At 39.1% G+C, this 115,343-nt stretch carries 109 protein-coding genes and 2 pseudogenes (1 of these 111 running past the window's edge); 64 read left to right on the forward strand and 47 right to left on the reverse strand.

Annotated features, from left to right (window positions below; all coding sequences use genetic code 11):
- The first annotated feature begins 200 nt into the window (after window positions 1-200).
- The 3 genes from recB (at window position 201) to AAFX60_003135 (ending at window position 6,402) form a co-directional block, all read left to right on the forward strand.
- Window positions 201-3,827, forward strand: coding sequence for an exodeoxyribonuclease V subunit beta (recB, locus tag AAFX60_003125; protein ID XDF78190.1), 3,627 nt, complete (start codon window positions 201-203; stop codon window positions 3,825-3,827).
- Window positions 3,820-5,838 carry an exodeoxyribonuclease V subunit alpha gene (gene recD, locus AAFX60_003130; protein ID XDF78191.1) on the forward strand — a complete coding sequence of 673 codons (2,019 nt, stop codon included), beginning with the start codon at window positions 3,820-3,822 and terminating at the stop codon, window positions 5,836-5,838. Before recB ends, recD begins: the two co-directional genes overlap by 8 nt.
- 210 nt (window positions 5,839-6,048) lie before the next feature.
- A complete protein-coding gene (locus tag AAFX60_003135; GenBank protein XDF78192.1) occupies window positions 6,049-6,402 on the forward strand; it encodes an SMR family transporter in 354 nt (117 codons plus the stop codon).
- A 108-nt stretch (window positions 6,403-6,510) separates the two neighbouring features.
- Here the strand turns inward: AAFX60_003135 and argA are convergent, their stop codons facing one another.
- Window positions 6,511-7,851, reverse strand: coding sequence for an amino-acid N-acetyltransferase (gene argA / locus AAFX60_003140; GenBank protein XDF78193.1), 1,341 nt, complete (start codon window positions 7,849-7,851; stop codon window positions 6,511-6,513).
- 152 nt (window positions 7,852-8,003) lie between these two features.
- Here argA and AAFX60_003145 point away from each other — a divergent pair, with 152 nt between their 5' ends.
- The 3 genes from AAFX60_003145 (at window position 8,004) to tcdA (ending at window position 10,581) form a co-directional block, all read left to right on the forward strand.
- A complete protein-coding gene (locus AAFX60_003145) occupies window positions 8,004-8,387 on the forward strand; it encodes a DUF2850 domain-containing protein (protein XDF78194.1) in 384 nt (127 codons plus the stop codon).
- A gap of 190 nt (window positions 8,388-8,577) precedes the next feature.
- On the forward strand, window positions 8,578-9,678 hold the full coding sequence (mltA, locus tag AAFX60_003150) for a murein transglycosylase A (GenBank protein XDF78195.1): 1,101 nt from the start codon (window positions 8,578-8,580) through the stop codon (window positions 9,676-9,678).
- 93 nt (window positions 9,679-9,771) lie between these two features.
- Complete coding sequence (gene tcdA / locus AAFX60_003155; protein ID XDF78196.1) at window positions 9,772-10,581, forward strand: tRNA cyclic N6-threonylcarbamoyladenosine(37) synthase TcdA; 810 nt, start codon at window positions 9,772-9,774, stop codon at window positions 10,579-10,581.
- An 81-nt stretch (window positions 10,582-10,662) separates the two neighbouring features.
- Here tcdA and csdE read toward each other — a convergent pair whose 3' ends face one another.
- On the reverse strand, window positions 10,663-11,088 hold the full coding sequence (csdE, locus tag AAFX60_003160; protein ID XDF78197.1) for a cysteine desulfurase sulfur acceptor subunit CsdE: 426 nt from the start codon (window positions 11,086-11,088) through the stop codon (window positions 10,663-10,665).
- A 23-nt stretch (window positions 11,089-11,111) separates the two neighbouring features.
- Window positions 11,112-12,329 carry a SufS family cysteine desulfurase gene (locus AAFX60_003165; protein XDF78198.1) on the reverse strand — a complete coding sequence of 406 codons (1,218 nt, stop codon included), beginning with the start codon at window positions 12,327-12,329 and terminating at the stop codon, window positions 11,112-11,114.
- A gap of 369 nt (window positions 12,330-12,698) precedes the next feature.
- Here AAFX60_003165 and AAFX60_003170 point away from each other — a divergent pair, with 369 nt between their 5' ends.
- From AAFX60_003170 to rlmM, 3 genes are read left to right on the forward strand one after another with little or no spacing between them, the layout of a single operon-like run.
- Window positions 12,699-13,607, forward strand: a complete 909-nt coding sequence (locus AAFX60_003170) for a transcriptional regulator GcvA (protein ID XDF78199.1) — start codon at window positions 12,699-12,701, stop codon at window positions 13,605-13,607.
- A complete protein-coding gene (locus tag AAFX60_003175; GenBank protein ID XDF78877.1) occupies window positions 13,600-13,986 on the forward strand; it encodes a DUF423 domain-containing protein in 387 nt (128 codons plus the stop codon). Before AAFX60_003170 ends, AAFX60_003175 begins: the two co-directional genes overlap by 8 nt.
- Entirely contained in the window at window positions 13,983-15,074 is a 1,092-nt protein-coding gene (gene rlmM, locus AAFX60_003180; protein XDF78200.1) for a 23S rRNA (cytidine(2498)-2'-O)-methyltransferase RlmM, read from the forward strand. Before AAFX60_003175 ends, rlmM begins: the two co-directional genes overlap by 4 nt.
- A 246-nt stretch (window positions 15,075-15,320) precedes the next feature.
- On the opposite strand, the gene xni is transcribed toward rlmM, so the two are convergent.
- The 6 genes from xni to queF form a co-directional block, all read right to left on the reverse strand.
- On the reverse strand, window positions 15,321-16,100 hold the full coding sequence (gene xni, locus AAFX60_003185) for a flap endonuclease Xni (protein ID XDF78201.1): 780 nt from the start codon (window positions 16,098-16,100) through the stop codon (window positions 15,321-15,323).
- Window positions 16,101-16,193: 93 nt separating this feature from the next.
- Window positions 16,194-17,552 (reverse strand): nucleotide 5'-monophosphate nucleosidase PpnN, encoded by a 1,359-nt coding sequence (gene ppnN / locus AAFX60_003190; protein XDF78202.1) that lies wholly within the window; start codon window positions 17,550-17,552, stop codon window positions 16,194-16,196.
- Between the two features lie 151 nt (window positions 17,553-17,703).
- Entirely contained in the window at window positions 17,704-19,266 is a 1,563-nt protein-coding gene (locus AAFX60_003195) for a diguanylate cyclase (protein XDF78203.1), read from the reverse strand.
- 175 nt (window positions 19,267-19,441) lie between these two features.
- Window positions 19,442-20,320 (reverse strand): hypothetical protein, encoded by an 879-nt coding sequence (locus AAFX60_003200; protein XDF78204.1) that lies wholly within the window; start codon window positions 20,318-20,320, stop codon window positions 19,442-19,444.
- On the reverse strand, window positions 20,283-21,662 hold the full coding sequence (locus AAFX60_003205) for a hypothetical protein (protein ID XDF78205.1): 1,380 nt from the start codon (window positions 21,660-21,662) through the stop codon (window positions 20,283-20,285). Before AAFX60_003205 ends, AAFX60_003200 begins: the two co-directional genes overlap by 38 nt.
- 98 nt (window positions 21,663-21,760) lie before the next feature.
- Window positions 21,761-22,606: an NADPH-dependent 7-cyano-7-deazaguanine reductase QueF gene (queF, locus tag AAFX60_003210; GenBank protein XDF78206.1), complete on the reverse strand. Its 846-nt coding sequence runs from the start codon at window positions 22,604-22,606 to the stop codon at window positions 21,761-21,763.
- A 104-nt stretch (window positions 22,607-22,710) separates the two neighbouring features.
- Between queF and syd the strand changes: the two genes are divergently transcribed.
- Window positions 22,711-23,262, forward strand: coding sequence for a SecY-interacting protein (gene syd, locus AAFX60_003215; GenBank protein ID XDF78207.1), 552 nt, complete (start codon window positions 22,711-22,713; stop codon window positions 23,260-23,262).
- A gap of 81 nt (window positions 23,263-23,343) precedes the next feature.
- The gene (locus AAFX60_003220; GenBank protein XDF78208.1) at window positions 23,344-24,117 is read left to right on the forward strand and encodes a Zn-ribbon-containing protein; all 774 of its coding nucleotides are present in this window, start codon (window positions 23,344-23,346) and stop codon (window positions 24,115-24,117) included.
- Between the two features lie 43 nt (window positions 24,118-24,160).
- Here AAFX60_003220 and AAFX60_003225 read toward each other — a convergent pair whose 3' ends face one another.
- On the reverse strand, window positions 24,161-24,610 hold the full coding sequence (locus tag AAFX60_003225) for a YaiI/YqxD family protein (protein ID XDF78209.1): 450 nt from the start codon (window positions 24,608-24,610) through the stop codon (window positions 24,161-24,163).
- Window positions 24,610-24,879, reverse strand: a complete 270-nt coding sequence (locus tag AAFX60_003230) for a hypothetical protein (GenBank protein ID XDF78210.1) — start codon at window positions 24,877-24,879, stop codon at window positions 24,610-24,612. The genes AAFX60_003225 and AAFX60_003230 overlap by 1 nt, the downstream gene beginning before the upstream one ends.
- A gap of 985 nt (window positions 24,880-25,864) precedes the next feature.
- Here AAFX60_003230 and AAFX60_003235 point away from each other — a divergent pair.
- The 7 genes from AAFX60_003235 (at window position 25,865) to AAFX60_003265 (ending at window position 32,915) form a co-directional block, all read left to right on the forward strand.
- Window positions 25,865-27,220, forward strand: a complete 1,356-nt coding sequence (locus AAFX60_003235; GenBank protein XDF78211.1) for a PTS sugar transporter subunit IIC — start codon at window positions 25,865-25,867, stop codon at window positions 27,218-27,220.
- A gap of 32 nt (window positions 27,221-27,252) precedes the next feature.
- Complete coding sequence (locus AAFX60_003240) at window positions 27,253-27,558, forward strand: PTS sugar transporter subunit IIB (protein XDF78212.1); 306 nt, start codon at window positions 27,253-27,255, stop codon at window positions 27,556-27,558.
- A gap of 39 nt (window positions 27,559-27,597) precedes the next feature.
- Entirely contained in the window at window positions 27,598-29,007 is a 1,410-nt protein-coding gene (locus AAFX60_003245; GenBank protein XDF78213.1) for a glycoside hydrolase family 1 protein, read from the forward strand.
- A gap of 26 nt (window positions 29,008-29,033) precedes the next feature.
- Entirely contained in the window at window positions 29,034-29,969 is a 936-nt protein-coding gene (locus AAFX60_003250; GenBank protein XDF78214.1) for an ROK family protein, read from the forward strand.
- 11 nt (window positions 29,970-29,980) lie between these two features.
- The gene (locus AAFX60_003255) at window positions 29,981-30,304 is read left to right on the forward strand and encodes a PTS lactose/cellobiose transporter subunit IIA (protein XDF78215.1); all 324 of its coding nucleotides are present in this window, start codon (window positions 29,981-29,983) and stop codon (window positions 30,302-30,304) included.
- 69 nt (window positions 30,305-30,373) lie between these two features.
- Entirely contained in the window at window positions 30,374-31,378 is a 1,005-nt protein-coding gene (locus AAFX60_003260; GenBank protein XDF78216.1) for a LacI family DNA-binding transcriptional regulator, read from the forward strand.
- Window positions 31,379-31,637: 259 nt separating this feature from the next.
- Complete coding sequence (locus tag AAFX60_003265; protein ID XDF78217.1) at window positions 31,638-32,915, forward strand: carbohydrate porin; 1,278 nt, start codon at window positions 31,638-31,640, stop codon at window positions 32,913-32,915.
- Between the two features lie 65 nt (window positions 32,916-32,980).
- On the opposite strand, the gene AAFX60_003270 is transcribed toward AAFX60_003265, so the two are convergent.
- Together AAFX60_003270 and AAFX60_003275 are read right to left on the reverse strand one after the other, a co-directional pair.
- On the reverse strand, window positions 32,981-33,289 hold the full coding sequence (locus AAFX60_003270) for a DUF3301 domain-containing protein (GenBank protein XDF78218.1): 309 nt from the start codon (window positions 33,287-33,289) through the stop codon (window positions 32,981-32,983).
- A gap of 3 nt (window positions 33,290-33,292) precedes the next feature.
- Window positions 33,293-34,330 carry a DUF3549 family protein gene (locus tag AAFX60_003275; GenBank protein XDF78219.1) on the reverse strand — a complete coding sequence of 346 codons (1,038 nt, stop codon included), beginning with the start codon at window positions 34,328-34,330 and terminating at the stop codon, window positions 33,293-33,295.
- A 102-nt stretch (window positions 34,331-34,432) separates the two neighbouring features.
- Between AAFX60_003275 and AAFX60_003280 the strand changes: the two genes are divergently transcribed.
- Both AAFX60_003280 and truC read left to right on the forward strand, forming a co-directional pair.
- Window positions 34,433-34,747 (forward strand): YqcC family protein, encoded by a 315-nt coding sequence (locus AAFX60_003280; GenBank protein ID XDF78220.1) that lies wholly within the window; start codon window positions 34,433-34,435, stop codon window positions 34,745-34,747.
- A 16-nt stretch (window positions 34,748-34,763) separates the two neighbouring features.
- Window positions 34,764-35,528 (forward strand): tRNA pseudouridine(65) synthase TruC, encoded by a 765-nt coding sequence (truC, locus tag AAFX60_003285; protein ID XDF78878.1) that lies wholly within the window; start codon window positions 34,764-34,766, stop codon window positions 35,526-35,528.
- A 64-nt stretch (window positions 35,529-35,592) separates the two neighbouring features.
- On the opposite strand, the gene suhB is transcribed toward truC, so the two are convergent.
- Window positions 35,593-36,396: an inositol-1-monophosphatase gene (suhB, locus tag AAFX60_003290; GenBank protein ID XDF78221.1), complete on the reverse strand. Its 804-nt coding sequence runs from the start codon at window positions 36,394-36,396 to the stop codon at window positions 35,593-35,595.
- A gap of 207 nt (window positions 36,397-36,603) precedes the next feature.
- Here suhB and trmJ point away from each other — a divergent pair, with 207 nt between their 5' ends.
- The 21 genes and pseudogenes from trmJ (at window position 36,604) to AAFX60_003395 (ending at window position 55,849) form a co-directional block, all read left to right on the forward strand.
- Window positions 36,604-37,329 carry a tRNA (cytosine(32)/uridine(32)-2'-O)-methyltransferase TrmJ gene (gene trmJ, locus AAFX60_003295; GenBank protein XDF78222.1) on the forward strand — a complete coding sequence of 242 codons (726 nt, stop codon included), beginning with the start codon at window positions 36,604-36,606 and terminating at the stop codon, window positions 37,327-37,329.
- Between the two features lie 107 nt (window positions 37,330-37,436).
- Window positions 37,437-37,943 carry a Fe-S cluster assembly transcriptional regulator IscR gene (iscR, locus tag AAFX60_003300; protein XDF78223.1) on the forward strand — a complete coding sequence of 169 codons (507 nt, stop codon included), beginning with the start codon at window positions 37,437-37,439 and terminating at the stop codon, window positions 37,941-37,943.
- Window positions 37,944-37,974: 31 nt separating this feature from the next.
- Complete coding sequence (locus AAFX60_003305) at window positions 37,975-39,189, forward strand: IscS subfamily cysteine desulfurase (GenBank protein ID XDF78224.1); 1,215 nt, start codon at window positions 37,975-37,977, stop codon at window positions 39,187-39,189.
- 34 nt (window positions 39,190-39,223) lie between these two features.
- A complete protein-coding gene (gene iscU, locus AAFX60_003310; protein ID XDF78225.1) occupies window positions 39,224-39,607 on the forward strand; it encodes a Fe-S cluster assembly scaffold IscU in 384 nt (127 codons plus the stop codon).
- 124 nt (window positions 39,608-39,731) lie between these two features.
- Complete coding sequence (gene iscA / locus AAFX60_003315) at window positions 39,732-40,055, forward strand: iron-sulfur cluster assembly protein IscA (GenBank protein XDF78226.1); 324 nt, start codon at window positions 39,732-39,734, stop codon at window positions 40,053-40,055.
- 15 nt (window positions 40,056-40,070) lie between these two features.
- Complete coding sequence (gene hscB, locus AAFX60_003320; protein ID XDF78227.1) at window positions 40,071-40,586, forward strand: co-chaperone HscB; 516 nt, start codon at window positions 40,071-40,073, stop codon at window positions 40,584-40,586.
- A gap of 38 nt (window positions 40,587-40,624) precedes the next feature.
- A complete protein-coding gene (gene hscA / locus AAFX60_003325) occupies window positions 40,625-42,475 on the forward strand; it encodes a Fe-S protein assembly chaperone HscA (GenBank protein XDF78228.1) in 1,851 nt (616 codons plus the stop codon).
- Window positions 42,476-42,477: 2 nt separating this feature from the next.
- On the forward strand, window positions 42,478-42,816 hold the full coding sequence (gene fdx / locus AAFX60_003330) for an ISC system 2Fe-2S type ferredoxin (GenBank protein ID XDF78229.1): 339 nt from the start codon (window positions 42,478-42,480) through the stop codon (window positions 42,814-42,816).
- Window positions 42,817-42,938: 122 nt separating this feature from the next.
- On the forward strand, window positions 42,939-43,139 hold the full coding sequence (gene iscX, locus AAFX60_003335) for a Fe-S cluster assembly protein IscX (protein XDF78230.1): 201 nt from the start codon (window positions 42,939-42,941) through the stop codon (window positions 43,137-43,139).
- Between the two features lie 230 nt (window positions 43,140-43,369).
- Entirely contained in the window at window positions 43,370-44,656 is a 1,287-nt protein-coding gene (pepB, locus tag AAFX60_003340; protein XDF78231.1) for an aminopeptidase PepB, read from the forward strand.
- 288 nt (window positions 44,657-44,944) lie between these two features.
- Window positions 44,945-45,379 (forward strand): nucleoside-diphosphate kinase, encoded by a 435-nt coding sequence (gene ndk / locus AAFX60_003345; GenBank protein XDF78232.1) that lies wholly within the window; start codon window positions 44,945-44,947, stop codon window positions 45,377-45,379.
- A gap of 231 nt (window positions 45,380-45,610) precedes the next feature.
- The gene (locus AAFX60_003350) at window positions 45,611-46,729 is read left to right on the forward strand and encodes a bifunctional tRNA (adenosine(37)-C2)-methyltransferase TrmG/ribosomal RNA large subunit methyltransferase RlmN (GenBank protein ID XDF78233.1); all 1,119 of its coding nucleotides are present in this window, start codon (window positions 45,611-45,613) and stop codon (window positions 46,727-46,729) included.
- Between the two features lie 30 nt (window positions 46,730-46,759).
- Window positions 46,760-47,530 (forward strand): type IV pilus biogenesis/stability protein PilW, encoded by a 771-nt coding sequence (pilW, locus tag AAFX60_003355; protein XDF78234.1) that lies wholly within the window; start codon window positions 46,760-46,762, stop codon window positions 47,528-47,530.
- Window positions 47,511-48,431, forward strand: coding sequence for a RodZ domain-containing protein (locus AAFX60_003360; protein XDF78235.1), 921 nt, complete (start codon window positions 47,511-47,513; stop codon window positions 48,429-48,431). The genes pilW and AAFX60_003360 overlap by 20 nt, the downstream gene beginning before the upstream one ends.
- Window positions 48,432-48,443: 12 nt before the next feature.
- Window positions 48,444-49,562 (forward strand): flavodoxin-dependent (E)-4-hydroxy-3-methylbut-2-enyl-diphosphate synthase, encoded by a 1,119-nt coding sequence (ispG, locus tag AAFX60_003365; GenBank protein ID XDF78236.1) that lies wholly within the window; start codon window positions 48,444-48,446, stop codon window positions 49,560-49,562.
- A 38-nt stretch (window positions 49,563-49,600) separates the two neighbouring features.
- Window positions 49,601-50,869, forward strand: a complete 1,269-nt coding sequence (gene hisS / locus AAFX60_003370; GenBank protein XDF78237.1) for a histidine--tRNA ligase — start codon at window positions 49,601-49,603, stop codon at window positions 50,867-50,869.
- A gap of 11 nt (window positions 50,870-50,880) precedes the next feature.
- On the forward strand, window positions 50,881-51,492 hold the full coding sequence (locus AAFX60_003375) for a tetratricopeptide repeat protein (GenBank protein ID XDF78238.1): 612 nt from the start codon (window positions 50,881-50,883) through the stop codon (window positions 51,490-51,492).
- Between the two features lie 10 nt (window positions 51,493-51,502).
- Window positions 51,503-52,659, forward strand: a pseudogene (gene bamB / locus AAFX60_003380) (outer membrane protein assembly factor BamB).
- 181 nt (window positions 52,660-52,840) lie between these two features.
- Window positions 52,841-54,343: a ribosome biogenesis GTPase Der gene (gene der, locus AAFX60_003385; protein XDF78239.1), complete on the forward strand. Its 1,503-nt coding sequence runs from the start codon at window positions 52,841-52,843 to the stop codon at window positions 54,341-54,343.
- Window positions 54,344-54,422: 79 nt separating this feature from the next.
- A complete protein-coding gene (locus AAFX60_003390; protein XDF78240.1) occupies window positions 54,423-55,298 on the forward strand; it encodes an alanyl-tRNA editing protein in 876 nt (291 codons plus the stop codon).
- A 317-nt stretch (window positions 55,299-55,615) separates the two neighbouring features.
- Entirely contained in the window at window positions 55,616-55,849 is a 234-nt protein-coding gene (locus AAFX60_003395) for a zinc ribbon domain-containing protein (protein XDF78241.1), read from the forward strand.
- On the opposite strand, the gene xseA is transcribed toward AAFX60_003395, so the two are convergent.
- Window positions 55,842-57,191 carry an exodeoxyribonuclease VII large subunit gene (gene xseA / locus AAFX60_003400; protein XDF78242.1) on the reverse strand — a complete coding sequence of 450 codons (1,350 nt, stop codon included), beginning with the start codon at window positions 57,189-57,191 and terminating at the stop codon, window positions 55,842-55,844. The two genes, AAFX60_003395 and xseA, sit on opposite strands and share 8 nt — an antisense overlap.
- A gap of 208 nt (window positions 57,192-57,399) precedes the next feature.
- Here xseA and guaB point away from each other — a divergent pair, with 208 nt between their 5' ends.
- The 3 genes from guaB (at window position 57,400) to AAFX60_003415 (ending at window position 62,471) form a co-directional block, all read left to right on the forward strand.
- Window positions 57,400-58,863 carry an IMP dehydrogenase gene (gene guaB, locus AAFX60_003405; GenBank protein ID XDF78243.1) on the forward strand — a complete coding sequence of 488 codons (1,464 nt, stop codon included), beginning with the start codon at window positions 57,400-57,402 and terminating at the stop codon, window positions 58,861-58,863.
- 219 nt (window positions 58,864-59,082) lie between these two features.
- On the forward strand, window positions 59,083-60,636 hold the full coding sequence (guaA, locus tag AAFX60_003410) for a glutamine-hydrolyzing GMP synthase (protein ID XDF78244.1): 1,554 nt from the start codon (window positions 59,083-59,085) through the stop codon (window positions 60,634-60,636).
- A 275-nt stretch (window positions 60,637-60,911) separates the two neighbouring features.
- Window positions 60,912-62,471, forward strand: a complete 1,560-nt coding sequence (locus tag AAFX60_003415; protein XDF78245.1) for an AbgT family transporter — start codon at window positions 60,912-60,914, stop codon at window positions 62,469-62,471.
- 75 nt (window positions 62,472-62,546) lie between these two features.
- Here AAFX60_003415 and AAFX60_003420 read toward each other — a convergent pair whose 3' ends face one another.
- From AAFX60_003420 to AAFX60_003430, 3 genes are read right to left on the reverse strand one after another with little or no spacing between them, the layout of a single operon-like run.
- Complete coding sequence (locus AAFX60_003420) at window positions 62,547-63,182, reverse strand: PAS domain-containing protein (GenBank protein XDF78246.1); 636 nt, start codon at window positions 63,180-63,182, stop codon at window positions 62,547-62,549.
- Between the two features lie 59 nt (window positions 63,183-63,241).
- Window positions 63,242-64,519: an L-serine ammonia-lyase, iron-sulfur-dependent, subunit alpha gene (locus AAFX60_003425; protein XDF78247.1), complete on the reverse strand. Its 1,278-nt coding sequence runs from the start codon at window positions 64,517-64,519 to the stop codon at window positions 63,242-63,244.
- A gap of 25 nt (window positions 64,520-64,544) precedes the next feature.
- Window positions 64,545-64,925 (reverse strand): Rid family detoxifying hydrolase, encoded by a 381-nt coding sequence (locus AAFX60_003430; protein XDF78248.1) that lies wholly within the window; start codon window positions 64,923-64,925, stop codon window positions 64,545-64,547.
- Between the two features lie 296 nt (window positions 64,926-65,221).
- Between AAFX60_003430 and AAFX60_003435 the strand changes: the two genes are divergently transcribed.
- On the forward strand, window positions 65,222-66,526 hold the full coding sequence (locus AAFX60_003435; protein ID XDF78249.1) for an amino acid permease: 1,305 nt from the start codon (window positions 65,222-65,224) through the stop codon (window positions 66,524-66,526).
- Between the two features lie 67 nt (window positions 66,527-66,593).
- Here AAFX60_003435 and fghA read toward each other — a convergent pair whose 3' ends face one another.
- Window positions 66,594-67,436, reverse strand: a complete 843-nt coding sequence (gene fghA / locus AAFX60_003440; protein XDF78250.1) for an S-formylglutathione hydrolase — start codon at window positions 67,434-67,436, stop codon at window positions 66,594-66,596.
- A 217-nt stretch (window positions 67,437-67,653) separates the two neighbouring features.
- Window positions 67,654-68,802 carry an S-(hydroxymethyl)glutathione dehydrogenase/class III alcohol dehydrogenase gene (locus AAFX60_003445; GenBank protein XDF78251.1) on the reverse strand — a complete coding sequence of 383 codons (1,149 nt, stop codon included), beginning with the start codon at window positions 68,800-68,802 and terminating at the stop codon, window positions 67,654-67,656.
- A 277-nt stretch (window positions 68,803-69,079) separates the two neighbouring features.
- Here AAFX60_003445 and AAFX60_003450 point away from each other — a divergent pair, with 277 nt between their 5' ends.
- Both AAFX60_003450 and AAFX60_003455 read left to right on the forward strand, forming a co-directional pair.
- The gene (locus tag AAFX60_003450) at window positions 69,080-69,454 is read left to right on the forward strand and encodes a hypothetical protein (GenBank protein XDF78252.1); all 375 of its coding nucleotides are present in this window, start codon (window positions 69,080-69,082) and stop codon (window positions 69,452-69,454) included.
- 60 nt (window positions 69,455-69,514) lie between these two features.
- Complete coding sequence (locus tag AAFX60_003455; GenBank protein ID XDF78253.1) at window positions 69,515-70,114, forward strand: thiol:disulfide interchange protein DsbA/DsbL; 600 nt, start codon at window positions 69,515-69,517, stop codon at window positions 70,112-70,114.
- Between the two features lie 71 nt (window positions 70,115-70,185).
- Here the strand turns inward: AAFX60_003455 and AAFX60_003460 are convergent, their stop codons facing one another.
- Together AAFX60_003460 and AAFX60_003465 are read right to left on the reverse strand one after the other, a co-directional pair.
- Window positions 70,186-71,463, reverse strand: a complete 1,278-nt coding sequence (locus AAFX60_003460; protein ID XDF78254.1) for a dicarboxylate/amino acid:cation symporter — start codon at window positions 71,461-71,463, stop codon at window positions 70,186-70,188.
- A gap of 191 nt (window positions 71,464-71,654) precedes the next feature.
- Window positions 71,655-72,803 carry an S-(hydroxymethyl)glutathione dehydrogenase/class III alcohol dehydrogenase gene (locus AAFX60_003465; protein XDF78255.1) on the reverse strand — a complete coding sequence of 383 codons (1,149 nt, stop codon included), beginning with the start codon at window positions 72,801-72,803 and terminating at the stop codon, window positions 71,655-71,657.
- Window positions 72,804-72,977: 174 nt separating this feature from the next.
- On the opposite strand from AAFX60_003465, the gene AAFX60_003470 reads away from it, so the two are divergent.
- On the forward strand, window positions 72,978-73,850 hold the full coding sequence (locus AAFX60_003470; GenBank protein XDF78256.1) for a LysR substrate-binding domain-containing protein: 873 nt from the start codon (window positions 72,978-72,980) through the stop codon (window positions 73,848-73,850).
- Window positions 73,851-74,366 carry a tRNA adenosine(34) deaminase TadA gene (tadA, locus tag AAFX60_003475; protein XDF78257.1) on the forward strand — a complete coding sequence of 172 codons (516 nt, stop codon included), beginning with the start codon at window positions 73,851-73,853 and terminating at the stop codon, window positions 74,364-74,366. It abuts the gene before it with no gap.
- Window positions 74,367-74,726: 360 nt separating this feature from the next.
- Here tadA and mltF read toward each other — a convergent pair whose 3' ends face one another.
- Window positions 74,727-76,214, reverse strand: a complete 1,488-nt coding sequence (gene mltF / locus AAFX60_003480; protein XDF78258.1) for a membrane-bound lytic murein transglycosylase MltF — start codon at window positions 76,212-76,214, stop codon at window positions 74,727-74,729.
- Between the two features lie 362 nt (window positions 76,215-76,576).
- Here mltF and purL point away from each other — a divergent pair, with 362 nt between their 5' ends.
- From purL to AAFX60_003500, 4 genes are all read left to right on the forward strand, one after another.
- Window positions 76,577-80,488, forward strand: coding sequence for a phosphoribosylformylglycinamidine synthase (gene purL, locus AAFX60_003485; GenBank protein ID XDF78259.1), 3,912 nt, complete (start codon window positions 76,577-76,579; stop codon window positions 80,486-80,488).
- Window positions 80,489-80,728: 240 nt separating this feature from the next.
- Entirely contained in the window at window positions 80,729-81,238 is a 510-nt protein-coding gene (locus AAFX60_003490; protein XDF78260.1) for an RNA methyltransferase, read from the forward strand.
- Between the two features lie 167 nt (window positions 81,239-81,405).
- Window positions 81,406-81,726, forward strand: a complete 321-nt coding sequence (locus tag AAFX60_003495; protein ID XDF78261.1) for a DUF3622 domain-containing protein — start codon at window positions 81,406-81,408, stop codon at window positions 81,724-81,726.
- 114 nt (window positions 81,727-81,840) lie between these two features.
- Entirely contained in the window at window positions 81,841-82,326 is a 486-nt protein-coding gene (locus tag AAFX60_003500) for a GreA/GreB family elongation factor (GenBank protein ID XDF78262.1), read from the forward strand.
- A gap of 60 nt (window positions 82,327-82,386) precedes the next feature.
- Here AAFX60_003500 and AAFX60_003505 read toward each other — a convergent pair whose 3' ends face one another.
- The 3 genes from AAFX60_003505 to AAFX60_003515 are packed head-to-tail and all read right to left on the reverse strand — an operon-like array spanning window position 82,387 to window position 84,786.
- The gene (locus AAFX60_003505; protein XDF78263.1) at window positions 82,387-83,481 is read right to left on the reverse strand and encodes a succinylglutamate desuccinylase/aspartoacylase family protein; all 1,095 of its coding nucleotides are present in this window, start codon (window positions 83,479-83,481) and stop codon (window positions 82,387-82,389) included.
- Complete coding sequence (gene rimK, locus AAFX60_003510) at window positions 83,441-84,346, reverse strand: 30S ribosomal protein S6--L-glutamate ligase (protein XDF78264.1); 906 nt, start codon at window positions 84,344-84,346, stop codon at window positions 83,441-83,443. Before rimK ends, AAFX60_003505 begins: the two co-directional genes overlap by 41 nt.
- Complete coding sequence (locus AAFX60_003515) at window positions 84,346-84,786, reverse strand: ATP-dependent zinc protease (protein ID XDF78265.1); 441 nt, start codon at window positions 84,784-84,786, stop codon at window positions 84,346-84,348. The genes rimK and AAFX60_003515 overlap by 1 nt, the downstream gene beginning before the upstream one ends.
- Window positions 84,787-85,277: 491 nt before the next feature.
- Here AAFX60_003515 and AAFX60_003520 point away from each other — a divergent pair, with 491 nt between their 5' ends.
- A complete protein-coding gene (locus AAFX60_003520; protein XDF78266.1) occupies window positions 85,278-86,624 on the forward strand; it encodes a sodium-dependent transporter in 1,347 nt (448 codons plus the stop codon).
- Between the two features lie 99 nt (window positions 86,625-86,723).
- Here AAFX60_003520 and AAFX60_003525 read toward each other — a convergent pair whose 3' ends face one another.
- The 3 genes from AAFX60_003525 to AAFX60_003535 form a co-directional block, all read right to left on the reverse strand.
- Complete coding sequence (locus AAFX60_003525; GenBank protein ID XDF78267.1) at window positions 86,724-86,912, reverse strand: DUF4250 domain-containing protein; 189 nt, start codon at window positions 86,910-86,912, stop codon at window positions 86,724-86,726.
- Entirely contained in the window at window positions 86,912-87,118 is a 207-nt protein-coding gene (locus AAFX60_003530) for a YaeP family protein (GenBank protein ID XDF78268.1), read from the reverse strand. Before AAFX60_003530 ends, AAFX60_003525 begins: the two co-directional genes overlap by 1 nt.
- A 125-nt stretch (window positions 87,119-87,243) precedes the next feature.
- On the reverse strand, window positions 87,244-88,137 hold the full coding sequence (locus AAFX60_003535) for a dihydrodipicolinate synthase family protein (GenBank protein XDF78269.1): 894 nt from the start codon (window positions 88,135-88,137) through the stop codon (window positions 87,244-87,246).
- A gap of 293 nt (window positions 88,138-88,430) precedes the next feature.
- Between AAFX60_003535 and AAFX60_003540 the strand changes: the two genes are divergently transcribed.
- A complete protein-coding gene (locus tag AAFX60_003540) occupies window positions 88,431-89,309 on the forward strand; it encodes a MurR/RpiR family transcriptional regulator (protein ID XDF78270.1) in 879 nt (292 codons plus the stop codon).
- A gap of 58 nt (window positions 89,310-89,367) precedes the next feature.
- Here AAFX60_003540 and nagA read toward each other — a convergent pair whose 3' ends face one another.
- Complete coding sequence (gene nagA, locus AAFX60_003545; GenBank protein ID XDF78271.1) at window positions 89,368-90,528, reverse strand: N-acetylglucosamine-6-phosphate deacetylase; 1,161 nt, start codon at window positions 90,526-90,528, stop codon at window positions 89,368-89,370.
- A gap of 227 nt (window positions 90,529-90,755) precedes the next feature.
- Here nagA and AAFX60_003550 point away from each other — a divergent pair, with 227 nt between their 5' ends.
- From AAFX60_003550 to nanQ, 4 genes are read left to right on the forward strand one after another with little or no spacing between them, the layout of a single operon-like run.
- A complete protein-coding gene (locus AAFX60_003550; protein ID XDF78272.1) occupies window positions 90,756-91,493 on the forward strand; it encodes an N-acetylmannosamine-6-phosphate 2-epimerase in 738 nt (245 codons plus the stop codon).
- Window positions 91,490-92,365 (forward strand): N-acetylmannosamine kinase, encoded by an 876-nt coding sequence (locus AAFX60_003555; protein XDF78273.1) that lies wholly within the window; start codon window positions 91,490-91,492, stop codon window positions 92,363-92,365. Before AAFX60_003550 ends, AAFX60_003555 begins: the two co-directional genes overlap by 4 nt.
- A 60-nt stretch (window positions 92,366-92,425) precedes the next feature.
- Entirely contained in the window at window positions 92,426-93,943 is a 1,518-nt protein-coding gene (locus tag AAFX60_003560) for a sodium:solute symporter (protein XDF78274.1), read from the forward strand.
- Between the two features lie 55 nt (window positions 93,944-93,998).
- Window positions 93,999-94,469 (forward strand): N-acetylneuraminate anomerase, encoded by a 471-nt coding sequence (gene nanQ, locus AAFX60_003565; protein XDF78275.1) that lies wholly within the window; start codon window positions 93,999-94,001, stop codon window positions 94,467-94,469.
- A 117-nt stretch (window positions 94,470-94,586) separates the two neighbouring features.
- Here the strand turns inward: nanQ and ureG are convergent, their stop codons facing one another.
- The 17 genes and pseudogenes from ureG to metN all read right to left on the reverse strand — a co-directional run bounded on the left by ureG (window position 94,587) and on the right by metN (window position 110,388).
- Window positions 94,587-95,207, reverse strand: a complete 621-nt coding sequence (ureG, locus tag AAFX60_003570; protein ID XDF78276.1) for an urease accessory protein UreG — start codon at window positions 95,205-95,207, stop codon at window positions 94,587-94,589.
- A gap of 9 nt (window positions 95,208-95,216) precedes the next feature.
- Window positions 95,217-95,882 (reverse strand): urease accessory protein UreF, encoded by a 666-nt coding sequence (locus AAFX60_003575; GenBank protein ID XDF78277.1) that lies wholly within the window; start codon window positions 95,880-95,882, stop codon window positions 95,217-95,219.
- An 11-nt stretch (window positions 95,883-95,893) separates the two neighbouring features.
- Complete coding sequence (ureE, locus tag AAFX60_003580; protein ID XDF78278.1) at window positions 95,894-96,385, reverse strand: urease accessory protein UreE; 492 nt, start codon at window positions 96,383-96,385, stop codon at window positions 95,894-95,896.
- Window positions 96,386-96,446: 61 nt separating this feature from the next.
- A complete protein-coding gene (gene ureC / locus AAFX60_003585; GenBank protein XDF78279.1) occupies window positions 96,447-98,150 on the reverse strand; it encodes an urease subunit alpha in 1,704 nt (567 codons plus the stop codon).
- Entirely contained in the window at window positions 98,150-98,506 is a 357-nt protein-coding gene (locus AAFX60_003590) for an urease subunit beta (GenBank protein ID XDF78280.1), read from the reverse strand. The genes ureC and AAFX60_003590 overlap by 1 nt, the downstream gene beginning before the upstream one ends.
- A gap of 10 nt (window positions 98,507-98,516) precedes the next feature.
- Entirely contained in the window at window positions 98,517-98,819 is a 303-nt protein-coding gene (gene ureA, locus AAFX60_003595) for an urease subunit gamma (GenBank protein ID XDF78281.1), read from the reverse strand.
- A gap of 16 nt (window positions 98,820-98,835) precedes the next feature.
- The gene (locus tag AAFX60_003600; protein ID XDF78282.1) at window positions 98,836-99,699 is read right to left on the reverse strand and encodes an urease accessory protein UreD; all 864 of its coding nucleotides are present in this window, start codon (window positions 99,697-99,699) and stop codon (window positions 98,836-98,838) included.
- A 369-nt stretch (window positions 99,700-100,068) separates the two neighbouring features.
- Window positions 100,069-100,656, reverse strand: coding sequence for an ATP-binding cassette domain-containing protein (locus AAFX60_003605; GenBank protein XDF78283.1), 588 nt, complete (start codon window positions 100,654-100,656; stop codon window positions 100,069-100,071).
- A gap of 1 nt (window position 100,657) precedes the next feature.
- The gene (locus AAFX60_003610) at window positions 100,658-101,410 is read right to left on the reverse strand and encodes an ATP-binding cassette domain-containing protein (GenBank protein ID XDF78284.1); all 753 of its coding nucleotides are present in this window, start codon (window positions 101,408-101,410) and stop codon (window positions 100,658-100,660) included.
- On the reverse strand, window positions 101,400-102,164 hold the full coding sequence (locus tag AAFX60_003615; GenBank protein XDF78285.1) for an ABC transporter permease: 765 nt from the start codon (window positions 102,162-102,164) through the stop codon (window positions 101,400-101,402). Before AAFX60_003615 ends, AAFX60_003610 begins: the two co-directional genes overlap by 11 nt.
- Before the next feature lie 18 nt (window positions 102,165-102,182).
- Complete coding sequence (locus tag AAFX60_003620) at window positions 102,183-103,166, reverse strand: ABC transporter permease (GenBank protein ID XDF78286.1); 984 nt, start codon at window positions 103,164-103,166, stop codon at window positions 102,183-102,185.
- Window positions 103,157-104,764: an ABC transporter substrate-binding protein gene (locus tag AAFX60_003625; protein ID XDF78287.1), complete on the reverse strand. Its 1,608-nt coding sequence runs from the start codon at window positions 104,762-104,764 to the stop codon at window positions 103,157-103,159. Before AAFX60_003625 ends, AAFX60_003620 begins: the two co-directional genes overlap by 10 nt.
- A 418-nt stretch (window positions 104,765-105,182) precedes the next feature.
- Window positions 105,183-106,898, reverse strand: a complete 1,716-nt coding sequence (locus AAFX60_003630; protein ID XDF78288.1) for a proline--tRNA ligase — start codon at window positions 106,896-106,898, stop codon at window positions 105,183-105,185.
- Between the two features lie 148 nt (window positions 106,899-107,046).
- Window positions 107,047-107,760 carry a tRNA (N6-threonylcarbamoyladenosine(37)-N6)-methyltransferase TrmO gene (gene tsaA, locus AAFX60_003635; GenBank protein XDF78289.1) on the reverse strand — a complete coding sequence of 238 codons (714 nt, stop codon included), beginning with the start codon at window positions 107,758-107,760 and terminating at the stop codon, window positions 107,047-107,049.
- Window positions 107,761-107,839: 79 nt separating this feature from the next.
- Window positions 107,840-108,649: a MetQ/NlpA family lipoprotein gene (locus AAFX60_003640; protein XDF78290.1), complete on the reverse strand. Its 810-nt coding sequence runs from the start codon at window positions 108,647-108,649 to the stop codon at window positions 107,840-107,842.
- A 38-nt stretch (window positions 108,650-108,687) separates the two neighbouring features.
- The gene (locus AAFX60_003645) at window positions 108,688-109,365 is read right to left on the reverse strand and encodes a methionine ABC transporter permease (GenBank protein ID XDF78291.1); all 678 of its coding nucleotides are present in this window, start codon (window positions 109,363-109,365) and stop codon (window positions 108,688-108,690) included.
- Window positions 109,355-110,388: pseudogene (gene metN, locus AAFX60_003650) on the reverse strand (methionine ABC transporter ATP-binding protein MetN). Before metN ends, AAFX60_003645 begins: the two are co-directional and overlap by 11 nt.
- A gap of 222 nt (window positions 110,389-110,610) precedes the next feature.
- Between metN and gmhB the strand changes: the two are divergent.
- The 5 genes from gmhB to AAFX60_003675 all read left to right on the forward strand — a co-directional run.
- Window positions 110,611-111,162 carry a D-glycero-beta-D-manno-heptose 1,7-bisphosphate 7-phosphatase gene (gmhB, locus tag AAFX60_003655; GenBank protein ID XDF78292.1) on the forward strand — a complete coding sequence of 184 codons (552 nt, stop codon included), beginning with the start codon at window positions 110,611-110,613 and terminating at the stop codon, window positions 111,160-111,162.
- 215 nt (window positions 111,163-111,377) lie between these two features.
- The gene (locus AAFX60_003660) at window positions 111,378-111,545 is read left to right on the forward strand and encodes a hypothetical protein (protein ID XDF78293.1); all 168 of its coding nucleotides are present in this window, start codon (window positions 111,378-111,380) and stop codon (window positions 111,543-111,545) included.
- Window positions 111,546-111,838: 293 nt separating this feature from the next.
- Window positions 111,839-112,867: an ABC transporter permease subunit gene (locus tag AAFX60_003665; protein XDF78294.1), complete on the forward strand. Its 1,029-nt coding sequence runs from the start codon at window positions 111,839-111,841 to the stop codon at window positions 112,865-112,867.
- A 2-nt stretch (window positions 112,868-112,869) separates the two neighbouring features.
- Entirely contained in the window at window positions 112,870-113,922 is a 1,053-nt protein-coding gene (locus AAFX60_003670) for an ABC transporter permease subunit (protein ID XDF78295.1), read from the forward strand.
- Between the two features lie 37 nt (window positions 113,923-113,959).
- Window positions 113,960-115,343, forward strand: the 5' portion of a protein-coding gene (locus AAFX60_003675; protein XDF78296.1) for an extracellular solute-binding protein. 455 nt of this gene lie beyond the right edge of the window; the window shows 1,384 of its 1,839 coding nt (coding positions 1-1,384); its start codon is at window positions 113,960-113,962; its stop codon lies beyond the right edge, outside the window.

The raw sequence follows: 115,343 nt of genomic DNA on the forward strand, positions 1-115,343 counted from the left end.
AATCCTGATTACAAGTGCACATTTAATGAGCGCTTTGTAAGTGGCGCTGAGTGTAACAAAGCTCAAAAAGTGAACCGTGAGAAAGATCTCACATTGATAGCTTTATTATTTTTATTATCTTAGTTTCTGATGAACTACGATATGAATCACATAAATATCTTGTAAAAACAGGGTGTTGATGTTTAAAACGGTGATGTTTGATGACGACAATCGCAGCTCCAAATCAATTGAATGCAATGACGTTTCCTCTGCACGGAACTCGTCTGATTGAAGCTTCTGCAGGTACAGGTAAAACCTTTACCATTGCTAGTTTGTATTTACGTTTATTACTTGGTCATGGTGATGAAGGCTCTCGACATCAAGAAGAGTTAACCGTAGATAGAATATTGGTAGTGACGTTTACAGAAGCGGCAACTGCCGAGTTAAGAGAGCGTATTCGAGCAAAAATACATGATGCTCGTTTAGCGTTTGCTCGTGCTGTTCATAACAATGATTATAAGAGTGGTGATCCGGTTATTGATCCACTATTGGCATCTATTGGTGACCATAAATCAGCTGCGCAGATCCTTTTGAATGCGGAACGCAGCATGGATGAAGCCTCTATCTTTACCATTCATGGTTTTTGTCAACGTATGCTAACCCAAAATGCCTTTGAGTCTGGTGCGCAATTTGAGAGTGAGTTTGTTACCGACCAAGCGAAATTAATGCATCAAGTGGCAGCCGATTTTTGGCGTCGCAGTTTTTATCACCTACCTAAAATGGTGGCTGAAAGTGTTTATGATTGTTGGTCAAGCCCATCGGCATTATTAGGTGATATGGGTAATAGTCTTACTGGTGTCCCAAAGCATTTAACCGTAGAGCCACTAGAAAATTCATTAGAAGAGTTTTGTCAGCAAGGCATTGTTCGTATTGATGAATTAAAAAAACAGTGGTCAGAACATTGCGCCGATTTTGAAGCGTTAATTGCAGGCTCTGGTGTTGATAAGCGTAGCTACACTAAAAAGAATTTACCGAATTGGTTAGAGCAAGTGTCATCATGGGCCAATAACCCAACCACTTCATTGCAAGTGCACGATAAGCTAGAAAAGTTTTCTCAAGAATTATTAATTGAAAAAACCAAAAAGGGCGAAGCGCCAGAACACGCCGTATTTAAACTTATTGATGATTTTCTAGCTCAACCATTAGAGATTAAGCAGCCACTGCTATCATTGGCGATTCATCAATGTCGTAAAACTTTACAGCAAGCGAAAGAGCAAAAAAATTGGTTATCGTTTGATGATTTGCTGACTCAATTATCTCAAGCTACAGAAAATCAAGATAACGCCTTATTGCTAGAAAAGATCCGTGAGCAATACCCTGTGGCGTTGATTGACGAATTCCAAGATACCGATCCGCTGCAATATTCGATTTTTAGTACGCTTTATCAAGATCAGCCACAATGTGGTTTATTTATGATTGGCGATCCAAAACAAGCGATTTACGCCTTCCGTGGTGCGGATATTTTTACTTATATTCAAGCTCGTCGCCAAGTGGTGGATCATTACACTTTGGATACTAACTGGCGCTCAACGGCAGATATGGTGTCGTCAGTGAACCGTATTTTTGAACATGGCAAACAGCCTTTTTTGTACGATGACGATATTCCATTTTATCCGGTTAAATATAACCCTGTTAATGCCGAGCAAAAATCATGGGCGCTAGATAATCACACTCAGCCAGCGATGACCTTTTGGTTGCAAGAGAGCAAAGATGGTAATCCGGTAAATAAAACCAGTTATCAGCGTGTGATGGCAGAATCAACTGCCGCACAAATTCAAACCATTTTGACAGGGGCGCAGCAAGGTTCAGCGTATTTACAAAATGGAGAGAAAAAACAAGCCATCAAAGCGGGTGATATTGCGGTGCTGGTTCGTACTGGTAAAGAAGGTAAATTAGTTCGTGAAGCCTTATCAAAACAAGGTATTGCGAGTGTTTATTTATCTAACCGTGATAGTGTATTTTCTTCTCCATTAGCGAAAGATGTATTGCGTTTATTGCAAGCGGCCATGACGCCGACAGATGCAAGGGCGGTTCGTTCAGCGCTGGCCTCGTCATTATTTGCTTATACTGCGGATCAATTGCATCAGTTTAATGTGGATGAAATGCAGTGGGAGCAAGCAGTTAATGAGTTTCGTGTCTACCGTAAGCATTGGCAGCAACGTGGCATTATGCCGATGTTGCATCAAATCATTACTCAGCAAGGGATTTCTGAGCGTTTACTCGCAGAAAACGGTGGTGAGCGCCAACTAACAGATTTATTGCATATTGGTGAATTACTGCAGCAAACTAGCCAAACCTTAGACAGTGATTATGGATTATTACGTTGGTTGTCTGACTCTATTTCTGAGCCTAATGGTGATTCAGAAGAGCAGACGGTACGTCTAGAATCAGAGCGTAACTTGGTGCAAATTGTCACTATTCATAAATCTAAAGGGTTGGAATATGACTTAGTCTTTTTGCCTTTTGTTTGCTTATATCGTGCGATAGACAAAAAAGGTGAAGTCAGTTTTTATGATGAAGATAATCGTTACTCGGTGTTGGATTTATTAAAAGAAGATGATTCCGTTGAGAAGGCAGAAAAAGAGCGTTTAGCCGAAGACTTACGTTTGATTTATGTAGCGCTGACTCGTGCGGTTTATGCTTGTTATATCGGCATCGCACCTATCACCAAAGGCATCTCGAAAAAGCCACCAACGGGTGTGCATTTATCGGGGTTAGGTTATCTAATTCAACGGGCAGACGAATGTAATGTTGAAGAGCTGCAAGCTTGTTTAGAAAAGTTGATTGTAGGCAATTCGCCTATGGTGATCCAATCACCTCAAACCATCACCGATGAGCTGTATCAAGAGGTTCAAGATGAGCATATTGAACTGTACGCTAATAAGTTAATTGAACCTGTAAAAAGTAATTGGTGGATGACCAGTTATTCTGGATTAGTCAAACAAGGCAATCACCATAATGATGCTTCATTAGAGCTTATTAATTTAGATATCGATTCAGCAGAAGATAAAGACGATAAAGAGTTGGATTTAGAGCCAGAGAGAACCATCTTTACTTTCCCGCGTGGAGCGAGGGCGGGTACGTTTTTACACTCATTGTTTGAAGAGGTGGAATTTACTCAGCCCATCACCAGTGAAGAAAATACGCAAATCATCATTAAATTGCTAGAGAAAGAAAACTACGATGCAGAATGGCTAGAGGTCGTTCAAACCATGATGCAACGAGTGTTAGATTGTCCACTTGATGGTGAGAACTTACGTTTAGCAAGTAAAGGTCCAACTCAACGTTTGGTTGAAATGGAATTTTTACTTCCTATTGAATTACTAAACTCAAGTTTAGTGAATAAGACCATAGCGAAGCATGATGAAGTATCAGCAAGAGCCGGGGAATTAGGTTTCTCTACCGTTAGCGGTATGCTCAAAGGCTTTATCGATTTAGTGTTTGAGCATGAAGGTAAATATTACGTTCTCGACTGGAAATCAAATCATCTGGGAGACTCTCCAGAGTATTATGGTGGGGATGCCTTAGTAGAAGCGATGCGAGATCACCGTTACGATTTTCAGTATCAACTTTATGCATTTGCACTTCATCGATTTTTGAAGAGCCGTATTGCTGATTATGACTATGATACCCATTTTGGTGGGGCGTATTATATTTTCTTACGTGGCGTTGAAGAGACACATGAAGGGCATGATGCAAATTCTAACGGTGTATTTTACTCAAAACCGAGTAAAGCCTTGTTAGAAGAGTTAGAGAAATTGGTAGATGGAGTTGAAGTCAATGCTTAAGCAATTACAACACTTAATGGATCATGGCGTACTTCGCCCATTGGATCTTCAATTTGCCAAGTTTATCGCTCAGCAAGAAAAAAACAGTGATAGTAATTTACTTATGCTGCTATCAGCCATTACGAGTCATGAACTAGGTCGTGGTCATGTATGTATTGATATTGAGCAGATAGAGCAAGGGGAGCTCTTTACTCTTCCAGCAAAATATCGTGATGCGTTATTAGAGTTAGTCCCTGAAAGAAGCGCTTGGGCAGAACAATTAATTAATGCATCAACCGTCTCAAATGGCACTGAGGCAACCCCTTTAGCTTTTGATGGTACTCGCTTATATTTACAACGTTACTGGGCATTTGAACAACGTGTTTCTAACCGTATTACTAAAGCGGCGCAAAGTGTTGCAGTAAACCCTCAGCTATCGAATACATTGGATGAATTGTTTGCTCGTCAGTATCATTTTCTATTTTCAGCATTGAAAAAGTTGGAGAATAACAACCAAGTTTCTCGCCAACAATTAGTGTGCGATATGTTGGATGTTGTTCAGCCTGATGATCTGGATTGGCAGGCGATTGATACGGTTTTATTAGCTGCGACCAAATCTTCAGAATTAGAAACGTTAGATCAATTAATTCCAAATAACCACTGTGTGAATTGGCAAAAAGTCGCGGCAGCTGTGGCGTTAACTCGTCGATTTTCAGTAATTTCTGGTGGTCCAGGTACGGGTAAAACAACCACTGTAACCAAGCTTTTGGCTTCCTTAGTGACACAAGCTCAGCAGGATAATAAAAACATAGCGATGAAGCTGGTTGCGCCAACTGGTAAAGCCGCGGCGCGTTTGACTGAATCCATTGGTCAGGCAGTGCAATCCATTGGTTTAGCACCTGAAGTGAAAGAAGCGATCCCAACGGATGCCAGTACGCTACATCGCTTACTTGGCTATATTCCTAATCAAGTGGATTTTCGTCATAACAAATCCAATCCATTACATCTTGATGTGTTGGTGGTGGATGAAGCGTCTATGGTCGATTTGCCTATGATGGCTCGATTACTCGATGCGGTACCTGAACACGCTCGTGTTATTTTATTGGGCGATAAAGATCAACTAGCTTCAGTTGAAGCGGGAGCGGTGTTAGGTGATATTTGTCAGTTTACTAAAATGGGTTATAGCCAGAACCAAGCTCAGCAATTATCTCAACTAACTGGCTTTAATCTACCGGCACAATCACATAATAATGCGGTTGCAGATAGCTTATGTATGCTGCAAAAGAGTTACCGTTTTGATGCGCGTTCAGGCATAGGCCAGCTTGCCAAAGCCATAAATGAAGGCAGTAAATTTAAAGTAGAAGCTGTGTGGGATAAAGGGTTCTCAGATATTCGTTTTCATGATTTAAGTAATGATAGCTACAACGCAATGATTACCATGATGGTCAATGGTTACCGCAGTTACTTAGGGTATATCCATGCAGGTGATAAACCTGAAATCGTACTGAAAGCATTTAGCCAAATTCAATTATTATGTGCGATGCGCGAAGGGGATTTTGGTGTGATTGGATTAAATCAACGTATTGAAAAAGCGTTGAAAAAGTCTGATTTAATCCCTCATGGTGATGAAATTTGGTATTCGGGTCGTCCTGTTATGGTAACGCAAAATGATTATGGTGTTGGTTTGTATAATGGCGATATTGGTATTGCTATGCCAGATCCTATTGATCAGCGTTTGCGTGTCTATTTTGATATGCCAGATGGCTCTATTCGTGGTGTGCTACCAAGCCAATTACCAGAACATGAAACGGTTTATGCTATGACCATTCATAAGTCTCAGGGCTCTGAGTTTGAGCATACAGTATTGGCATTACCAGCAGAGTTTAGCCCAATTTTAACCCGTGAGCTGATTTATACGGGCGTGACTCGAGCGAAGAAAAAACTCGATTTATTTGCGACGGAAAAAGTGGTGGCTCGAGGGGTTATGATTAAAACTCAGAGAAACAGTGGGTTAGTATCACTAATGAATTAAATAATATAAGAGTGATTAACTTTTAGAAGTCGGTCACTCTATTATTTCATCTTTGTAATAGTTATTTACTATTTTTGAGTCTAGCCAAAGAGTCAAAAATGCCTATAATTGCGGCTCTAAAATTCGGAAGGAATGTCGGATATTCTATTTTTACCAACTATGTTAATTAGATGATTAGTGGTTGGTTCTGATCTAGAGTTTTACTGTTATATGTTTAAATTACTTGTTTCAATGCCGCCTGCGATGGCTCTTATTATTGCGATTATTTCAGAAGTGATTGCAACCTCATTCATTCCTAAAACCGAGCAATTTACTAAATTGACACCAAGTTTAATTGTGGCTGTTGGCTATGGTATTGCTTTCTTTTTGCTGTCTGTAACCGTAAAAAGTATGCCTGTTGGTATTGTTTACGCAATCTGGAGTGGTGCCGGTATCGTCCTTGTTGCCGCTATTGGATATTTTGCTTACGGACAGAAGTTAGATCTTGCAGGGATCATTGGGATTGGCTTAATTTTGTCTGGTGTTCTTGTGGTTAACTTATTATCAAAAACTGCTGGTCATTAGTCATTAACCTCAAGCTTGGATAGTTTTAAGTTATTCAGTAAGAATGATCAAATACTTATGTAGATTGGTATAAATAGGCCGCAAAGGGATTTCCTTTTGCGGCCTTTTTTATAATCCTTTCAAAACAAGAATTTTTGATTTTCTCTGAAAGTTGTACAGTTTCTGTTTTTTCATTGGTAAGTGTGAAACCTCTACCTCAATAAAACCTTGTTCTCTAAACCAATGGAGGCTGCGAGTGGTAAGAACAAAGAGCTGTGACAATTTGAACTGTTTTGCTTTACTGCGTAAGCGGTTCAGTAAAGTCACTCCACGGTCGCCATCTCGATAATCAGGATGAACAGCAACACAGCCCATTTCCGCCATTCCTTCTTCAGGGAAAGGATATAAAGCGGCACACGCTATAACTAATCCATCTTTTTCAATAATCGTAAATTGTGCAATCTCTTGTTCTAACTGTTCACGAGAACGGCGAACTAAAATGCCTTCTTCTTCTAATGGGCGAATTAAATCTAATATGCCACCAATGTCATCAATTTCAGCATCACGAACTTGTTCAGAGCTCGCCATTACTACTTGAGTACCAATACCATCAAAAGAAAATAACTCTTGAATTAATGCGCCATCTTCTTTGTAGCTAATTAAATGACTACGAGGAACCCCAGCTTTGCATGCAGATATCGCTCCTTTTAAAAAGCGCATTGTGCCCGTGAGTTTTCCATTTTCTGGTGCTAATTCTTTTTCAAGACGTTGGAGGATCTCTTCAGCTTCACTTGGAAATAACTCCGCTAAAATCTGTCCTTTTTCATTAAGGACACCTTGCTCTGAACAGAAACCAATGAGCTTGTCGGCATTTAAGCGGATAGCTAACTGAGTGGCGACATCTTCTGATAAAAGATTAAAACATTCGCCGGTAACAGAACTCGCAACAGGGCCAAGTAGAACAATAGATTGTTGATCTAACATTCGATTGATCCCTTGGGTATCGATTCGACGGACACGTCCACTGTGGCAATAATCAATACCATCATCAACACCTAGAGGTTGAGCAATAACAAAATTGCCGCTGATAACGTTAATTTGTGCTCCTGCCATTGGGGTATTATTTAAGCTCATTGAGAGACGAGCTGTGATGTCGAGTTGTAACTGTCCTGCTATCTGCTTTACTAGCTCTAGTGTTTGCTCATCGGTAATGCGTATACCTTTATGGAAAGGAGCGTGATGTTTTGTCTGTTTTAGTAATGAACGCATCTGAGGGCGAGTGCCATATACAATGACAATTCGCAACCCTAACGAGTTGAGAAGGGCGATATCATTAACTATATTAGCGAAGTTAGGATCTGCAATCGCTTCTCCACCAAGCATAATGACAACGGTTTTATCTCTATGAGCGTTAACGTAAGGTGCAGATTGACGGAATCCCTTAACTAAAGCGGTACTACGAAACTTCACGATATATCTTCCATGATAAATACTTATTCACTTATCATGACTATTTATTTTAATTTGCGCAAGTCTTTAGTAGAAGGTCACATAACTTTTTCTTAATATTTTAAAAAAATGCCGATAAGCTTATATATCAATGGTTTTTATTAGGCGTAGTGATGAGTCAAGCCCAAGAAAAAGAGTTACAAAAAAGAAAAGTTCGATTATTGGTGTTAATTGGACTTGTTGCGGTTGGCCTTGTTGCTGGGACAATTGCTGCAATGTATCGAGCGGGCATGTTTGCGAAAATGCCATCAACTCAACTATATGGGAATTGGGTTGAGTTGGGTGTACCAAGCTATGCACAGGATAGTTTTACTATCAGTTCTGCTGGTATTTATACGCATGGCCGTTTAATTAATACACAATATGAGTTTGACGGCACAATACTGCGTTATATGCACGGTGATACTGAATACGTGTATCAAGTTGAAGATGAAGATGGCGAACAGCTTTTACGCATCAAGCCTGCTCATTATAAATCCAGTTTTCGTAAACAGTAATTATCTGCTGAAGTCTTAATTTACCTGCTTATTTTCTATTCGAGATAGCCCTTTATCTCGAATAGCCTTTCTTCGTAATGTCAAAGTTTGTCAAAATTATCCTTTTCTTACATTTATTGCACTCTAAATAATTGCCCTCTCTGAATTTGTTTGTCATCCTTGCCGCATTATTTCTCAATAAGGCTTTATTGTGTTTCGTAAATTATCTTTTGTGTGTGTTCTTCTTGGATTAGCTGGGTGTGCTGATCAACCAACAGATCGTGCTCAGCAGTATCTGGATGGTGGGTTTAGTAGTAACTTGAATAAAGTTGGCGAAATTAATTCAGATAAGCCTTCTGATTTTAGTGCTTTCAAAAAACAGAGTGCAGAAGTTTTAGAGCGTTCTGAATCCATGTCTCTGCGTTATGAAGAACTCTATGTTCAATTACAAAAATGGATTGATGAAAGTTCAAACCCTGCAGAGTTGTCGAACTACGGTATTCAATTTGCTCAGATGGGTGGCGGTGATAAAAAAGGTAACGTGATGTTTACGGGTTACTTTTCTCCTGTAATTGAGATGCGTCATACGCCGAACGAAACGTTTAAATACCCAGTATATGATAAGCCTGATTGTGGTTCAGATTGTCCAACTCGTGCAGAAATTAACGCGGGAGCATTAGCAGGATTAGGACTTGAGTTAGGTTATGCTGATAACATGATTGACCCATTTATCATGGAAGTGCAAGGCAGTGGCTTTGTCCATTTTGGTGATGATGACAAACTTGAGTATTTTGCCTATGGTGGGAAAAATAATCATCCTTACGTAAGTATTGGCCGCATTCTAATAGAGCGTGGTGAAGTTGAGCGTAAAGATATGTCTTTAAAAGCAATCAAAGAATGGGTTGCGAAAAACGATGAGGCAACGGTTCGTGAATTGTTAGAGACAAACCCTTCTTATGTCTTTTTCTCACCAAAAGAAGCGCATCATGTTTTAGGTACCGCGGGTATACCATTGCATGCTGGTGCCGCTGTAGCCGCTGATCGCACTTTATTGCCTATGGGAACCCCAATCCTTGCTGAGGTCCCTCAATTAGATAAAGACGGTAAGTGGACAGGGAAGCACGTACTTAAAGTATTACTTGCTTTAGATACGGGTGGGGCAGTTAAAGAAAACCATTTAGATCAATATTATGGAATGGGAACAGAAGCGGGTATTGCTGCGGGTCACTTTAAGCATTTTGGTCGAGTATGGAAATTAGGTTTGCAAGATACTGAAACTGAAAATCCTTGGGAAATGCCTAAATCAGAATAATGTGTTGGCCGCTTGTATCCCTTAACACTTGATCTTCTAAAAAAGAGTGCGTATAAATCGTGCTCTTTTTTTGTTTTTGAGTAAGGTAACCCCATGCGCGAATTAACCACTCCTGCTTCTGAAAGTTATGACCAACGTTTTGGTGGCACTCGCCGTTTGTATGGTAATAGTGAAGTAGAAATTATGCGTGCAGCTCATGTATGTGTAGTTGGTATTGGTGGTGTGGGTTCTTGGGCTGTAGAAGCGCTAGTACGTACTGGTTTAGGTGAAATTACGTTAATCGATATGGATGACGTATGTGTGACGAATATTAACCGTCAAATTCATGCGATGACAGGTACGATTGGTCAAAGCAAAATTGAAGTCATGGCTGAGCGCATTAAATTAATTAACCCTGAGTGTAAGATTAATTTAATCGATGATTTCATTACCCCTGAAAATCTATCTGAATACATCTCTAAAGAGTTTGATTACGTACTTGATGCCATTGATAGCATGAAACCTAAAGCGGCATTACTGGCTTATTGTAAGAGCAATAAGATTAAAGTCATTACGACTGGTGGTGCAGGTGGTCAAACGGATCCGACTCAAATTCAAATCACAGATTTAACTAAGACGATTCAAGATCCTTTGGCTAAGAAATTGCGTGATACGCTGCGTCGCCACCATAATTTTACTAAGAATCCTAAGCGTAAATTTGGTATTGATTGTGTGTACTCAACTGAGCATTTGAAATACCCACAAGCTGATGGTTCAGTATGTGCAACTAAAGCAACAGCTGAAGGTCCTAAGCGTATGGATTGTGCGAGTGGTTTTGGTGCTGCTACGGTGGTAACGGCGACGTTTGGTTTTGTTGCAGTGTCGAGAATTGTAGAGAAGTTGATTGAGAAACACAGTAAGTAGGGACTAGGGATTAGAATTAAGGTACGAGTAAAAGCCTTTCTCGTACCTAGCTTCTTGAAGCGAAGCGTTCTCGTTCCTGCTTTAAATTAAGCCGTTGATCGTTTCAATGATCGCTTTAAGCCCATTACCACGTGATGGGCTTAAATGTTCAATTAACCCCAATTGAGCAAAGTACCCATCCATGTCGAAAGCCTTAATCTCTTCTGCGGTTTTATTATTAACTGCCGCCATGACTAATGCGATAAGCCCACGAACAATTCTTGCATCAGAGTCTGCGCAGAAAAAATAAACACCATCAACGATTTCATGTTGTAGCCATACTTTACTTTCACAACCAGAGATCGTCACGTTCTCCTGTTGTAGCTCTTCAGGCATGCTAGGTAGTTTTTTACCTAATTGAATTACGTTACGGTAGCGGTCTTCCCAACCTTTAGCGTTACTCATTAAATCAAGTACTGTCGAGTGAGTAATGTCAAAACCAAAAGGCGATGATGGGAAAGTGGACATAAATGAATACCTTAAATTTGAGCTTATAGCATATCTGCGGCTTTGTTTAGCGCATCGATAAAACGTTGAACATCTTGTTTTGTATTATACAAGGCAAATGAAACACGTACAGTACCTGTAAGCCCTAGAGCATCTAGCATAGGGTGAGCACAGTGATTACCTGAGCGTACAGCGATGCCTTGTTGATCTAATAGCGTAGCGATATCTTGGTGATGGACACCATCAATAACAAAAGAGAATAGGCTAGCGTTATCTTGTAATCCAATAAAGCGTAAGTCCTCAATATCTTTGATTCCATCAATCGCCATTTGACGAAGTTCATTAATATGAGCATTTAGATCATCATGGGCAAATTGCTTAACCCAGTTAATGGCTGTGGCAAAAGCAATCGCTCCGGCAACATTAGGTGTACCTGCTTCAAACTTTCCTGGAAGTTCTGCAAATGTGGTTTTTTCAAACGACACTTTCTCAACCATTTTACCGCCCCCGTGCCATACAGGCATGGACTCAAGTAAGTGTTGTTTACCATATAGAGCACCGATCCCAGCAGGTGCAAATAATTTATGACCAGAGCAAACATAGAAGTCGGCATTCATTGCTTGAACATCAATCGCATGATGAACAATCCCTTGAGCGCCATCAACAACAACAATCGCCCCAACGCTGTGTGCAATTTTAATGATCTCTTCAACAGGGTTTTGTGTTCCTGTCACGTTGGTTACTTGAGCTACTGCTACAATTTTGGTGTTTTTGGTTACCAATGATTCAAATGCATCCATATCTAATGTGCAATTTGACTTCATTGGGATTTTAATGATTTTTGCTCCGGTTTGTTCTGCAACAATTTGCCAAGGAACAATATTCGCGTGGTGTTCTAATTCACTCACTAAAATTTCATCATGTTCTTGTAGCGTGCTACGAGCATAAGTTTGAGCGATTAAATTAATGGCTTCTGTTGCACCACGAGTCCAAATAATCTCTTTACTGTTTTTCGCATTAATGAAGTGTTGAACCGTTTCTCTGGCTTGTTCAAATTGAAGCGTAGCAGAGGCAGTTAGGCTATGACTGCCACGATGCACATTAGCGTTACTTTTTTGATAATAATCTTGAATTGCATTTAATACAGCTAATGGTTTTTGTGTGGTTGCCGCACTATCAAAATACGCAATAGGTTGCTCATTTACTTCTTGTAATAGAGCTGGGAATTGAGAACGAACAAGTTCAACATTAAATGCAGTCATAAGAATTTTCTTTATTGGATTAGCAAACAGGAGAATGATGCGGATTTCTGGTGCGTAAGTCAAAATTACAGGCAAAAAAAAGCACCGTATTAAACGGTGCTAACTAATCTTTTTTAACCATAGGTCAAAAACACAGGAAATATTGAGCATTGGTATCAATAAGTTGATATCAATGATCGGGCTCTAACAGTCGAGCCAATATGCAAACACAACATTGCAGTTTAGAGAGAGGGGAAAAATATTCAGGGAGGAATATATGTCTTACCTCTAAACTACGGGGCTAATATTAGGTTTTATCTGGTAGTTCGACAATGGACAAATTATAATACTTGGCATTAAAAAAACTAATGGTTCAAAATGTGAGTTCTTATGTCTCGAAGATTACCACCTTTAAATTCTTTACGTGTGTTTGAAGCGGCAGCCAGGCACTTAAGCTTCACGCGTGCAGCAGAAGAATTATTTGTTACACAAGCGGCAGTTAGCCACCAAATCAAAGCATTAGAAGAGTTTCTTGGTCTTAAACTTTTTCGACGCCGAAATCGCTCTTTGTTATTAACAGAAGAGGGACAGAGCTACTTTTTAGACATTAAAGAAATCTTCTCTTCTTTATCTGAAGCAACAGATAAAGTATTGGAAAGAAGTGCCAAAGGGGCACTAACTATTAGTTTACCGCCAAGTTTTGCTATTCAATGGTTGGTACCAAGATTGTCGGATTTTAATAACCAAGAACCAGATATTGATGTTCGTATTAAAGCCGTTGATATGGATGAAGGTTCATTAACCGAAGATGTGGATGTTGCTATCTATTATGGTCGAGGTAATTGGCCGGGTCTTCGAGTTGAACTGTTATATCAAGAGCAGTTATTGCCATTATGCTCACCTCAAGTGCTACTGAATGAAAAACCATTAGCGACCATTGATGATTTACGTTTCCATACGTTATTGCATGATACTTCTCGTAAAGACTGGAAGCAGTTTGTTAAGCATTACGAATTAGCAGGTATGAATGTAAACCAAGGACCTATTTTTAGTCACTCGACTATGGTGCTACAAGCTGCTGCTCACGGGCAAGGTATTGCGTTAGGTAATAACGTATTAGCTCAACCTGAATTAGATGCGGGTCGTTTGGTTGCCCCATTTGAAGAAGTATTAGTGAGTAAGAATGCTTTCTACCTTGTATGTAATGAAAAGCAAGCTGATACCGGTCGTATTGCTACGTTTAGAGAGTGGATTTTAAGTAAAGCTCGTAGCGAACAAGAGATTGTGGATGATGAATAGTCGTTTATGTTTATTGATTGCGAGTATTAGTGGAGCACTAACTGTTGGGCTAGGGGCATTTGGTGCTCATGGTTTAAAAGCGGTTTTATCTCCCTATCTACTTGATGTATATGAAACTGCAGTGCAATATCAAATGTGGCATACCCTTGCGTTGTTTGGATGTGGAATTTTGTTGAGAAATTCATTTTCAAAAGGGGTATCATACGCCGCCTTGTTATTTACCATTGGAATGTTATTTTTCAGTGGAAGTTTATATGCGTTAGTGTTCACCGGAATAAAATGGTTTGGTCCAATTACTCCATTAGGTGGATTCTGTTTTATTATCGGTTGGTTAACGCTGGCTGTTTCAACTTATCGTTTGACTGAGGTTTCAAAGTGAAACAAGTAATGTTCTATTGTCGCTCTGGTTTTGAAAAAGAGTGTGCAGGTGAGATCCAAGATAAAGCCACTCAACTAGAAGTGTTTGGTTTTCCTCGCCTAAAAAATAATACAGGCTATGTGCTATTTGAATGCTATCAGGAAGGCGATGCAGACCGTTTAATCCGTGAGATTAAATTTAATGAGCTAATTTTTGCTCGTCAAATGTTTGCGGTTGCAGCTGAAGTTAGTGATCTACCTAAAGATGACCGTATTTCGCCGATTCTAGATGCATTATCTGATGTTGATGGTGTGCCTTGCTGTGGTGATATTCGTATTGAAACGCCAGATACGAATGAAGCAAAAGAACTATTAAAATTCTGCCGTAAGTTTACGGTTCCAATGCGTCAGGCTTTACGTGGTAAGAAAATGCTGACAGAAAGAGATTCAAACCGAATCCCTGTTTTGCATATTTGTTTCATTGCTCCGGGTCATTGTTATGTTGGGTACTCTTACACAAACAATAACTCTCAATTCTTCATGGGTATTCCTCGTTTGAAATTCCCAGCAGATGCACCAAGTCGTTCTACATTGAAATTGGAAGAAGCGTTTCACGTATTTATTCCAAAAGAAGAGTGGGATGATCGTTTAGCATCAGGCATGTGGGGGGTTGATTTAGGTGCATGTCCTGGTGGCTGGACTTACCAATTGGTTAAGCGTTCTATGTTTGTTCATGCGATTGATAATGGCATGATGGCTCAAAGCTTAATGGATACAGGCCAAGTGAAACACCACATGGTTGATGGTTTTAAATTTGAGCCACCAAGAAAGAACGTAACATGGTTAATTTGTGACATGGTTGAGAAACCAGCTCGTGTTGCACACCTTATGGGTGAATGGCTAATTAAAGGTTGGGCAAAAGAAGCGTTATTTAACCTTAAATTACCAATGAAAGGTCGTTACGATGAGGTTCTTCAAGATATTGAAAACCTAAAAGATTTCTTAAAGAAAAATGGTTTCCAATACAAGCTTCAAGCTAAGCATTTGTATCATGACCGTGAAGAAATCACTGTTCATATCCAAGCGATCTCAAACATTTCTCCACATTAATATTTCGTTATACAAATATTGATGTAATCCAAATTATTGAGAAATAAAAAACGCCCGCTGATGTTGATAATCAGCGGGCGTTTTTATTGAACTTCAACAATGGTTATTCGGTGTTGAATATGGTGTGCTTTGGCGCAAAAAAAACTGTTTGTCATCGTTTTGGTAACCACAGCAAATATAGCCATCTTTCTTTTGCAGAAAAGCACACTATATTCATGATACTTGGTAGTCCCTAGTCCCTAGTCCCTAGTCCCTAGTCCCTTTCTCATATCGTATATCCTGCAAATTAAACCCAAGCTCAATATCCGTTCTTAACCCCGCAACCTGACGACATAAAATAGCGGTTTCATAATGCTCATCAAATTTCTTACGGTATTTTTTAGGTAGATCTTCAGACTCATTTGCGGCCTCAATCGTTGGGAATTGAGTGAGAATTTCTAACGCTGCTTTTGGGCCGACTCCCGGAATACCTGTGATTTTACTTGAACTGATCCCTGCTAATCCCCAGTAATCAGCCAATTGTTCAGGCTTTAAACCAAACTCTTTTTCTACAAAAGGAGCATCTAACCAGCGATGTTGAAAATAATCTCGAATACGTAAAGTAGGAGAGAGTAACTGACAGTAGCCTTTATCGGTAGAAATGATCGTAACTTGCTCATTATGCATCGCTACTTTATTGGCTAGGGTGGCAACTAAGTCATCCGCTTCATCGCCATCAGAAAGTAACGAATCAATACCTAACTTCCACCATGCTTCTTGGATATCATCCATGCCTTTCTGTAATGCTTCAGGCATGGGTTTTCTGTCCTCTTTATACTGAGGAAGAATTTCTGCACGCCATCCTCGATCTTGAAGATGATGATCAAATACCGCAATGATATGAGTTGGCTCTGTTTCTTTTAATATTTTATTAATAGTACGAGTGGTGGTGGTGATAACCGCTTGGATATCATCTTGGTTAGGTTGAGCTGAGTGAACGCGACGAATAAGATTAAGAGCGTCAATAATAACCAGATGAATTGCCATAACGTATTCATTCCTATCTATAAAAAAAGAAAAAGCCTACGCATTCTGCATAGGCTTATTATTGTACGTTAGTGAAGGTGAAAAATTCCAGCCTTAATCCATAACGATTTTATAGCAAGGCTCGTACTTAGAACCAGGTAACTTCATTCGGCCTTGTTTTACAAAGTCTTGAAGTAAACGATCCATCTTTTTCATTAAGGCAGGATCACCATGCAGTTTAAATACACCGTGCTTTTCGATCTCTGCAATACCTTCGGCTTTCACATTACCAGATACAATTCCTGAGAATGCTTGACGTAAGTTGGCAGCTAATGTTTCTTTAGGCTGATTTAAATGTAAATCTAGAGCTGACATCGCTTCATGGGTTGGTTCAAATGGTAATTGGAATTCAGGCTCAATTTTTAATGCCCAGTTAAAGCTATAAGAGTCATCCGTTGCTTTACGATATTCTTTTACCTTCTTAATACCATGATTAATGAAAACCGCCGCTTTAGCTGGGTCGCCAATAACAATGTCATAATAATGAGTGGCTTCCTCGCCTAAGGTATCGCGAATAAAGGTATCAATAGAACGGAAATAAGCCTCACTCTCTTTTGGACCAGTAAGAACGATAGGCATAGGCTGCTGTCTATTCGCAGGGTTCATCATGATCCCTAAGATATAAAGCAACTCTTCTGCCGTTCCTGGGCCTCCAGGGAAAATAACAATACCATGAGCCATACGTACAAACGCTTCTAAACGTTTTTCAATATCAGGCATAATGATAAGTTCATTTACGATAGGGTTTGGTGGCTCTGCCGCAATGATTGATGGCTCGGTTAGACCAACAAATCGACTACCGTTATAACGTTGTTTCGCATGACCAATAGCAGCTCCTTTCATTGGGCCTTCCATTGCTCCGGGACCACAACCAGTACAAATATTTAATTCACGTAAACCAAGTTCATGGCCGACTTCACGAGTGTATTGATATTCGACAGGATTAATTGAATGTCCGCCCCAACATACCACTAAGTTAGGCTCAATACCGGTATGCAAGGCTTTTGCATTACGCAAGATACTAAATACTAAGTTAGTTAGGTGAGTAGCTTTGGTGAGATTTAGTCGATTGTGATCAGCGATTTGCATGTTTACGTAAACCATGTCACGTAAAACAGAAAACAGATGTTCTTGAATACCTTTAATGATAGTCCCATCAACGAATGCGTGCTCAGGTGGGTTATTTAATTCAAGTTTAATTCCGCGATCTCGGCGCGTAACAGCAACATCAAATGACTGATATTTATCTAATAATTCTTTCGAGCTATCAGTATGACTTCCTGAATTTAATACCGCTAATGTACAGTTTCGATACATACGGTAAAGTTCACTTGAAGCGGTTTTCTTTAACTGATCAACTTCTAATTGTGATAGCAAATCCATGCTACCTGCAGGGCTTATATGAGTAATCATATTGTGCCTCCCTTGCGTATTTTTATTATTGTTCGAATAATAAACTTACACAGCAAAAGAGACTTTTGCTAGGAAAATTGTAAAAAACTGAGAGGGTTATAATGCTATTTGGTATTTAGTTATCAGTAAAAAAACGAAATTCTAATGATAACTACGCACTAATGAGTTGCTCAATGCCTTTTGTTTTTTGCTTGTATAACGCTTGTATTGAACGTTCAATAACTTTCTCAGGTATATCACTGTTTGTGAACTCTGAGCTGCAAATTGAAACCGTGATTTTTACATGGTTATCTTTGAATTTGAATGGCAGTTTCGCAATCGCCGATTGGATATTGGTTAATACCTTCTTTCTTTCATCTTCAGTGGTTTCAGTAAATAAAATTAAAAATTCTTCACCACTAAAGCGAGCAACAAAATCAGTATCTGATACTTGGTTTTCAATGGTTTTTGCGATAATGCTAAGCGCTTTATCTCCAGCCAAATGACCGTAATTTTTATTAATGCGTTTGAACTGATCGATGTCGATGATACTAAGCACTAAAGAGTGTTGATGGCGTACCCAGCGTTTATATTCTAAATCGAGACGTTCGTGCATTGCTGCTCGATTATAAACTTTGGTTAGTGGATCTTTGAAAATTCGTTGTTGCTGGTTATTAAGCTGACGGCGATACTCTAGAGTTTCTTCATAAAGCGTATTGAGCTTCTTGGTTGCATATTCGTGTCGCTCAATTAATGCTGCTTCACGCTCTTGCATTGCTTTATTACGTTCAGATAAATCACTCATTTCACTGAGTAGTAGAGCCATTTGAGCTTTATGCTCTTGCATGCTTACTTTACTATTTAATAAGTTCTCAGCTTGCTTTACTAGTAGGGAGTATTCTTCATTTAATAGGGATCTTTGTTCTAAATAAGCCTGACTTTTCTCTTGATTTTGTTCACTTGTTTTTATGATTTGAGCAACTTGTGTATTCATTTCACCAACAAACGCTTGTGATGCTTTACGTTCATTGTTTGTGCCTTCCAATACTAACTTTAAGGTCTGAAGTGCAAGATCAATTAAAGATACAGCATCGACACCTGTCAGTAGTTTATTACGGATTTCAAGTAAGTCTTTTCCTGAAGTACTGTCAAAATCTAATTCAGAGATTAAATGTTGTAGTTCATTACTTAATTGTTCTTGGGTATCGACATCAATAATTTCATTGGAATTGATTTCAGATGATAACTGACCTACTGAAATGAATTTGATCGCTCGCTCATAGAGTTCAATAAGTCGAACAATACGATGAATGTGTTTACTGCCATCGTGAGAAGGGTGTTGTAATAAGTTACGAAGATCTCTTTTAAGTCCGGCAGGTAAGCCAATGACTCGTTGTAACGTTTCACCACAATAAGAAATATGATCTTCCATCATTGAATGCTCTTTTTGAACATTCTGCTTATATCTATTAATTAAGCGTTCAAAAGTAGCAATACGAACCGTAAGGTCTGATGTATTCTCAACTTGTTCAATGCTGGTAGCAAGTTCAACAATCTCTTTATCTAGTTCACTATCATGATGTTTACACGCAGCACAAAAACGCAAAATAATACGCTTTAATAGCATTATTTCACGACGTGATTTTAACGTAGTGTCTCGGTGTGATAGGCGCGTTTGATCTAGCTGTTGCTTAAGCTGGTTTAATTCAGAGGCAACAATGGATACTTCAATCATAATAACTTAGGTAAAAACTCACATTGATAGATAGCGGTAACCTATAAATAGGTCAATATTTTCATAGTAACAAAGATATTAGTAACTGACTAAAATAAAGTATCAAATTTGTTTAATTGATAATCATTACTATACCGTTAATGTTAATTTTGTGATGCATTATTCATTTTTGTTGCTAATTTCTTGATGTTATTACCTTTATTAAGCCTTGGTTAATCGCTTGTTCACAAGCTAAGCGTATATTATTACTTGCAAAACTTGCGGCTGGTGCATTATCTATCGCTCGATAGTTTACCCATTGGCTGCTTGATAGTTCTTCACTCAAATGTTGAGCTGCATTAGTTGCCATTAATAGAATATCAATTAATTCTCTATCATTAATTGCAGTGTAGGCCCGTGGTAAAAATGGGTATTCAACCATCCCTATATTAACAGTTTTATCAGTTAAAATATTCGAATCGAAATTATTTATCCAACTTTGAACGGTTTCAGCCATTTCTTGAACACTACAGGTTGAGTCCGATTTATGCTCGATATAGAGAAAACTGGCATCTGAAAAATGATAAATACGGCTCGGAGAAGTCACTACAGAAGATAAGTAATCCCCAAAGGCTTTTTCAATTGATAAGCCTTCTTGGTAGCCATGAGTTAGATATAGCTCTTGTAACATAGGAATATGGAATAGCGTAAATCTCAATCTATCACTTAGTGGTTCATTGATTAATTCACCTAAATGCCATTGTTCAATATTAGAGCTACTTTGTTGTAGTGATGATGGTAATCTTTCTGTTAGCAGACGTAAGTTACGTAATCCACTGCGAGGGTGGGTGTAATATTTATTTAGTAACAGATGGAGACGTTTTTTCAAGAAACGATTCACTTGCTGTTTTCTAAATGCATAAATTGAAATGATAGTTAGTAATGCAACTAAGAATCCTGCAATCTTTTGAATTTTAAGCGTTTGTAAATGATTTTCTTTTAATTGAGCTTCTAATCCTTGGTAATGCAGAGATTGTTCAATAATGCTTTTTTTGTTGTCTAAATACTTCTTCATTGATTTCGTTTTGAACCGCTTGAATAGACGAGTTCAGTGTTTCGTATTCACGCTGGGCTTTTAATGCCGCTTCAAATAATCCCATTTTTTCATAGGTTTCAGAAAGCAATTTTTGAGACTGTAATTTGAGCGGTTTATCATTGTCTTTTTTGCTATACACAATCGCGGTCTGAATATCATTAATAGCCAGATCCGGTTTATTGTTTATTAGGTTAAGTTTTGCTTGTAGAAGAGCCGCTCTTGCTTTCTGCTTTGGTAGTTTTACGTATTCATTAAGGTTGTTGGCTTGTTTTAAGTAATGCTCACTTAATGCGTAGTTGTAGAGTAAGAAATAAGTGTTTGCGATATCTAATCGTAATGAGATTAATTTATTAACGTTATTTTTTTCTTTCTCTTGATCCAGAGCGTTAAAGTACTGCACTAACGCTAAGTTGAATCGACCTTGTTTAAGGTGTATCTGAGCGATTAAGGTTAAAACGTTAGATAGTTGTTCGCTGTTATTGTAACGGCCGTAAAATTCAGCTGATTGCGAGGCGTGTTCAAGCGCTTTATCCAGTACTTTTCTTTGGAAAAAAAGCTCACCTAATAAGAAGTTAGCTCTAGCTAGTTGACCACTTTGATCCGCTTCAATTGATTGCCAGTAAGCACTTAATAATTCTGTTAATGCTTGATCAAATTGTTTGTTCTTTAAAAAGTGTCGACCATAAGAAATATGATAGAAAATGAGGCTGCTTGGATCTTTTAGTTTTGCCCCATGAGTCATTGCTTGTTTGTAATATTGTTGTGCTTTGCTGTTATTTCCTTGCTCAGACTCAACTTCAGCATGAATTAACGCAAAACCAAAATACAGTTTGTCGTGAATGCCAATAGTATTGCCTGTTTCAAGTAACTCTTGCTCAATAATGGCTAAAATACTATTTGTTTCATCTACATCTTTGGTTAAATTCCACCATAAATAAGCATAGATTAATTTAGATTCTAAATAGCCTGACTTTAATTGAAAGTCTTTAGCTAGAGATATCGCTTCTTTGATGGCTTCAATCGCTTCTCTATTTTTATTTAATCTTTTATTAGCGAGTGCTTTGATTTGAAATGCTTCAACAGTACTTATTGGCGTTCTGATGGTACGTTCAGAATCATTGTTAATTGGAATTTGATTGGGATTTTGACCTGGCGAGATTTGTCTTTGCTCAAGATACTGGTTAACGATTCTAAGTGATTGCGCAGGTTTGGTATCTAAAAGTTGGTAAGCATCATTCAGAATTGGGGCTGAGAAAAATTTAGCCCATGCAGAAAGTGGGAAAAACACAAAAATAAAAAGAAGACATTGACGGAAAGACATGTAAAGGATCCACAAAAAAACAACCATTACATACTATCGTTGTGAGGGGATTTGTCTACAAAGAAACGTTCTTTGTAGACAAAATTAATCAAAATGTCTTACTGGCGAGCTAAACGTAAATTGTCTTTAGGTGCCAATAGGTGCGAGCTACGGAATGGATTTATATCAAGACCACCGCGTCGCGTATAACGAGCAAATACAGTTAATGATTCTGGTGCGCAATATTTCATAATATCCGTGTAAATTCGTTCTACACATTGTTCATGAAACTCATTATGTTGACGGAAAGAGATTAAATAGCGTAGTAGCTTCTCACGATCAATTTTTTTGCCTTTGTATTGAATTTCAACACTGCCCCAATCGGGTTGGTTTGTAATTAAGCAGTTAGATTTCAATAAATGACTGTGCAGTGTTTCTTCAATACAGACATCAGATGTACTTGACTCTAAATAAGCAGCATTGAACTCGTAATCATCAATAATAATATCTTGATCATCAATGCATTCACCTTGCATATCGACAATTGGCTGTTGTGAATATCGTTGTACAGGGAATACATCTACTTTTACGGTTTCACCTGCACATGCACTTAAATCTTTTACCAATGTCTCTTTTACTTCATCCCATGAGGTGAATTTTGTTTGGTTAAAACTGTTTAGATAAAGCTTAAACGATTTTGATTCAACAAGGTTTGGGCTTGTTGCAGGTAGTGCGACTTCACCAACAGCCACTTGTGGTAAACCATTTTGATTTAGCCACGACAGTTCATATAGCGTCCACACATCACAACCTACAAAAGGAAGTTCATCACCTAGTGCAAGATCATCACGATTAAGACTTCGAGGAACCGCTTGTAGTAATTCAGGTTCGTAAGTGTGTTTGTATTCTGTTTTTTGTCCAAGGGTCAGTGATTTTAGCTCATCTGCATTGGTGTATTTAGTCATATTGAAAATACCAAAAGTAGATTAGAATAAGGCGTACTAAGTAGACAGCCTTTCGTTTAATATTGGATAGTTTACTTGAAATTTTATCTTATGAGGAGAATCGAATGCCACTTTCGGTAGAGCAAGCGCTTGCTAACTTTAGCCAACGTTATGTAGAAGCATGGAAAGCACAACATGATTGCTTGCCAATTAATGAAGAGTTAGTGGGATTAGCTTCTCCTTGTATTGAAGAAACGCGAGATTTAGAAATATCTTGGCAACCTATTGTTAGAGATGAAGCGATTCGTTTGCATAATATTGAGCAAGGAATTGAACTGGATCTTCATGACGACTTCCATGCATTTTATGGCACTCAATATAGTGCGGATATGACAGCCAAGTTTGAAGATATGAATATCGAACTTCTTCAAGTGTGGAGTGATGAGGATCTGGAGCGTTTGCAAGGCAATATGCTAGGCCATTTAGTCATGCAGCGTCGTCTGAAACTAGTACCGACTTTATTTGTTGCTGTTACAGATGATGAAATGGAAGTCGTTTCTATTTGTAATCAATCTGGTGAAGTGATTTTAGATCGCGTTGGTACTAAAAATAGAACAGTATTAGCGGAGAATATGGCTGAGTTTTTAAATAAACTAGAGCCGGTTATTGCTGCATAGTTAATTGGTAAATGATTAAATCAATTCCGGTGTAATTACATCGGAATTTTTATTTTTAAAGTGGTTAGGAAAAGAGCGTTAATGTTTGTTACTGAGTTAGATTTTGAAGTGTATTGTGATACTTCGATGGCAGCGGTAGAAAAGGCAATAAATTATTGTTTAGATTGCCTACGTTACAATGGACAAGTTATTGGGCGTGAACTGCCAGTTGTGATGAAAGGAACAAACTTTGTTGCTCGTGTTGTTTGTCCTGAAGTAGATTCATTACATCCAGACAATCACAGTCCACAAGTGAAATTAGCTTTTAAACAACTGAGTGAATTTGGATTATTACAACCTAAGGTTAAAGTGGTTGGCCAAGACATGAATTCAGATCCTAGTGATGAGAGTGAAACCGTTAGTTGGCAAATACTTTATACTAGCCATTTACATACCTGCTCGCCAATTCGACATGGCGAAACATTCCAGCCTATTCCATTATATCGTTTACCTGCGGTGGCTAATGGTGACCAAAAGCAGCTTATTAAATGGCAAGAAGATTGGAGTGCATGTGATCAATTACAGATGAATGGCTCTGTTGTTGAACATCCTTCATTACATGAGATAAGTTCAAGCAAAAGTCATCTATTTAAGCGTGGTTGGGATTTGTGTCGTCGTATGGCGGTGGTAAGTGGTATTCCAACGTATCTATACATTTATCGTGTGGCTGGCGAGAGTAAAGAGAAAGAGCAAGCACGTCGTTGTCCAGTGTGTGATGGGGATTGGGCTTTAAAAGAACCGCTTCATGAGGTATTTGATTTCAAATGTGATGAGTGCTTACTTGTAAGTAATTTATCTTGGGACTTTAAAGACTAAGTTCGGTTGAATAAAAATGGGAGCCTAAAAATGCTCCCATTTTTTATATCTTAGCTTTGGCTAAAATACGATCAAGCTGGTTTGCAAACTCTCTACGTTCTGTCTGAGAAAGAGGGGCTGGACCACCAGTTTGAATGCCACTGGCACGCATTGTATCCATAAAATCACGGATATTTAATCGAGCTTTAATCGTCGCTTCTGTATATAGCTCACCACGAGGGTTGAGCACTTGTACTTTCTTTTCAATGAGCTCTGCAGCTAATGGGATATCGGCGCTGATCACCAAATCGCCTGCTTCAGAGCGTTTTACGATTTCATCATCAGCAACATCAAATCCCGCCTCTACCTGCATAGAACGAATATTGGCTGCACTTGGTACAGGAATATAATGGTTAGCCACTAAAGTTAATTGAATTCCAGTTCGAGTTGCAGCACGAAATAGCACTTCTTTTACCACTTTTGGACATGCGTCAGCATCTACCCAAATTTGCATTATTTATTCTCCAAAGCAATCAAGCGTTCTGTTAGCTCTTTTACTTGTTCTTCAAGTTGAGCAATACGTTCGTCTGCGGTTAATGAGGTTTCTCGAACTTCTATTTTGGGTACATGGGAAGTCGATTTAAAAGATTTTACCGCAGCAATAATCGCGGGCATTGGTATTTGGGTCGTTAAACGAGCTCGCACTAGCGCTGTTGTTGGTTTTTTACCTTCATTGGTTAAATCTTGTAGGACTTTTTGCAGTTCATCCGTTACGTTTTTCATTGTGACTTCCTATATTTCAGCTTTGCTTATAATAACGAATTCTATATACCGATCCAAATAAGTATTATTCTTTCTTAAAACTACAAAAGTGTGATCAAGATCGGTTTCTGTTTTCCTTTGTAAGCTGATAAAAGTGGAAAAAACGGAATAGGCTTGTGCGAGATCTCTCACGAAAGAGGTAAGAAATATCGTTTCTTTCATCATAAATATTGATGTGTTTTGTTTTAACTTATTGTTAATTAGGTATTTTTGTTTTTTTTAAATCGATTGGGATAAAAATAAAGATAAAAAATATGCTGCTAGACTATTGTTCAAAAAAGTCAAAAGCGTAATCTTATTGGTGTCGGAAGGATACTGACACGGAACAGGAACTAACCAAGGATTTGGTAAGCTTCAGGATGAAGCATTCGGTTATTTAGGATGAATAATCGGCAAGGAAAGCAAAGGACATTGAACGGACGCAATAGTAACTAGGATGGTTGCTACTAAGGAAGACAATGGATACCTCTAGGATAGAGGAAGGACTGAACATCAGGATGATGTAAGGGACACCGCTCACGGAACAAGTGAAGAGAGTTAACGACGGACTGTTAACGGATCAGGATAAGATCAAGGACACCGCTAGGACGGCGACGAACGGAATAAGCTGAAGGAATCAGCATACTATCATGGATTTGATGCATGGAGCACCACTTAGTAGCCGGACTGCTGCGAGTAGAGTTATAACCCCATTAAGCGAGAGCTTGGTGGGGTTTTTCTTTTTCTAGGCCATCATTATCACTTGTATACCCACCGAACACGCCCATTCTCTAGTTTAAAAAAACATCAATTCATCTAGATCACATTTTTAATCGCTAAATTATCAATATTCGTGAGTTGAATCATATTTGCTCAATCATGCGGTGTAACCGGTTACTGAAACCGGTTACATTCCTCCTCAGTGAATAAAAGTTAATAAATTTATAATTCTAATTAGGGGTGAACAATGAGTACTCAAGCGGTAAATTTGCAAAGTACTATCATGGAAAAGGTGAATAAATTCCTACCTAAAATTTTAAAGGTTGTGAATTCAAAACCGATCGTAGCGATTAAAGAAGGCTTCATGTTAACAATGCCATTGACCATTATAGGCTCAGTGTTTTTGTTATTGGCGTTTGTACCTATTGATGGTTACAACGAGTTTATGGCTGGAATTTTTGGAGCAGAATGGTCAACACCATTATTTCAAGTTGTAGGGGCAACATTTGATATTTTGGCACTAATTGGTGCTTTTGGTATTGCGTATACTTACGTTAAATATGAAGGACATAATGGTGTAAATGCGGGGGTATTAGCCATTGTTTCTCTTCTTATTGTAATGAATGCCTTTGTTGTCGCACCTGATGGTGTAACTCAAATTGGTGGCGTAATACCGAAAGCCTTTCTTGGTGGTAAAGGTATGATCGCAGCAATCGTGATTGGTTTAGTTGTTGGTATTATTTATTCAATGGCCTTTAATCGTAATTGGGTTATCAAACTACCTGATAGTGTGCCTGAAGGGGTATCCAATGCATTTAAATCGCTTATTCCTGGTTTTCTTATTATCACTCTTGCTTTCTTAACGTATATCTTCTTTGAAGTTGTATTTGAAAGAACCTTTATTGAAACCATTTATCATATTATTCAAACACCATTACAAAGCATGTCTGATTCATTCTTTGGAGCGGTTGGTATTGCTTTACTTATTTCTCTACTTTGGTGGTGTGGTGTTCATGGTCCAGTTATTGTTATGGGTATCATGGGACCAATAGTGACAGCGAACGCACTTCATAATCAATCTATCGTTAATGCAGGCGAAGCACTGATTGCTGGCGAAAATGGCAAAGTGGTAACTAACCAGTTTGTTGATCAATTCATTACTGTTGGCGGTTCAGGTCTAACGTTTGGTTTAGTGTGCTGTATGGTGTTATTTGCTCGCTCTATTCAGTTCAAACAGCTTGGTCGTCTTTCTTTTATCCCAGGTATTTTCAATATCAATGAACCTGTGATTTTTGCAACTCCAATTATCTTTAACCCAATCATGTTTATTCCATTTGTAACAGCACCAGTGCTATCGGCAATTATGGTTTATACGTCAATTAATATGGGATTTGTTGGTCCATTTACCGCAGTTCAAGTGCCTTGGACAACGCCTATGGTGCTTAGCGGATTCATCGTTGGTGGTTGGAGTGCAGCATTACTACAAATAGCCGTGTTCTGTATGACAGTGTGCGTTTATTTCCCATTCTTTAAATATCAAGACAAGTTAGCTGCTCAAGATGAAGCAAAGGCAGCAGCGCCAACATCACAAGCAACAGCTTAATTAAAACAGATTAGATGAGTATCGAGGTTATTATGAAAAAGATTTTATTACTATGTGCAGCAGGTATGTCTACGTCAATGGTTGTAAAAAAAATGCGTGAATCAGCAGAACAAAAAGGACTAGATATTCATATCGAAGCCCACGGCGTTGAAACGATTCAAGACTATTTATCTGAATATGATTTATTCCTATTAGGGCCACAAATTCGCTTTAAAAAAGATGAACTTCAGAAATTGGCTGATGAAGTAAATAAGAAAGTCGAAGTCATCGACATGATGGATTACGGCATGATGAAAGGCGAGAAGATTCTAAATGATGCATTGGCTCTTTTAGACTAACAATATTCAGTTGGCTACAGTAATAGACAGGAATTTGAAATGAAATTTGCACATGATTTTTTATTTGGCGCAGCAACCGCTTCTTATCAAGTGGAAGGCGCATGGGATCAAGATGGTAAAGGTCCTACAAACTGGGATGAGTTTACCAAAATACCAGGAAAAACGTTTGAAGGAACTAACGGTGATGTCGCGGTTGATCATTACAATCGTTATAAAGAAGACATCGCTTTAATGGCGGAAATGGGGTTAGAGTCATACCGTTTTTCAATTTCTTGGGCTCGTATTTTCCCAAATGGGACGGGTGAAATTAACCAAAAAGGCATCGATTTTTATAATAATCTGATCGATGAATGTTTGAAATATGGCATTGTTCCTTTTGTTACTCTATATCACTGGGATCTGCCATTAGCACTAGAAAAAGAAGGTGCATGGTTAAATAAAGCAACGGGCGATGCATATGTTGAGTTCGCTAAATTATGTTTCAACGAATTCGGTGACCGTGTTAAGCATTTTATAACGTTTAATGAAACGGTTGTGTTCTGTGCTCTAGGATACATGGCAGGCGCACACCCACCAGGCATTCAAAATGACCCGAAAAAATACTTCCAAGCAACACATAACGTATTTTACGCTCATGCTAAAGCGGTGATTGAATATAAAAAATTAAATCAATTTGGTGAGATTGGTTTGAGTCATGTATTTAGCCCTGCATTTGGGGTTGATGATTCTGAAGAGAGTCACTTTGCTGCAATGCATGCGAACCAATTTAGTATGAACTGGTTCTATGATCCTATTTTGCTTGGTAAATACCCAGAGTATGTAGTTAAGCAATTACAAGAAGAAGGCAACCTTCCTGATTGGACGGATGAAGAGCTACAAACTATTTTTGAAGCCGCACCTTTGAATGACTTTATGGGATTGAATTATTACCAGCCTCAGCGTGTAGAGAAAATTCAAGGGGATGTTGAAGCTCGTACGATTACACGAGAAAACTCAACGGGCTCACCTGGTAACCCTAGTTACGATAATGTGTACCGCACTGTGAAAATGGCAGATAAAAAGTACACGAAATGGGATTGGGAAATTTCACCTGAAGGGTTTGTTGGCGGATTAGAAATGCTGAAAGAGCACTATGGTCAAATTAAACTCTACATCACGGAAAATGGTTTAGGTGATGAAGATCCAATCATTGACGGTGAAGTGTGCGATATTCCACGTATTAATTTTATTAAAGAGCACTTAGGTGCGGTAAAAGAAGCGGTTCGTCGCGGTGTTCATATTAAAGGGTATTACGCTTGGTCTGCCATTGACTTATTAAGTTGGTTAAATGGTTATAAAAAGCAATATGGTTTTATCTATGTAGATCATCAAAATGGATTGGCTCGTAAGAAAAAAGCATCATTCCACTGGTTTAAAGATGTCATAGCCACTCGTGGTGAAGATATTTAACTGAAATAAAGGGAGAAGTTCGCATTATGGCAACGTACATTTCGTTTGATATTGGTGGTACAGACATAAAGTTTGGCGTGTTAAATGAACAAGGAAAAGTTCTTGAGCAAGGGAAAGTGAAAACTGAAACTTGCGGAGAAAAAATCATTGCCACTCTTGTGGATATAAAAGAGCAGTGGTCAAAAAAGTATACGTTCGATGGTGCAGCTTTCTCTCTTCCTGGATTTGTAGATGTAAACACAGGGTATTTAAAAACGGGTGGAGCAATTGATGATTTCTACGGTTTTCAATTTAAAGATGAATTAACCAAGAAGTTATCGTTACCTGTTGAATTAGAGAATGATGTTAACTGTGTAGCGCTTGCTGAAAAATGGCTCGGTAAAGCACAACATGTTGAGAATTTTATCTGTATTACGATAGGCACGGGTATTGGTGGTGCTATCTATATTAATAATCAAATGGTTAGAGGTCATGGTTTTATGGCTGGAGAGTTTGGTTATATGTTTACAAAAAATGTATTTGATATTGAAGATAAAGCAACAGCAAGTATGAGTTTTACTGCATCAGTTAGAGAAGGGCTAAGACGTCGTTATTCAAAATTAAAAAATATTAATAGTATTGATAATATATCAGGAAAAGATATTTTTGAACTCGCATTAACAGGTGATGAAGTAGCAATAAAAGTAATTGATGACTTTTATAATAATATTGCTATCGGTTTATATAACCTTACGTTTATTTTAAATCCAGAAAAAATAATTATTGGTGGAGCGATAAGTAGTCGAGAAGATTTGATTTCTAATATTGAAGAGAAATTTAATCAGATTATTAAAAGCCAAAGTTCAATTAATAAATTTAATGTTAAAGAGTTAGTTTCCATTGAGAAAAGTACATTTAATAATGACAGTGGATTAATTGGAGCGGTATATCACTTTTTAACAATGAAAAACAAATTTAAATAGGAATAAAGAATATGCTAGTCGGTGAAGAGTTAGAAACTACAGTAATGGAACTTATTATTAATGCAGGTGAATCTAAATCATGTGCAATGGAAGCATTACGAGCAGCAAAATCTGGCGAATGGGATAAAGTTGATGATCTTTTAAAGCAATCAGCTGAAGCTTCGAAAAGAGCACATGATGTGCAAACACAGCTTATTGGCATGGATGAGGGAGAAGGAAAAGTGCCTGTAAATTTAATTATGGTGCACGCCCAAGATCATATTATGACCTCTATGCTTGCAAAAGAGATGATTCAAGAGCTAATTGAGATTCATCGCGCGTTGCAGAATAAATAATAAAGTGTATTTAGCGTAATAACTTAGCTATTATTACGCTAATTTCATCTACATATTTTTGAGGGCTCAATGGCAACAATCAATGACGTATGTAAGCTTGCAGGTGTTTCTAAAGCGACCGTTTCTCGAGTAATGAATGGAAAAGGTCCAGTAAAAGAAGAAACAAAAAAACTGATTTTTGATGCAATGGAAACATTAGACTATAAACCGAGCCTTGTGGCTCAAGCATTGGCAACAAATAGTTCTAATAGTATTGGCCTTATTGTGTCGTTCTTTGATGGTTATTATTTTGGTATTTTACTCAAAGAAGCGACAAGAATTGCAGAAGAATCAGGAAAGCAATTAATCGTCACTGACGGTCATAATCAAGTTGAAACTGAAATCGAAGCCATTAATTCACTAGTGGCAAGAAAGTGTGATGCTATTTTAATTTATAGTCGCACGATGACGGCTGATGATTATTGCGAAATTCAGAAAAAACTGCCGATCCCACTTGTTGTTATTAATCGAACCTTACCTGATGGCTTAGGGCACGCTGTTGCTTTTGACCAATATAATGCAAGTCAAATGGCTATTGAGCATCTTGTTGAATTAGGGCATAAAAACATTGCGATTATCACCCTCAACATGACATCAAGTACTGGTCAAATTCGCTTGAAAGGAGCGAAAGAAACGCTTGAAAAACATGGTATTACTTATGATGATAACTTAACCATAATAAAGAATGGTAAGTTGGAAGATGGGTATCAAGCATGTAAAGAGTTGCTGAAGCGTTCACAAGATATTTCTGCTATTTTTTGTTTTAATGATCATTTAGCACTCGGTGCAATTAAAGCCTTAAAAGAGATGAATATTCGTGTTCCTGAAGATATTTCCATCGTTGGGATAGATAATGATGAGATTTCTGCATTTTTATCTCCAGCATTAACAACGATTAATATTCCTATTCAAAAAGTAACTCAGTTGGCAATGGATAAAGCATTGAGATTGATTTCTGATAAAGAAGTAAAAGCAACAACTGAAATATTAAAAGGTAATATAATTGTTCGTGAATCAACAAAGAATATTAATTAAACTATTTTATTTTTAATAAAGCATCGGTTAATTGGTGCTTTTTTATTTTTATTGAATAGACCATCTTAAAAAGCTAAAAATAAAATATATATAAATATAAAACGTGCGTGATCAGGTTAATATTTAAAAATTATAATTGTTGAATGTTAATAATATAACAGTAAATAATTTAATTAGTTCATGAATGAGTCGTAAATATAATTCGATAATGTTCATGATGATTTTAAATTGCTGTTTTAATATTTATTAAGGAATTATAATGAAATTATTACCTGTTGCTCTGGCTGTTACAGCGACCCTTTCTTCATTTTCTATTTTTGCTGAAACAGATCCATTAGATAATATTCAATTAGATGATCAACAACCTTTAGTTATTTCTCCTCAATCGGATATTCCCGATGGGATTGTTTTTTCTGGTTATGCTCGTTATGGCTTTCATTTTTCTGATGATACGCAAAAATACGTCTCAGCAGATGGTCAATTAATTGGTAATGCTGCTGGTCGTTTAGGTAATGAAAGTAATGGTGGTGAATTCCAGTTTGCAAAAGGATTTGTTTCTGATAATGGCACCATTTGGGATGTGGTTGTCATGCTAGAGCATTGGGGAGATGAGGTTGGCTTGAAGAAATTCTATGCGGGGGCAACGAATGTCTTTGAATCTCAACCTAATGCTTATATTTGGGCTGGTCGAGATTTCCATAACCGACCACAGACAGGATTAAACGATTATTTCTGGATGATGAATGATTCTCAAGGTGCTGGTATTAAAAACCTTGAGTTTGGTAACGTGAAATTCGATATGGCTGCAGTTGCACAAGTTGTTGATGGTGGTGGTACAGGTGACAGTGGTAATTACGCAATTACATCTAAATTACATGGAATTAATTTAACGGACGCATTAGATCTTTCTTTCTATGCGAACTATGGTTTTTCCTCTAAAAATACTGAAACTGACAAGGACACGCAAACTTGTACGGGAACTGGCCTAGATAAGCAGTGTTATGTCGATGATATAGATTCGTATCAACTGGCGCTTGAGTTAAATCATAGTGTTGGAATGTTGAGTAATAAGTTTGTGACTCGTTATGGCAATAACGTTGATAACAATATTTTTAATAAGACAGAAGATTTATCGACGTTGTTGATGCAGCTAGAAGGTAAGTTAGTGATGAGCAATCAAACTAATATTGAATATCTAGTGGGTTATCAATCATTAGAAGATAAAAATGCGAGTCAAGATGACCGAGCTAACTACAGTGCCATTGTGCGTCCCACTTATGCGTGGAATAACATTCACTCAACATGGTTAGAAGCGGGTTATTCACTGGTTGATTTTGATAATCAAAGCGGACAAAACGATGCTTGGAAAGTAACCTTATCTCAAAATATTAGCTTTGATATGGATTCAGGTGCAAGACCAATGTTGAGATTTTACGCAACCGTTGGTGACTCAAATACAGAAGTGGATTTAACTCGTGGAGAAACGGGTAAACAAGATACTCTTGCTGTTGGTGCTATGTGGGAAGCATGGTGGTAACCAAAAGGATATAAAATAAGGGGGAATTGGGCTAGCAGCAATACTATGTGCTAGCCCAGTTTTCATTAGTATTCTTCAGCCATGCGATACGGAGGTAAATTAAACTTTGCTGCTTTAAAGCCTATCATGATCAATTTACCTGTGTAGTGGTCATCTCCCACGGAAGAAAACTCGAATTCATAAATAGTGTGTAGGCGCTTTTTACCGTCAGGTAATTGAATACCGTAAGAACCTCTTGCGACACTAAGTAGCTGTAATTCCATTTTTTTACAATAATGTTGAATAGCTTGGTGAGCATATTCCGATTGTCTTCTTTGTTGCCAAAAAAGAAAGCAGAATAGGGTTAGCGCTAATATCGCAAGTAGATTATCCATGTCTTAGCTCTTGGTGGTTTGCTGCAATTTTAATAAAGCGTTAGCCAGTTTAGGATCCGCTTCTCCATGAAGGATCTGAAGCATGCACATACGAAGTTTCGGTTGCATTACTAAATCAGCAAACAACTGATTAAATAGCTGTTGATCACCCGTTTGAGCCAATCGTAATAAGAAAAGATTAGCAGCAGACAGATCCTCTAATCCACTCCAACAACGACCAGCAATAGCGACAAGAACTTCAGGGTGGCTTAGGCGCTCACTCGCTAAAATCAAAGTCAGTGCTTTAATTAAAGTATTCTTATCTGCTCCAGAAAGTGCACGAATATGTGCAGATAATAGAAACAGATCAGATTCTTTGTCGTTGCATAGAGCTTGGATTGTTTCTAATTGCTTTTGTGCTAATTTTTCAGGTAAGTTGATGTGTTCTAAGCAACCTAATGTTGCGTATAAAACCGTTGTCGGTAAATGAGACAGCGCTTTGCGAAGTGCTGTACTGTTGTTGTCTTTATCTAGATTTGCACATACATCTGCTAACCCTTGCATTCCCACAAATTGCCAGTTATCCCAACCGTTTGTACCTGAAAGGTAAGTTTTAGCATGCTCATAATATTGACTCATCGGCTGTGCTAATTCCGCACGCAAGAGACTATGAAACATTGCCATCTTGTCATCTTTAGGCTTAAAGGTATAAGGGTTATTTGACAACTTTTGTTGTTGCTCTTCGCTTAAATCGCTGCTTAATGACACTCCAATCGCTTCGATAACGTACTTAATAAAATTACCGATATCAGCTTGTTGCAGTAGACTTCGTTCATCTAAAGGCAGTTTTAAAAACCAAATCCAAGGTTGTTTTGTGTCATTCCAATAAGCGATAGCTAAATGAGCATGACGTTGTAGTGGGTAAGGATAAGGTTGCTGTCCAGCTTCAATAGATTCAAATTGTTTATTTGAGATAGGTTGAACACGGCGACCTAAGTCATAAATCGTGTATTCACAATCTGATTGCTGTATCAGTTGGGTAAGCGTATAAATCTGATCCATGATATGTCTTATTTTATGGGTAATGTCGTGATTATACCCAAGCCTTGATAAGATGGTATCCTTTGTCATCAAAAGTATCAGAGAGTGCGAGTTTTATCGGATATGACGACATCGTTAGAATTATCAACATTATTAGAGCAGTTAGCTCTGCAATTAGAACATCATGGGCACTGGCAACGTACGTCACCATCGATAGCCGATTTATCAAGTACAGAGCCATTTGCGATTGATACTCTATCTGCATCTGAGTGGTTGCAGTGGATTTTTATCCCTAAGATGAATTATCTAATTGAGAATAATAAACCGACGCCAAAAGGGTTCTCAATTGCTCCCTATATTGAAGAAGCATTAAAGGATATTGAAGGGTATAACGAGATTGTACGCTTATGTCATGCCATTGATGCATTAGGTAAATAAAGTGAATACAGAAGAAATGACAGCTGTGAATGATGAGTTATTAGAAGAACAAGCTGAGCCAATAGAGCTTGAGATTGTTTATCGTGATGAACATTTAATTGCGATTAATAAACCTGCAGGAATGTTAGTACACCGCTCATGGCTTGATAAACACGAAACGGTATTTGCGATGCAAACATTACGTGATCAAATTGGTCAGCATGTGTTTCCATTACATCGTTTAGACAGACCAACATCAGGGATATTATTCTTTGCTTTATCAAGCGAGATTGCTGCACAAGTATCTCCACTTTTCGCAAGCAGAGAAATAAAGAAAACCTATCATGCGATTGTTCGTGGATGGATTGAAGAGGCGGACACGCTTGATTATCCATTGAAAAAAGAACTCGATAAAATTGCAGACAAAAAGGCATCACAAGAAGTCGAAGCTAAAGAAGCGATTACAGAGTACAAACCGTTAGCTAAAGTGGAGTTACCTTATTCAACAGGTAAGTTTCCAACCACGCGGTATTGTTTGATGGAGTTAAAACCACATACTGGTAGAAAGCATCAACTTCGTCGTCATATGGCACATTTACGTCACCCAATTGTTGGTGATACAAGTCACGGCGATGGAAAGCATAATCGTTTATTTAAAGAAAAATTGGATAGCCACCGTTTGTTACTTCACGCATCTGAATTGAATTTTACTCATCCAATAACAGGGGAGGATATCGTGATTAAAGCGGACTTTGATGAGACTTGGAAAAAACTATTTACTGAGTTTGGTTGGGATTTTTGATTTTTTATAATAAAAAGGGAAGACAGTTTATCTGTCTTCCCTTTTTTTAAATCAATAAATGAAATTACTTCATCATTGCTTCGTTGCCGTTTTCACGAACTTTTTTAAGCATCGCTTTAACAACACGTGGGCTACCAGCAACTAGGTTACCAGATTTTAGGTAATCAGTACCGCCAACGAAGTCAGTACAGATAACGCCAGCTTCACGAGCAATTAAGTCAGCCGCTGTCATTTCCCAAGGCTTAAGGCCTAGTTCAACAAAACCGTCCATGCGTGCAGATGCTAGGTAACATAGGTCTAGAGATGCACAACCAGAACGACGAACGTCAGAACCTTCGATGAATAACGCACCAACAACTTTCATGAAGCTTTCAGTGTGTTGTTTGTGACGGTATGGGAAACCTGTAGAGATGATAGCTTCGCTAAGATCTTTTAACTCTTTAACGCGCATACGTTGGTTGTTGCGTTGAGCACCAGCACCACGTTGAGCAGTAAATAGTTCATTACGGATTGGATCGTATACACAAGCTACTTCTGTACGGCCTTTGATGCGAACAGCAATAGAAACAGAGAAGTGTGGGATACCTTTAACGAAGTTAGTCGTGCCATCTAATGGGTCAATGATCCATTGAATGTCAGTGTCTTTACCTTCAATTAGGCCAGACTCTTCAGAAATGATGCTGTGATCAGGGTAAGATTTCTTGATCATGTCAACAAGAATGTATTGAGCATCGGCTTCGATGTTCGTAATAAATTCGTTGTTGCCTTTCTTTGTTGTTTCAATTTTGTCAGTTTGCTCAAAAGATTTAGCAACAAAGTCACCAGCTTTACGTGCAGCACGTACAGCAATGTTTAGCATTGGATGCATAGTAATATCCCAAAAGATGTTAAAGAACAGAAATCGGCGGCGAGTATACACAGACTTATTATAAAAAGGAAGTGTTTATTTTTTGTTCATTCATTCTCTTTATTACAAAAAAAGCGATCCAAGGTTAAAATCTCAGCGAGATAAAGAAGAAAGCCGTATTGCTTTATGTTAGTATCCGGCGGCTCTTTTCATTAGATGGGAAATAACATGTTAGATAAAATTCGTATTGTTCTTGTAGGAACTAGCCATTCAGGAAATATTGGTTCAGCTGCTCGCGCGATGAAAGTGATGGGGTTAACTAATATGGTACTTGTTGCACCTGAGTGTGAAGTTGATGGCCAAGCCATTGCTTTAGCTGCAGGAGCAAGTGACATAGCGAATAATGCACGTGTTGTAGATACATTAGATGAAGCGATTTCTGATTGTGGTCTTGTTATTGGTTCAAGTGCTCGCTCTAGAACACTAGAATGGCCAATGTTAGAGCCACGAGAAGCTGGTATTAAAGCTATTGAAGAAGCGCCAACGCATCCAATGGCTTTTGTATTTGGTCGTGAAAGAGTCGGTTTGACAAATGAAGAGTTACAAAAGTGTCATTTCCATGTATGTATTCCAGCTAACCCTGAATACAGCTCTTTAAATTTAGCAATGGCAGTACAGACCATCAGCTACGAAGCTCGTATTGCATGGTTAGATAGTCAAGCATATAAAGGGGAATCAAAAGAAGTTGATTACCCTTTGAACCATGAACTGGAATTATTCTACGAACACCTTGAAAAAGTGATGACGAATACCGACTTTATTAATAAGGCGCATCCAGGTCAGGTAATGAATAAAATGCGTCGTATGTTTAACCGCACACGTCCAGAAACTCAAGAATTACGCATTTTACGCGGTGTATTAACCGCTGTAGAACGCAGTATGAAAGACAAGTAATATCAAATAGTAAGTACTTGACTAAAATAGTAGGATAAATACTTGACCAAAATAGTCAGGTATGGGAAACTTCATTCCATACGAATAGTGTGGATATGAGGTAACTTATGAAATTAACTTCAAAGGGAAGGTATGCAGTAACAGCAATGTTAGACGTTGCACTTCATGCCCAAGAAGGACCAGTGCCGCTTGCTGATATCTCAGAGCGCCAAGGAATTTCATTATCTTATCTTGAACAATTATTCTCTAGATTACGTAAAGCCGGTTTAGTTGCTAGCGTTCGAGGCCCAGGTGGTGGTTATCGCTTAGGATTAAAAGCTGAGCAAATTGCTGTTGGAATGGTTATTTCAGCCGTCGATGAATCAGTTGATGCAACGAAATGTCATGGAAAAGAAGGCTGCCAAGGTGGTACGCGTTGTTTAACGCACACATTGTGGCGTGATCTAAGTTCTCGAATCAGTACTTTCTTAGACGGTATTACGCTTGGTGAACTGATGCAAGATAATGAAGTTCAGCAAATATCCGATCGACAAAATGTTGATCTTGCCATAACAAATGGCTTAACTACGAATTCAAAATTAACAAATTCTGTGGGTGTTAATGTCCGTTCTTAACGGTCAAACGTCTGTATTTTTGGAGATGAAAATGAAACTGCCAATTTACTTTGATTATTCGGCTACGTGTCCTGTTGATAAACGTGTAGCGGATAAAATGGTTCAATACATGACAATGGATGGTTACTTTGGTAACCCTGCATCACGCTCACACCGTTACGGCTGGCAGGCTGAAGAAGCGGTTGATACTGCACGTGAAAATATTGCCGATTTATTGAATGCTGATCCTCGTGAGATCGTATTTACATCGGGTGCAACAGAGTCTGACAACTTAGCAATTAAAGGTGCTGCGCATTTCTATAATAAGAAAGGTAAGCACATCATTACTTGTAAAACAGAACATAAAGCGGTTCTTGACCCATGTCGTCAACTTGAGCGTGAAGGTTATGAAGTAACTTACCTTGAGCCAGAATCAAACGGCCTTATTGACCTAGCTAAACTTGAAGCAGCAATGCGTGATGACACCGTTCTTGTTTCAATTATGCATGTAAATAACGAAATTGGTGTAATTCAAGATATTGCAGCAATTGGCGAGTTATGTCGTTCTCGTAAAATTATTTTCCATGTTGATGCTGCACAATCTGCGGGTAAAATCCCACTAGATGTACAAGAAATTAAAGTAGATTTAATTTCACTATCAGCTCATAAAATTTATGGCCCTAAAGGTATCGGTGCATTATATGTTCGTCGTAAGCCTCGCATTCGTTTAGAAGCACAAATGCACGGTGGTGGTCATGAGCGTGGTTTCCGTTCTGGTACTCTAGCAACACATCAAATTGTTGGTATGGGTGAAGCGTGTCGTATTGCAAAAGAAGAAATGCAAAAAGACTACGATCACTGTTTAGCAATGCGTGACCGTTTATTGGACGGCATTAAAGATATGGAAGCGGTACACATTAATGGTGATTTAGACCAACGTGTACCAAGTAACCTGAATATCAGTTTTGAATTTGTTGAAGGTGAGTCTTTATTAATGGCTCTTAAAGATCTTGCTGTATCTTCTGGTTCTGCATGTACTTCAGCAAGTCTTGAACCTTCATATGTACTGCGTGCATTAGGTCTAAATGATGAACTAGCTCACAGTTCAATTCGTTTCTCTTTTGGCCGTTATACAACAGCAGAAGAGATCGATCACGCGGTTTCACAAATTAGCCAAGCAGTAAACAAACTGCGTGATATGTCACCACTGTGGGACATGTACAAAGAAGGCATCGACTTAAACACGGTTGAGTGGGCACACCACTAAAACACGGACGTTACAGAATTTAGAGGTATATATCATGGCTTATAGCGAAAAAGTAATCGACCATTACGAAAACCCTCGTAATGTTGGTTCATTTGAAAAAGACGACCCATCAGTGGGTAGCGGCATGGTTGGTGCTCCGGCTTGTGGTGATGTTATGAAACTACAAATCAAAGTATCTCCAGAAGGTGTTATCGAAGATGCAAAATTCAAAACATACGGTTGTGGTTCTGCAATTGCATCAAGCTCATTAGTTACTGAGTGGGTAAAAGGTAAAACACTAGACGAAGCTGCAGCACTTAAAAATGCTGAAATTGCAGAAGAGCTTGAGTTACCACCAGTGAAAGTTCACTGCTCAATTCTTGCAGAAGATGCGATCAAAGCAGCGGTATCTGATTACCGTAATAAACACCAAGATTAATTATTTTTGGTTAGATAGAGCACCTTTATTATTTGTTTTATTAATAAAAGGTGCTTTATTATTGAGTAATGTCGTTAATAATTAATGACTCCCATGACCACAAACAAAAAGTAAAGGTTGCAGTATGGCCATTTCAGTCACCGAAGCAGCGGCAAGCCGTGTACAAAAATTTCTTGAAAACCGAGGAAAAGGCGTTGGTTTACGTTTAGGCGTAAGAACCTCTGGTTGTTCGGGTATGGCTTATATTCTTGAATTTGTTGATGAGCTAAACGAAGAAGATCAAGTTTTCGAACAGTTTGGTGTAAAAATCATTATCGATCCAAAAAGCTTAGCTTATATGGATGGCACTGAATTGGACTTTGCAAAAGAAGGTCTAAATGAAGGCTTTAAATTCAACAACCCGAACGTAAAAAGTGAATGTGGGTGTGGTGAAAGCTTCAACGTATAGAGCAAAACATTACTTATGAATCATTTTGAATTATTTGGGCTACCGAACCAGTTTGAACTGGATGGTGGCCTTCTTTCTCTTCAATTTAGAGAGTTGCAAAAACGCTTTCATCCAGATAATTTTGCAACATCTTCAGAGCGTGACCGTTTACTTTCCATTCAAAAAGCTGCGCAAATTAATGATGCGTATCAAACATTAAAAAATCCAGTATCACGAGCTGAATACATACTTTCAGAGCAAGGTCATGATATTCGTGGTGAACAAACCACAATGCAAGATCCTATGTTTTTAATGCAACAAATGGAACTGCGTGAAGAGTTAGAGTCATTACCATCAAGCTCAGATCCTGAAAGTGCTTTGTTTGATTTTGCTGAGAATGTAATAGCAATGCGTAAATCACAGTTAGTTCAACTGCAAGAACTATTGAAAAACGAAGCATGGATTGAAGCCGCTCAGAGCGTTCGAAAGCTCAAATTTATTGAAAAACTGAATCAAGAAGTTGAGCAGTTAGAAGAGAAATTATTAGGTTAACTCTTTTTGGGTTAATGAGATAAACGAAGGATACTTTCATGTTATTACAGATTGCTGAACCAGGACAAAGTGCTGTACCGCACCAACATAAACTGGCGGTAGGTATTGATTTAGGAACAACAAACTCTTTGGTTGCTTCAGTTCGAAGCGGTGAAGCTAAAACATTACCAGACATGAAAGGTAATGTTATTTTGCCATCGGTTGTTCAGTATCAAGAAGATAAAATTTGCGTAGGCATGAATGCATACCAATCTGCAGCAATGGACCCACAAAATACCATTATTTCTGTAAAACGTTTAATGGGACGTTCACTTAAAGATATCCAAGCTCGTTATCCTGAGCTTCCATACCAATTTTCAGAAAGTGAAAATGGATTACCAGTAATTCAAACCGCTCAAGGTGAAGTTAACCCTATTCAGGTATCATCTGAAATCTTAAAATCGTTATCACGTCGTGCTCAAGATACACTAGGTGGTGAGTTAGAAGGTGTAGTAATTACCGTTCCTGCTTATTTTGATGATGCACAACGTGCAGGTACTAAGGATGCTGCGACATTAGCAGGCCTAAATGTTCTTCGTCTACTAAATGAACCGACTGCAGCGGCAATCGCATACGGCTTAGATTCAGGTCAAGAAGGTGTTATTGCCGTTTACGACTTAGGTGGTGGTACGTTTGATATTTCTATTTTACGTTTATCTAAAGGCGTATTTGAAGTACTTGCGACTGGCGGTGATTCTGCGTTAGGCGGTGATGATTTCGACCATGCTCTAGCTCAGTGGATTAAAGAGCAAGCAGGTATTACGAGTCCGTTATCAAGCCAAGAACAACGTGAATTATTGACATTAGCAACACAAACGAAAGTTGCATTGTCTGATAGCGATAACGTTAAGATCAGTTTTAAAGATTGGAGTGGTGAGATTAGCGTTGAGCTTTTCAATAGTCTAATTCAACCTTTGATTAAAAAGACACTAATGGCATGTCGTCGTGCACTTAAAGATGCGGATATTACTTCAGAAGAAGTGATGGAAGTGGTTATGGTTGGTGGTTCAACACGAACGCCATTTGTACGTACTTCTGTTGGTGATTACTTTGGTCAAACGCCATTAACTAGCATCGACCCAGATCAAGTTGTTGCGATTGGTGCTGCGATTCAAGCGGATATCTTAGTGGGTAACAAACCTGATTCTGAAATGTTACTGCTTGATGTTATTCCACTTTCTCTCGGCATTGAAACCATGGGTGGACTTGTTGAAAAGATCATTCCACGCAATACCACGATCCCTGTAGCAAAAGCTCAAGAGTTCACCACATTTAAAGATGGGCAAACTGGCATGATGGTGCACGTTGTTCAAGGTGAACGAGAGATGGTTGAAGATGGTCGCTCTTTGGCTCGCTTCTCTTTAAAAGGGATTCCACCAATGGCGGCGGGTGCTGCACATATTCGTGTAACTTATCAAGTCGATGCTGATGGTTTACTTTCTGTTACTGCAATGGAAAAGAGTACTGGCGTTCAATCTCATATCCAAGTTAAACCGTCTTATGGTTTAAGTGATAATGAGGTGGCTAATATGCTTAAAGATTCAATGACGTATGCAAAAGAAGATATGCAAGCACGTGCATTAGCTGAACAGCAAGTCGAAGCGGATCGAGTTATTGAAGGGTTAGTTGTTGCACTTAATAATGATGGTGATGCGTTACTGTCAAAAGAAGAGCAAGCAGAAATTTTACAAGCAATTGAAGCGTTAATCACATTACGTCAAGGTACTGATGCGCAAGCAATTGAAGATGGAATTAAAAAGGCTGATGAAGCAAGTCAAGAATTTGCAGCGCGTCGAATGGACGCCTCAATTCGAGCTGCATTGGCTGGTCAATCTATTGATGAGGTATAGAAATGCCAAAAATTATCGTTCTACCACATGAAGAATTATGTCCAGAAGGGGCGGTTCTTGAAGCAAATGAAGGCGACAGTGTTTTAGATGTTGCTTTAAAAAACGGCATTGGCATTGAGCATGCGTGTGAGAAATCATGTGCTTGTACAACATGTCACGTTATTATTCGTGAAGGCTTTGACTCACTAGAGGAAAGCGACGAATTAGAAGATGATATGTTAGATAAAGCATGGGGACTTGAACCTGAATCTCGCTTAGGTTGCCAAGCTTTAGTTGCACAAGAAGACCTTGTGGTAGAAATTCCAAAATATACTTTAAACTTAGCATCAGAAGACCATTAATTTTTCTTTTATTAAGCTAAAGTAGTTAAGAGGGCAAGTATTGAGAAGTAAGTAATTACTCCCCTCAAGCTTGCCTTTTTTATTAGTAACAAATAGCAAATCAAAATAATAAGGAGTTTATTATGAGTTTGAAATGGATTGATTCGAGAGAGATTGCAATTGAATTACTAGATAAATACCCAGATACCGATCCAAAAACAGTGCGCTTTACTGATTTATACCAATGGGTATTAGAGTTAGAAGATTTTGATGATGATCCTAAGCATTCTGGTGAAAAAGTGCTAGAAGCCATCGTATTATGTTGGATGGACGAGTGGGATTAGTTTTTTACCATTTATGATTCGCTTTTAGAAAGTATAAAATCCCATCACCTGCTTGGATCTACCTCTTACATTTTAGTGAAATACCTTGTATCACTAGTGTAAAGTAGGCAAATTGTATAAAAAGATGGATGTTTTATTCATTTATAACCGGTCGACGTTCACGCAATATAAGTAATCATATGCAATTAAATGATGTTATGGAGTTATTGCGTATTTAAAGGAGATACACCATGTCACAAAAGATGACTGTACAACTTTCATCAACCGCAGCCCCTGCCCATTGGGGGGACAAAGCTATATTGTCTTTTACTTCTGAAGCTGCCGTTATTCATTGTATTGAAAGTGACGTATACAGTCTTATCCAGCGAGCGGCTCGTAAATTAAATTCACAAGGTTTAACCGCTGTTGAACTTGAGGGTGCCGACTGGGACCTTGAATCTATTTGGTCATTTATTCAAGGTTTCCGTGACTCTAAAAATAGCGATGATGTGAGTTGGACTGCATTAAGTGAAAATGATGAAAAAGAGTTAAACGCTCGAATTCTAACAACGAATTGGACTCGTCAAATCATTAATAAAACGGCAGAAGAAGTCGCTCCTCGTCAACTTGCTACTATGGCCGCAGAGTTTATTAAATCCGTTGCTCCAGAAGGCACTGTCACAACTAAGATTGTAAAAGATAAAGATCTTCTAACTCAAGGTTGGACGGGGATTTATGCCGTAGGCCGTGGCTCAGAACGTACCTCTGCAATGTTACAGTTAGACTATAACCCTACTGGAGACGAAAATGCGCCAGTATTTGCTTGTCTAGTCGGTAAAGGCATTACGTTTGATTCTGGTGGTTACAGTATTAAACCATCAGCAGGTATGGCATCGATGAAAGCGGATATGGGAGGCTCTGCATTAGTGACAGCAGGTCTTGCGATGTCGATTCTTCGTGGTTTAGATAAGCGTGTTAAGCTGATTCTATGTTGTGCTGAAAATATGATTTCAGGCCGAGCATTAAAGTTAGGCGATATCATCACTTATAAAAATGGTAAGACAGTAGAAATTCTAAATACGGATGCAGAAGGACGTTTAGTTCTGGCTGATGGTCTTCAGTTTGCATCAGAGCAAAAACCTGAACTTATTATTGACTGTGCGACGCTAACGGGTGCAGCGAAAATGGCTGTAGGTAATGATTTCCATTCACTATTAAGTTTTGATGAAGCATTGAGCCAAAAAGCGTTAAATGCGGCTCAAGAAGAGAATGAAGGTCTATGGCGTTTACCATTGATGGAATTCCACCGAGCTATGCTGCCATCAAACTTTGCTGATTTAGCGAATATTGGTTCTGGCCCATATTCTCCGGGTGCAAGTACTGCCGCAGGCTTTTTATCTTACTTTGTTGAAGATTATCAGAAAGGATGGATTCATATGGACTGCTCAGCGACGTATCGCACAGCGCCATCTGATAAGTGGGCAGCTGGTGCGACCGGAGTGGGTGTAAGAACACTTGCTAATATCTTAACTAAATAATTAAAATGAAGATCGAGCTCGCTCGGTCTTCTTTTTTAACAGGTAATTCCTATCAGTATTTATACTAATTGTAAGTAAATAATAACTGGTCATCCTAGCTTGTTAAAATACTCGATAACGGCGTTGTTTTTTTGATTTTAGAGTTACTGCTTATCGAAAAATCCCGTCTTGTTCTCAAGTCTTTTTTCTTTGCTATTTCTGAGCATTGACTTACTGTGATTGGTATTAGATAAATAAGTACTGATTGAAATTAATATAAGAAGTAAAAGAAACCTAAAGGAAAGTAGAATGACAATAGAACGTACTTTTTCAATTGTAAAACCAGATGCCGTTAAGCGTAACTTAATTGGTGCTATTTACCGTCGTATTGAAAAAACAGGTATGCAAATCGTTGCTGCTAAAATGCTTCGTTTAACTAAAGAACAAGCAGAAGGCTTTTATGCTGAGCATGAAGGAAAAGAGTTTTTTGATGAATTAGTGGCATACATGATGTCAGGACCTGTAATGGTTCAAGTTCTTGAAGGTGAAAATGCGGTTGTACGCTACCGTGAGCTAATGGGTAAAACTAACCCAGAAGAAGCAGCGTGTGGCTCACTACGAGCGGATTATGCAATTAGCATGCGTTACAACTCTGTTCACGGTGCTGATAGCCCAGAGTCTGCTGCACGTGAGATTGCGTATTTCTTTGCTGAAGATGAAATCTGCCCACGTCCAGCGGAATAATAGGGACGAAAGCCTAGAACGCTCGCAAGCTCCCTAAAGAATAAAGGGAGCTTGTTTTGTTGAATGCTAGAACATTGTAATTAATTTCAGAATAAGTTTCTTTTTTGTAGAGACTCTACATTCTCTCACTCGAACCTCGAACCTCGAACCTCGAACCCCTAGTAATATCCTCCAAAGGCTGTACAATTCTGCGCCCATATTCGCGGTGATGTCATTTATCAGAGAGGCAACATGACTACAGCTAAAATCAATCTACTGGACTTTGATCGTAAAGGACTTCGAGCATTTTTTTCTGAGGAATTAGGAGAGAAAGCCTTCCGTGCAGATCAAGTAATGAAGTGGATGTATCACTTTGGTTGTGATGACTTCGATCAAATGAACAACATCAATAAAAAGCTTCGTGAAAAACTAAAGCATAAGTGTGAAATTCGCGCACCTTACGTATCAGAAGCACAGCATTCATCTGATGGCACGATTAAGTGGGCGATGAAAGTTGGCGATCAAGACGTAGAAACGGTATACATCCCTGATGGTGACCGTGCAACGCTTTGTGTATCTTCACAGGTTGGTTGTGCATTAGAATGTAAATTCTGTTCAACAGCTCAACAAGGCTTTAACCGTAACCTAAAAGTTTCTGAGATTGTGGGTCAAATCTGGCGTGCAGCTCGTGAAATTGGTCTAGAAAAAGAAACGGGTCGTCGTCCAATTACTAACGTCGTAATGATGGGGATGGGTGAGCCATTACTTAACATGAAAAACCTAATTCCAGCATTAGAAATTATGCTAGATGATTTAGGTTTTGCTCTATCTAAGCGTCGTGTAACTGTTTCTACATCAGGTGTTGTTTCTGGTCTTGACCAAATGACAGGTAAAATTGATGTTGCATTAGCGATTTCGCTGCATGCACCAACTGATGAACTTCGTAGCCAAATTATGCCTATCAACGATCGTTGGGATATTGATGCGTTTTTAGCTTCTGTTCGTCGTTACATTGCATCATCAAATGCAAACCGTGGTCGTGTAACGGTTGAGTATGTTCTTCTTGATCATGTTAATGACGATATGGATCATGCAAGACAACTCGCAGAATTGCTAAAAGATACGCCTGCGAAGATTAATTTGATTCCATTTAACCCTTATCCTGGGTCACCATATAAGAAACCAAGTAACTCACGTATTGATCGTTTCATGAAAACCTTAATGGAATACGACTATACCGTGACAATTCGTAAAACTCGTGGCGATGATATCGATGCTGCTTGTGGTCAATTAGTTGGTGATGTAATCGACAGAACTAAACGCACTAAAGTTAAACAGCAAGGTGAGGCAATCCCTGTAAAAACTGTTTAATCTTGGTGTATTACAGCAAGGGAAGGCAGGATGAGAAAATGGAGTGCAGCACTATTAACGATTGGATTGTTAATGAGTGCTGGTTGCGTCACTGTTGACGAAGCCGATGAAATGACCAAAGAAGAGGTAATTCGAGCTGCTGAAGCTCGAATTACACTTGGATTAAGCTACTTAAATGCGGGCGATATGATGAAAGCTCGCGAGAATTTGGAACTGGCTGTACAATACGCTCCCGACTATTACCGCTCTCAAACCTCCCTCGCTTATTATTATCAACAAGTAGAAGAAGACGATTTAGCTGAAAAGGCATACAAACGAGCATTACGTTATTCGTCAAAAAATGGTAATGTATTAAATAACTACGGCGTTTTTCTATGTAAAAAGGGCCGATATGAGGAAGCTCAAGAGAAGTTTACTCAAGCAATAGACCAACCTTACTACTATCTTGTCTCGGCAAGTTATGAAAATGCAGCGATGTGTGCATTAAGTAGTGGGGATAAAGTGACAGCAAAAAGGTATTTTGAGCGCTCGTTGGCTCATGATCCGAATCGGATTCGCTCGACCCTTCAATTGGCTAAATTGAATATTGACGAAGGTAACTATTCAGAACCGAGAATTTCGCTGTTTAAATTTAATAAGAAGTACGGATACAAACCCGTTAGCCTAAGCTTACTCATAGAATTAGAAAAAAAAGCAGGCAATGCGCATTTAGTTAAAAAATACGCAAATATTCTGGGGAAAGAGTATCCGGACTCGCGAGAATATCAGAATTATATAAATCATGACGACAGAACATATTGAAGAAACAGTAGAAACATTTATCGCACCTGGCCTATTACTAAAAGAGGCTCGTAAAGAATTAAATTTAACGCTTGAGGATATCTCTTCGCGTTTACGATTACGTGTGGAAGTACTAGAACAGATAGAAGCAGATCAATTTGACATGGGTAAACTAGCCACGTTTACCCGTGGTTACTACCGTTCATACGCTAAAGTAGTAAATGTTCCTGAACAAAAAGTACTTGATGCGTTAGATCAACTTGGTAAAGCACAAATTGAACAACATGATATGCAAAGTTTTTCTCGTAAAACGAAGAGAGATAAACACGATAACCGCATTATGAAACTAACATGGGTTATTTTTGCGTTGATCTTAGGTATGTCTGTATTGTGGTGGTGGCAAGAGCAAGCACAACTTGAAAGTGCCAATGATGCTGAGTTAATTGCAGAAGTTGAAACCGCTAAATCAATGGAACAAGTTGAAGAAAATAAAACTGATGCCCCTCAAACTGAAGAAACAGCACCAACATTAGATGAGGCTGAAATGCTTCAACTAGATACTAATATTTCAGAGCTAGAGACTGACTCGAAAACGCTTGAAAAAGAAACCATCAAAGAGCCTGAAGCGGAAGCTCCTGTAGAAGTCAAAAAAGAAGAACCAGTAGCTGAAAAAGCCGTTGTTACGGAAGATGTGGTTATGACATTTAGTAGCGACTGCTGGTTACAAGTACAAGACGCTTCAAATAATCGCCTATACTCAGGTGTGAAAAAATCGAATCAAACACTAAAATTAACAGGTAAAGCACCTTATAAATTAGTTATTGGCGCTCCAAGTGCGGTAACACTTACTTATAAAGGCAAACCAGTTGATTTATCTGTATACCCTGCAGGTAAAGTTGCACGATTAACCCTACCTCAATAATGAGTTGATTCCATGCATATAGAGTCCCCAATTAAACGTCGTCAATCTACTCGCATTTATGTGGGTAATGTTCCTATTGGTGATGGTGCTCCCATTGCCGTTCAATCAATGACGAATACACGTACTACTGATGTAGATGCCACTGTTGCTCAAATTAAGTCTCTTGAAAAAGTAGGCGCAGATATTGTTCGAGTTTCTGTACCGACAATGGACGCTGCTGAAGCATTCAAAGTAATTAAACAACAGGTATCAGTTCCACTGGTTGCTGATATTCATTTTGACTACCGTATTGCTCTTCAAGTTGCGGAGTATGGTGTTGATTGTTTACGTATTAACCCTGGTAATATTGGTAATGAACAGCGTATTCGCTCAGTAGTTGATTGCGCTCGTGATAAAAACATTCCAATTCGAATCGGTGTTAATGGCGGCTCATTAGAAAAAGACATTCAAGCAAAATACAAAGAGCCAACAGCTGAAGCATTATTAGAATCAGCAATGCGTCATGTTGATATTTTAGACCGTCTTAATTTTGATCAATTTAAAGTAAGTGTAAAAGCATCTGATGTTTTCCTTGCGGTTGATTCATATCGTCTATTAGCAAAACAAATTGCTCAGCCATTACATTTAGGCATTACTGAAGCGGGTGGTGCTCGTGCAGGTTCTGTTAAATCAGCGGTTGGTTTGGGTATGCTGTTATCTGAAGGTATCGGTGACACATTACGCATTTCTTTAGCAGCGGATCCCGTTGAAGAGATCAAAGTTGGTTTTGATATCTTAAAATCATTGCGTATTCGTTCTCGTGGTATTAACTTCATTGCTTGTCCTACGTGCTCTCGTCAAGAGTTCGATGTGATAGCAACAGTGAATGAGCTTGAGCAACGTTTAGAAGATTTAATCACACCAATGGATGTCTCTCTTATTGGATGTGTAGTAAATGGCCCAGGTGAAGCTGAAGTTTCGCATATGGGTATCGCGGGAAGTAACCGTAAGAGTGCTTTTTATGAAGACGGAGTACGTCAGAAAGAGCGCTTTGATAACGACAACATTGTTGATCAGCTAGAAGCAAAGATCCGCGCAAAAGCGGCAACGTTATCAAAAGAAAACCAAATTGATATCAATCAGATCGACTGATTGGTAGTAGATATAAACAAACCCATTGGGAAGTAAACGTGGCTAAAACAATCCAAGCAATTCGAGGCATGAATGATTGCCTTCCAACACAGTCTCCATTGTGGCAAAAAGTTGAAGGTAGCGTAAAACGCGTTATCAGCGCATATGGTTATAACGAAGTTCGTATGCCAATTGTTGAGCAAACTCATCTATTTAAACGCGCTATCGGTGAAGTAACTGATGTTGTAGAAAAAGAGATGTATACGTTTGAAGACCGTAATGGCGATAGCTTGACTCTTCGCCCTGAAGGTACAGCGGGTTGTGTTCGTGCAGGTATTGAAAATGGTTTACTGTACAACCAAGAGCAACGTTTATGGTACATGGGTCCAATGTTCCGTCATGAACGTCCTCAAAAAGGTCGTTACCGTCAATTCCACCAAGTTGGTGTTGAAGTTTTTGGCTTAAACGGTCCTGATGTTGATGCTGAATTGATCATGATGACAGCTCGTTTATGGCGTGAATTAGGTATCGATCAACACGTTCGTTTAGAGTTGAACTCAATTGGTTCACTAGAAGCTCGTGCTAACTACCGTACAGCATTAGTTGCTTTCTTAGAGCAGCATTTAGATGTATTAGATGAAGATTGTAAGCGTCGTATGCACACAAACCCAATGCGTGTATTAGATACTAAGAACCCTGATGTTCAAGCTATTTTAGGTGATGCACCTAAGCTATCAGAATACTTAGATGACGATTCTAAAGCACATTTTTCTGGATTATGTGAACTACTTGACGCTGCTGGCATCCAATATCAAGTTAATGAACGTTTAGTTCGCGGTTTAGATTATTATAACCGTACTGTTTTTGAGTGGATTACTGAAAGTTTAGGCGCTCAAGGTACAGTATGTGGTGGTGGTCGTTACGATGGTCTAGTTGAGCAGCTTGGTGGTAAAACAACACCAGCAGTTGGCTTTGCTATGGGCTTAGAACGTCTTGTTCTTCTAATGGAAACATTAGAATTAACAGATGTTCGTCGTTCTGTTGACGTATACATGGTAACCGCTGGTGAAGGTACACTTATGGCTGGTATGAAACTGGCTGAATCACTACGTGAACAAGTTCCAGGCTTACGAGTTATGTGTCACTTTGGTGGTGGTAATTTTAAAAAGCAATTTAAACGTGCTGATAATGCAGGTGCAGCAGTAGCCCTAATCCTAGGTGAAACTGAAGTTGCAGAGCAAACAGTTAACGTTAAAGATCTACGTAATGGCGAGCAAGTGACTCTGCCACAATCAGACGTATTCACAAAATTAGCTGAATTGATTTAAGAGGATAGGACGTGGAAGCCTACGAAACTGAAGAACAACAAGTTGAAGCCATTAAAAGTTGGTGGAAAGAAAATGGCAAGGCTGTCGTTATTGGTGGTGTTGTTGGTATTGGTGCAATCTTGGGTTGGAAATATTACCAATCATCACAGATCACTGCGAAAGAAACAGCTTCTGCTGCCTATGAAAGAGCGCTAACTGCGTTACAAGCTTCTGGTGCAGATGCGGTTGAATCTACACAAGCATTTATTGATGCAAATAAAAGCAGTGAATATGCATCATTAGCGGCACTTCAGTTAGCTAAAGTACAAGTAGAAGCTGGTCAACTTGAAAATGCGCTTGAGCAATTAAATTGGGTTGCTAGTAACAGCAAAGACGAATCATTAACAGCAATGGCTCAAGTTCGTTCTGCTCGTATTCAAGCAGAACAAGGTAACTTTGATGCTGCATTAGCAACATTAGCTAATGTTAAACCAGCAAGCTGGGCTGCTCGTGTTGCTGAATTAAAAGGTGACATTGCTCTTCGTCAAGGTGATATCGCTACAGCTCGTTCTTCTTATACTGAAGCACTTCAAGCTGGCATGAACCAAGCAGTTCAAATGAAACTGGATGATTTAGCTGAGTAAGGACAACTGAATGCGTAAGGTGTTAAAAAAAGCGGCGTTATGTACCTTTGGTTTCTCGATGCTTTTTGGCTGTGCGAGTGAAGAAGATACAATCGTAATGGCACCGGTTCCTGTTGTTCAGAATCAATTTGAACCAACAACGGAATGGACAAGTTCAATTGGTGATGGTGTTGGACATTATTTTTCGCGTCTAACACCAGTATATGCTTATCAAAAAATATACGTTGCTAGTCGAGATGGTCTTGTTAAAGCTCTAGATCCTGAAAATGGCAAGACCATTTGGGAAAGAGATTTAGAGCAAGATGATACCGCTCGATTATCTGGTGGTTTAACACTGACTTACGGCAAAGTCTTTATTGGTTCTGAAAATGGTGAACTTATCACTCTTGATGCAGAAACCGGTGAAGAGTTATGGCGTGAGAAGGTGGATGGTGAAGTATTAGCTAAACCACTGGCTGATGAAGGTTACGTCATGGTTCATACTAGCCGCGGAGCATTAATAGCTTTTGATGCTGAAACGGGTGTAGAGCAATGGCAAATCAATAGTGAAGTACCGAACTTAACACTTCGTGGCGATAGTGCTCCTGTGAGCATCTCAGGCGGTGTGTTTTGGGGATGTCTAATGGTCGCTTAGCGGCAGCGTTGATTTCAAAAGGTCAACTATTATGGCAACAACCAGTTGGTACACCAAAAGGTGCGACAGAAATTGATCGTTTGGTTGATGTTGATGCATCACCGTTGATCCTTGGTAGTCGACTATATACTGTTGGTTACAATGGACAGTTAATTGCGCTAGATTTACGTACAGGTCAGCCAGTATGGAAGCGCAATTATTCATCAGCTATGAATATGTCATCTGATGGTAAGCGACTTTTCTTAGTAACAGAAAAAGATCACGTTGTTGCTGTTGATGCTCGAAGCGGTACTGAGCTTTGGAGCAACGAAGAGCTAGAATATCGTCAATTAACATCACCAATGATCATTGATAGCTATATTGTTTTAGCGGATAGCGAAGGTTATTTACATTGGTTAGATAGAGATACTGGGTTGTTTATGTCTCAACAAGAGATAGACAGTGATGGTATTGCCGTTTCTCCAATTTTAGTTGAAGACAGCTTCCTCGTTGTTACTCGCGAAGGTGATATCAAAAAAATGCGAATTAAATAATATTTATTTGCTATAATTGTGAATTGGCTCCAAGTCCTTTTGGTTTTGGGGCCTTTTATTGTTTTTAGATAGTGAAAGATAATCCAATTTGGTGATGGCTTTATGTGTAATCAATCAGTCAAAACCATCATCAAATTGGTATTAGCTCGCGCTATGCCTATGATTAAATAAAGAGGTATATATGATTCCTGTTGTTGCTCTGGTAGGGCGTCCAAATGTTGGTAAATCGACGCTATTTAACCGTCTTACACGCACAAGGGATGCATTAGTTGCTGACTTTCCTGGTTTAACTCGTGACCGTAAATACGGACGAGCTAAGTTAGAAGAGCAAGAATTCATTCTGATTGATACCGGCGGTATTGATGGAACAGAACAAGGCGTTGAAACTAAAATGGCAGAACAGTCATTAGCTGCGATTGAAGAAGCTGATGTTGTGCTATTTATGGTTGATGGTCGTGCTGGTTTAACATCTGCAGATGAAGCCATCGCAAAACACTTACGTTCACGTGAAAAGCCAACGTTTTTAGTTGTTAACAAGATCGATGGTATTGATGCAGATGCTGCAAGTGCAGAGTTCTGGCAATTAGGTATGAACAAAGTATACCAAATTGCAGCTTCACACGGTCGTGGTGTAACGTCTTTACTTGAACTTGCTCTAGCTCCTTTTATGGAAGAGCTTGTTGAAGAGTCTTTGAAAGATGAAAACGGTGAAATCACTGATTTAACTGAATTTGAAGATTTTGAAGACGAAGAGAAAGATCTAACTGAAGAAGATGCAGAGAAAGATTTTGCTCGCCTTCAGGATCAACCGATTAAACTTGCGATCATTGGTCGTCCAAACGTAGGTAAATCGACACTGACTAACCGTATTCTTGGTGAAGAACGTGTGGTGGTTTACGATATGCCTGGTACAACTCGTGACTCTATTTACATTCCTATGGAACGTGAAGGTCAAGAATACGTATTAATTGATACTGCGGGTGTTCGTCGTCGTGGCCGTATTAACGAAACCGTAGAAAAATTCTCTGTAATTAAAACATTAAAAGCCGTTGAAGATGCAAACGTTGTTCTACTGGTTATTGATGCTCGTGAAAACATCTCAGATCAAGATTTAAGTTTATTAGGTTTTGCGCTTAATGCGGGTCGTTCATTAGTAATTGCTGTGAACAAGTGGGATGGTTTAGATAACGATGTGAAAGAAAAAGTAAAATCTGAACTTGATCGCCGTTTAGGTTTTGTTGATTTTGCTCGTATTCACTTTATTTCTGCACTACACGGTACAGGTGTTGGTCACTTGTATGAATCGGTTCAAGAAGCATACGTTTCTGCGACTAAGCGTGTTGGTACTTCTGTTCTAACTCGTATCATGAAAATGGCACAAGATGATCACCAACCACCATTGGTTCGTGGCCGTCGTGTGAAGCTAAAATACGCTCACGCAGGTGGTTACAATCCACCGCTTATCGTTATTCACGGTAACCAAGTGAAAGAATTACCATCTTCATACAAACGTTTCTTAATGAACTACTACCGTAAGTCTTTAGAAATTATGGGTACTCCAATTCGTATTCAATTCCAGAATAGCGAAAACCCATTTGAAGATCGTGGTGGCAAACTAACTATGTCGCAAGAGCGTCAACGCAAGCGTCTGTTAGGTGCAGTGAAAAACCGCAACAAGAAGTAATCCAGAGTTACGTTCTTAAATGTATATTAAATAATAAAACGCCCATCTAGTTGTTGGGCGTTTTTTTTAGGTAAAAATCATGACTCAATTAGCAGCAACTGAAATTTTATTTTGTCATAACACATGGCAATCAGACTCCACTGTGCAACTTATCAAAGAAACAGAGCAAGGAAAGTGGGTAATTACTAAAGAGACACCATTCCACCCTGTTAGCCATATTTGGCCAGATCATCCAGAAGATAAAGGTGTAATACTGATTAATAACGAAGAATACTCAGTACTTGCTTGTCAAACTGGAGCTATAGAGCTTGCTACAAGTGAGTTTTATATTGGAAAAGATATTCCAATTAAACGTGGCGAAGAGGGATGGGTCTTTGTTGTTTCGCATTTAATCTCTAAAGATGCGGATATAGCAGTAGAAAATACTGTTACTTTGCGTGTTGATGAGGAGTATCAAAAAGCATTAAGTCGTGGTCATAGTGCAGGGCATATTGCTTATTTAGCACTAAATAAAGTGCTTCATGCTAACTACTGGCGTAAAGATGCTGATAGAAAAGACGAATTAGGCCACTATAATTTTAATAGCTATGCGCAAGAAACTAGCTTTGTATCTGAAGATCATTGTGAAGATGTATATCGTTTAGGTAAAACATTACGTAAGCGTGGTCTTAATAGTGCAGAGATGATGGCGAATCTTAAGACAATAGAAGAAGCAGTCAATCATCAAATTATTGAGTGGCTTGCCCTAGAAAGCCAAGTAACTATGCAATGTGATGGTAAAGCGTTAACCGATTCACGTTACTGGATAGTAGATTTTGGTATAGATGGAATAGCAAAACTTCCTTGTGGTGGTACGCATGTTAGTTCATTTAAAGAATACGCAACAATTACTGTCAAATTGGAAGAGAAAAGTGAGCAAGAGCTCCTTATGCTAACAACATCGATTAAAAAATAATCTAAAAAATGGAAATTACATTCCATGTATATTTCATTCTGCATTTTGTGTAATTAGAGTATTTTTCACTGAAAATCATAAGCCAAAGAATGATTGATGTGCTGGATCTTCTGATATTAAATGTTAAATTTAGATTTTAATGTGGTTTTAAATTGAAAAACAGCACATGTAACTAATGCTTTCGGGGTGTGGTTATATAAATGTTCTTAAAGGGCATGATCGCTGATCAGATCCCTATAAGCATGAAGATCCACATCATTTGAATATACTGAATAAAGAGTATTATTGAATAAGAACGATTAAAGAAGGAATGAGTGATGCAAGAAAATCAATGTCCAAAATGCCAATCTGAATTACGTTGGCAGAAAGAGGGCTATCATTGTGACTTTTGTCAGATAGATTTTAAGAAAGTGGCTTATTGCCCTGATTGTAATAAAGAAATGGAAAAGCTTAATGCTTGTGGCGCAGCAAGCTATTTTTGTCATGATTGCAATGAACTTAAGTCTAAATCACGAGCAAAAACGGAATTTTCTGAAATTGCAATTAGTTAAGTTCAGATGCTTTAGTTACCGTTGATGTAATATCACCATCAGCAAAACGAGTGGTAATGTTATCACCTAACTCCACTTGTTTTGTTGAAGTGATGATCTTCCCATCTTGATTGTGGGTGATGGAATAACCACGCATTAAGGTAGCTAAAGGGCTTACTGTATCTAGTTTCTCTGCTGCTAAAGCTAATTGATGACGTTGCATTAGTAGATTTCTATCCATTGAATCTAATAAGCGACGTTTGAGTTCTTCAATATGTAATTTATCTTGAGAGATTCTTTTTGTCGGAGATAAATTGTTTAATCGTAGCGTTAAGTTTTCAACTTTGTATTGCTGACGTTGAAGGCGCTGCTGAATATGATTCATCAATCTCTGATTAAGATCATCTAAGCGTTGGCTTTGATTATTTAGCTGCATCTGAGGGTGTTGCTTTTCAATTCGATGTTGATAAGCAGATAAGGAACGCTGTTGATGTGATAAATAACGTTCCATTGCACTATTTAAACGGCGCTTCTGATGAGCAACTGTTTGCAATTGCGCTGATAAATCACGACTCACTAATTCAGCAGCAGCTGAAGGGGTAGGTGCACGAACATCAGCAACAAAGTCAGCAATAGTAACATCAATCTCATGCCCTACAGCACTTACAATTGGGATCTCACTTGCAGCAATGGTTCGTGCAACGATTTCTTCGTTAAAACACCAAAGATCTTCTAATGAACCGCCGCCTCGACCGACAATTAAAATATCACATTCATTACGACTGTTAGCTCGCCCAATAGCTTGAGCTATCTGTATAGCGGCACCACTTCCTTGAACCATGGTTGGATAAATCACAACTGGTAGGTTTGGATCTCGTCGCTTTAATACATGGAGAATGTCAAAAAGGGCAGCCCCTGTTTGTGAAGTAATGATACCAACACGTTTTGGCTGTTCTGGTAAGGATTTTTTGGCTGTCTGAGCAAATAACCCTTCCGCAGCCAGTGACATTTTTAGTTGGTCAAACTCTTGTTGAAGACGGCCATCTCCCTCAGGTTGCATACTTTCAATGATAAGTTGATAGTCACCACGAGGTTCGTAAAGAGAGAGGCGGGCTTTAACAAGAACTTGTTTACCGTTTTGTGGTTTAAAGGTAACTCGTCGGTTATTGCCTTTAAACATGGCACATTTCACTTGTGCTTGACTGTCTTTTAAAGTGAGGTACCAGTGGCCAGAAACAGGCACGGTAAGATTGGAGATTTCGCCGACTAACCAAACAATTCCCATCTCGTTTTCTAATAATAGGCGAACTTCAGCATTCAATCGAGAGACAGTAAAGATACGAGGATTTGAATCGAGAGACATCAGAATGCCTTAGACATGGCTATAGGAATTAGCGGCAATATAATACATATCAAGGGGGTAATTGCAAATTAAAAATAAATAAATGTGTAGCCAAGCGTTTGCGCTATGCGTATAATCCGTCTGCAATATCAAATCCAAAACACTTTATTATGCGAAACGATAAAGTGGGATTTATTCCTTTAAACACCTTTGTTGTGAGATATTGCAAATGCTACGAATCGCAAAAGAAGCTCTAACCTTCGATGACGTTTTACTCGTCCCAGCACACTCAACAGTTCTTCCTAACACTGCTGATCTTCGCACTCAGTTAACCAAGAACATTTCTCTGAATATTCCAATGATCTCAGCATCTATGGATACGGTAACAGAAGCGCGCCTTGCTATTGCATTAGCGCAAGAGGGTGGCATCGGTTTTATCCACAAAAACATGTCTATTGAACAGCAAGCTGAAGAAGTTCGCCTAGTTAAAATTTTTGAAGCTGGTGTTGTTTCGGCTCCTGTAACTGTTCGTCCAGACGCAACCATTCAAGATGTTAAAGAACTAACAGAGAAACACGGCTTTGCTGGCTTCCCTGTAGTAACTGAAACTAATGAACTTGTTGGTATTATCACAGGTCGTGATGTTCGCTTTGTAACTGATTTATCTAAGAAAGTTGACGTTGTAATGACGCCGAAATCACGTTTGGCTTCTGTTAAAGAAGGTGCTACTCGTGAAGAAGTTCAAGAGAAAATGCACGAAGCTCGTGTTGAGAAAGTACTAGTAGTGAACGATGAGTTCCAACTAACCGGTATGATCACGGCAAAAGATTTCCATAAAGCAGAACGTAAACCAAATGCATGTAAAGATGAGCGTGGTCGTCTACGTGTAGGTGCTGCAGTAGGTGCAGGCGCAGGTAACGAAGAGCGTGTTAAAGCATTAGTTGAAGCTGGTGTGGATGTTCTACTAATCGACTCTTCACACGGCCACTCTGAAGGTGTTTTAAACCGAATCCGTGAAACACGTGCTGCATATCCTGATTTAGATATTATCGGTGGTAATGTTGCAACAGCCGCTGGTGCAAAAGCACTAATCGAAGCTGGTGTAAGCGCAGTTAAAGTGGGTATCGGCCCAGGTTCAATCTGTACAACTCGTATCGTAACAGGTGTTGGTGTTCCTCAAGTAACAGCTATTGCAGATGCAGCATCAGCAGCGGCTGAATACAGTATTCCAGTAATCGCTGATGGCGGTATCCGTTTCTCTGGTGACATCTGTAAAGCAATCGTAGCTGGCGCATCATGTGTGATGGTTGGTTCAATGTTTGCTGGTACAGAAGAAGCACCAGGTGAAGTAATTCTTTACCAAGGCCGTTCATACAAAGCATACCGTGGTATGGGTTCTCTAGGTGCAATGTCTCAAGGTTCTTCAGACCGTTACTTCCAATCAGATAACGCAGCAGATAAATTGGTACCAGAAGGTATCGAAGGTCGTATCGCATATAAAGGTCGTCTAAAAGAGATCGTTCACCAACAAATGGGTGGCTTACGTTCAAGCATGGGCCTAACAGGTTCAGCAACAATTGAAGACATGCGTACTAAAGCTGAATTTGTTCGTATTTCAGGTGCAGGGATGAAAGAGTCTCACGTACATGATGTTCAAATCACGAAAGAAGCACCAAACTATCGTTTGGGTTAAAAGAAGCGCCTAGGCTAATTTTTCTTAATTTTCTTTGCAGAATCTTCCGATTTCGTTATCAAAGGTACTCATTTACTCTTGTAAACTCCGTGCCTTTTCCTAGAACTCGAATGATTCTGCTTTGAAATATAAAGAAAAAATACTTTGTACTAAATTCAATTTTAAGCGTGTGGTTTATATGAAAGCCACACTAAATAAATGATTTTTTGAGAAAGACTAATGACGACTAATATCCACGATCAACGTATTCTTATTTTAGATTTTGGTTCTCAATATACGCAGCTTGTTGCGCGTCGTATTCGTGAAATCGGTGTTTACTGTGAGCTTTGGAGCTGGGATGTAGAAGAATCTGACATCCGTGATTTTAACCCAGACGGTATCATTTTATCTGGTGGCCCTGAGAGTGTTACAGAAGAAAACTCTCCTCGTGCGCCACAATATGTATTTGATTCAGGTGTTCCTGTATTTGGTGTGTGTTACGGCATGCAAACAATGGCAGAGCAACTGGGTGGTAAAGTAGCAACATCAACTGAGCGTGAGTTTGGTTATGCAGCGGTACAAGTAACTGGAGAATCAGCGTTATTTAAAGATCTTGAAGCAACTCAAGATGTTTGGATGAGTCACGGTGATAAAGTTGTTGAAATCCCATCTGATTTCGTAAAGATAGCAGAGACAGAAACCTGTCCATACGCTGCAATGGCGAACGAAGAGAAAAAATACTACGGTGTTCAATTCCACCCAGAAGTAACTCACACTAAAAATGGCATGAAAATGCTTGAGAACTTTGTTCTTAATGTATGTGGTTGTGAAGGTTTATGGACATCAGCTTCTATTATTGAAGATGCCGTTGCTCGTATTAAAGAGCAAGTAGGTGATGATGAAGTGATTCTTGGTCTATCTGGTGGCGTTGACTCATCAGTAGTTGCAATGCTTGCTCACCGAGCAATTGGTGACAAACTAACGTGTGTATTCGTTGATAACGGCTTATTGCGTTTAAATGAAGCTGATCAGGTAATGGAAATGTTTGGCAATAAATTTGGCCTAAACATTGTACATGTGAATGCTGAACAGCGTTTCCTTGATGCACTAGAAGGTGAATCAGATCCTGAAACAAAACGTAAGATCATTGGTCACGTATTCGTAGATATCTTTGATGAAGAATCGAAGAAACTGAAAAATGCTAAATGGTTAGCGCAAGGCACTATTTACCCTGATGTTATTGAATCAGCTGCATCTAAAACAGGTAAAGCTCATGTAATTAAATCACACCATAACGTTGGCGGCTTGCCAGATGATATGGAAATGGGTCTTGTTGAGCCTCTACGTGAATTATTTAAAGATGAAGTTCGTAAGATCGGTCTAGAACTAGGCTTACCTTATAACATGCTTTACCGCCACCCATTCCCAGGGCCAGGTTTAGGTGTTCGTGTTCTTGGTGAAATTAAGAAAGAGTACTGTGATTTACTTCGCCGTGCAGATGCTATTTTCATTGAAGAATTACACAATGCAGATCTTTACAATAAAGTATCTCAAGCATTCACTGTATTCTTACCAGTTCGTTCTGTTGGTGTAATGGGTGACGGTCGTAAGTACGATTGGGTTGTTTCTCTACGTGCTGTTGAGACTATCGACTTTATGACTGCGCATTGGGCACATTTACCATACGATTTCTTAGGTAAAGTATCTAACCGTATTATTAATGAAGTTAATGGCATTTCTCGTGTAGTTTACGATATTTCAGGTAAGCCACCAGCAACAATTGAGTGGGAATAATCCTCAATAATTGTTGATATGAATTTTGTTTATTAAAGCGCCGAAAGGCGCTTTTTTTGTTTCTATTGTAATGCAAATATTAACGTTGTTAGATAGATGTTTCATTGAAACATTAATTTACAAATTAAACATTTGTATAGCGCTGAAAATGCAATGTATTAAGCTTTTCTTGGCAATATCTGGTTTACACTGATTTAGCAAAGGAATAGATAAAGAATAAAAAAAATCAAATCTCTTTATCTTTAAATACAACATTACAGAAAATGGAGTTACGAATGAGTAACCAAGTAGCAGAGAAAACACCTAAGCTTAGCGGCATGGATCGTTTTCTGAATACAATTGAACGAGTAGGTAACAAGATACCAGATCCTGCACTACTGTTTTTCTGGGGCCTTTTAATTGTTTGGGGTCTTTCAGCGCTATTATCACAAGTACAATTTGACTTAATTCACCCAGTAACCCAAGACGCGGTTCAAGTGAAAAACCTTTTAACTGGTGATTCTCTAGCAAACTTTTTAGCAACAATGGTAACTAACTTCACGGGCTTTGCTCCTTTAGGTATCGTATTAGTTGCTATGTTAGGTGTAGGTGTTGCAGATACTTCTGGCTTTATTCAAACAGGCCTAAAGAAAATGCTTAACTTTACGCCAGCTAAACTATTAACACCTATGCTTATTCTTGTTGCTATCGTTTCGCATACAGCAGCAGATGCAGGTTACGTTTTAGTTATTCCTCTAGGTGGTATTATTTTCCACGCAGCAGGCCGTCATCCACTAGCTGGTATCGCAGCAGCATTTGCTGGTGTATCTGGTGGTTTCTCTGCAAACTTTATCCCATCAGGTATTGATCCATTACTAGCTGGCTTTACTCAAACAGCCGCTCAAGTACTAGATACTTCTTATATTGTTAACCCATTAGCAAATATTTACTTTACTGGTCTTTCTTCAATTCTAATTGTTGTGATCGGTTGGTATGTAACAGATAAGATTATCGAACCTCGTTTAGCAAATACACCAGTAGACGAAGATGCTGAAGAAGCACCTGATCTAGGTTCATTTACTGAGATTGAATCTAAAGCATTCAAATTTGCTGGTTGGGCGATGGTTGCAGGTATTGCATTATTAATTGCTTTAATCTACCCAGAAAACTCAGCACTTCGTTCTCCTGATGGTGAAATTACGTCATTCTCAGCACCATTAATGAAGTCAATTGTTCCACTTATCTTCATTCTATTTATTATTCCAGGCATTGTTTATGGTCGTGTTTCAGGAACATTTAAGAGCAGTAATGATGTAATCAAAGCAATGTCACAAACGATGGGTACAATGGGTGCATACATGGTTATGTCATTCTTCTGTGCGCAATTCTTAGTGGCATTCAGTCAATCAAACATCGGTACAATTCTAGCAATGTACGGTGCTGATTTCTTAAAAGCGATGGACTTACCTGGTCAAATGACCATTATTGGTATGATTTTGCTAACGGCAATGGTTAACTTATTGATTGGTTCAGCATCTGCTAAATGGGCTCTAATTGGTCCTGTATTAGTACCTATGTTAATGGGTGTTGGTATTTCACCTGAACTTTCTCAAGCGGCTTACCGTGTTGGTGATTCAGTTTCGAATATCATCTCTCCTTTAATGGTATTCTTCCCATTAGTAGTGGTTTACTGCCAACGTTACGTTAAGTCTACGGGTATCGGTACTCTTGCTTCTCTAATGATGCCATTCTCTATTGCTATGTTAGTTGGTTGGACAGTATTCCTACTTGCATACTGGGCTCTAGGCATTCCACTAGGTATCCAAGCGCCATACACATATAACCTTCCAGGTTAATTTGTATTAGTAAAAATAAAGCCCTGAGGAATGTTGAGTTCTCAGGGCTTTTTTTATGAGAGTAAAGAAAGGGGATTACTTGAACTTTCTTAGGTATCGATAAACAGAATCTTTAGATACATTAAGAATATTCGCTGTTATCTGAATCGCATCTTTAATATTAAAAGCCCCTTGATGATGTAAGCGCTCAACGATCGTTCTTACTCGGCGTGAAACGGCAATGCTTTCATCTTCAAATACATCATGTTGTATTTTTGCTATTGAATCAGTAAGCATTTCAATACTGTCTTTGGCAAACGTTTCTGGTGACGCGGTGAGTTGATTCGTTTGAGGAAACAGGTCCATAAAGAAACTGTTCATAGGAACATCAAGATTCGAATTAATGCAAAGTAAGGCAATAGGAGTGCCATCTTCATTTCTAATTATCGATGTGACAGAGCGTAGCAATTCCCCTTTTTCAGTACGAGTAAAATAAGGAGTAGAGACATCAGAATCTGTTTTTAATTTCTCTAGAGCTAGGTTCGTGATAGGCGCACCGATACCTCGGCCTGTTACATGCCCATTAGCTATTTTAATAATGGATGGGTTATCCGAGTCTAAAGAGTGCAATACCACTTCTACATGTTTACCAAACATTGCAGCAATGCCATCAACAATACTGTAAGTTGATTTGAGTATGAGTTTATCGGCTGTAGTCAGTTTATGTAGCATATATGTTCTTTATGTTGGTGAAATGAGATGTCACTTAACGAGTAAGTGACATCTTTTCATTATGACGCCATTATTTCAATGATTTCATGATCAATATTAGGCATACCTGTTGTGATCATTCTGCCAATGTTTTTAATTGTCTTTTCAACATCATCAGCGATCACACCTTGCTTCGTTACACAATGATCATTTAGTGCTAATAGAGCAGATTTCATTGCTGATTGAGCGCTACTTCCCACTTTCATTGCACACGTTGATTTTGCACCGTCACAAATCATACCGCTGGTATCACTGATGGTATTTTGAATGGCTGAGCAAGATTGTTCAAACGTGCCACCAGCTAGATATACCATCGCCATTGATGCTGCTGCAGAAGTAACAGCATTACCACAAAAAGCAGAAAGTGGTGGGTAGTGAGATTTAATATAAATGGCACCAAGATGACTCATGATAAAAGCTCGAGCTAATTTTTCATCATCAGCATTAAAAAAGTCAGCCATTTTTACTACTGGAATAGTTGCTGCAATACCTTGGTTACCACTGCCATAATTCGACATGGCTGGTAGTGTCGCCCCTCCCATACGAGCGTCAGATGCTGCTGAAGTATAGATCAAAATGTCACTATCTAGACTTTTAGCAAGTAATCCTTTTTCAATGTTCTTTTGATAGGTGCGACCGACTTCTAAACCGTAAGGGTTATTTAAACCTTCTTGAGCAAGAGCGATATTTAACTCTTTTGCTTCTAAAATAAATTTAATGTCATCAAACTCTGCTTGGGTAGCAAAGTCATAAATTGATGAGATAGTGATATCAACGCCATCACAAATTGACGCTGTAGATGTCTTTGGTAAAGAGGAGTCCAGCGTGAAAATAACGTTATCATCAAGACGTTTTTCAATAATTAGAGTGTGACCACCGCTAATCGTAACTTCAGCATTATGAACCGCATTTTTAGCAATAACTCGGCAATAAATAAACTCGTCAGTGGTTTCTCTTTGAACGACGACACAGCCATTATCAATGAGCTTTTGTGCTTCATTTACTTCTTCTTCAGTTATCTTTGCTAATACTTCTAAGCCAGCATCAGGATTGCCACCTATCGCCCCTGTTGCCGCTGCAATAGCAAGACCAACTCTACCTGTTCTTGGTACAAAAACACCCATGCTATTTTTGTATAAGTTATCAGAAACAAAAACATCTATTGTTTCTGGTTTAGAACCAAGCATTTGTGTAGCCACGCTTGCAGCATAAGCGGCACAAATTGGTTCAGTACAGCCAAGAGCTGGTTTTACAACACCTTGTAGAATATCAATGTACTGTTTCCAGATAGAGTTCATGATGGTCACCTTTTATATCTAATTATTATTTTTGATGTGCAATCGCTTCAACTTCAACTAATACGCCAAGTGGAAGATCTTTAACGGCAAAACATGAGCGAGCAGGGCAGTCTGTTTTGAAAACGGTTTTGTATACTTCGTTAAACGCAGCGAAGTCAGTAATATCTGCAAGGTAACAAGTTGTTTTTAAAACTGTGTTTACATCACCGCCACCAGCTTCAATAACTGCAATTAAATTTTGTAGAGACATTTGTGACTGTTCTGTGATTCCACCTTCAACTACTTTAGAAGTAGAACCATCTACAGGTAATTGACCTGATGTAAAAATGAGACCGTTAAATTGTGTGCCATGAGAATATGGACCAATAGCTTCAGGTGCAGATGCAGCAACAATAATTTCTTTCATATAAACCTACTTACTTGCAATAAATTTTGAATTTTAAGTTTTTCTTCAAGTTATGCAAAAATAATTGCATTGATCTTGTTGGGTGAATTTATGCTTAATTGACAAGCAATGCAATAGGTTTTTGTTATTTTTGTGTTTATTTTTCGAACTGAGATCTCGCTATCATTTCAAATAAATTTGCATTGTTATTTTTATAATTAGGAGTAAATTCTTCAAAAGTTGCATTTATACCTAGAAAGTATGATGCATTATTAATAATAAAAAATAGCGTACCCTACACAAAGATGGAGTTTTATATGAACACAGCTACATTGCCGAGTCATCATCATGAGAGAGATGGAATGAATGACTCTGAGTGGAAAAAAGCGACGAAATTCGATAGTACTGATATTGGTTGGATTGTAATCAGTATTGGTATGGCCATAGGCGCAGGGATTGTTTTTTTACCTGTTCAAGTTGGTATTATGGGGCTTTGGGTTTTCCTTTTATCTTCAATTATTGGTTACCCAGCCATGTATTTGTTTCAAAAACTTTTTATTAACACTCTCGCAGAAGCAAAGACATGTACGGATTACCCAGGTGTTATTACTGGTTATTTAGGTAAAAACTGGGGGATCGCTTTAGGCGTTCTCTACTTTATAATGTTGGTTATTTGGGTGCTGGTTTACTCGCTAGCAGTCACTAATGACAGTTCATCATATTTGCATTCTTTTGGTGTGACTGAGGGACACTTAAACGATAACGTATTTTATGGTTTAGGCCTAATCTGTGTACTTGCTTTTATTGGTTCTAAAGGCGAGAAATTATTATTTAAACTTTCAGGGTTTATGGCGGTAACGGTTCTGTCTTTGGTGGCAATTATGGGACTATTGCTAGTATCTCGTTGGGATATGGCAAATATTCCAGCAATGGGATCATTTGGACCAATGCTAAAAGACGCGATCATTACTCTGCCTTTTACTTTAACTTCTATCTTGTTTATCCAATCATTAAGCCCTATGGTAATTTCATATCGTTCACATGAAAAATCTATTGAGGTTGCTCGCTTTAAAGCGCTACGAGCAATGAATATTGCTTTTGGTATCTTGTTTGTTGTTGTTTTCTTCTTTGCTGTTTCTTTTACTTTTGCGATTAGCCAAGAGCAAGCGGCAGAAGCAATGAATAAAAATATTTCAGCATTAGCGATTATTGCACACTACTTCCCTGGTAGCTGGGCAACGGTTACAGGTATCGTGATTAATATCTTCGCTGTTGTGACATCATTCTTTGGTGTGTTTATGGCATTCCAAGAAGCGTGTCGTGGTATTGCCATGAATATACTATTAAGACGTATGGATGAATCTGCGATAAATAAAGAGTTGGTAAATAAACTAATTACTGTATTCATTATTTTACTTGCATGGTCTGCTGTTGCTTTGAATGCGCCTATCTTATCTTTTACTTCGATTTGTAGCCCTGTTTTTGGTTTGGTAGGTTGTTTAATTCCAGCTTATCTTGTGTATAAAGTACCGACACTTCATAAGTACAAAGGGGTAGCAACTAATCTAATTATTATTACTGGTATTCTGCTTTGTATCTCTCCAATACTTGCATTTATCTAAGATTAATTTTCTAAATAACATAAAAAAGCCCAGAGATATCCTCTCTGGGCTTTTTCTATTTATGCTGTTATTTATTTAAGTGAGAAGCGTGGAACTCTAAATGCTCATCAATAAATGTTGAGATGAAGAAGTAGCTATGGTCATAGCCTGGTTGCATTCTAACTTCAATATCAGTTCCTGATTTCTCTGCCGAAGAGAGAAGGTACTCAGGTTTTAATTGTTCTTCTAAAAAACCGTCAGCTTCACCTTGGTCAACTAAGATTGGAAGTTTTGAGCCTTTTTTCAGAAGTTCAGAACTGTCGTATTCTAACCAAGCTTCTTTATTATCACCTAAGTATAAACCTAACGCTTTTTGTCCCCAAGGACAGTTAATTGGGCTAGCAATAGGACTAAAGGCAGAAATAGATTGGTACATGTCTTGGTTTTTTAAGCCGATAGTAATAGCACCATGACCACCCATACTGTGACCAGAAATCGATTTTTTATCTGATACAGGGAAGTGCTCTTCGATTAATGATGGTAGCTCTTTTGTCACATAGTCATACATATGATAGTGACGGTTCCAAGGAGCTTGAGTTGCATTTAAATAGAACCCTGCACCTAGGCCAAAATCGTATGCACCTTCTGCATCATCAGCAACGTCTTCACCACGAGGACTTGTATCCATAGCCACAATAGCAATACCTAATTCAGCTGCTTTTTTGAAAGCGCCAGCTTTTTGCATGAAGTTTTCATCAGTACAAGTTAAGCCTGATAACCAGTATAAAACAGGAACCGGATTACTTTCAGATGCGTTTGCAGGTAAGAAAATAGCAAAGCGCATATTGCAGTTTAGAGATGATGAAGTATGTGTGTATTGTTTGTGCCAACCACCCGCAACTTTTGCTTGGCTGATATTTTCGATTGTCATGATGAGCCCTTTTATATTTGATTCGTATCAGCGAGATCACTGTATTGAATAGGTATCTACTGGTTGATTTTGAAGTGCTTTAAAATAAAGAATGAAACACTCAGTAAGATTACCTATAAATTGCGCCACCCACGCAGATAAGCATACTGTCTTTATATAAAGCACTTGGAGATCAAAAGTAGAATAGGGGTTAGAGTATCTAACCCCTTGCTTTTACTTATTTATCCATATGTAAAACAGTACGGATAGACTTACCTTCGTGCATTAGATCGAACGCAGCGTTTACATCCGCAAGACCCATAGTGTGAGTGATGAAGTCATCAAGAGCGAACTCACCTTGCATGTAACGGTCAACGATACCTGGAAGTTCAGTACGGCCTTTAACGCCACCGAATGCAGAGCCACGCCATACACGACCCGTTACTAGTTGGAACGGACGAGTTGAGATTTCTTGACCCGCACCAGCAACACCGATGATGATTGATTCACCCCAACCTTTGTGACAACACTCAAGAGCCGAACGCATAACGTTAACGTTACCGATACACTCGAAAGAGTAATCAACACCACCGTCAGTCATTTCAACAATCACTTCTTGAATTGGCTTGTCGTAGTTCATTGGGTTGATGCAATCAGTTGCACCTAATTTTTTAGCCAGTTCGTATTTGCTTTCGTTCAAGTCAACACCGATGATGCGGCTTGCACCAGCCATTTTTGCACCGATGATAGCTGAAAGACCGATACCACCTAGACCAAATACAGCAACCGTGTCACCTTTTTCAACTTTAGCAGTGTTAAGAACCGCACCCATACCAGTAGTAACACCACAACCTAGAAGACAAACTTCTTCAAGAGGGGCATCTTTAGATACTTTCGCTAAAGAGATTTCAGGAAGAACTGTGTATTCAGAGAACGTAGAACAACCCATGTAATGGAAGATAGTTTCACCGTTAATAGAGAAACGGCTAGTCCCATCAGGCATAAGGCCTTGGCCTTGAGTTTCACGAACCGCTTGGCAAAGGTTAGTTTTGCCAGATTTACAGAATTTACACTCACCACATTCAGCAGTGTAAAGAGGGATAACGTGGTCACCGACTTCAAGACCAGTTACGCCTTCACCCACCATTTCAACAATACCGCCACCTTCGTGACCTAAGATTGAAGGGAAGATGCCTTCTGGATCATCACCAGATAGAGTGAATAGGTCAGTGTGACAAACACCAGTAGCAACGATGCGAACTAAAACTTCACCCGCTTTAGGAAGTTGCACATCCACTTCTTCCATTTTAAGAGGTTCGCCAGCAGCCCAAGCTACCATTGCTTTAGATTTAATGTGAGTTTGACCAGGTTTAATATCAAGCGCCATTGGATTTTCCTTTTAATATATTCGGATGAGCAGTCAACTAAAGCGTAGCTGAGTTTTTTATTTCTGCTCTCTCGTTTTGATGTGGCTAGTATAAGTGTGAACAAGGATGTTGATAATCCCCATAAAATGAAAATGATTTTTACGGTTATGTAATAATAAATGTAGAATAGAGTATTTATGGAGTAGATATCTCAGTTTAAAAGGGAAATATGAAATGAGACCTGACAAAGGTGGGTCATATAGATATGCTGCTTGTATTAAAGGAGTATGAATAAATATGAGCCAATGCAGTAGTAAAATTTGGGGACTATTTTTAATTTTGCTTGTGGTGTTTTCAGCAGGCTCTTTTGCTGCATCTCAAGTTAATACTTCATTACCTTCTAGTGAAACCATTACGCCTTATCAAAAGTCCTCATCAATTATAAACGCTTTGGTTATTTCTGATTGTGCTCAATGGGATCATGATCTGTCATTAGGCTACAGTTCAGAGCGACATCATTGTTGTGCATCTGTGTGCTTATTAAAAATGTCATGTGGTCAATCTTTAGTGGTTACGCATTCTCTTTTAAGTTCTTTAGCTTTGATTAATGTGGATCAAGCTGAAAAAGCCATCGTACGTAATCAAACCTTATTTCGCCCTCCAATTGTGTAATTCTTAATGTAAAGTTTTTGTATTTTTACCGATGTTATTAATCGATTTAGGATTTATTCAATGAAAAAGTTATTTGTTTTTTTATCAGCAGTTATGTTTACATTCTCTGTTCAGGCTACACAGTTTGAGGAGGGGAAATATTATCAAGTTCTCGATGTAGCGAAATCAACCCAACCCAAGGTGACGGAGTTTTTTTCATTCTATTGTCCGCACTGCTATAAGTTTGAAGCGGTGATTAAGAATTTAAAACCCGCTTTAGCGAAGAGCGTCAAATTTGAAAAAGTGCATGTTGCTTTTATGGGAAATGATATGGCAGTACCTATGGCAAAATCGTACGCCACTATGGTTGTACTTGGGGTTGAGGATAAAATGGTACCAGCTATGTTTAAGCAGATTCATGAGTTAGGGCAACGTCCAAAAAATGAAGATGAACTTCGTCAAGTCTTTATCAATAATGGTATTGACCCTGATAAATATGATGAGGCTTATAATAGTGCGGCTGTGAGTGCGATGCAGCGTAAGTTTGATATTCAGTTTGAAGCAAGTACGTTAACAGGGGTTCCAGGAGTATTGGTGAACAATAAATACATTGTTAAACCTAATGCCATTCGTAGTTACGATGAATACAACCAACTGGTAAATTATTTACTGACATTGTAATTTTTTATTTAAGCTACAAACTTGAGATACAAAAAAGCCCTCACAGATTGAGGGCTTTTTATTGCATAACATTATGCAGGGATATTTTGTGTGAACACTTCTTTGTTAGCTGATTCTTTTTGCCACTTATCAATAACCAAAGCCGCAATCATATCTCCCTCAACGTTAACCGCTGTACGGAAAGTATCAAGTGGGCGTTCAATAATTAATAAGATCGCAATGGCTTCTAGAGGGATCCCAGCAGCTAACAGAACCAGTTGCATACCCGACATGGATCCTGATGGCATACCAGGAGCGCCAACAGATGATACCATTGCCATAATAAAGATCATGACTAACCCTGAGGTTGTTAAATCGACCCCAAAAAGTTGAGCTAGGAATATAGCTGCAACACCTTCAAATAGCGCTGTTCCATCCATATTCATTACCGCACCAAGTGGTAGCACCATACTGCTTGTACTTTGAGATACCCCTAGCTTTTCTTGTGCGCTTTGCATTGCTAGAGGCAGAGTTGCAGAACTAGAAGAGGTTGCAAATGCCATCGCCATTGGAGCTGAGATCGCTTTAAATAAGGTTGTATACTTAATGCCTGTCGCTATTTTAGCTATTGTTGGTAAAACAATTGCGCCATGAATTAAAGTAAGAACAAAGACCAGTAAAGCAAACAGAGCTAATTGTTGAAATAAAGACTCGCCACCTCGGACAGTAAAATCAAAAACAATGGCAAACACAGCTAATGGAGCTAGGCGAATAATCCAACCTACTAGTGTATTAATGCTTTTATTTAAACCGCTGAGCACATCAAAAACAGGATGCTTTTCTGGTAGTGATGAAAGTAAAGCCAGTCCCAACATAAATGAAAACACAACGATAGCGAGTAAGTTCCCATTGGTTAATGCTGCAACAGGATTTACTAAAGCCATATTTAATAACTTACTTGCAATGGCTGCACCACCAGCGGATTCTTCACTAATGAGCTGAACATTGTCACCAACAGGAGCAAACTCTGTAAGAGGTTGCCATGCAGGCATCAATAATGATGCACCTAAACCAAGAGATATCGCTAATAATGTGGTGAAACTGTAAAACAATAACGTATTTCGACCTACTTGTTTTAAGCGGGTGATAGAGCCAATGCTTGTAATACCTTGAAGTAAAGAAAGCATTACCACTAAACCGACCACCATTTTGAGTAAACCAATATAGGTAATTTTTCCTAACATGATTACTTGGTACCAAGCCGCTTGGGTTACGTCAGTTGTTGGAGAAATAAATAGTGTAATAAACCAAGCAAGTAATGCTGCTAGTAGTAATTGCAGAGGCAAAGAATGACGAAGTTTGTTCCACATAATGATTATTCCAGTTACTTTGAAAAATGTTGCTTTATACGTTTATTAAAAGATGGCTCCTTTAATAAACGCATGCAGTATAAAAAATAAAGTCCGTTAAATTAAATCTAACGGACTTTGATATTAAGTGAATTACAATGTTTTAGACCCTAGACCCTAGACCCTAGACCCTAGACCCTAGACCCTAGTTCTTATTTATCCATATGTAGAACAGTACGGATAGACTTACCTTCGTGCATTAGATCGAACGCAGCGTTTACATCCGCAAGACCCATAGTGTGAGTGATGAAGTCATCAAGAGCGAACTCACCTTGCATGTAACGGTCAACGATACCTGGAAGTTCAGTACGGCCTTTAACACCACCGAATGCAGAGCCACGCCATACACGACCCGTTACTAGTTGGAACGGACGAGTTGAGATTTCTTGACCTGCACCAGCAACACCGATGATGATTGATTCACCCCAACCTTTGTGACAACACTCAAGAGCCGAACGCATAACGTTAACGTTACCGATACACTCGAAAGAGTAATCAACACCACCGTCAGTCATTTCAACAATCACTTCTTGAATTGGCTTGTCGTAGTTCATTGGGTTGATGCAATCAGTTGCACCTAGTTTTTTAGCCAGTTCGTATTTGCTTTCGTTCAAGTCAACACCGATGATGCGGCTTGCACCAGCCATTTTTGCACCGATGATAGCTGAAAGACCGATACCACCTAGACCGAATACAGCAACTGTGTCGCCTTTTTCAACTTTAGCAGTGTTAAGAACAGCACCCATACCAGTAGTAACACCACAACCTAGAAGACAAACTTCTTCAAGAGGGGCATCTTTAGATACTTTCGCTAAAGAGATTTCAGGAAGAACTGTGTATTCAGAGAACGTAGAACAACCCATGTAATGGAAGATAGTTTCACCGTTAATAGAGAAACGGCTAGTCCCATCAGGCATAAGGCCTTGGCCTTGAGTTTCACGAACCGATTGGCAAAGGTTAGTTTTGCCAGATTTACAGAATTTACACTCACCACATTCAGCAGTGTAAAGAGGGATAACGTGGTCACCGACTTCAAGACCAGTTACGCCTTCACCCACCATTTCAACAATACCGCCACCTTCGTGACCTAAGATTGAAGGGAAGATACCTTCTGGATCATCACCAGATAGAGTGAATAGGTCAGTGTGACAAACACCAGTAGCAACGATGCGAACTAAAACTTCACCCGCTTTAGGAAGTTGAACATCCACTTCTTCCATTTTAAGAGGTTCGCCAGCAGCCCAAGCTACCATTGCTTTAGATTTAATGTGAGTTTGACCAGGTTTAATATCAAGCGCCATTGGATTTTCCTTTTAATATATTCGGATGAGCAGTCAACTAAAGCGTAGTTGAGTTTTTTATTTCTGCTCTCTCGTTTTGATGTGGCCATTATAAGTATTTCGCATCAATTGATAATACGTTAGAATGGTAAATAATTTTTACGAATACGTAATAATAGTAGTGGAGAATAGCCTGTGATTGATTGGGAAGGGGTAACGGAATTCGTTGCCGTTGCTGAAGCGCAAAGCTTTACTGGAGCCGCTAGGGCTCTTGATACTTCTGTTGCTCAAATTAGCCGTAAAGTCGCGGCCTTAGAGGATCGTCTTTCAATTAAACTATTGATAAGAACAACTCGAAAAGTTTCTGTAACGGAGGCTGGGCAAACTTATTATCAACATTGTCGTCATTTAGTTGAAGGTTTAAAACAAGCTGATAGAGCTATTACAGAGCTAAACGCAACTCCGCAAGGGCGCTTAAAAATTACCTCTTCAGTGACATATGGTGAGCAATTGATCGCACCATTACTGAGTGACTTTATGCTGATGTACCCACAGCTTGAACTTGAACTTGTGTTATCAAATCAAACATTAGATTTGGTTGAGCAAGATTTTGATTTAGCGATTCGATTAGGGCGTTTAACCGATTCAACTATGATGGCAAAACGTCTATCTAGCCGCCAAGTGCGCGTATGTGCTTCTCCTAGTTATATTGAGAAACATGGTGAGCCTCATACCTTATCTGAACTATCGCAACACAACTGTTTAGTTGGTAGCTTGCCTATTTGGCGCTTTATTGAAAATAAAAAAGAAAAAAGCGTAAGAGTAAAAGGTTCTGTTCACTGTAATAGCGGAGCGGCATTAACCAATGCAGCATTAAAAGGTTTAGGTATTGTTCAGCTGCCTGATTTTTATGTTCAAGAGTCAATGGATAAAGGTGAATTAGTGGAGATCCTTGTTCCTTATCGTGAGCCAAAAGAAGGGATCTGGGCTGTGTACCCAAATAACCGACACCTTTCAACTAAGGTTCGTTTATTGGTTGAATTTTTAGCACAAGAGCTAGCTGAATAAATGAGTGTTAAACAAGAAAGCAGAGATGCTAGCTTTTATATGCAACGAGCAATGGAACTGGCTGCTATCGCAGAGCAAGAGGGTGAAGTTCCTGTTGGTGCTGTGATTGTCTTGGATGATGAAATTATCGGAGAGGGGTGGAATCGCTCAATCAGTACTCATGATGCAACTGCTCATGCTGAGATGATGGCAATTAAACAAGCGGGTAGTAAAATTGAAAACTATCGTTTAGTTGATGCGACATTATACGTTACGTTAGAGCCATGCCCTATGTGTGCAGGCGCGATTGTACATAGTCGTATTAAACGCGTTATTTTTGGTGCATCAGATATGAAAACAGGGGCATCAGGAAGCGTGATAAACTTGTTTACTTCAGCAACGGCGTTTCATTTTGTTGAATGTGAATCAGGTGTGATGGAAGAGGCATGTCGTTCTCAGTTGCAGGCGTTTTTTAAAAGAAGACGTAAAGAGAAGAAAGAAGAGAAAAAAGCCAGAAGAGAAGCTGAGCAGAAATAAAGACGAATAGGATCTAAAAAGGCAAGCCATTACTGGTTTGCCTTTTTCTTTTGTATGTCTATCGACAAGAGAAGGGTTCGCCTGTGTCGAATAATGCTTGAGCGTATGAACGTTGACGCTGTAAGACTTTTTTATGGTTATTCAGTAGCTTTCTACGGCGTTGTGTACTGCTTCTGAGTGTACTTTTACTTTTTGGTTTTCTTCTACCAGAGAGCATAAACTCCCCTAATTAAACGAATAAAAAGCGCGTTTATTGTATTTGTAAAACGCGCATAAAAATAGATGATGTGGAATGAAGATTAAGCCTCTATTGTTACCGTATTATGACGATGAATCTGAGATAAGATTCATAATTATAAATTACTTTTTGGTCTCAATCGCTTGGCTAACACTGGCTTCCGCTGATGACAGAGGAACATCGATGACTTGTAGATCTTCAACTGTCAGTTCTTCTTGTTTTAATTTGTTCGCTTGTTCTTGTTCGTAACCAATAATGCTTTGATAATAACGTCTAATATTTTCAACGTAATTTTGCGCTTCATCACCACGTGCAAAACCATAACGTAAGTATCGGTAATAACGCTGTTGACGAAGCAGTGGTAAATTGTCTTTTACATCAGTCCATGAATCAGGATCACCACCTAAACGTTGTGTTAGACGCCTTGCATCCATCATATGACCAAAACCGATGTTATATGAAGCCAGTGCGAACCAAATTTTTTCATGTTCGGTGATTGAATCTGGAATTCGTTTTACTATTCGACGTAAATATTCTGCACCACCGCGAATACTTTGTTCGGGGTTTAAACGATTCTTAACTCCTACAGATTGGGCTGTTGGTAGAGTTAGCATCATCATACCACGAACCCCAGTTGGTGATTTTGCAAGTGGGTTCCAATGAGATTCTTGATAAGAAAGAGCAGCAAGGAATCGCCAATCAAAATCACCTGCGTATTTCTTAAATAGCGGTTCCCATTTTGGTAGTTTGCTTTCTAATGCACGGATAAAGGCGCGAGTATCTACATAATCAAAAGACTCTACGTGTCCAAAATATTTTTCTTCAAGAAGGGCAAGCTTACCGCTTTCTTTCAACTCACCAAAAAATTCAATTAATAGCGCTTGTAAACTGTCATCTTCGGTTTGTTGTAAGAACCATGCGACTGGCTGATCTTCTGTAACTTCGAAAGCAACAGCCAGATCGGGATGAATACGTTGAGTTAATGATAACTCTACCGAATCAGCTAAAGTGTAATGTATTTCACCTGTTGCTACTTTTTTCAAAAGCTCGCTTACATCAGTATCTGCTGCGGTATTCCAATCAAGATTTGGGTATTTCTCTTTTAATTTTATAAGCGTACCTTCAAAACTTGAATCTTTAACAATAGTAAGGTTTTCATCAAGTTGAGTTAGGTTTTTTATGTTGCGTGGTCGCCAACTTCCTTTCTTATAAACGACTTGTTGGCTGACATAATAGTAGACAGGACCTGGACGGAATTTTTGTAAGCGTTCAGGGGTGATCGTCATGTTGGCTGCAATGATATCGACTTCATTACGTTCCAAAGCAGGAAATAAGCCTGAATAAGTATATGCAGGGGTGATCTCTAGTTTTACTTCTAACTTTTCAGCAAATGCTTTAGCAAGATCATAATCTAATCCCGTAGGACCATTTGAACCAATATAATAAGAAAGTTGGTTATTTAATGTGCTGACTCGTAAGATGCCACGTTCTCTAATTTGCTCTAGTTTGGTTTTGGGTTCAGATTCTACCTGACAACCGGTTAAGGTAATTAAAAGGGTAGAAATAACCAAACAAGATTGTATGAATCGGTGATGTCGAATGCGGCTCAAGTCAGGATGCTCTTTTTAAAATTTAAGGCGTAGTTATATCAAATGGTAAATAAAGAGGCAAAAGTGCGGTAACAAATTACAACAATAATTAGATATTGAGACAGATAAAGTGCATTGTATGGTTAATTATTGTCCTATTTTAAGGAAATTACGGTTCGTTACCCTTTTTTTTAAAAAAATACGCAAACGGTTGCTTTTGGTGTTACTTCACAAAAAAAAATCCTTTATAATGCGCTCGCAATAGCAGAGGTAACATCGGCATAGTCACTATGAGCCATGAGTATTTAATTGAGTTATATACATCTAATCTCATGAAACTATTCCAATATTACCTTTAATTCATTGCCAAAGAGACCTAGTACATGAGAATTTTGCGTGGTTCACCTGCTCTATCTGAATTTCGTGTTAACAAGCTGCTTGAGCTTTGTCGCGAGCTGAGTTTACCTGTTACTGGTATTTATGCTGAGTTTGCACATTTTGCTGATGTAACAGCAGAGCTTGATGCGTCTGAAGTACAGAAATTAGAAAAATTACTAACTTACGGTCCAACCATTGAAGAACATGAGCCTGAAGGCTTATTGCTTCTTACCACTCCTCGTCCAGGAACGATCTCTCCTTGGTCTTCAAAATCTACTGATATTGCTCATAACTGTGGTTTAGATAAAATTGCACGTTTAGAGCGTGGAACGGCATTTTATATTGAAAGCTCTGAAGAGTTATCAGAACTTCAATTAATTGAATTAAAAGCAATTCTTCATGATCGCATGATGGAGGTGGTTTTCACTGACTTCGAATCAGCATCAGCGTTATTTGCTGTATCTGAACCTGCACCGTATACAGAAGTCGATCTACTGACTGGTGGCCGTAAAGCGCTTGAAGACGCAAACGTTACCCTTGGTCTTGCTTTGGCGGAAGATGAGATTGATTACCTGCTTGAAAGTTTTACTGAAAAACTTGAGCGTAATCCGACTGACATCGAGTTAATGATGTTTGCACAAGCGAACTCAGAGCACTGTCGCCATAAGATCTTCAACGCTGATTGGACTATCGACGGCGTTAAGCAAGAAAAATCATTGTTCAAGATGATTAAGAATACGTTTGAAGTTACTCCTGATAACGTACTTTCTGCATACAAAGATAACGCAGCTGTTATGACGGGCTCTGAAGTAGGTCGCTTCTTCCCAGATCCTGAAACTCGCCAGTACAACTACCACCAAGAGAAAACACACATCTTGATGAAGGTTGAAACGCACAACCACCCAACAGCTATCTCTCCATGGCCGGGCGCATCAACAGGTTCAGGCGGTGAAATCCGTGATGAAGGCGCAACAGGTATTGGTGGTAAGCCAAAAGCTGGTCTTGTGGCGTTCTCTGTATCTAACCTTAAGATCCCGAACTTTGTTCAACCTTGGGAAACAGACTTTGGTAAGCCAAGCCGTATCGTTACAGCATTGGATATCATGCTTGAAGGTCCTCTTGGTGGCGCGGCATTCAACAACGAATTTGGTCGTCCAAACCTACTAGGTTACTTCCGTACTTACGAAGAGAAAGTTAACTCTCACGCCGGTGTTGAAGTTCGCGGTTACCACAAGCCAATCATGCTAGCTGGTGGCCTTGGTAACATTCGTGATGAGCACGTTCAGAAGAAAGAGATCCCAGTAGGTGCAAGCCTAATCGTTCTTGGTGGCCCTGCTATGAACATCGGCCTTGGTGGCGGTGCAGCATCTTCTATGGATTCTGGTTCTTCTTCTGAAGATCTAGATTTCGCTTCGGTACAACGTGAAAACCCAGAGATGGAGCGTCGTTGTCAGGAAGTTATCGATCGTTGTTGGCAGCTAGGTGATGCGAACCCAATCGCATTCATCCACGATGTGGGCGCAGGCGGTATCTCGAATGCCCTTCCTGAGTTAGTAGACGATGGCGAGCGTGGCGGTATCTTCAACCTACGTGACGTGCCAAACGATGAGCCGGGCATGAGCCCACTTGAGATCTGGTGTAACGAATCTCAAGAGCGTTATGTTATGGCAGTTGCTGATAAAGATATGGCAACGTTCGATGCTATTTGTAAGCGTGAACGTGCACCATATGCCGTAGTTGGCAAGGCAACAGAAGAGCGTGAGCTTAAACTTGAAGATTCACACTTCGACAACACGCCAATCGACATGCCAATGGACATCTTATTAGGTAAAACACCTAAGATGCACCGTGATGCGAAAACGCTAAAAGCAAATAACCCAGCGATTGACCGTTCTGGTATTGAAATGAACGAAGCGGTTGACCGTGTTCTTCGTCTACCAACAGTCGCTGAGAAAACATTCCTTATCACTATTGGTGATCGCTCGGTAACTGGTCTTGTTGCTCGTGACCAAATGGTTGGCCCATGGCAGGTTCCTGTTGCTAACTGTGCTGTAACAGCAGCAAGTTACGACTCTTATCACGGTGAAGCGATGTCTCTTGGTGAGCGTACGCCAGTAGCACTACTAGACTTCGGCGCATCGGCTCGTCTAGCGGTTGGTGAAGCAATCACTAACATCGCAGCGACCAACATCGGCGATATCAAACACATTAAATTGTCAGCTAACTGGATGTCTCCAGCAGGTCACCCAGGTGAAGATGCAGGTCTTTACGAAGCGGTGAAAGCAGTTGGTGAAGAGCTATGTCCAGCACTGGGTCTAACTATCCCAGTGGGTAAAGACTCAATGTCGATGAAGACTAAGTGGGAAGAGAACGGCGAGCAGAAAGAAGTCACGTCTCCGTTATCTCTTGTTATCACTGCATTTGCTCGTGTTGAAGATGTTCGTAAGACGATTACGCCTCAACTTCGCACCCCTGATAACCTTGAAGGACTAGGCGACACTTCACTAGTTCTTATCGACCTAGGTAACGGCAAAAATCGCCTAGGTGCAACGGCACTAGCGCAAGTTTACAAGCAGCTTGGTGATAAGCCAGCAGACGTAGACAATGCAGCACAGCTAAAAGGTTTCTACGAAGGTGTTCAAGCACTGGTTGCTAACGACCAAGTTGTGGCTTACCACGATAAAGGCGATGGCGGTCTATTCGTTACTCTTGCTGAGATGGCGTTCGCAGGTCACTGTGGTGTTAACGCAAACATTGAAGCGCTAGGCGAAGACACTCTAGCAGCACTGTTCAACGAAGAGCTAGGTGCGGTAATCCAAGTTCGCAACGATGACCTAGACGCGGTTCTTTCTACGCTTGCAGCAAACGGTCTAGAAGCGTGTTCACACGTAATCGGTTCTGTTGAAGCGTCTGATGAGCTAGTGATTAAATCTGGTGAGTCTGTAGTGATTGAACGTAACCGTACTGAACTTCGTACTATCTGGGCTGAGACGACGCATAAGATGCAAGGTCTACGTGATAACCCAGCATGTGCTGACCAAGAGCATGAAGCGAAGAAAGACAACTCAGATCCAGGTCTGAACGTGAAACTAAGCTTTGACGTAAACGAAGATATCGCTGCACCGTTTATCAACACAGGTGCTAAACCTAAGATGGCAATTTTACGTGAGCAGGGTGTTAACTCTCACGTTGAAATGGCTGCAGCGTTCGACCGTGCAGGCTTCGAAGCAACTGATATTCACATGAGCGACATCCTAACGGGTCAAGCAGTTTTAGAAGAGTACAACGGCCTTGTGGCATGTGGTGGCTTCTCTTACGGTGACGTATTAGGCGCTGGTGAAGGTTGGGCTAAGTCAGTTCTGTTTAACGACTCTACTCGTGACCAGTTTGAAAACTTCTTCAAGCGTGAAGATACCTTCTCTCTAGGTGTGTGTAACGGTTGTCAGATGCTGTCTAACTTGCGTGATCTAATCCCAGGTGCTGAGTACTGGCCACGTTTCGTTCGCAACGAATCTGAGCGCTTTGAAGCACGTTTCAGCCTAGTAGAAGTTCAGAAGTCTGATTCTGTATTCTTCAACGGCATGGAAGGTTCTCGTATGCCTATCGCGGTTTCTCACGGTGAAGGCCGCGTAGAAGTGCGTGACAACGACCACCTAAACGCGATTGAAAATTCAGGTACGGTTGCTCTACGTTACGTTGATAACCACGGTAACCCAACGCAGCAATACCCGAACAACCCGAATGGTTCGCCAAACGCTATCACAGGTTTAACAACGACGGATGGTCGCGTGACTATCATGATGCCTCACCCAGAGCGTGTATTCCGTACAGTTGCAAACTCTTGGTCTCCAGAAGGTTGGGGCGAGAACGGTGCTTGGATGCGTATGTTCCAAAATGCACGTAAGAACATTGGTTGATTTAACGCATTATTAAGATGAATTTATAAAATGCACTCTTGATGTTTAAGTTAATAATCAGTTGGTTATCACTAATGTGTAAAAATGTGATAATAATCTTAATATTGAATTGAGACTCTGTTCTATAATAAATAAAAGGGTTGGGTAAAGACGGCTCTTTTCAAATAAAACCGTTGAAGTTTAGGCTTCAGCGGTTTTTTTGTTAGAATGCTTTTTTAATTTTATCTGTTGGAATAAGCAATGAAAAAAACGCATGTGACTATCGGGTTAAGTAATCCAAAAAGTCCGACAAATGTTGGTGCAGTAATGCGTGCTGCTGGTTGTTATCAAGTTGATGATGTTCGCTATACTGGTGAGCGATATGATCGTGCTGCTAAATTTCAAACGGATACGAAAAAAGTTGCCAGTAAAATCCCATTAACAAGCGTAAATTGCTTATTAGACGATCTACCAGAGGACATGAAAGTAGTTTGTGTTGAATTAGCTGAAGGAGCGGTATCTCTTCCTCAGTTTCAACATCCAGATAAAGCAATTTATGTTTTTGGTCCTGAAGATGGTTCGATAACTCAACAGGTAGCTGATCGTGCTGATCATGTTGTTTATGTTCCTACAGTAGGGTGCATGAACCTAGCTGCGACAGTGAATGTTCTTTTATATGATCGCTTGGCAAAATCGGAAGATATTGTACAAGGTGATGAGCTAATTCGAAGTAGTCGTGATAACCGCAATCATCTCGTTGTAAAAAAGTAATGATGGAAACAGAATGAAAGCTTGCTTGAGTTCACATCTTTTTGGTGCATTTTTGGCTAGATGTGTTCTAATAGCGGGCATTAAAGGAATGCTGTGATTATGCAGCAGTTATAGATGGAATTTTTTCAATGATCTATCCCTTAACTATCGAATTCTAGGAAATAAAAATGGCAAAATTTGATTACCGTATTGTAGAAAAACGTAACGCTTGGGCTGCTGAAATTACACGCCAAGTAACTTCTCGCAGAACGGTTGTATCTAAACGTCAACTTGGTTTTGAAACTGAAGCTGAAGCTGTTGAATGGGCTGAAAAAGAGCTTGTTGAATTTGCTAAAAACCAAGCTGTACGTAACGAGCGTAAATCAGAGCAACGTTCTGAGCGTGAAGAAATGATCGCACGTAAGAAAGAAAAAGCGGCAGCTCAAAAAGCAGCATACGAAGCAGCTCGTGATGAAGAAGAAGACGAGTACGACTTCGACGAAGAGTAATATTCATAATAGAATGAAATAAAAAAGGCGCTAATTAAAGCGCCTTTTTTGTATTTAAAGCATTCCCTTTTATTTTTGTTATCATCAGTGGTTCTACTTTATGGGTTATATAAGATGATAAATAAAGAAGCATTATTAGATTCGATTATTGATGAGTTGCGCAAGATCCATCAACTAGCGTTGGATGCTACTCAAAGAGCGATTGACCAAGCAACAGATAAAGAAGCGATAGCTCGAAGTAAGTATGAGACGTTTGGTTTAGAAGCTTCTTATTTGGCACATGGACAAGCCGTTAGAGTTTCTGAATGTGAGGCTGATATCTTAGCTTATCGAAAATTACCAAGGTTGGTTTATACAGAAAACAGCAGCATTAACCAAGGTGCTTTGGTTACGCTAGTGAATCAAGATGATGTTGAAAGTACTTTTTTTATTGGTCCATCGGCGGGTGGAGTGAAAGTGGCTCATCAAGACTTAGTGTTTTCATTGCTCACACCATCTGCACCATTAGGGAAAGCAATGATAGGGCAGCAGCTTGGGGATGAATTTGAATTGAACTTAGCTGGGAAAAAACAGCAATACGAAATTATTGATGTTCAGTGATTTTTTGGATCAAAAAAGAGAGGCGAACCTCTCTTTTAAAATTTGATGTTAGCTATGTGATTAAACGCTAGGAACTGCGATTTGACCATTAGTTAGCTGATCAGTATCAGCCTCAATGATTTCATCAATGTAAGTTTCTACAGTTTGACCAACCATTTCGTCATCTTCCGTAAAGTAAGCAAGATGGAAAACAGCATCACCTTCGTTAACTAAAGGTAAGGTTTGTTGACCAATAACAATGCCGCCTTTATGTGCACGTAGTTCAATTTCACTATGGCCTAGCGGTGCGCTGATGTAAGCCAGAACTTGGCCTTTTTCAACTTGTTCACCCAGCGTTACTACCGTACGTAAAATACCGTCGCTTTCTGCACGTAACCAACTTGTTGATTTAGCTATAACCGCTTCAGGTAAGCGTTTTCTGCTTGCCTTTAACATGCCAATTGCTTGCATTACACGTTGTACACCTACATAACCTGCATTGATCGCAATTGGCTCAAAGCGCAATGCTTCACCTGCTTCATAGGTTAATACCGGGATATTGCACTTTTCAGCTTCACTACGAAGAGAACCATCACGAAGAGGTGAATCAACAATCACAGGAGTACCGAATGCATGTGCAATACGTAATGTCTCAGGATTGCTTAAATCAGCTCGAAGTTGAGGAAGGTTCGTTCTGTGAATCGCACCTGTATGTAAATCAACAATATAATCACAACGTTGTGCAATCTGAGTGAAGAAGGTATTTGCCATGCGAGATGCCAAAGACCCTTTTTCAGAACCAGGGAAACAACGGTTTAAATCACGGCGATCAGGAAGATAGCGTGATTTATGAATGAAACCAAAGACGTTCACAATAGGCACAGCAATCAGTGTGCCTTTTAGTTTCTTCGGATCAATGTTATTGATTAATTGACGTACAATTTCAACACCATTAAGTTCATCACCATGAATGGCAGCATTTACCATCAGGATAGGGCCAGCATGCTGGCCATTAATGATCTCAACAGGGATCGATAAAGGTGAATGCGTATAAAGCTTAGCGGCTTCAATCTCAATTACCTTTCTTTCACCAGGTGCAACCGAGTGCGTTAATAATTCAAACGCTTGATTTTTTTTAGCCTTTGCCACGAGTTTTAGTCCTTTTAGTCGCTGCATTTTTCTCAATAAAATCAATAATTAGGCCTGCAACATCTTTACCTGTTGCTTTTTCAATGCCTTCTAAGCCCGGAGATGAGTTCACTTCCATAACTAGTGGACCACGATCAGAGCGAAGTAAATCTACACCTGCAACATTTAAGCCCATGATATTTGCAGCAGCTACCGCTGTCTTACGCTCTTCAGGAGTTAATTTAACCAGTGATGCAGAACCGCCACGGTGTAAGTTAGAGCGGAACTCGCCTTCTGCACCTTGACGTTTCATTGCTGCAATCACTTTGCCACCAATAACGAAACAACGGATATCAGCACCGCCAGCTTCTTTGATGAACTCTTGAACCATGATATTTGCTTTTAAGCCCATGAATGCTTCAACAACACTTTCTGCTGCTTTACGCGTTTCTGCAAGAACAACACCAATACCTTGAGTGCCTTCTAAGAGCTTGATCACAACTGGCGCACCGCCAACCATGTCTAATAAATCTTTAACGTCATCTGGTTTACTTGCAAAGCCAGTAATAGGCATACCGATGCCTTTACGTGACAGTAATTGCATTGAACGTAATTTGTCACGAGAACGAGTAATTGCAACAGATTCGTTTACTGGGTATACACCCATCATTTCAAATTGACGTAATACTGCAGTACCGTAGAAAGTAACAGAAGCACCAATACGTGGAATGATTGCATCGTAATCAACCAGCTCTTCACCTTTGAAGTGAATTTGAGGTTTTTCTGAATTGATATTCATATAACAACGTAATGCATCAATCACTTTTACTTCATGCCCACGGCTCTCAGCAGCTTCAATTAAACGGCTAGTAGAGTAAAGAGATTGGTTACGCGATAAAATACCGATTTTCATTATACAGTTTCCTCAAAATCAACAAGGTAAGATGACGATGGATCTACAACAATGCGGTCTTGCATTGAAGTTCTTCCAAGTAACATACGAAACACCATTGTTTCTCGGTTACTTAATGTAATTTCAATTGGCCACTCTTGGCCTGCGAGTCGGATCATTGTTTTGATGACGTAGCGCATCTCTTCTTGACCGCTTGAGCTTTTTACTTTGCGTCGGTCTACGATCGGTGCTTCACAGATTTGCACAAAATCGTTATTACGCTTTTCTGGGTGAATCCAGAAGCGGACCCAGTCTTCACCATCCTTTGTGAAGGGCTCTACTTTAAAAGCATGCAAGCAAGAAGTTTTGGCGCCAGTATCAACTTTTGCCTTAATTAATTTAATACCAAGTTCTGGAAGGCTTAGTGATTCGCGCCATCCGACAATGATTTTATCTGTCATTAATTTGTCTCAAATAGAAAAAATCCACACTAAGTATAGTTAATACTTGGCGGATATCTAACCCATTTGGCTACCATCTAATTGTCTGAGCGTGTTACTCAGTAGTCTGGAGTTTGGTGGAGTAAGTAGAGAGGTGTTATAGGATGTGTACACCGTGACTCAATGACGGCGAATTTATCAGTAGTTTTTAATTTCGTCAAATAAAATATTGATTATAAATTTGACGCTTTTGGATTATTTTTTCTAATGCTTGTTTGTTATGAATAGAATAAGTCGTTCTATTTGTACTGATTAAAAAAAAAGCAGAACAGTAAGGTGAATTATAAAGAAAAATGAATAACTATAATTCCTTATATTCACTGGCGAATAGTGAATATTGCTTTAAATCGCGATCAATAAGAAATAAATCAATTACTTTGATAATTATTTCTGGTTTTTAATGAAATCTGAGGTAATATAATCGCATTGTACTAGTTGAGTGATACATTTTAATGAGCAGTAATAGAGAAAGTTTTAGTTCACGATTAGGTTTTATATTGGCAGCAGCAGGGGCTGCGGTTGGCCTTGGTAACATTTGGGGCTTCCCTACTCAAGCGGCAAGTAATGGTGGTGGCGCCTTCTTACTTGTTTATTTAATTATGATCTTAGTTGTTGCTTTTCCTATGTTGGTTGTAGAAATGGCCATTGGTCGTCATGGACAAGCAAACCCAGTTGATAGTATGCGTTCGTTGACTTCTAACCCATTAGGAAAGAAATTTGGTGCATTTGTTGGTTGGATTGGATTAAGTGTTCCTAGCGCAGTATTAATGTTTTATAGCATTGTTGGTGGATGGTTAATCTGTTTTCTACTTGGTGCTATGGCAAATGTTGTTGGATTGAATGACGTTGCTGAGTGGTTTAAAGGCTTTAGTATTGAGCGTAATCTATTAGGTACGATCCTTTTTTATGTATTAACTATTCTAATCGTACAAGGTGGAATCAAAGACGGTATTGAGAAATGGTCAACTCGCTTGATGCCTGCATTATTCATATTATTTGGCCTATTGTTTGTTTATATCATGCTGCAGCAAGGGGCTGTAGAAGGATTGAAGCACTACCTTATACCTGATTTTGAAAAGGTAATGGATAAGAAATTAATTTTAGCAGCAATGGGACAGGGCTTTTTCTCTCTGACTATTGGTGGTTGTTCAATGCTGATTTATGGTTCTTATTTAAGTAAGAAAGAGAATCTGCCAAAGATGGCTATGAACGTAACCTTAGTGGATACTGCTGTTGCTTTTATTGCTGGTCTTGTTGTTATGCCAGCGATGTTTGTTGCTATGCAAAAAGGCGTTCAAATTTATGCAGAGGACGGTTCGTTATTAAGCTCTGATACCTTGGTATTTACTGTATTACCTATGATGTTTGATAGCTTAGGTTTGTTTGGTGATTTATTTGCTATTGTTTTCTTTGCGCTGTTAACGATCGCTGCTTTAACTTCGTCGATCTCTATGCTTGAGTGTTCGGTATCGTTAGTAAGTGAGCGATTTGAAACAAAAAGAACGCCAACAAGTTGGGTTTTAGGTTCATTAATTGCAGCATTCAGCGTTGTTATTGTATTTAATTTTGGTGAGCTATTTGGTTTAGTTGCTATGATTGCAACTCAGTATTTACAGCCAATTGCAGCATTATTGTTCTGTGTGTTTGGTGGTTGGGTATGGAGCCGTCATTCTAAAATTAAAGAACTTGAGCAGGGTTATCCTGAGTTCCAGCAAGGTTTCTTTGGTAAAATTTGGCCTCTGTATGTGAAATTTGTGTGTCCTATTTTGGTTATCACGGTTTTATGGGCGTCATTCTAGTTAGTTATAAATACTCAACATTCAAACTGTTTCGTCCTAAAATATAAAAAAAGCCAGCATGTTAATTATGCTGGCTTTTTACTTTTGATTGGATTTGTTTTATCTAAATTGTTTTGCTTCTTCTAGGTAGTCAAACCCTGCATCAGCTAGCTTTTTAATGAGAGCGTCTTTATCTAGTTCATAGAATTTTACGTAGCTATCTAAATCACCAAATTCATCTCTGATTTTCATATTAACCATACTCATCAGCATGACAGGATCCATTGAAGCCATTTTCTCAGGTGTCATTACTTATCCTCAAAATCTGAAATTAATAAGTTAGCAGCAGCAAAGGCAGCACGTTCTCGAGCTTCTTTTGGTAATGCCTCATCAGCAGCAATATCGTTCAGTGTTTTTACAGCACAAGTGATAGCTTGTGGAATATAACCTTGATCACCACTACCAATTAACGAATACAACTCACGGACTTTGTCACAACAATCATAAACTTTCATAATTTTTCTCATATAAATGATAACTATAGTGAGTTTACACGTTGAAAAAGGGAAAACATAGATCAAAAAAAGCTGAAAAACCTAGGGGAAGTTTTTCAGCTTTAGAGCAAAGATAAGTCTGTATTTTATTGTATGAAACCAGCGTTTCTCATTCGAGTTGCTACGGTTACTTTCTGCTCTGCAGTTAACGGCATTAAAGGTAAGCGAGGATCGCCAGCATTGATGTCGTGAAGCTCCATTGCAACCTTACCAGCCGCTACACCGCCGAAATCTACTAATACACGGATAAGCTCAATAACATTTGTCATCTTATTGAATACCGCTTCTTGATCGCCACGATTAAACGCTTCGATAATGGAATTAAAATGTGGAGCAGCATAGTTATAAGTACTACCTACCGCACTTTTTGCGCCAACAGCAAGTGCGCCAGGTAGGTGCTCATCAACACCAAATGGAATATCAAATTTACCATCACAAGCACGAAGGCAACGTTGGTATTCGTACAAATCACCACTGTTAAATTTAAGACCAGATAAATTAGGAATGCGCTTATCGGCTTGGATTAAAAACTCTTCCATATTTAAATTCACACCAGACATACCAGAGTGGTAGTAGTAGAAGCCTTTTGATGGTGCGGCAGCAGCAATGGTTGCACAGTATTCAACTAGATCAGCTACGCTACCAGGTTTGAAGAAACATGGCCCAATTGCTGATGTTGCTAGAATATCGAGAGTATCTGCATGGCGTGTAAGTTCTAACGTATCAATAATGCTTAATGCGCCTGTATGTACAATGATATCTAATTGATTATTAGAAGCACTTACCCAACGCTCAGCGATGGCTTTACGTTCTTCAACACTACAGTGGATGCCTTCTCCAGTAGTCCCACATACATAAATGCCTTTTACGCCATCTTTGATTAAATGCTTGGCGATTTTATCAATCTCTTCAAAGTTTACGTTGTTTGAAGAATCAAATGGGGTATGTGGAGCAGCAATTAAACCGGTTAACTTTTTCATTTAAGCCTCGTTAGTTTATTTTTTAATGAAGTTATTCTTCATTTAAATATCAATATTGGAGTTAAACTAATCTTATGGAGTAAAGTTTCATTTAGCAACATGAAAATCACAGCGTAATGTCGTAAATGTGATCTGTGAGAGTAAATTTAGCGCTAATTATTTTTATATGTGTCGTATTTATTCTTTTTTAGTGCAAATAATACGAATAATAATTATGGAGTTACACTTCACAAAGTAGGAGTGGCATGACAAAATGGAATTCATAACGTGTTTTATTCAAGGGTTACTTTCTGATGTCCAACCATAATATTCAAATAAAAGCGGGCAACATCATCGATACGATAGGCAGTCTTTATAATAGTTTGACTCCATCTTCAAAGCGTATCGCTGATTATGTTATGTCTAATGCGACTCAAGTGAGTAAACACTCGATTGCTGAACTATCACAGATTGTAAATGCGGGTGATGCAACCATTATTCGTTTTTGTCGTACTCTAGGCTTTAAGGGCTATCAAGATTTTAAAATGGAATTGGCGATTGAAGTTTCTAATCTTCAAGGTCGAGAAAAAGAGATTTTTGATACCGATGTTACTGCTGAAGATAATGCGGAAGTGATAGGACATAAACTTCAATCAACCATTGAAAGTGTTCTTGCAGAAACCATGAATTTGCTTAACTTCCAATCTTTAGAGTCGGTAGCTGAAGCATTAAAAGATGCAAAAGCGATTTACTTTTTTGGTGTTGGTTCATCAGGTTTAACCGCTGAAAGTGCAAAACATAAATTCATGCGAATTGGTTTAAATGTGGATGCATTTACTAATAACCATTTTATGTATATTAAATCATCGTTAATGCAACCTGGGGATTTCGCAGTAGGGCTTAGTCACTCTGGTAATTCAGTTGAAACGACAAAAGCATTACGCTTAGCAAAAGAGAATGGAGCGACGACGATTGCCATTACGCATAATCCTCGTTCGGATATTACTAAGTATTCTGATTATGTCTTAGTGAACGGTAATAGGCAGGGACAACTGCAAGGTGACTCTATTGGTACTAAGATATCGCAGTTGTTCGTATTGGATTTAATTTATACCTTACTAGTGAAGCGTGATATTAGTGGTGCAAAAGCTAATAAACTCAAGACTACAGAAGCGCTTTCTAATCAATCGTAATTTTTTGACTGTATAAAATTATAAGGCCGTGAATATACACATATTCACGGCCTATTTTTTATTTCTGATAAACCAATTTACCCATTTGAATCGTTGTTGTAATGTCATTATTATTGTCAATAAGAGTAATGTTTGCTTTGTAGTTGTCTTTTAACTGACCGTATTCATTGTCTATTTTCAACGCTTGGGCTGGGTATAAGCTTGCCATTCTTAATGCTTCTTCTTTTGATAAACCCACATGACTAATTAAGTTACGTACCCCATCAATCATAGTAATGGCTGCGCCTGCAATGGTGCCATCTTTATAGTGACATTTTCCATCGGTCACATAAGCAGGCGTTCCTGCCATATCAAACTCTGTTAAATCCGTTCCCGCAGGAGTGACAGCATCGGTAACTAAAAAGAGTTTTTCTTTTAGTTGTTCGTGAGCAATTCTAACTGATGGGTAAGAAGCATGAATGCCATCTACAATAATACCGGCATGAGGTTTTTGATCGAAAATATAACCAACCACACCAGGTTCTCTTGAACCTAGAGGTGTCATTGCATTATATAAATGCGTGGCCATAGTGAAACCAGTACGGGCGTTTACTTGATCATAAGTGGCGTTGGTATGTCCAATTGAAACCGTGATCCCAGCGGCTGTTAAGCAATCTAGAACGTCTTGTTTGATGTGCTCTGGAGCAAGTGTAATGACTTTTATTTGATCACGATGTTGTGCAAGCAGCTGAGCGGTATTTAAGTCTAGTTCACGAATGTATTGTGCTTGGTGAGCGCCTTTTTTCTCAATACTGATGAAAGGTCCTTCAAGATGAAGTCCTAATACACCTTCCTGTTCTGCATTCTCAAAATTGCTCATCATTGACAATGTATTATGAAGGTCGATTTCAGTACTGGTAATTAAGGTTGGTAAGTATTGAGTTGTTCCGTATTTTACGTTGGTTTTATTCATCGTTTCTAATGTTGAAAGCGCTATATCAGTATTGAGTAACACACCACCACAACCATTAAGTTGAATATCAATAAAACCTGCGGTTGCTAATGCACCCTCTCCATCAATGCGATCTAGAGTTAAAGAATCAGCTTCTTTCATTGAAATTATGGATGAAATTGAATCGTTATTGATAATAATAGCCTGTTTTTCTTCTATTTTTTGACCATTAAATACATCGACATTAGTAATCATGTACTGATTATTTTGAGCATTTGTACTGTTCATTTTTCTGCCTTATCCATCAAATATTCATTCCTATTGGAGTTACACTCCGAATTTTATACAGTCAAAAATACAGTAATGTCGAAATGCAATCAATTAAAATCCTTATAAATAGGGCGATTTGTATCTTTCAATTTTGTTGGTTTTATTTTTAAAGAGATCTAGATCTCCATTTTTATATCTTTAGATTGAAGTATTACTCCGTTGGTGTAGTTTGGAGTAATACTATTATGTTGCTATTAAGTTTGGAGTTCAGCTTTATGGGAAGCAATATCGACAAGACATTAAATGCATTATCTCAAGGTTTCGTTTCATCATGTCAGCCAGTTGATGATGGCCCAATGGATAAACCTGAAATTGTTGCTGCTATGGCAATGGCAAGTGTTGAAGGGGGCGCCATTGGTTTACGAATTGAAGGCATTGATAATTTAAAAGCAGTAAGACCACATGTATCGGTTCCAATTATTGGCATTATTAAGCGTGATCTTGATGACTCTGAGGTTCGAATTACACCTTATATTGAGGACGTAATTGCATTAAAAGAAGCTGGGGCAGATATCATTGCAATTGATGCGACTCACCGACCTCGACCTGTACCCGTCGAAGAATTAGTAAAGAAAATTCAAAGCTTAGGTTGTTTAGTCATGGCGGACTCTTCGACTTATGAAGAGGGAATGTTTTGCCATGGACTCGGTGTTGAAATTATAGGTACCACATTATCTGGATACACCACACCAGTCACTCCAAAAGAACCGGATTTCCCGTTCATTCAACAATTAGCAAATCAAGGATGTTTTGTTATGGCTGAAGGGCGTTTTAATTCACCAAAACTAGCTAGAGAAGCAATAGAAGCGGGAGCATCTTGCGTCACTGTTGGTTCAGCAATTACACGTATTGAGCATATTTGTGGTTGGTTTAAATCTGAAGTTGAACTTGGTAAGAAAAACATGATTAAGGACATCGCATGAAGCCTTGCCTAGCGGTTGATATTGGTGGAACTAAAATTGCGGCAGCAATCATTGAATCTGGAAAAGTGCTACGCCGTCAGCAAATTGCGACACCATCGTCTAGCCAACCAGAAGAGATGGATAAAGCGTTAGAAGAACTATTAACGCCATTTTTAGATGATATTTCAACAGTGGCTGTAGCATCAACTGGGATCATTAATGATGGAGTATTAACTGCTTTAAATCCGTTAAATTTGGGTGGATTAAATAATTATCCACTAAGAGCTGTGATTGAAAAAATCACGAAAAAGCCAACAACAGTCATTAATGATGCACAAGCTGCCGCATGGGCTGAGTACCAAACACTTGAGTTAAATATGGTTAACATGGCTTTTATTACCGTATCTACTGGCGTTGGTGCTGGCGTTGTTATTAATGATGATTTGCTTATCGGTGCGAATGGTATTGCAGGTCATGCAGGACATACGCTTGCGGATCCTAATGGACCAATATGTGGTTGTGGTCGTCGAGGCTGTGTTGAAAGTATTGCTTCAGGTACAGCGATAGGCCAAGCCGGAAAAACCTATTTTGGCGATGACTGCACAGGGGAAATGGTTTTTAAACATTTTTCGCAAAATGACCCTAATGCCACAGATATCGTAAACGGTTCAGCTAAGGCGATAGCCAACTTAATTGCCGATTTAAAAATGGTATTAGATATTGAATTGGTCGCTTTAGGAGGAAGTGTTGGTCTTGCTCCTCATTATTTAGAACTCGTACAGCATTACCTAGCACAACAACCATCACCATACCAAACTAAGGTTCAGCATGCTCGTTGCGGCGCTGATGCAGGATTGATTGGTGTTGCTCATTGGGCTAACAAAATACGTTAAAAAAAGAACTTCTAAGAAATAGTAATTTAACCCTACAAAAATTATACAAGGTATATTCCGATGGAAGCACAATCATTTGGTACATTAAATTACATTGCTCTCTTTGCCTATCTAGGGGCAATTATGGCAGTGGGTGTTTATTTTGCTCGTCGTCAAAAGTCAGCTGATGATTACTTTAAAGCTGGGGGAAGGATCCCCGGTTGGGCTGCTGGTTTCAGTGTATTTGCAACAACTTTAAGCTCTATTACCTTTATGTCTATTCCGGCAAAAGCGTATACAAGTGACTGGACTTTCTTAATTGGTCAGTATGTCGCTATTGCTATTCTTCCTATCGTTTTTTGGTTCTATATTCCCTTTTTTAGAAAGCTAAATCTGACTTCTGTATATGAATACTTAGAAAGACGTTTTGATGTAAGAATGCGCTTATTCGGTAGTATTTCTTTCATGCTTTTCCATATTGGTCGTATTGCTATTGTTACCTACTTAACGGCGTTGGCGTTAATGCCGTTCATTGATATTAGCCCGTTAATGATTGTGTTTTTAATTGGTGTTCTTTGTATTATTTATACCTTCCTTGGTGGTATCGAAGGGGTAATTTGGACCGATGTAATTCAAGGTGTGATGCTTTCTGTTGCTGCCATTCTTATCTTTGTTGTTATTTGCTTTAATGTGGATGGCGGTATTGTTGAAGTGTTTAGCATGTCGAACCAAGCGGATAAATATTTCCCTGCAGAGCAATTTAGCTGGAGCTGGACGGACAGTACGATTCCAGTATTAATGATTGGTTTCTTCTTTGCTTCATTACAACAATTTACAGCGAGCCAAGATGTGGTTCAGCGCTACATTGTGACTGACAATATTGATGAGACTAAAAAAGCATTGATCACTAATGCGAAATTAGTGGCTTGTGTTCCTATTTTCTTCTTCGCTGTAGGTTCTGCATTATTTGCTTACTACACTCAAAATCCAGAGCTGCTTCCTGAGAACTTTAACACGGGCGGTATTCTACCTTTCTACGTTATTTCTCAAATGCCTGTTGGGGTTGCTGGTCTAATTATCGCAGCGATATTTGCAGCGTCACAATCAAGTATTTCAAGTAGTTTAAATAGTATTGCAGCGTGTTTTACTTCTGACATTTATGAAAAAGTGAGCAAGAACCCAACCTCAGAACAGAAGCTAAGAATTGGTCGAACACTAACTGTTGTTGCTGGTCTTTTAGGTGTCGTCGCTTCAACATACTTAATTATGTCTAACGAAAGTGAAATTTGGGATGCGTTCAATAGCTTACTTGGCTTAATGGGTGGCCCAATGACAGGACTATTTATGCTTGGTATCTTTGTTCGTCGTGCAAATGCAAACAGTGCGTTATTAGGTGTAGTTGCAAGTATCGCTACCGTACTGTGGGTTCGCTCTGCAACAGATTTAAACTTCTTCTTCTATGGTGTTATCGGTACTTTGATGGTGGTTATTGTGGGTTACCTAACCGCACCAATGTTTAAGAATAATTTAAACAGTGATGAAATTGATGAGCTAAGTGCAACAAAAGAAAAGCGTTCAACCACTGCTGAAAAAGCGTAATTGATAATTGAGTTTGAGCCTTTGTTTTTATAAAGGCTCTTTTAAGGACAGTGTTATGATTTATGGTCATATTGAGCACCAAAAAACAAATCAGTATTTACCACGTGTTATTCAGCAGTGTTTGGCGTATTTAAATGAAACAGATTTAGAAACATTGCCAACAGGAAAACACATTATTGATGGTGAGAACATTTTTGCTAATGTCATGGAGTTTGAAACGGGTGATGCAAGTGGCAAACAGGCTGAAGTGCATAAAGAATACGTTGATGTGCAGTGCTTAATTCGTGGTGAAGAGCGTATCCAATATTCATTAGAAGATGAGGTTAATCCAATAGCTAAACCTTATGATGAAGAAAATGATTTTTACTTAGTTGAAAGTATGAATCAATGTAATGACGTGATTATGCATCCTAAAATGTTTGCCGTGTTCTTACCTGAAGAACCGCATAAACCGGGGTGTATTGTGTCTCAATCTGGATTGATTAAGAAGATAGTGATTAAAGTGCACCGTAGTTTGTTAGCTTAATTAATTGAAAATAAAAGCCCTGATACGTACTTAGTTATGGCATAAGTAGTATCAGGGCTTTGTCTTATTTAGGAAGGTTTATATTGATGCTTTTTTATCGCAATTTGTTTAGCGTCATTATTTTGCGTCTAGCATGCCGCGATCAACGATGAACTCGATGATTTTATCTAAACCAACGCCTTCTTTAAGGTTTGCAAACACGTATGGACGGGTTGGACGCATACGTGCCGTGTCAGATTCCATCACTTCAAGAGAAGCGCCAACATACGGTGCTAAGTCGATTTTATTGATGATCAATAAATCCGATTTTGTGATACCAGGGCCACCTTTACGAGGGATCTTCTCACCTTCAGCAACGTCAATCACATAGATGGTTAAGTCCGCTAGCTCTGGGCTAAACGTTGCACTTAGGTTGTCGCCGCCACTTTCTACAAAAACAACATCAAGGTTTTTATGGCGTTGTGCTAACTCTTCAACTGCCGCTAAGTTCATTGATGCATCTTCACGAATGGCAGTGTGAGGACAGCCACCGGTTTCTACACCAATGATACGGTCCGCATCTAGTGCTTCAGCTTGAGTTAGGATCTTAGCGTCTTCTTGCGTGTAGATATCGTTGGTTACTACAGCGATTTGGTATGTATCGCGCAGTGTCTTACATAGTATTTCTAATAGTGCTGTTTTGCCTGAACCAACAGGGCCACCAACACCAATACGTAACGGTTGTTTGTAATCTTGCATTTTATTTTCTCACGATCTAAATAGTCGAGTGTATTGGCTCTCGTGTCGAGAACTTGCCAATACTTGCGCTGGGGTGAAGCTACCTATCAGGTGTTCAGGCCAGTGCTGTGATTTTTCTACTGCTTGCGGGATAACATCAGCCATTTCTAATAGCAGTTGTTGTCCGGCACTTTGTCCTAATGGAACCAATTTAATGCCGACAATAACGGCATTCTCTAACCATCCCCACGCATACGCTGCAGCGAGTTTGGTTGGTGTTAAGTTCCAATGGTTAGCGGCTAACGCAAAAGCAGCTACTTGAGTTTGTTTTACCATTGGTAGGGTGGTTTGATTTAACTCAATCCCTAATTTTGGCAATAACATAGAGAAAGCGAGTCCTCTTTGTCTCTCTTCAAGGCGTAACTCTTTAGTTTCTCGATTGGCGATAATAAAATCACACCAATCTTGAGCTTGTTGCCACTCTTCTTGCTGCAATAACTGAGTTAATTTGGCTAAAACAGGCAGCTCTAGGGTAGCTAGACTGTCCATTAATTGATTACTTAACCAATGCTTTAGCTCTGTCACATTGGTTACCCAGCCTTTTTCAATCGCCCATTCTAAACCTTGTGAATAGGTGAATGAGCCAACGGGTAACGATGGGCTAATTAATTGGTAGAGCCGTAAATCCTCTAACACAATGACAGCCCTTAGTGGTGATGACCATCGTGTGAGCCTGCGCTTGAGCCACCGTAAGCACCTGGCTCTGGTTGGTATTTCGCTTGCTCTACTTTTACGTTTAACCCTAAGCGTTGCACCATGTCATCAAGTACGTGATCGTGTAGGTAACGGCACCAACCAGCTTCAACTTGTAGAGGAACGTGACGGTTTCCTAAGTGATAACATGCTTTTGCAAGTAATAATAAGTCGTCACTGTAAACCGTTGATACGGTCTCTTCAGCTGCTGTGATCATTGCTTGAACACCATCGTCACTTTCAATGATATCGTGCTCTTTTAATACGGTTCCACGAGGTAAAAACAGCCCCGCTTCAGAGCCATCACTTAACATCACTTTTAAACGACTTTTAGTGCGCTCTTGCATCGTTAGGCAAATGGTTAGTTCAGTTGTGTTATGAGCATGCTCTTCATTGTGATGATGCTCATCATGGTGGTGATGTACAAGATGAGTAAATTTAATCATGATTGTTCACTCTAAAAGGCGCCCCGCTGGTAAATAGGTAGAAAATCAGCGAGGCAGAGGGTTAGAATAAGAAATAACGTTGTGCCATTGGTAGCTCTGTAGCTGGTTCGCATACAAGAGGAACGCCATCGGCTTTTACTTCATAAGTTTGACTGTCTAGTTCAATGTTTGGTGTATAGCTGTTATGAATCATCGATTTTTTCGAGATATTACGACAACTTTTTACTTCACCAATTTGGCTTTGTAGATTCAACTTCTCAGGCACACCCGCTTCGATGCTTGCTTGAGATAGGAAGATCATTGAAGACTTGAATTTCGCTTTACCGTAACAGGCGAACATTGGACGATAATGTACAGGCTGTGGTGTTGGGATTGCCGCATTAATGTCTCCCATTGGGGCGTAAGCGACTAGACCACTTTTCATTACAAGTGCCGGTTTTACACCAAAAAATGCGGGATTCCATAATACTAAATCAGCCAGTTTACCTTTTTCAACAGAGCCAACTTCATGTGAAATACCATGAGCAATCGCTGGGTTGATGGTGTATTTAGCCACATAACGCTTAATTCGTTCGTTGTCGTTATGCTCGTTATCACCTTCTAAAATGCCACGTTGAAGTTTCATTTTATTCGCACACTGCCAAGTACGAATGATCACTTCACCAACACGGCCCATTGCTTGTGAGTCCGATGACATCACAGAAATTGCGCCCATATCGTGAAGGATATCTTCAGCGGCAATGGTTTCACGACGAATACGAGATTCAGCAAAAGCGACATCTTCTGGAATAGAAGGATCTAAGTGATGGCAAACCATCAACATATCCAAATGTTCATCAACGGTATTGATGGTGTATGGCATGGTTGGATTGGTTGATGCTGGTAAAATATTAGGTTCACCAACAGACTTAATTACATCAGGAGCGTGACCGCCGCCAGCACCTTCGGTGTGGAATACGTGAATAACACGATCGCCAATGGCTTTAACGGTCTCTTCGTAAAAACCACCTTCATTTAAGGTATCTGAGTGAATGGCAATTTGAATGTCCATTTCATCAGCCACATTTAAACAGTTATGAATAGCCGCAGGGGTTGCGCCCCAGTCTTCATGGATTTTTAACCCCATTGCACCAGCTTCAATTTGTTCACGTAGTGCTTCAGGTTTACTTACGCAGCCTTTACCAAATAGACCAACGTTAATAGGTAAATCATCAACCGCTTCTAGCATACGGTGTATGTTCCAAATACCCGGTGTTACCGTGGTTGCGTTGGTACCAGCAACTGGACCTGTACCGCCACCAATAAAGGTAGTGACGCCAGAGGTTAAACCTTCTTCTGCTTGTTGAGGGCAGATAAAATGAATATGCGTATCAACACCGCCAGCGGTAATAATTTTGCCTTCACCAGCCACAACCTCGGTTGCTGGGCCAACGACGATATCGACATTCGGTTGAACATCGGGATTACCTGCTTTACCAATACCAAAGATACGACCATCTTTAATACCGATATCAGCTTTTACAATACCCCAGTGATCGAGAATTAATGCGTTAGTAATAACCACATCAACACATTCACTATTAACCACTTGGCTTTGACCCATGCCATCGCGGATCACTTTACCGCCGCCGAATTTCACTTCTTCGCCGTAGGTTGTAAAATCTTTTTCTACTTCTAAAAACAGTTCAGTATCAGCTAGACGAAGGCGATCGCCTGTTGTAGGTCCAAACATATTGGCATAAGCAGTACGAGAAATATGTGCCATTACTTCACCTCTTTATCGTCAGGAATTGTTGTAGTGATATGCTCATCGACATTACCCATGATTGCAGCTTGGAAACCGTAAATTTCACGCTTGCCTGCAAACTCAACCAATTCAATTGTTCGACGTTGACCGGGTTCAAAACGAATAGCCATTCCTGCTGGGATATTTAAACGGAAGCCTTTGGTTGGTTCACGATCGAAATGAAGCGCTTCATTGACTTCATAAAAGTGATAATGAGAGCCAACTTGAATAGGGCGGTCACCATAATTAGCGACAGAAAGTGTTTGTGTTGTTCGACCTACGTTCAATTCGATTTGACCAAGGTCATCATTCACTCTTAATTCTCCAGGGATCATGATTTGCTCCTTAAACAATTGGCTCATGAATTGAAACAAGCTTAGTGCCGTCAGGGAAAGTACATTCCACTTGAACGTCAGGGATCATTTCCGGTACGCCTTCCATTACATCATCTGCGGTTAAAATGGTACGACCGTAGTTCATAAGATCAGCTACTGTGCGACCATCACGAGCACCTTCCATAATCTCAAAGCAAATTAAAGCCACAGCTTCTGGATAATTCAGTTTTAATCCACGGGCTTTACGTCTTTCAGCTATCATGCCAGCAGAGGCAAGCAGCAGTTTGTCTTTTTCTCTTGGTGTTAATTCCATAGCGATTCCAACTTAATTATGTCGCCCAGATTCGTGGGACTTCGGGTAATTTGCCTAACCAATGCTGACGAGTGTGTTGCCATAAAGTGCTAAAGCACGCCATCATAGGTTCTGTTTGGTGACCTAAATAACGAATAACCAGTAAGCCATCAATCTCAGTAATCCCACAAATAGGGTTGCTACTGCCAAATAACTCAGGTTGTTCATGGAAATTTTCATCAATCAGTGTTCTTAATTTTTCTTCTAGTGCTTCTGAGGCTGGGTAAATATAAAGGTTGCCAAGCATGGGATAGTGCCTCATGCCTGCTGCGTGTTTTATTTCATCAATTGAATCAATGTACATCGACTCAGATAGCAGCAGTTGATCATCTACTTTGATATTGGTTCTGCCAGTAACAAATCCATTTTCAAATATTTCATTCAGAACAGGGCGACCAAAACAGTTCATTTCCCATCCAATAAAATGCGCATTCTTATGAAGCTCAACTTGAGTTTTTAATTGAGCCTGACTATCAGGAAAGAAGATATTTTCTTGAGGTAACCACTCTAAAAATCCATCACTTTCAACCGTGAGGTTCTGTGTTTGTGAAGAGATAGCTCCTGAACTGCGATAAAACTTAGTCGCACCTGGTGTCGTTAAAAGTGAGTGAGCCAGTGGTGATACATGAATATTGATATTGAGTTGATCGCCACCGACTACGCCGCCAGGAGGATGAAGTAAGTAGGTGTGAGCGACACCTGTTTCAGGATAAAAAGGGCGCTGCACCATTAAAGGGCCAACTTGTTCTCGATGAACCAGTTTGGTATTTGTCCCTCTTTTTTCATAGAAAAGGGAAATATCAGCTAACCAACCTGAAGATGATGTATTTATTTTTGGCATAACTAACCCTGCCGATATAGCATATTTCTTGAAGAAGAAAGAATGAAAATAAATAGCGTACGTCTCCAGTTTAAAACTAGAGAAATAAGTATTCGGAATAAATTTTAATTGCCTAAATCTAGGCAGTGTCGAGTGAATTACTCTGGTTTAAATTAAAGAAAATTTACTTTGTGTAAACATGAATATGAATAAATAAATTGTCTTTAGATAAGATGTTTTGAACGATTTACCCTGCGGATATTAATCCTATAATTTGTACTTGGCAATAGATAAATAACGAAAAAACGCACTTTTTTAATTCGTTTTTTTTATTAAAAATAAAAAGAAAATTTGTTCTTTTATTTGAGAGAAATAACAGAAGACTTCTTCTTAATTTATAGTAACTATTTTTTTACAAATGGAATTGAGTAAGTGTTTTTCGTGTGAAATAACTAGGAGTCCTATATTTCTCTTTTCTTGTAAAATCAATAATTGCTTCCAAATCGATTGCTGAGTTATTGAATCAAGTTGAGCGGTGATTTCATCACATAACAAATATTGAGTACTAGGCGTAAGGGCTCGAAGTAAAGCCAAGCGTTGCAACTGTCCACCAGATAATTCTGTAGGAAAACGACTTAACCATTGTTTATCAATATCAAATTGACATAGAAGGTGTTCAAAGTCATGTTCTTGAAAGCTTTCTTTTAATGATTTAAGTATGTGCCACTTAGGATTAAAAGCCAGCTCAGGATGTTGGCCAACCCATTGGACTGGATTAGGTGCTTTTTTTCCATAGACAGGAACGTTAAGTTCTCCCATTTTGGGTTTGATAAATCCCGCTAATACCATTGCAAGGGTTGATTTACCTGAGCCACTCACACCATTTAATCCAAGTTTTTCTCCTTTATGGAGGTTGATATTGGGTAGTGCGAGTGCTTTTTCTTGGTATTCGACTGTCGCATTAGTTAAAGAGATCATATCAACTCCAGTTTTTGGGTAGGGCATGCCATAGTGCTTGACTGTATGCATTACTATCTCCGTTTATAATATGGGTTGGTGTTGTGTATTCGCTAGAAGGTACGACATCATCTCTGCTGCTATCTAGAACCAATATATGATCCGCAATATTGATAACATGAGATAAATCATGACTAACGATAATGACTGTCTTTCCATCTGTATGAGCAAGATGCTGGTAATGCCCAAAAAGAGGTTCACTGTATTCGTCATTAATCCCGCAGCTTGGTTCATCAGCAATCAATATGTCTGGTTGTTGGATAAAGGCCAGTGCTGAAAGTACGCGTTTTGCCATCCCTCCTGATAATTGGTATGGGTAGAGCTCTGCCACGGAAAAAGGCAGTTGTGCATGAGCTAATGCTTCACGGACCTTGTCTTTATTCTTACGAGTAAGCCATGAGTTTTTCGGAATAAATTGTGATAGTTGTTGGCCTATTTTAGTTGTTGGGTTTAATGCATTACGACTTTGAGCAGCCAACGCTAACCGTGCCCCCTGTGCTATTTGGATATCTCCTGAGAGGGTAAAGTCATCAGAAAGATCTTGCATGATTGCATTAATTAATGAGCTTTTTCCGCTGCCACTCGCTCCTATTATGCCGAGAATTTCACCTTGCTTTAAAGACAGTGATAGATTAGAAAATAAAGGTGTTTTATCTGCTATTAATCTGATTTCTAACGCTTTTAACTCAAGTACTATGCTGTTTTTATTTTTCATATGACTTACCAATTGATATTAATAGCAATGAGCTTATTACTAACATAATCCCCGGAAACAGAGCTAACCACCACTGTCCACTGAGTAGGTATTGGCTAGCTTCTGATAGCATACCGCCCATAGAGGGGGTTGAGGGATCGATACCAAAACCTAAAAAAGTGAGCCCAGCCCCATGAACTAATGCTTGAGGGTATAACAGCAACATACCAATTAACATTTGAGGAAAAACGTGAGGTGTTATGTGAACCACATAAGTATGTACTTTTGAATGACCAAACGATAACGAATGTAAGACGTAAGGCTTTTTCCTAAGCTGTTCTATCTCAACTTTTAATAGACGTGTCAGTTTTGGCCAATGACTCAATGTAATAGCAATGACAAGCCCTTCAAATCCACCGCCAACTAATACGGATAGTACAATCATGACTAGGATGTGTGGAAGAGAGCTCCATACATCAACAAGAAGGTTAATGATGTTATTCAGTGTATTGTTGATATTACCAATTAAAGCTAAGCAGAGAGAAAGCACAGTACATAAAACAGAAGATATTCCTCCCATAGCAAGACTAAACAATAGAGCCTTTAATGTACGGCTAAATACATCTCTTCCAAGCCAATCTGTGCCAAACCAGTCGAGTGAATTTGGTGCGATGTTTCGATTAAATAAATTAATGGTTTCGCCATTGTTTTGCCAAGTAATGGAAATCAGAATTAATATGCAAAACAATAATAAAGGAAGGTGCTTTTTAAGCATGGAACATCCCCTTTAAAATTAAAACGATGTCGATAACGAAAGTCGTTTACTTAATAATGATGCAGTCGCATTACCAATAAAAACAAATAGAGCGCAGCATAATGTAATACCGAGTAATAGAGGAGTATCACCGCTTAGTCCCGCTTGCACTAGGGTTTGACCCAACCCAGGGAAGTTAAATACCGTTTCAATAATGACTGAGCCACTGAATAATTCTGAAAAACCTGCCAGTTGAATAACAATCGCCGGTATTAACGTATTTCTTAGTAAGTGAAAACGAACAATCGATAAGGTCGATAACCCATGAATACGAGCGTATTTCACATGTTGGCTTTGAGCGACTTCAATAACCTTCTCTTTGGTATGCAAAATGATTGGAGCGATTAATCCAAGTGTTAGTGTTATTAATGGCAAAATAAAGTATGGGATTTTGTCATAAAAGGAAATTGATTCAGGAGATACCCCAATCGGGGCTAAGCCACCAACGGGTAACCAAATCAATTTAACGGCAAAAATCGTAATTAAGAGTAAGCCAATCCAAAAGCTTGGTATTGAATTTACCATTAGTGCTAATTGTGTAATGATTTTGCTTAATATTGCCTTTGGCTTTAACCCAATAACAAGACCAATCCCGTAACCTAAAATCAGGGCAACTAGGCTAGCACTTCCCATTAAAATAAAAGAGTAGCGACTGCGTTGCCAGATGATTTGGCTAACCTCTTCTTGACGGTGATACGAGTAACCTAATTCACCAGATAACAAAGCGTGACCAAATGTCATTATTTGCTCAAGAATAGATTGGTTTAATCCGAGCTGTTCGATTAACTGTGCTTTTTGTTCACCAAATACGGCAAGCACGTTTCCATTAAAATATTGAGCAATAGGATCGATTGGGAGAAACGCAATCAATAAGCTAATAATCAATAAAGCCAAGCAAAGTTGCAGTAGTAAGCGTGTGATACTAAAGCAAACAATGCGTGACTGCTGAGAGTTTAACGACACTGCCAACGCCATTCTTCAATATTTGCAGTTAAAGGCCAGCCGTGATCATGAGGCTCAGTAATTGGTAATCCTAAATTCAAACAGCTATCAGCCATATATAAGTGATTAATATTAACTAACCACGTCCAAGGGCGATCTTGCTGAATTTGTTTTTGAGCTTGTTGCCAAAAAGGAATTGATTCATCCCAAGTATCTGCTTTTAATGCGTTATCAATAGCTAAATCAACTTCAGGGTTACTATAGCCACCTGAATTATAAAAATCAGTATGAGCAAAATCAGAATGATAAACATAATTTACCTCGCTTGCAGAATGACTACCAAACCCCATAAGAACAGGTGTTGTTGTCATTTGTAGAGCAATGGCGTTCCACTCTAAACCTTTGACGGTTACTTCTATTCCAATTTGATTTGCCATTGAGCTAATGGCTAAAGCTAATTGCTCTCGCACACTATCTCCAGCTTTATAAAGAAGGGTAAAAGAAGCTTCATAACCTTGTTTATCGATAGTGCCATTGTTATTACTGTCACTCCATCCTGCTTGTTTAAGTAGTGTAGTGATATGCGCTAAATTAACAGGGGTAGGTACAATTGATGTGGTATCTAACCCCCATGGCATATTATCTGCGAGTGAGTAGGCTGGTGTAGCATAGCCATCCAGTAATTTTTCTACGATCAATTGTTTGTCGATAAGGCATTCAAATGCTTCACGAATTGCAGGATCTGAGCTTACAAATGTCATGTCTGAGCCTTTATGATGACTCATAGGCCAAACAATACCTCGGTTGTCTAGTGTAGGTACTGACCATAGTTTGTAATTACTGATGCTCTGATTCGCATAACGTTGAGGTATCACACTCAAATGAAGTTGATGTGTTTTTAGCTGAATAAATCGTGATTCTTCGCTTCCAAATACGGCAACGATATTTTTGAATTTTGGCTTTTTAGCGTAATAGTAAGGGTTTAAACTCATGCTTACGTATTGGCCTTTTTCCCATTTATTTAAGATGTAAGGACCAGACCCCATAGGTAATGCGCCATATTTTGTCGGGCTATCAGAACGTAGTTGATAATATTTTTTTGGAACGATACCGATAGAAGATAGGCGATCTAAAAAGGTGATATCACATCGCTTTAAATGAAAAGCGACGGAAGTCAGCGTTAATGGTTCAGCCATTTCTAACGCACTTAAATCGTGAGTACTACCTTGTGCTAAGATTTGATTAAAGGTAAACGCAACGTCTTCTGCTGTTAATGGTGTACCGTTACTAAAAACAACATCATCACGAAGAGTGACGATCCAAGTTAATTTATTGTTAGTTAGACGCCATTTAGTTGCTAAATCGCCAACAAAATTTAAGTTTTTATCTCTTTTTAATAACGTCGATTGGAAGAGTGGATTACCGTACTTACCCCACCCAAGAATTGGGTCAAATCCAGTGTTCGGTTCGCTGCCAAGAGCAACTTTTAAGGTTTCTGGGTATTTAGAGAGGGATGATGTCGCTAACGTAACAAAGCTTGTCATCGTTAGTAAGGTGCAAATAAATAGAGAAAGAATACGTGTTTTTTTTCTATTCATTTTATTCAGTAATGTATTCACAACTTTTTTCCAATATAAAAGAAGTAGTGCAGGCAAATGAGAGAATGCATTTACGAACTGCATTAGAAATTAAGTGGCGATCTCACTTTATCTTCAATATAAAAATTATATTTGAGGCAATACAAAGCACCTTATATAAAGGCAACGATTCATTAGTAGTTAGAGTACTAAAGATGCAAAGATAAATAATATCAGATCGAATTTGATGTTATTAACAAATAGAAGGTTAAAAACATCTGTAAATAAAAATCACAAGCCGTAGAACAACGGTAAAAAAAGAGAGTGACTTTGTTGGAGCGGATTCTATCAGTAGATGTAAAGTAATCAAGAAATAAATCAATGAAACTAAAATTATTTTATAGATATAAAAAAGGCTAAGTAAATTTACTTAGCCTTTGGTATTTAATACGTGATTAAATTAGCTTAATTGCGCTTTAATGTGCTCAACAATGTTTGCCATTTCAACCGCTTCTTTCGTATTTGCACGACGGTTCTTATACTCAAAGTGACCTTCGTCCATGCTACGATCACCGATAACGATCGTGTGTGGAATACCGATAAGCTCGATGTCCTTAAACATAACACCTGGGCGTTCTTTACGGTCATCGAATAGAACTTCGATACCCATTGCTGTTAATTCAGCATACAGTTTTTCAGCTGCTTCTTTAACACGCTCAGATTTGTGCATGTTCATAGGAACGATAGCAACCGTAAATGGTGCAATCGCTTCTGGCCATACAATGCCGTATTCGTCGTTGTTTTGTTCAATAGCTGATGCAACAACACGTGATACACCGATACCGTAACAACCCATTTCTAGAATTACGTTCTTACCGTTTGCATCTAGAACGCCACAGTTCATTGCTTCTGAGTAGGCTGTACCTAATTGGAAGATGTGACCAACTTCGATACCACGTTTAAGTTGTAGCGTACCTTTACCACATGGGCTTGGATCACCTTCAACTACGTTACGTAAATCTTCAACTTGACCTAGTTGTACATCACGATCCCAGTTCACACCAAAGAAGTGTTTACCATCGATGTTTGCACCTGTGCCAAAGTCACTCATTACAGCAACTGAACGGTCAACGATGAATGGAAGTTCTAGGCCAACAGGACCAAGAGAACCTGCGCCTGCACCAATTAGGTCACGAAGTTGTGCTTCGTCAGCCATTTCTAGTGGAGAAGCAACCTGTGGAAGGTTTTCAGCTTTAACTTCGTTAAGCTCGTGATCACCACGGATGATAAGTGCGATAATATCAGCATCAACTTCATCAGACGCTTTAACAAACAGTGTTTTTACTGTTTTTTCAATCGCAATACCGTGTTGCTCAACTAATTCTGCAATCGTTTTTGCGTTTGGTGTATCAACGGTTGTCATCTCTTGAGTAGGAGCTGCACGTTCTGTTGTTGGTGCTACTGCTTCTGCTTTTTCGATGTTTGCTGCGTAATCAGATTCTGTTGAGAATGCGATTAAATCTTCACCGCTTTCTGCAAGTACGTGGAACTCTTGAGAACCACTACCACCGATAGCACCAGAGTCAGCTAGTACTGGACGGTATTCAAGACCCATACGGTCGAATGCTTTACAGTATGCATCGTGCATTGCATCGTAAGACTTTTGTAGGCCTTCTTTGTCGATGTCAAAGCTGTATGCATCCATCATGCAGAATTCACGAGCACGCATTACGCCAAAACGTGGACGACGTTCGTCACGGAATTTAGTTTGAATTTGGTACAGGTTTAGCGGAAGTTGTTTGTAAGAGCTAACTTCGTTACGAACAAGGCTAGTGATAACTTCTTCAGCTGTTGGACTAAGTACAAACGGACGAACATGACGGTCAGTAAAACGAAGTAGTTCAGGGCCCATTTTTTCTGAGCGGCCTGTTTCTTCCCAAAGTTCAAATGGTTGAACTACGGGCATCAATGTTTCGATTGCACCTGCATTGTCGATCTCTTGACGAACGATGTTTTCGACTTTACGCAGTACACGTAGACCAGTAGGTAGCCAAGTATATAAACCTGAAGCCAGTCTACGAATCATACCTGCACGTAGCATAAGCTGGTGGCTTACTACTTCTGCGTCGTTTGGAGTCTCCTTCAGTGTTGAAAGAAGGTATTTGCTAGTGCGCATGTTTTCATCCATTTGTTAGTTATGAATATTGGAATAGCTCGATTTAAACAGTTAAACCGAGAGTTCAACCTTAGTATAGAGTCTGTTCTCTTAAGAATGGGCTCAAATCTAAAATTAAGCCCTATATAATATCAGCCCTAAAGCGATCTCAAAAGCGATCAATTGCAGTAACTGTAATAGAATTGCTTTCAACAAGGAATTTTACGTTTAAATCAAACAAATTTACGGCGTATTCTTTGTTATCGACTTTTCCTTTTTTATAAGCTGGACGGGGATCTTGTCCTAGTACCTCTTTGATCACCGCCTCTATCTCTCTTCTTTGTGGGTGAGAACTCAGTGATTTTTGTGCATCGATGGATAAAAACACATCCAACACATCAGGTTCTTTATCGGCAAAACCGCCAAGGGCATCGGGAATTGAATCTGAATAGGGGATATAAGGCTTGATATCAATAATTGGCGTATTATCAACTAAATCGACACTGCCTAATTCTAAATAGGTTTGATTCCCTTCCTGGATAACCCCTTTTAATTCTACAGCAGACATACCAATGCCATTTGGACGAAATGTGGCACGAGAAGCGAATACACCAATACGTTCATTCCCTCCTAGTCGTGGTGGACGAACCGTTGGTCTCCAGCCGGCTTCAAGGTTTTGATCAAATAGAAAAAGTAACCATAGGTGAGAGAATTGTTCGATGCCACGAATCGCTTCTGGTGAATTAGCCTCACCGACGAGTTTAATTCTTGATGTGGCACTTGGAGCCAAACGAGGTTGACGAGGTACCGCAAATTTTTCTTTGTAAGGAGATTGAATAAAACCAATAGGGTCGATGTGATAAGTCATTAGGCCATTTTTCATTATTAATATCTTCAGGCATTAAAAAAGGTTGACGCTCTCACGTCAACCTTTTGTGGAATAACTGGTTAAAAGAAGGAGATTACCAACCTTTAACTACGCCACCTTTGAATGTTTTAAGAGCAGCTTGGTAAACTTCTTCAGATTGGTACGCTTTAACAAATGTTTTAACGTTTTCTGAGTTTACGTTGTCTGTACGGCCAACGATTAAGTTTACGTATGGAGACTCTTTATCTTCTACAAAAATACCGTCTTTTTCTGGTACTAGGTTGATGCTACTTGCGTAAGTTGTGTTGATTACAGATAACGCTACATCATCAAGAGAACGAGGCAATTGAGCTGCATCTAATTCAACAATAGTGATGTTTTTAGGGTTAGCCGTAATATCACGAACCGTTGCTGCAAGGCCTGCATCTTCACGAAGAGTAATTAATCCTTGTTGTTGAAGAAGAAGCAGAGAACGACCTAGGTTTGTTGGATCGTTTGGTACGGCGATACGAGCGCCATCTTCAATTTGGTCAACTGATGTTACTTGTTTAGAGTAGCCAGCAATTGGGTATACAAAAGAGTTACCTGCAATTTCAATTTTGTAACCACGATCAGCAACTTGTTGATCTAGGTATGGTTTGTGTTGGAATGCGTTTAGGTCAATAGAACCATCATCCAATGCTGCGTTTGGTGTTACGTAATCTGTAAAAGTAACAAGTTCAACATCAAGACCGTATTGTTCTTTTGCTACTTTAGCTGCAACTTCAGCAACTTGTGCTTCTGCACCTGCCATTACACCCACTTTAATTGAGTTTGTTTTTGCTTCTTCTTGTCCACAACCCGTAAGGATAAGTGTTGATGCTAGGCCAGCAACAGCAGCCAGTTTTTTCAGATTCAATTTCATTATTTACTCCTTAAAAATGAATTCCATATTAAATAAAATTAACGGTGATCGACTTTTTTAACTAAAGCATCACCAACAGATTGAATGATTTGAACCAAAACAATCAGCATAACAACGGTCACTGCCATGATAGTTAAATCATAACGGTGGAAACCATATCGAATAGCAACATCACCTAAACCGCCGCCGCCAACGGTACCTGCCATTGCAGAGTAGCTAACCAGTGTGACTAGTGTGATAGTTACTGAGTTTAAAATAGTTGGTAGTGCTTCTGGAAGCAGTACTTTTGTAATGATTTGCAGTGGTGTTGCGCCCATTGATTGTGCCGCCTCAACCAGACCACTTGGTACTTCGATTAACGCACCTTCAATTAAACGAGCAACAAATGGAATCGCCCCAATGGTTAGTGGAACGATCGCTGCTGTAGTGCCAATAAAGCTACCAACAATCAATTTTGTTACAGGGATAATTGCAACCATTAAAACTAAGAAAGGAACAGAACGTCCTACGTTTACAATCGCACCAAGTACGCTGTTAAACGCGGTGTTTTCCATTAGACCACCTTTTTTAGTGATATGAAGAACAACACCAAGAGGGATACCAATAGCAAAGCCAACGATACCTGCAACCGCAACCATATAAAGGGTTTCGCCAGTTGCGTTTAATAACAGTTTGCTGTTTAAATCAAGCCATGCAGAAATCACATCAAACGACATAACCTAACACCTCTACTTTTACATGATGATTGCGTAAGAACTCAATTGCTTTTTGAGTTGATTCTTGATTACCAAATACTTCAGCAAGCATTAAACCAAATTTAACACCACCGGCATAATCAATGTCTGAGCTTAAGATACTGATATCAATATCGAATTCACGAGAGATTTGACTGATAACAGGAGCATCAACCGTTGAGCCTGTAAATTCTAAACGAATAAGAGGGTAGCTACCTTCAACATAAGTATCTTTCAAGCGAGCTTTGAAATCTTCAGGGATTGATAGATCTAATGTTGCACGAATAAATTCTTGAGCCAGTGCTGTTTTTGGATGCGCAAAAATATCGCTAACAGCCCCTTTCTCAACTAATTCACCGCCACCGATAATTGCTACTTCATGACAGATGTTTTTTACCACTTCCATTTCATGAGTAATAATAAGAATTGTGATACTTAATTTACGGTTTAGATCTTTGATTAGTTCAAGAATTGATTTTGTCGTTGCAGGGTCAAGAGCACTGGTTGCTTCATCACATAGCAGTACTTTTGGATCCGTAGAAAGTGCACGAGCGATAGCAACACGTTGCTTCTGGCCACCACTTAGGTTTGCAGGATAAGTATGGTGTTTATCTGCTAAGCCAACTAAATCTAATAATTCAGTTACTTTCTTTTGAATATCGTGTTTTGATTTTCCGGCAAGTTCTAAAGGTAAAGCAACGTTATCAAATACAGTTCGTGATGCTAAAAGGTTAAAGTGCTGGAAGATCATCCCAATATTACGACGAGCTTTACTTAATTCGCTAGAAGAGAGCTTAGTTAAATCTACACCATCAACAACCACTTCACCATTAGTTGGTCTTTCTAGCATGTTTACACAGCGTATCAGTGTGCTTTTCCCTGCACCCGATGAGCCAATCACACCAAAGATGGTGCCTTGAGCAATATGAAGATTAATATCTTTAAGAGCATTAATTTCCTTTGCTCCTTGATAAAAATCTTATTAACACGGTTTATTTCAATCATGATTCGCCTTGAACTGCATTTCGTAAAAAGATAGTTAACAAAGGTTACAAAACCTGAGCAATCTCTCATTTTTTATGTTTTACTGATGCTATTTCGGATATTGATTTAAGTCAATAGATATTTTTACGTCTAGACGTCTAAACGCACAAATAAGATGTCAATAAGTGAAAAGCATGAGATAATTTTTGATATTAACCGATTTGATTCATAGAGGGTGTCACCTTGTCCAAACCAGCGGTATTTATTGATAGAGATGGCGTGATCAATGTTGATCATGGCTATGTTCATAAACGTGATGATTTTGAATACATTGATGGTGTATTTGAGGCTACGAAGAAACTCAAAGAAATGGGTTACCTATTAGTGTTGGTAACTAACCAATCAGGTATTGCTCGCGGTATGTTCACTGAAGATCAATTTGAAATTCTTACTGAGTGGATGGATTGGAACTTTGCTGATAATGGCGTTGACTTTGATGGCATCTATTATTGTCCTCATCACCCTGAAGCCACTGTTGAAAAATACAAAGAAGCATGTGATTGCCGTAAACCAAATCCAGGTATGTTAGTTTCTGCACAACGTTTCTTAGATATCGACATGGAAAATTCAATCATGATCGGTGATAAGAAAGAAGACATGATGGCAGCGCAAGCGGCTGGTGTTGGCACTCGTATTTTAGTTCGAACTGGTAAGCCAGTAACTGAAGAAGGTGAAGCATTAGCAACAGCAGTTCTTGATAGTGTTGCGGATGTACCAAAGTTCTTGTCTGCTTAGCTAGATTCGTTAAAGAGAATATAAATGAAACGCCTATAGAGAAATCTGTGGGCGTTTTTTTATGTGTTAACAATGAATATGTTAGCGAGCGTTTTCTTTCTGTCTTATTTTTAAGATGAAAAAAGTGTATCTTTATTAGGCAAATTTGCCTAGAGTTGAGTATATAGATGGATTTTAAGTAATTCGATTAAGGGTTACAGATTAAGGTGGTAGTTATGAATAAGCTTGATAAAGGTAAGAGTTTGCTTTTAGATAAACAGCAACCCAAAGCATTATGCCATCAAAAAGATCCTGTAGATGAAACGGTTAATACGTGGGATCTACTTACGGATGAACAACAACAAGATATACTTTCTCATTTAAGTGAAATTCCTTTTCAGTAACAACCTCGTTTAAAAACTCTCCTTTTATCAGTAGATAATTTAATCCAGTGAGGTTTAATTTGTGACACTTTCATAACAATTGTGTCAAAAACTCGCCTTTTACTTTCTAATCCCCGCACGATTCTGCAAACTGTTAACTCAATTACATTATCAATGGTTGTCTTTGTAGTTACTTAACTATTGAACTAACTTAATAAAATTATTATAAAAATAAATACAGTTCGGGCTAGAAATATAGCCTAACTCGTATTACGACAACGGAGTTTGTCGAAGGACATGGAGTACTGTCACGGATGATATCTTACCTACTTAGGCGACTTTTATTAGTTGTTCCTACCTTTATCGGTATTACTTTACTTATTTTTGCTCTTACTCGATTTGTTCCTGGTGGGCCAGTAGAGCGTATGCTACTAAGTCTACAAATGCAGGGTGCTTCAGAAACGGGAGGCACAAGCAGTGTTACCGATGGTAATAACGCCTTATCAGAAGAGCAGATTGAAGAACTGAATGCGTTTTATGGCTTAGATAAGCCGGTGTTTGAAGCCTATTATGATTGGTTAACCAAATTGGTTGTTTTAGATTTGGGTGAGTCTACTCGTTATTATGAACCAGTTTGGGACATGATAGCCGAACGTTTACCTGTTTCTCTCTTTTATGGAGGGATGACGTTTCTGCTTAGTTATCTCATATCCATTCCGCTTGGTTACTTAAAAGCGCTAAAACACGGTTCTATCTTAGATTCAACTTCGTCAATTGCCATCTTTGTTGGTTTTGCTTTACCCGGTTATGTCATTGGGGTTTTTTTGATTAGCTTGTTTAGTTATCAATTAGAGTGGTTTCCAATGGGCGGTTTTATTAGTGATGACTTTGATGATTTTGGTGCGTTTGAACAGCTCAAAGACATCATGTGGCATGCCATTCTTCCTCTCTTTTGTTATTTGATTGGTGATTTTGCCTTACTCACCATGACGATGAAAAATAATTTAATGGAGAACTTAGCGTCTGATTATGTTCGTACTGCTATTGCTAAAGGGTTGCCATTTAGAAAAGCAGTTCGTAAACACGCATTGCGTAATAGCTTAATTCCTGTTGCGAGTCATTTTGGTAATTCGTTAATGTTCTTTATGACGGGGTCATTCTTAATTGAGGTTATTTTCAATATTGATGGTATTGGATTGCTTGGATACGAAGCCATTATGGAGCGTGATTATCCTGTGGTAATGGGATTGTTTGCGATTAATGCCATGATGTTAATGATAGGCAATATTTTGTCTGATGTGTGTGTTGCTGTGGTGGATCCACGCGTGAAGTTTGGAGCCTAGTTATGACATTATCATTCAATTTAAGTCCATTAACGCAAAAGAAAATCCAACGTTTTAAAGGGATCAAAAGAGGTTATTGGTCATTCTTAATTTTATCGGCTTTATTGGTTCTTTCTATTTTTGCAGAGATGTTTGTCAATAGCCGTGCTTTATTGGTGAGTTATCAAGGTGAATGGCATTTTCCAACTTATACAGATATGAAGCCGGGAAGTACCTTTGGCCTTGATTACGTCCATGAGACCAACTATCGAGATTTGAAAGTTAAATTTGAACAAGAGGGGAAAGGGAATTTCGTTATCATGCCCGTTGTTCCTTGGAACCCTTATGAACAGGATTTTTCAGGGAATTTTCCTCCTACTGAGCCCAGTCTTGAAGGACAACATTATTTAGGCACCGATACGATTGGTCGAGATATTGTATCTCGCTTGGTTTATGGCTTTCGGATTGCCATGGGCTTTGCCTTAATTACCTTGGCAATATCTTACGCCATTGGTGTCTCTGTTGGTTGTGCTATGGGATTCTTTGGTGGGAAGTTTGATTTGTTTTTTCAACGCTTTATCGAAATTTGGTCTATGGTGCCTTTCTTATATGTCATCATGATCTTAGTCTCTATCATGAAGCCAAGTTTTATGCTCTTTACCTTAATCAATGTCATGTTTGGCTGGATGGGGATGACATGGTATATGCGAACCATGACTTATAAAGAGAAAGCTCGGGAATACGTAATGGCTGCTAAAGCATTAGGTGCATCAAATACACGAATTTTGTTCCATCATATCTTGCCAAACACCATGGTAATGATTGTTACCTTAGCGCCATTTACCATTGTCGCCAATATCACTGCCCTTACTGCTTTGGATTATTTGGGACTAGGTTTAATGCCACCGACACCAAGTTGGGGTGAACTATTGCAACAAGGCAAATCAAATTTAGATTCACCATGGATAGCGAGCTCGGTTGTGACGGCAATTGTCACCGTATTAATCATGGTGACGTTTATTGGGGAAGGGATCCGTGAGGCGTTCGATCCAAAAAAACACACAAGATATGTTTAATACCTATCGAAAATAAATAATAAGAAAGGAATCGATGATGAAAAAAGGACTGACAACATTAGCGGTATCAATCGCTGCATTATTTAGCTTTCAAACGTTATCTGCTGATTTACCCAATAATCTAGAGTGGGAAACGAATGATTCAGCACCGACATTTGCATCACCAAAAGCGACCTTTGGTGGGACGTTTCGAACCTATACGTTGAGTTTTCCTCAAACGTTTCGAACGGTAGGGCCGGACTCTAATGGTTCCTTTCGATCGTGGATATTACAAGCCAACTTACCGCCATTAATTAAGCACCCAAACACCAATGAATGGTTGCCTGGATTAGCTCAATCTTGGGCGTTTGGTGATGATAACAAAACCGTTTATTTTAAGTTAAATCCTAAAGCCACATGGAGTGATGGCAAACCGGTTACAGCAGACGACTATCAGTTTATGCTTAAACTAATGCGTTCAAAAGATATTGTTGCTCCTTGGTATAACGACTTTTTTACCAATGAAATTGCAGATGTGATCTCTTTTGATAAACATACGATAGCGGTGGTTTCTGCAAAAGCTCGTAACCGAGATGAATTAATTGAATATACAAACTTAATGCCACGTCCTGCCCATTTTTATGGCAAGCCGAAAGTCGATAAAAATAACGACGGTATTGATGATAAGTTTGTTCGTAAATACAACTTCAAACCAGAGCCGGTGACTGGGCCTTATTACATCGACAAGATTAAAAAAGGCAAAAACATTGCGTTTAAACACGTTGGTGAGGATTGGTGGGGGTATGAAAATAAATACAATCAACATCGTTTTAATGTCGAAAAAATTAATATTAAAGTGATCCGTGATGCGGACATTGCGCTTAAACATTTTGAAAAAGGCAATTTAGATTCGTTTGATTTGGTGCGACCTGATTTGTGGCATGAGAAATCAGATGGTAAAAATTATCAGAATGGATACATACAAAAAGCGTGGGTATATAACCAAGCTGCGGTTGGCGCTGGAGGGCTTTGGTTGAATACGGCAAAACCGATATTAGATGATATTAATGTTCGTAAAGGCATTATGTATGCAACGGATTTTGACATGATGATTGCTAAGGTTTTACGTAATGATTATTCACGTAAACCAAATGGTATGGGCTTTGGTCACCCGGGTTACGATAATACCGACATAAAAGCGCCTAAGTTTGATGCTAAAAAAGCCATTGAGTATTTTGAAAAGGCAGGGTTTAGCAAAGTAGGCTCTGACGGTATCCGTACCAATGATAAAGGAGAGCGCTTGAGTTTTGCGGTTACTTATTCACAGCAGTCATTCACTCCTCGAGTTGCGGTATTAAAAGAACAGGCAAAATTAGCGGGTTTAGATTTTGAACTTAATCTGATTGATGGCTCTAGTATGTTTAAATACGTACTTGAGAAAA

This window comes from Aliivibrio fischeri (assembly GCA_038993745.2).
In the GTDB taxonomy this organism is placed as follows: domain Bacteria; phylum Pseudomonadota; class Gammaproteobacteria; order Enterobacterales; family Vibrionaceae; genus Aliivibrio; species Aliivibrio fischeri_B.

Excerpts from the sequence above, each read along its gene's own strand:
- recB (XDF78190.1), top strand. The coding sequence starts at position 201 with ATGACGACAATCGCAGCTCCAAATCAATTGAATGCAATGACGTTTCCT.
- recD (XDF78191.1), top strand. The coding sequence starts at position 3,820 with ATGCTTAAGCAATTACAACACTTAATGGATCATGGCGTACTTCGCCCA.
- AAFX60_003135 (XDF78192.1), top strand. The coding sequence starts at position 6,049 with ATGTTTAAATTACTTGTTTCAATGCCGCCTGCGATGGCTCTTATTATT.
- AAFX60_003145 (XDF78194.1), top strand. The coding sequence starts at position 8,004 with ATGAGTCAAGCCCAAGAAAAAGAGTTACAAAAAAGAAAAGTTCGATTA.
- tcdA (XDF78196.1), top strand. The coding sequence starts at position 9,772 with ATGCGCGAATTAACCACTCCTGCTTCTGAAAGTTATGACCAACGTTTT.
- csdE (XDF78197.1), bottom strand. The coding sequence starts at position 11,088 with ATGTCCACTTTCCCATCATCGCCTTTTGGTTTTGACATTACTCACTCG.
- AAFX60_003165 (XDF78198.1), bottom strand. The coding sequence starts at position 12,329 with ATGACTGCATTTAATGTTGAACTTGTTCGTTCTCAATTCCCAGCTCTA.
- AAFX60_003170 (XDF78199.1), top strand. The coding sequence starts at position 12,699 with ATGTCTCGAAGATTACCACCTTTAAATTCTTTACGTGTGTTTGAAGCG.
- AAFX60_003175 (XDF78877.1), top strand. The coding sequence starts at position 13,600 with ATGAATAGTCGTTTATGTTTATTGATTGCGAGTATTAGTGGAGCACTA.
- xni (XDF78201.1), bottom strand. The coding sequence starts at position 16,100 with ATGGCAATTCATCTGGTTATTATTGACGCTCTTAATCTTATTCGTCGC.
- ppnN (XDF78202.1), bottom strand. The coding sequence starts at position 17,552 with ATGATTACTCATATAAGCCCTGCAGGTAGCATGGATTTGCTATCACAA.
- AAFX60_003195 (XDF78203.1), bottom strand. The coding sequence starts at position 19,266 with ATGATTGAAGTATCCATTGTTGCCTCTGAATTAAACCAGCTTAAGCAA.
- AAFX60_003200 (XDF78204.1), bottom strand. The coding sequence starts at position 20,320 with ATGAAGAAGTATTTAGACAACAAAAAAAGCATTATTGAACAATCTCTG.
- AAFX60_003205 (XDF78205.1), bottom strand. The coding sequence starts at position 21,662 with ATGTCTTTCCGTCAATGTCTTCTTTTTATTTTTGTGTTTTTCCCACTT.
- queF (XDF78206.1), bottom strand. The coding sequence starts at position 22,606 with ATGACTAAATACACCAATGCAGATGAGCTAAAATCACTGACCCTTGGA.
- syd (XDF78207.1), top strand. The coding sequence starts at position 22,711 with ATGCCACTTTCGGTAGAGCAAGCGCTTGCTAACTTTAGCCAACGTTAT.
- AAFX60_003220 (XDF78208.1), top strand. The coding sequence starts at position 23,344 with ATGTTTGTTACTGAGTTAGATTTTGAAGTGTATTGTGATACTTCGATG.
- AAFX60_003225 (XDF78209.1), bottom strand. The coding sequence starts at position 24,610 with ATGCAAATTTGGGTAGATGCTGACGCATGTCCAAAAGTGGTAAAAGAA.
- AAFX60_003230 (XDF78210.1), bottom strand. The coding sequence starts at position 24,879 with ATGAAAAACGTAACGGATGAACTGCAAAAAGTCCTACAAGATTTAACC.
- AAFX60_003235 (XDF78211.1), top strand. The coding sequence starts at position 25,865 with ATGAGTACTCAAGCGGTAAATTTGCAAAGTACTATCATGGAAAAGGTG.
- AAFX60_003240 (XDF78212.1), top strand. The coding sequence starts at position 27,253 with ATGAAAAAGATTTTATTACTATGTGCAGCAGGTATGTCTACGTCAATG.
- AAFX60_003245 (XDF78213.1), top strand. The coding sequence starts at position 27,598 with ATGAAATTTGCACATGATTTTTTATTTGGCGCAGCAACCGCTTCTTAT.
- AAFX60_003250 (XDF78214.1), top strand. The coding sequence starts at position 29,034 with ATGGCAACGTACATTTCGTTTGATATTGGTGGTACAGACATAAAGTTT.
- AAFX60_003255 (XDF78215.1), top strand. The coding sequence starts at position 29,981 with ATGCTAGTCGGTGAAGAGTTAGAAACTACAGTAATGGAACTTATTATT.
- AAFX60_003260 (XDF78216.1), top strand. The coding sequence starts at position 30,374 with ATGGCAACAATCAATGACGTATGTAAGCTTGCAGGTGTTTCTAAAGCG.
- AAFX60_003265 (XDF78217.1), top strand. The coding sequence starts at position 31,638 with ATGAAATTATTACCTGTTGCTCTGGCTGTTACAGCGACCCTTTCTTCA.
- AAFX60_003270 (XDF78218.1), bottom strand. The coding sequence starts at position 33,289 with ATGGATAATCTACTTGCGATATTAGCGCTAACCCTATTCTGCTTTCTT.
- AAFX60_003275 (XDF78219.1), bottom strand. The coding sequence starts at position 34,330 with ATGGATCAGATTTATACGCTTACCCAACTGATACAGCAATCAGATTGT.
- AAFX60_003280 (XDF78220.1), top strand. The coding sequence starts at position 34,433 with ATGACGACATCGTTAGAATTATCAACATTATTAGAGCAGTTAGCTCTG.
- truC (XDF78878.1), top strand. The coding sequence starts at position 34,764 with ATGACAGCTGTGAATGATGAGTTATTAGAAGAACAAGCTGAGCCAATA.
- suhB (XDF78221.1), bottom strand. The coding sequence starts at position 36,396 with ATGCATCCAATGCTAAACATTGCTGTACGTGCTGCACGTAAAGCTGGT.
- trmJ (XDF78222.1), top strand. The coding sequence starts at position 36,604 with ATGTTAGATAAAATTCGTATTGTTCTTGTAGGAACTAGCCATTCAGGA.
- iscR (XDF78223.1), top strand. The coding sequence starts at position 37,437 with ATGAAATTAACTTCAAAGGGAAGGTATGCAGTAACAGCAATGTTAGAC.
- AAFX60_003305 (XDF78224.1), top strand. The coding sequence starts at position 37,975 with ATGAAACTGCCAATTTACTTTGATTATTCGGCTACGTGTCCTGTTGAT.
- iscU (XDF78225.1), top strand. The coding sequence starts at position 39,224 with ATGGCTTATAGCGAAAAAGTAATCGACCATTACGAAAACCCTCGTAAT.
- iscA (XDF78226.1), top strand. The coding sequence starts at position 39,732 with ATGGCCATTTCAGTCACCGAAGCAGCGGCAAGCCGTGTACAAAAATTT.
- hscB (XDF78227.1), top strand. The coding sequence starts at position 40,071 with ATGAATCATTTTGAATTATTTGGGCTACCGAACCAGTTTGAACTGGAT.
- hscA (XDF78228.1), top strand. The coding sequence starts at position 40,625 with ATGTTATTACAGATTGCTGAACCAGGACAAAGTGCTGTACCGCACCAA.
- fdx (XDF78229.1), top strand. The coding sequence starts at position 42,478 with ATGCCAAAAATTATCGTTCTACCACATGAAGAATTATGTCCAGAAGGG.
- iscX (XDF78230.1), top strand. The coding sequence starts at position 42,939 with ATGAGTTTGAAATGGATTGATTCGAGAGAGATTGCAATTGAATTACTA.
- pepB (XDF78231.1), top strand. The coding sequence starts at position 43,370 with ATGTCACAAAAGATGACTGTACAACTTTCATCAACCGCAGCCCCTGCC.
- ndk (XDF78232.1), top strand. The coding sequence starts at position 44,945 with ATGACAATAGAACGTACTTTTTCAATTGTAAAACCAGATGCCGTTAAG.
- AAFX60_003350 (XDF78233.1), top strand. The coding sequence starts at position 45,611 with ATGACTACAGCTAAAATCAATCTACTGGACTTTGATCGTAAAGGACTT.
- pilW (XDF78234.1), top strand. The coding sequence starts at position 46,760 with ATGAGAAAATGGAGTGCAGCACTATTAACGATTGGATTGTTAATGAGT.
- AAFX60_003360 (XDF78235.1), top strand. The coding sequence starts at position 47,511 with ATGACGACAGAACATATTGAAGAAACAGTAGAAACATTTATCGCACCT.
- ispG (XDF78236.1), top strand. The coding sequence starts at position 48,444 with ATGCATATAGAGTCCCCAATTAAACGTCGTCAATCTACTCGCATTTAT.
- der (XDF78239.1), top strand. The coding sequence starts at position 52,841 with ATGATTCCTGTTGTTGCTCTGGTAGGGCGTCCAAATGTTGGTAAATCG.
- AAFX60_003390 (XDF78240.1), top strand. The coding sequence starts at position 54,423 with ATGACTCAATTAGCAGCAACTGAAATTTTATTTTGTCATAACACATGG.
- AAFX60_003395 (XDF78241.1), top strand. The coding sequence starts at position 55,616 with ATGCAAGAAAATCAATGTCCAAAATGCCAATCTGAATTACGTTGGCAG.
- xseA (XDF78242.1), bottom strand. The coding sequence starts at position 57,191 with ATGTCTCTCGATTCAAATCCTCGTATCTTTACTGTCTCTCGATTGAAT.
- guaB (XDF78243.1), top strand. The coding sequence starts at position 57,400 with ATGCTACGAATCGCAAAAGAAGCTCTAACCTTCGATGACGTTTTACTC.
- guaA (XDF78244.1), top strand. The coding sequence starts at position 59,083 with ATGACGACTAATATCCACGATCAACGTATTCTTATTTTAGATTTTGGT.
- AAFX60_003415 (XDF78245.1), top strand. The coding sequence starts at position 60,912 with ATGAGTAACCAAGTAGCAGAGAAAACACCTAAGCTTAGCGGCATGGAT.
- AAFX60_003420 (XDF78246.1), bottom strand. The coding sequence starts at position 63,182 with ATGCTACATAAACTGACTACAGCCGATAAACTCATACTCAAATCAACT.
- AAFX60_003425 (XDF78247.1), bottom strand. The coding sequence starts at position 64,519 with ATGAACTCTATCTGGAAACAGTACATTGATATTCTACAAGGTGTTGTA.
- AAFX60_003430 (XDF78248.1), bottom strand. The coding sequence starts at position 64,925 with ATGAAAGAAATTATTGTTGCTGCATCTGCACCTGAAGCTATTGGTCCA.
- AAFX60_003435 (XDF78249.1), top strand. The coding sequence starts at position 65,222 with ATGAACACAGCTACATTGCCGAGTCATCATCATGAGAGAGATGGAATG.
- fghA (XDF78250.1), bottom strand. The coding sequence starts at position 67,436 with ATGACAATCGAAAATATCAGCCAAGCAAAAGTTGCGGGTGGTTGGCAC.
- AAFX60_003445 (XDF78251.1), bottom strand. The coding sequence starts at position 68,802 with ATGGCGCTTGATATTAAACCTGGTCAAACTCACATTAAATCTAAAGCA.
- AAFX60_003450 (XDF78252.1), top strand. The coding sequence starts at position 69,080 with ATGAGCCAATGCAGTAGTAAAATTTGGGGACTATTTTTAATTTTGCTT.
- AAFX60_003455 (XDF78253.1), top strand. The coding sequence starts at position 69,515 with ATGAAAAAGTTATTTGTTTTTTTATCAGCAGTTATGTTTACATTCTCT.
- AAFX60_003460 (XDF78254.1), bottom strand. The coding sequence starts at position 71,463 with ATGTGGAACAAACTTCGTCATTCTTTGCCTCTGCAATTACTACTAGCA.
- AAFX60_003465 (XDF78255.1), bottom strand. The coding sequence starts at position 72,803 with ATGGCGCTTGATATTAAACCTGGTCAAACTCACATTAAATCTAAAGCA.
- tadA (XDF78257.1), top strand. The coding sequence starts at position 73,851 with ATGAGTGTTAAACAAGAAAGCAGAGATGCTAGCTTTTATATGCAACGA.
- purL (XDF78259.1), top strand. The coding sequence starts at position 76,577 with ATGAGAATTTTGCGTGGTTCACCTGCTCTATCTGAATTTCGTGTTAAC.
- AAFX60_003490 (XDF78260.1), top strand. The coding sequence starts at position 80,729 with ATGAAAAAAACGCATGTGACTATCGGGTTAAGTAATCCAAAAAGTCCG.
- AAFX60_003495 (XDF78261.1), top strand. The coding sequence starts at position 81,406 with ATGGCAAAATTTGATTACCGTATTGTAGAAAAACGTAACGCTTGGGCT.
- AAFX60_003500 (XDF78262.1), top strand. The coding sequence starts at position 81,841 with ATGATAAATAAAGAAGCATTATTAGATTCGATTATTGATGAGTTGCGC.
- AAFX60_003505 (XDF78263.1), bottom strand. The coding sequence starts at position 83,481 with ATGCAGCGACTAAAAGGACTAAAACTCGTGGCAAAGGCTAAAAAAAAT.
- rimK (XDF78264.1), bottom strand. The coding sequence starts at position 84,346 with ATGAAAATCGGTATTTTATCGCGTAACCAATCTCTTTACTCTACTAGC.
- AAFX60_003515 (XDF78265.1), bottom strand. The coding sequence starts at position 84,786 with ATGACAGATAAAATCATTGTCGGATGGCGCGAATCACTAAGCCTTCCA.
- AAFX60_003520 (XDF78266.1), top strand. The coding sequence starts at position 85,278 with ATGAGCAGTAATAGAGAAAGTTTTAGTTCACGATTAGGTTTTATATTG.
- AAFX60_003525 (XDF78267.1), bottom strand. The coding sequence starts at position 86,912 with ATGACACCTGAGAAAATGGCTTCAATGGATCCTGTCATGCTGATGAGT.
- AAFX60_003530 (XDF78268.1), bottom strand. The coding sequence starts at position 87,118 with ATGAAAGTTTATGATTGTTGTGACAAAGTCCGTGAGTTGTATTCGTTA.
- AAFX60_003535 (XDF78269.1), bottom strand. The coding sequence starts at position 88,137 with ATGAAAAAGTTAACCGGTTTAATTGCTGCTCCACATACCCCATTTGAT.
- AAFX60_003540 (XDF78270.1), top strand. The coding sequence starts at position 88,431 with ATGTCCAACCATAATATTCAAATAAAAGCGGGCAACATCATCGATACG.
- nagA (XDF78271.1), bottom strand. The coding sequence starts at position 90,528 with ATGAACAGTACAAATGCTCAAAATAATCAGTACATGATTACTAATGTC.
- AAFX60_003550 (XDF78272.1), top strand. The coding sequence starts at position 90,756 with ATGTTGCTATTAAGTTTGGAGTTCAGCTTTATGGGAAGCAATATCGAC.
- AAFX60_003555 (XDF78273.1), top strand. The coding sequence starts at position 91,490 with ATGAAGCCTTGCCTAGCGGTTGATATTGGTGGAACTAAAATTGCGGCA.
- AAFX60_003560 (XDF78274.1), top strand. The coding sequence starts at position 92,426 with ATGGAAGCACAATCATTTGGTACATTAAATTACATTGCTCTCTTTGCC.
- nanQ (XDF78275.1), top strand. The coding sequence starts at position 93,999 with ATGATTTATGGTCATATTGAGCACCAAAAAACAAATCAGTATTTACCA.
- ureG (XDF78276.1), bottom strand. The coding sequence starts at position 95,207 with ATGCAAGATTACAAACAACCGTTACGTATTGGTGTTGGTGGCCCTGTT.
- ureE (XDF78278.1), bottom strand. The coding sequence starts at position 96,385 with ATGATTAAATTTACTCATCTTGTACATCACCACCATGATGAGCATCAT.
- ureC (XDF78279.1), bottom strand. The coding sequence starts at position 98,150 with ATGGCACATATTTCTCGTACTGCTTATGCCAATATGTTTGGACCTACA.
- AAFX60_003590 (XDF78280.1), bottom strand. The coding sequence starts at position 98,506 with ATGATCCCTGGAGAATTAAGAGTGAATGATGACCTTGGTCAAATCGAA.
- ureA (XDF78281.1), bottom strand. The coding sequence starts at position 98,819 with ATGGAATTAACACCAAGAGAAAAAGACAAACTGCTGCTTGCCTCTGCT.
- AAFX60_003600 (XDF78282.1), bottom strand. The coding sequence starts at position 99,699 with ATGCCAAAAATAAATACATCATCTTCAGGTTGGTTAGCTGATATTTCC.
- AAFX60_003605 (XDF78283.1), bottom strand. The coding sequence starts at position 100,656 with ATGATCTCTTTAACTAATGCGACAGTCGAATACCAAGAAAAAGCACTC.
- AAFX60_003610 (XDF78284.1), bottom strand. The coding sequence starts at position 101,410 with ATGAAAAATAAAAACAGCATAGTACTTGAGTTAAAAGCGTTAGAAATC.
- AAFX60_003615 (XDF78285.1), bottom strand. The coding sequence starts at position 102,164 with ATGCTTAAAAAGCACCTTCCTTTATTATTGTTTTGCATATTAATTCTG.
- AAFX60_003630 (XDF78288.1), bottom strand. The coding sequence starts at position 106,898 with ATGCGCACTAGCAAATACCTTCTTTCAACACTGAAGGAGACTCCAAAC.
- tsaA (XDF78289.1), bottom strand. The coding sequence starts at position 107,760 with ATGAAAAATGGCCTAATGACTTATCACATCGACCCTATTGGTTTTATT.
- AAFX60_003640 (XDF78290.1), bottom strand. The coding sequence starts at position 108,649 with ATGAAATTGAATCTGAAAAAACTGGCTGCTGTTGCTGGCCTAGCATCA.
- AAFX60_003645 (XDF78291.1), bottom strand. The coding sequence starts at position 109,365 with ATGTCGTTTGATGTGATTTCTGCATGGCTTGATTTAAACAGCAAACTG.
- AAFX60_003660 (XDF78293.1), top strand. The coding sequence starts at position 111,378 with ATGAATAAGCTTGATAAAGGTAAGAGTTTGCTTTTAGATAAACAGCAA.
- AAFX60_003665 (XDF78294.1), top strand. The coding sequence starts at position 111,839 with ATGATATCTTACCTACTTAGGCGACTTTTATTAGTTGTTCCTACCTTT.
- AAFX60_003670 (XDF78295.1), top strand. The coding sequence starts at position 112,870 with ATGACATTATCATTCAATTTAAGTCCATTAACGCAAAAGAAAATCCAA.